Source organism: Acinetobacter sp. TW_SC_4 (assembly GCF_054861205.1).
On record NZ_CM142174.1, the window covers coordinates 2,018,505 to 2,132,786 of the forward strand.

Sequence of the window (114,282 nt, forward strand, 5' to 3'; positions counted from 1 at the left end):
CCACCTGATCACTAGATTGATGGGCAATTTCTAAGGCTTTCATCAAGCCTGCTCTAAATATCTCTTCCTCAGTATGATGGACACTATCTTTAAGTTTTACATCATCGTCAAAATACTGCGCATAAGAACCCGCCAGAATAATCATTGGATAATGGGTTTCTTTAAGATGCGCAGTAATAGCATCATTACGTTTTTGGAATTTGGTCAATTCTTTCCATTGATTCAACTTTAATTCAAATCGCTGTACATCTGGCAGATAAAAGGTTGAGCTTTGCGTAACGTCATAACCGCGTAAATCAGCATCCTTTGCCCATTCATCCAGCATTGCTGTGTAGGCATTGGCATGCGAATCGCCAATCAACAGGAAATCAATATCTTCTTTAGATTGTCCTAAGACACAATCCTGAGCATTGGGTAAAACATATTGGATCCGCAGTATCCATGCAGTTACTACGAATCACATGTGCATACGTGTGTAATGCTTCCTGTTTGTCATGCACCGATTTTGGAAAACGCTCCGGGAAACCTTCATGTGTTTTGATGGTTTGGGCGATCGCAATAAAACTGACTGCAGGTAACATAAATCCAAGAATAATCACTTTATAATTTGCAGCCATCACAAAGCGTTTCAGTGGTGTTTCAGTCAGTTTATAAGTCAGAAATGCACATATAAGTGATAGAAAAACAATAATAATCTGATTTTCCAGATTCAAGGGCAGCATATAAATGCCAAAGAACACGATGATTGGCCAGTGCCATAGATACAGAGGATATGAAATCTTGCCAATCCAGGTACTAAGACGATTACTCAGTAATAAATTACTTGAAGATATAGATTGTCCCAGATAAATAATGAGTGCCGTTGCAAGACACGGGATCAATGCCATCAGTCCTGGGAATGGGGTTTGCTGATCAAAATAAATTGCAGTTGCAAATAGAACACTTACTCCAGCCCAGACCAATCCCTGTAATAGTTTTTTTGGCAGATTCAGTTTTGGCAAGCAGCTAATCAATGCGCCAATCAATAACTCAAACGCTCGTACCGGCATGCTATAGTAAACTTTGGCTGGATTATGAGTCAGTTGCTGCTGGGCGTATATAACTAAAGCGACAATAAATACACTAATAACAAGCCAAAGATATTTACGTGAGGTTCTACTCAAGAATAGCCATAGCAAGAGCGGCCAGAAAATATAAAACTGCTCTTCTACGCCCAATGACCATAAATGCAACAAAGGCACATTTTCTACATTCGGACTGAAATAATCTCCCACCTCATTTCGCATATACAGATTGGCAATGAGCACAGTGGCATACATGACGCTTTTAAAATATTCCGTCAGCTCACCCGGCAACATCACCTGCCAAGCAATCAGGCTGACAATTGCCAGTACAGTAAAATATGCAGGTGCCAGACGGATCACCCGTTTCTTATAAAACCGTGCAATTGAAAATTGCTGCAACTCAATATCGCGCTTCAAAATGGTCGTAATGAGATAACCGGAAATGACAAAGAAAATATCAACACCAATATAGCCGCCAGAAAATAGTGACCAGCCGAGGTGATTGAAAATGACCAATGATACTGCAATCGCTCTCAGGCCATCGATATCTGGTCGATAAGCAAAACTCATAAAAACAGGAAAAACGGGAGATACGCTATTTTATGCTTTTCATTCTTTAGATGGCGATCTTTTACATTTTTTTTACATTCACCTGCGCTTATTCCAATTCTTCTACCTTTAAATAAGGATAAGGATTGGTCGCACCTTCCCCACTGAGATAAATCCCATAATGCAAATGTGGTGGTGTATTTTTCGCATTACCGGTATTGCCGACATAGGCAATGATTTCACCTGCTTCTACCCAGTCTCCTTCCTGAATATGTTCAGCATAATCATCTAGATGAGCATAATAATGTTGGCTTAAATTCGGGCCAGTAATCCAGATAACTTTACCGCCCAAATTATTGGTTCCAATCTTACGGACGATCCCTTGGGTCGCACTGACTACCGGTGTTCCCCGTTTAGCAAAAATATCAGTCCCCTCATGTTTGCGACCTTCACTCCGTGCTCCACCCCAAGTATCCTGAATCTGGCGAGGTTTTACTCCTTGTACAGGAATTTCTACTGGTCTAATCAGCTCAGCTTTTTTTAATTGCCAATAGAGGTAGGGACTTTTCCAGCCCGCTGGTTCACCTGATGGCGGTGGCTGACAGGCAGTAAGTAATATGCTTAAGGAAAATATTAAAAGCAGGATTCTGGGAATTTTCACAATAGCTCGCTTAGCTGTTTAATGAGGAGTTCGTTTTATCTTAAGGAATACACAGAAATTTAAAGTCAAAATCCTGTTATTTTTAGTGATGTTTTTTCCCAATTGTTTTTCGAAAACAGTCTTAAAAATAGCAAAACCCTCAGCTGAGGGTTTTGTTGAATCAGTTTAAATTATTTACGCTTTTTCGCACGGGATGGTTTAGAGGGTTGTTGCTGTTGCTGTTGTTGCTCTTCATTCTGAGCACTGTCCTTTTTATCCTTTTGCTGAACCTGCTTATGTTTTGCTCTTGACTTAGCCATAGCATAAACTCCTTTGGAGAACTGTCTCTATCACTGGAAGTTGCATTAATCACTCTAACCTTTATATAAAATAAGCCAATCGCTGAGCTGTATCTAAATACGTCAATGTAAAAGCATCTTTATTAAGTGATTCAATTCTGACTAGATCTATATTCGAGATATTTACATCGCTTACATAGCGTTGCATGTTGATACCTGTTTTAACCCTGAATATAAATATGGTTTTCTAAATAAAATCTTTTAAAAAATTCACGAAAGATGTGGGTACATTTCATGGCCATGATCCAGATTCAGCATTGATGTATCAACGTTCACAAAGTTTCCAGTTCAGAATCGAACCAACGCAGTAATAGTATATTTAGTATGAGAGGCTATAAAATGTAAGCCACAGTTTTCGCAGTAAAGGAATAACTAGATGATCAGGTAGATTGAATATTAGATCTGTATTCAGAGTCATCTTGCCACAATTTTGAAGTTTAAAAATTTATTAATTTCCGATTGTGCTGCTACTTGCATAGAATCTGCTAACGTTCAAATATTCTTAGCTCTATAATATTTTTTTATTGTTCTTATTTGAACTATTTTTTAATCCACATTATTTTATTCAATAAATGCTTATATTTTCTTTATAGGAATTAAATTTTAAGTTTATTAAATTTATATCTTTCTCGTTATAAATTTAAGAAATTTAATATTTTCAATTTCTAAAACATTTCTTTAATTAAGTCTACAAAATAATTCATAAGATAATTGTTCTTACATAAGGTGAAAGGGTTTTCACGCTAAGCCCGAATATCTTACATAAGCAGACACCGCTCATACATGCCCAGAGAGTTTTATCCCCTACACTGAAATCAAGTTTTAAAAAATTAGAGGATTTCATATGAAACAGTTTTCGAAAATTCTAATACTCATTACGATGGGCTTTTATGGTACTTCTACTATTGCAGCAGATGCTATTCCTTTGGAAGCTAAAGCTGCCGCAGAAGCACAAAAAGCTGCGCTAGAATATTCTGAAAATCAGAAGAGTGATTCAGACTCAGACTGAAAACAAAATAAAGCCCACGAAGGGCTTTATTTACATACGGGAATCATTAGAAAAAAGTTATTTTAATAACTCAATGATTGTCCTACTCCATAAACCATCAAGGTAATAAGGAATACGACCAATGCGGAGACAGCTAATTCTGCTTTAGTCATGTGTTTTACCCTCATGAACAGCTGCATATTATTTATACACTACATAAGCATAAAACCAAATAACAAAATATTACATAATCTTGAATATTTAAACTAAAGTAAAACGCAATATAAGAGAGTAAAACTATAAATTAAACCTTAATTATAAATAAACATATTATTAATTTTCAATTACTTAATTGGTTTTATTTAAAAAATTAATAGATTATTTCTTTGAAATCATAAAATAATCTTTGTTTATAAAAAAAATTTTCTATGTAATATATTGCCATTCCAAAATTTAAGCTTTTGAACTTAATGTCTTTTTAAGTTATTTCATAGGTTCTAATTTTACTATTTCATAATTTATTTTCCATATTTTATATCAAATTAAAACTAAGCAACTGATATGTATTTTTAATTAATCAACAACTGCTATTTTATTTTCAATAAAATTCTCTTTTATCGTAAAGATATTTTTTATTATTTTTTAAAACCTCAATATAAATTTAAAGATCCTAAATAGAAGGATCTTTAAATTTTAAATTACTACATAGATTTGAGTACTTCTAACTCGAAATCAAGCTCCATCATCTTTTCCAGATTTGGTACAATCGCATTCACCCAAGTGCCGCTATTCCAGACTTTCAGAATTCCATTTTCTTCCTTATAGAATGCGCAGTCCTGAGCTGATATATGATGAATAACCTGGGTTCCTTCTGGTATATTTCTCATACAAACCTCCACACATTTGGTTTATTTTTAATTTAGCAGAAGATTTGAATTTTTCGTTTACATTGCTTTATAGAGTTGTATTAATTAACTATTTAATAGATTAATCATGTAACTTTCATTTTGATATAAATTTTCTTATGCACCTTATTTAAAAATATTCAAACGATAAAAAATAAAAAACCCCAACAATATATGTTGAGATTTTCTATTTATAATCAAATTAAACTAGCGGTAAATATAAGTAATGCTCAGGCTATAAAATCTCGTAAAATGTGTTGATTTATCACTTCATCAAAACTTAGATTTGAAAGATTTTGCTTGTTATGTTTGATGGTTTTATAACAATAACTTGCTGCAATACCCATACTAATTAAAGTCAACAATTTCATTGTTCACCTCAAAATTAAAAATATTAGAAACTGTGAAATTAAAATATCAGCTTGCTTTGTAGTGGTCTAAGCCAATTTGGAAAGCTTTTTGTATGGTATGTAAATTCATCAAAGCCATTTCAGGTCTATAAAAATCATTATCAATTTTTTGCTTTGCCTTGAATTGTCTTATTTTCCCTTAACTAAATCGACAAGTGCAGTCGAAAATGTAGATTATCGAGGATTAACATTCTTAAACGGAAGATCATATTTGAATACAAAAAGCACATCATTTTAAAGCGGCATGGTCGCAATCAAACGCAATCAAATTTGATGCAAAACATAAATTCGAGGAAGATAAATCAGAATCTGCTATGATAGCTTCCACTTAGTGGACTCTTTTATGTCTTCCCTTATCTCCTATTTATAAGTAAAGGAGTATTACAATGGGCAACATGACTGCCACATCAGAATTATTTTATATATTTTAGTAGGTTAAAGTGAAAATTGTCATTCTTAACAAGCCTTATGACGTCCTCTCCCAATTTCGTCCAGATGAAAAACATCAGACTATGGCGGATTTTGTAGACGATCCGGATCTGCGTATTGCTGGTCGTCTGGATATGGATTCTGAAGGTTTGATGTTCCTGACCGATCATGGCGGTTTAAACCAATATATTACCAGTCCAGCCAGCAAAAAATTCAAAACTTATCTGGTTCAGGTCGATGGCGATATAACTGAAGAAGCCTTGGAACAGCTTCGTAAGGGCGTTGAACTGAATGACGGTATTACGCTACCAGCCAAAGCAATTAAAGTCACTGAACCGGAATGGTTATGGGAACGTAATCCCCCGGTACGTTTCCGTGCTTCTGTTCCAACTTCATGGGTCGAAATTTCAATCTGTGAAGGTCGCAACCGTCAGGTTCGTCGTATGACTGCAGCAGTCGGCTTTCCTACCTTACGTTTGATTCGCACCAAAATCGGTTCGATTGATCTGGTTCAATTAGGTTTACAGCCAGGTGAAACTAAAGAAATTGAACCCCTACTTTATCCAGACTTTAAAGATGTGCCTGCTCAAGAACCTTACCGCTCGCGCTCTTATGTGAAAAAGCCGGGTGGTACCGGTGGTAAACCGATTAACAAGAAAGTAACGAAAGACGGCACAAAGAAAAAAACCGGTACACCGCGTATCTGGCAAATGGAAGAAGGTGAAAAACCACGTCGCAAGACTAATGGTACTACCCGTCCAAATACTAAGAGTCGTGGCCGTCGTACCCGTTAAGCCACTGCTCAGGTCGGGAAGATCAAACTAAAGACCACACCTTGAGGATGGTTATTCACCTGAACTTCCCCCTGATGCAACTGCATAATCGACTGCACAATCGCCAAGCCCAAACCACCCGTTTGGGCTTTTTGATGCCGGCTGCTATCAATCTGGTAAAAACGTTCAAACAGATGGGCTAAATGCTGCTCGGGGATCTGTACACCTGCTGTCAGCACATCAATCCGACAGCTATTTTCTGTAGTCATCGCCGTGATTCTGATCTCTCCATTTTCCTTTCCATACTGCACTGCGTTGCTGAGTAAATTGGCAAGCGCACGTTGCAGATATTCTGGATGCGCAGCTATATTCAGTTGAGCCGGAATATCCGTATAAATAGATATATTTTTTCTTCTGCCAGAAACTCAGAATATGCCAGCAAATCTTCTATGATCTGGCTCAGTTCTAGTGTCTGTTTTTCTATCTGATAATGACCATGTTCTACCCGGGCGATAAACAGCATGTTTTCAATCATCTGGGGCAGACGTTCATATTCTTCCAGATGAGAATACAGCAGATTTTCTAATTCATCGCGACTACGTGACTTCGACAAGGCAATCTGGGTTTGCCTCATCAAGTTATTCAGGGGCGTTCGTAATTCATGAGAAATATCTTCAGAAAATCGGGCCAGCTGTTCATAGCCTTGCTGTATACGGTCCAGCATGGCATTCATGGCCTCGGTTAATTGCTGCACCTCAATAGTTTGGGATTGCAACTCGATACGCTGATCCAGCTGCTGCACACTGATCTGCTGAGTCGCGTAAATTAACTGACGCATGGATCGCAATAGATAGTGTCCGATTAGCCAGGCTAATAAGGTGGATAAAATAATACCGAGCAGAGTGTAGATCACTAATTTTATCAGGTAATGTTTTAAAAGCTGTTGCCCTGCTACTAGCTGCTTGCCGGCAATCAGTTGATAAGACTGTCCATTAAAGTCCATTTGCTTAAATGCTAAACGGGTCGTGGGTTGTTCAAGCTTATTATTTTGATAATTCAGCCTAGTGTCATAATCCAATAGAGGAATAGTAATATTTAAAGGATTAATATCAATTAATGTATTCTGCGCGTTTTTAAGGATCAGTAAGTTATCTTCCTGTCCAAGCATATTCTCATAAAGCTCTGGATGTTCGATCAGCACCTGAAAGCTTTGCTGATCAGCCAGAAATATTTCAATTCTGGAAATCCGCAAGGCCAAGGCTTCATCCTGCTGTTATTGCACCATCTGCTGCATATTGTGATAGGACAACCCGCCGATGCTTAAAAAAACGATACAGGAAATGAGGCCAAAGGCGATGCCGAGTCGTGTACCCAAATGCATTTTCATGCTTGCGCATCCAGCTTATAGCCCATACCACTTACCGTATGAATAAGTTTTGGACTGAAATGGTTATCAATTTTAGAACGTAATCGGCGTACAGCAACATCAACGACATTGGTATCGGTATTAAAATTAATATTCCAGACCAGTGAAGCAATTTGTGTCCGGGTTAACACTTCGGACTGGTGTTCCATCAGCAACTGCAAAAGTACAAACTCTTTTTGGGTAAGCTCAATTTTTTGCTGGTCTCGAAATACTTCCCGGGTTAAACGATTCAGCTCTAAATTGGCCACTTGATACATTTCATGTTGTGTTTTGGGTACACGGCGCAGCAGACTTTTGATACGGGCCAAGAGTTCGATATAAGAGAAAGGCTTAGTTAAATAGTCATCTGCACCTAGTTCCAATCCTTTAATCCGGTCAAGCACATAATCTTTGGTCGTCAGCATGAGTACGGGAACTTTAGAGAAAGTACGCAAAGTTTTGAGGACTTGCCAGCCGTCCAGGTCGGGAAGCATCACATCCAGCAATACCAGATTAATCTGTTGCTGTTCCAGCACTGATAAGGCATGCAGGCCATTACACGCCTGTGTAGTCTGGTAGCCGGATTCATTTAAGCCTGTGGCCAAGAAGCCGGCAATTTTGGCTTCATCTTCTACAATTAAAATATGCATGGGCTGAGTTTAATCAATTTCATACAGCGCAAAGATTACAAAGTGGTAATCTGATTGTCATCCATGGGCCTCAATTATTTGATTATGATCTTCTCAATTTCTATATGACTGAACATTATCATGAGAAGCAGATTGAATCAGAGAAAAATATTTTTATATCTAGCGAGCTTAGCGATGGTCAGCTTAAGCCATGCTGAATTAAAAACGGCCTATATTATGGACTTGAACACAGCAAACCAACTTGCTGAGAATGTCATGCAAACTTGTCAGAAAGCCAGCAAACCCGCTGCAGTCACGGTACTGGATCAAGGCGGCAATGTTCTGGCCAGTCAACGGCATGAATCTGTCGGAATTCACAATTTAACTGCATCACAGCGTAAAGCCTTTACTGCATACTCGACTAAGACAAGTACATTGGATTTTATGCGTCATGCACAAAAGAACCCGAATGCACAGAATTTAAATACCTTGGATGAATTGTTATTACTGGGCGGCGGGGTACTTGTGGTTTATAAAAACCAGCTCATTGGCGCTGTTGGTGTTGCAGGCTCTGGTGGCTCTGAACAGGATCATCAGTGTGCCGTACAAGGCATTCAACATACTTTAAAACAACTTTAATTTTATCCATCTATTGAATAGGAACAGACCCATGAAAAAAATTATTTTTGGTGCTCTTCTAACGGCGACAGCAAGCTTTTCTTTTGCACAGAATCCTTTAAGTGTGCATGTGCTGAATCAGGAAACTGGTCTGCCTTCCGCCAATGTCGCGGTGATTTTGGAAGCTCAGCAAGGTGACAAGTGGATAAAACTGAATGAGTTAAAAACAGATGCGAATGGCCGTATTAAAGAGCTTTATCCTAAAGATACTGCTTTACAGAAAGGCATCTATAAAGTGACCTTCAAAACCGGTGACTGGTTTAAGACCAATAATCAACGCACCTTCTTCCCTGAAGTGCCTGTGGTATTTACGATTGACGGTACTCTAGAGCACTATCATATTCCCTTATTACTGAGCTCTTATGGTTATTCAACCTATCGTGGCAACTAATCCTTATTATCTATAAGCGTCATTTTCATGGTGCTTTATTTTGATGTGTAAAACAGCTGCATTTTATCATTCATCTGGCTTTCGCTTGTTATTTATCTCCTGAAATGCTATTTATGATTCACATAATTATTATTTTTAAAATAAAGTGTATCTAAAAAGGAGTTTTGCAATGGATCAGCAAGTGAATCAAATGTTTAACCAGGACCGATTAATTCAGTATCTCGGTACACATCTAATTTCCTATAACCACAATCATGCGAAGATTGAACTTAAAGTGACTGAACAACATTTACAGGGACATCAAACCTGTAACGGCGCTGTGATTTTTGCATTAGCTGATGCTGCATTTGCCATTGCCTGCAATACCGGCGAACACCCAGCAGTCGGCCAACATTGCGGGATTCATTATTTAAAACCAGCTTTGTTAGGTGATACCCTTATCGCCATAGCTGAACATAAGGCCAGTAGCGGTCGTAGTGGTATTTACGATATTCAGATCCTGAATCAGAAAGATCAAATCGTGGCTGAATTCCGTGGAACTTCACGACTGATCATTAAATAAATCATCTAAAAAACCCAATAAAAAACCGCTGTCTTAACAGCGGTTTTTTTAATAGCAACATTCTGATTAAGCTTTCAACCATTTCTCGGCTTTAGCTTGATCTTCAACTTTTAACTCAACCTCAGTCAGTTCAGAACCACCATTTTGAACTTCAAAAGTCATCAGCTCATCACGACGGAATGCATGGACAGTATACGTACCTTCCTGTTTCGCATATTTCTCGACAAGTTTCATCGTTGCTTTAAGGCCATCAATCGCTACAATTACATCATTCGCTGAAAGGCCCGCTTTCACCCCTGCTCCATCACGACGTGCAGACTGAACCAGCACACCTTCAGGCTTATCTGCAAGTTTCAGACCGAATGGCAATGACTTATCATTTTTCAGGGTATAGCTCACGCCAAATTCAGGTAGTAGCTGATCCAATGGCAATTCATCAGTAGTATTGATCAGATGATTGATCTGTTCTAACCAGTTATCACCTGTCAATTCCTGACATAACTCAAAGATAGTCCGTTCATTGACCTGAATGCCATTTTGCGTATTTTCATAAAGCTTACGCATCAAAGCGTCCAGACTTGAGCCACGCAGACGGAGACCTAGATCAAGACACAATGCGACTAAACAGCCTTTATTGTAGTAGCTTGTACCGGCATTGTTTGAGTTTTCATCCTGACGATAGAATTTCACCCAGGCATCAAAGCTAGACTCAGATACTGACTGGATAAAACGTCCCGGGTTTTGCAAATAGCGATCAATCTGCGCTTTCAGCAATGCAATATAAGATTCCTGATTGATCACACCACTACGTAGCAGAATCAGGTCGTCATAATAAGACGTAAACCCTTCAAAGATCCAAAGCAAAGAGGTATAGCCTTCTTTGTTCAGGTCATAATTCACGAAGTTTTCTGGACGAATAAATTTAACTAACCATGAATGGAAATACTCATGACTACATAGACCAAGGAAACGCTGATAATCTTTCGATGGCTCTTCAGGCTCATCTGCTTTAGGGAAGTCATCACGCGGTGTAATCAGACTGGTTGAGTTCGGATGCTCCAGACCACCATAGCTGTTACCGGTTGCCATAGTCATAAAGGTATAATCATTGAATGGTGCAGAACCGAACATGGAAATTTCTGTCGCACAGATTTTCTCAATATCCTGCTTCATACGCTGTTCATTCATCGCATGTTTGCCTGACACCACAAACTCATGCGGAATGCCATTGGCTTCAAAACTGAAACGGGTCTGCTCTGCCAGTTCAAACGGTGCATCAATCAGGTCAGCATAGTTTTTTGCTTTTAAGGTATAGCGACCTTTGACCAGACTTTTGGCCTGCATACCCGTCGCAAGCTGGAAATGTTTCAGCTCATCCGGCAGGAATACTTCAACTTCAATTTCTTTATCTTCCTGACCTTCCAACCCCAAACATGCACAAGCCGGGTTCACATAGAGACGGTTTTGATCCACATATGCACCACGAACAGACAGGTCATACGCGTAGACATCGTATTCCACAGTAATCAGTTCATGATCCGTATTGAATAAACGCCATTTATTCTTTTCAAACTTCTGGATTTGTAGCTGGCGTCCATCCTCATCATAAGCCTTGACCGCCTCAATATGCTTTGAGAACTCGCGAATCAAGTAACTGCCCGGAATCCAGGTCGGTAAAGAAAGGACTTGCGTTGGGTCTGCTAAAAAGCGAAGAGTTACGTGAATAAGGTGCTGACGATAATCGTCAAATTCGATTTGATAATGCAACATAATGGGCGATATAAAATACAAATAAATGAGTTATAGCTTAGCTTAGCATTTTTTAGGCCAGTATTGCTTAGCTGTCGCATTTGTCTACATTTCTGACTAGCTATCTTTAAAAAAAAGGCATAGCATGCGTGAAAATTAAATCGTTCATCGACCGGTTGGTTATTAAGGAACATCTTTGAAATACATCATCTCACTGCTTGCAGTTCTCAGCCTGTTTGTGCCTGCAATTTCATATGCTGCCCTTCTGAATATTTTGCCTGAAAGCGTTGAAGCAGAAGCCTGGACCATTCTTGACTCACAATCAGGTCAGGTCATTGCCGAACACAATGCCGATGTTCAACGTGCACCTGCTTCCCTCACCAAAATGATGGTCGCTTATATTGCACTCAAGGAAATCCAGGCTGGTAAATTGGATAAAAGTGAAGTATTAACTGCAACGCCGATTGTGAAAACAGTGATGTGGGATGAGTCACAAATGTACCTGAAAGAAGGTGAGCAGATTTCGATTGATCAGCTTCTAGCGGGCCTGATTATCATGTCGGCGAATGATGCTGCTGTGACATTGGCAGAAAAAATTTCAGGTGATATTCCGAGCTTTGTCGAGCGAATGAATCGGGAAGCAAAAGCTTTGGGCATGGTACATACCCATTTCCAGAATCCGGCCGGCATTACCATGCCTGAGCATTATTCTACTGCAGCCGATTTGGCGCGTTTGTCGGCAGCTGTGGTCAACCAGACTCCGGACTATCTGTATTATTCCAAGCAGCCAAGTTTTAGCTATAACAACCATTTTCACCGTGCCACTAACCGCGTGTTGCAGGTGGACTCAAGTGTCGATGGTTTAAAAACGGGCTTTACTCGCGCAGCCGGCTATAACCTGGCGCTCACTGCCAATCGTCCGACTTATGATATGGAACTGCCCCACCGTCGTTTGATCGTGGTAGTTCTAGGTACCAAAAGTGCTGCCAAACGCGCTGAAGTGTCGCATAAGTTAATGAATCTGGCATATACCTATACCCGCAATGAAGTCGCCATTAAAGACAAACAGCTACTGGCTGAATTACCGGTGATCAAATCGACTTTGAAAATGTTTAAGGTTGAGACTAAACAGCCGCAGATTATTACCACCTCTTTATATGATCAGAATTATACCATTGACCTGAACCAGTTCGATCAAAACCATCAACGAGTGATGTTGAATACAGGTGATGGTGTAATGCAAAGCATTGAACCGCTACATGAAACCCAGACCCATATTAATGTAGAAATGAATGCTTCTGAACTGATTGCACCTATGGCCAAAGTGATGCCATTGGCGACGATTCATGTCTATCAGAATAATCAGCTTATTCGTACCATCCAGATTGAAGATATGGTCGAACTTGAAGAAGCAGGTTTCTTCCAGAAATTCCTGAGCTGGTTATCTAGCTTCTTTGGCATCTTTGCAGAAAGTGCACCAAGTGCCAAACTCTATCCAATCCAGAAATAAGCGCTGAATACAGTTAGAAGGCTTCTCATTTGCCTTCTAACTCTCTCCTTAGAATTTCTTCTTTCTCTCGTCAATTTTACCTCTTCTGACATAATTGCTACGTTTTGTAATTTGTATAACAATTCTAATCAAGACGGCCTGCTGCCCATGCCATAGTATATTTGGTCTAAATTTCTCTTATTTTTATTAGAAAAATAAATAGGTTAATAATATATGACAGCACATCGAATCGTAATTGTAGGTGGTGGCGCAGGTGGATTGGAACTGGCTACTCAATTGGGCGAAACCTTAGGCAAGAGTGGCAAAGCACATATCACCCTAGTAGATCAGAAACTGACGCATATCTGGAAACCCTTATTGCATGAAATTGCTGCAGGTACGCTTAATCCGCATGCAGAAGAAACCAATTATTTTAGTCATGCTGCAGCTCATCATTATCACTTTGTGCTGGGAACATTTATTGATCTGGATCGTGAGGCTAAAGAAATTATTCTGGAAACAGATTATTTTTCTAAAAAAGCTCAGCCTAAACAGAAGAAACACATCAGCTATGACACGCTAGTGTTAGCACTAGGTTCCACTTCCAATGATTTCAATACTGAAGGTGTTGCCCAATACTGTCATTTTCTCGACAGCCGCCAGCAGGCCGATGTCTTCCAGCAGGATCTGCTACATCTTTATCTCAATGCTCAAAATCAAACCTCTTCCCGTGAGCTTAAAATTGCCATCATTGGGGCTGGTGCGACTGGTGTAGAACTGGCTGCCGAGCTGGTGATCGCCAAACAAAACTTTTTTAAATATGGTCTGAACAAAATTGATCCAAATAAAGTCAAAATCACTTTGATTGAAGCCGCTGATCGGATCTTACCTGCACTGTCTGAGAAAATGGCTGAACACACCATGGAGCAACTCGATCGTCTAGGTATTGAGGTATTAACCAGTCACCGGGTCGCTAAGGTCGATGAAGACCAGATTTACTTTGCTGATGGTTCAAGCCTCGAAGCTGAAATTAAGGTTTGGGCTGCTGGAATTAAAGCCCCTGAAGTTCTGGCAAAACTTAAGGGGCTGGAAAAAGACAACATTAATCGTCTAAAAGTTTATGCAACTCTGCAAACTCTGTCAGACCCGGATATTTTCGTTTTTGGTGATTGTGCTCACTGTCAGCCTGAACCAGATCAACCGGTTTTAGGCCCACGTGCGCAGGTCGCTAGCCAGCAGGCCGCTTTTCTGGTCAGAGCCTTAAAAGCACGCATTAATGGCGAAAGCTATTTACCGATGTTCAAGTTTTCTGACAAAGGTTCATTAGTGTCTTTAAGTCAAAACAGCGCTGTCGGTGAATTATTGGGTCAGGTCAATGTTCAAGGCTTTGTCGCGAAATCCATGTATGTATCCCTGTACCGGATTCATCAGGCCACCATTCATGGCTATGCCCATGCTGGCCTGTTAACTGCCAAAGACTTTGTTACACGAAAAATTGCACCCAAGCTGAAATTGCATTGAAATCGTAAATATTGCCCTCATATATGAAAAAATCATCATTAAACATGTCAAATTGCATTTTTTTGCTATTTTTAGTCTACAAAAATACAATTTCACTTTATGATGTACCCTTAAAAAATTGAATGGATCAATTAATATGACTGCTATTGCAAATAACCTCGTGGTTTCTTTCCACTACACATTGACTAACGCAGAGGGTGAAACTCTCGACAAATCTCAAGGTGAACCACTTGCCTATTTGCACGGTGCAGGTAACATCATCCCTGGTTTAGAAAAAGCTTTAGAAGGCAAAACTGTTGGTGAAAAATTCACTGTAAATGTTCCTGCTGCTGAAGGTTATGGCGAATATAACCCAGAGCTAGTGCAAGAAGTGCCTAAACAAATGTTCCAAGGCGTAGACAACATCCAGGCAGGCATGCAGTTCCAAGCACAAACTGATGACGGCGTTCAAATCGTAACTGTTAAAGCAGTTGAAGGTGACAACGTAGTTGTTGATGCTAACTTCCCGCTTGCTGGTCAAGATTTAACCTTCGAAGTTGAAATCGTGTCTATCCGTGAACCTTCTCAAGAAGAACTTGATCACGGTCACGTACACGGTGCAGGTGGTCACCACCACTAAGACTTCCCGGCCTTTAGCACAAAAAGGCAAAGTGAAAACTTTGCCTTTTTTAGTGCCTTAAGATTTTAAATATAAAAAAAGCAGGACTACTGCCCTGCTTTTCATCATTAAAATCACGGATCACTCAAATTACGCAATCATTAACGTTTATTATAGATCTGCATTGCTGCTGGCAGATTTTGACGCATTGCTGCGATACGCTGACTGTTCGATGGATGAGTAGACAGGAAAGTCGCGCCATTGCTACCACCTTCAAGCTTGTTCATTTTTTCCCAAAGAGTAATCGCTGCATTCGGGTTATAGCCAGCACGCGCCATGAGAGTTAAACCGCCCTGATCAGCACGGCTTTCTAGGTTACGTGAGTAAGGTAAGCCGATGCCGATCTGGCTACCCAATTGTGCCACTGCAGCACCACCTTGTCCTACGCCCGCTGCATTTAAACCAATACCCAATGCCAGATCAGTCAGGGCTTGTGCACCAAGTTTCTGTTTCGCATGCTCTTCTAGGGCATGGACCATTTCATGACCCATAATGGCTGCAATCTCAGCATCGGTCAGATTCAGCTTGTTCACGATACCGGTATAGAATACCACTTTACCACCAGGTGCCACAAAAGCGTTGACCTGATCAGATTTCAATACAGCCAACTGCCATTGGAATGCAGTGCCTGTCTGGTTCAGCTGGTTGGCATAAGGTTTTAAACGGTTAAAAACAGCATTAATACGACTATATGTCGCTGAACTGGTATCCAGCTGGCCTTTCGCTTTAGCGTCTGCCACCATGGCATTGTAGCTTTGGCTGGCTGAAGCATTTAAAGTCGCTGTATCTGCGCCCGCAATATCGGCAATAGTTGTACAACCAGACAAAGTAATGGCTGCGGCTGCACCCATACCTAACAAGAATTTATTTTTCATTATAGTGACTCCACCATAAGCAAAAGGTTAATTTACATTGTAAAAAATTATAAGTTAAAGGCCGGAGCAACTAAATGTACAATTACTTCATCTTGTTATATTTTATGTAATTTTAACCCCAATACTGTATCGCAAGCCAATAAATCAGACAGACAATATTTAAACTTAAATATAAATGACACAAAGGTTTAATTTTTTCTTCTAAAATTTCACTTTTACGCTTAAAAAATAGAAAAGCATTTTGCAGCAAGATGACCGGTACCAATACACAGGCAATGATCACGCTCAAGCCAATGAATGCCCCATAAATAATGTCAGGATCCTGAGTTTGGGCACGGATGATCAGCATCGCAATGGTCGGTGCGCCACCCATCGCGAATAACAAGGAATAGAACATCGTTCCCGATATATTTTTATGCATCCTGCATACTCATATTTTATTTTGTTTTATTCTAACAAGCGCCATGCCACTGCACAGCACTTGCCGTTAAGACTTTAGTCCTGAATTTCGAAATTATTTCTTAGTCTTGTATACCGTCATCGCTTCAGGCATCAGCTGTTGTAAGGCTGCAATTCGGTCATCATTCGTTGGATGTGTAGAAGTAAATTTATTCAGGACACTATTACCACGGCTGTCTTGTGCATTCATTTTTTGCCACAAAGTAATCGCTGCATTCGGGTTATAGCCTGCTCGTGCCATTAGCATGAGACCACCTTTATCGGCACGGCTTTCCAGATTACGAGAGAATGGCAAGCCTACACCAAATTGAGCACCCATATCCAGCAGTAGCCCACCATAACCACCAGCGGACTGCCCGACGTACTTGCTACCGATACTTACTGCCAGATCAGTAAGTGCTTGCGCTCCTACCTTATTCTTAGAATGTTCATCAAGCGCATGCACCATTTCATGCCCCATGATGGCAGCAACTTCATCGTCTGTGAGTTTTAGTGTATCAACAATACCCGTATAGAACACCACCTTGCCACCTGGTGCGACATAGGCATTAATTTCGTTGGATTTGATTACCGCCACTTGCCAGTCAAACTTCTGACCAGTCTGATTCACTTGATCTGCATACGGCTTCATTTTCAGAAAAACCCGATTTACTTTTTTATAGGTGGCAGATGTCGTATCCAGAATCTGTTTCTGCTTGGCCTCTGTCAGCATCTGATTATAGCTTTGTGCTGCACTCAGATTTAATGTGGCTGAATCAGCCCCCATCAGATCTGCAACCGTAGTACACCCCGTTAATGTGGTCGCGATGACCATCCCCACCAATAATTTTTTATATTTCATGACCTTCTCAAATATATAAGGTCAAAACATCATAAAGAATCCAAACAGGTTTTCAATCATTCTTATAAGTTCGTTCAAATAAAAAAACCCTGTGAAATCACAGGGTTTTTATCATTTTTAGCTTAAGCGATTAAGCATCAAACGGATGGCGAAGAATAATGGTTTCTTCACGGTCTGGGCCAGTTGAAATGATGTCGATTGGACATTCAATCAATTGTTCAAGACGTTTCACATAGTTAATCGCCGCTTGTGGCAATTGATCTAGTGATTTCGCACCGAAAGTAGATTCTTTCCAGCCTGGCATAGTTTCGTAGATTGGTTTTAAAGTTTCAAATGCAAGCGCATCAGAAGAACCAACACAGCCAGAATCAGCAGCTTCGTAACCTACACAGATTTTCACTTCTTCTAAACCGTCAAGAACGTCAAGTTTAGTCAAGCAAATACCAGACAGTGAGTTCACTTCTACTGAACGACGCAGGATTTCAGCATCGAACCAGCCACAACGACGTTGACGGCCAGTAGACGCACCAAATTCTGAACCTACAGTACCCAGATGTTTACCAATTGCATCACCTGTATCTGTTGCAGCGTCATAAACCAACTCAGTTGGGAATGGACCTGAACCTACACGAGTGGTGTATGCTTTAGTAATACCAAGAACATAGTCAAGGTGTAATGGACCAAGACCTGAACCTGAACTTACGCCACCAGCAGTTGTGTTTGAAGAAGTCACGTACGGGTATGTACCGTGGTCAACGTCAAGCAATGAACCTTGCGCACCTTCGAACATGATTTTCTTGCCAGCTTTACGGTAAGCGTGAAGTTCACCAGTCACGTCCATAACCATAGGCTCGATCACTTTGCGCCATTCGTCGCAAAGCGCAAGTACGTCTTCAACTTTAACTGCTTCAACACCGAAGAATTGAGTCAATTGGAAGTTGTGGTATTCAAGCAATTCTTCAAGCTGAGCTTTCAGATGTTCGCCACCACGTACCAGGTCAGCAACACGGATTGCACGACGTGCCACTTTATCTTCATAAGCAGGCCCGATCCCACGACCAGTTGTACCAATTTTCGCATTACCACGTTTTTTCTCACGAGCTTGGTCAAGTGCGATGTGGTGCGGAAGAATCAATGGACAGTTTGGAGAAATGCGTAGACGTTCACGTACTGGCACGCCTTCTTTTTCAAGAATATCCATCTCTTTGATGAGCGCTTCAGGTGAAAGAACCACACCATTACCAATTAAGCATAATACGTTTTCACGTAAAATACCTGATGGAATGAGGTGTAATACAGTTTTCTTACCACCAACCACGAGAGTATGACCTGCGTTATGTCCGCCTTGATAACGAACTACTGCAGCCGCTTGATCTGTGAGCAGGTCGACGATCTTACCCTTACCTTCGTCGCCCCATTGGGTACCAAGTACCACAACATTCTTGCCCATAATAGCCTCATTACATCATGCTGTTAAAGTTGAAAGTCCCACTCAGCGACATGAACACTGAGTAAAACAATTAAAGCGATTAAATCGTTTTGATAGTCCACTCACCGTCCACATTCACCAGCTGGTGAGTTGCATACGGTACCGAGTTTAAATCATCATTACCTAATAACTGAATTACACTTAAGCCTTGTGCACGGGTTGCCTGAATCGCATTTAACAGCGCAGCATCTATACCCTTAGGTGCTACCACAACTTTAGCTGTAGCAAACTTGCCTGCACTTAAAGCATATAAGTCACAAGAGAAACCGGTTGCCGGACGTGCACGACCAAAATGCTCACCAATACCATCATAACGGCCACCTTGTGCTAATGCAGCAGCACGGTTCGGTGCATAAACGGCATACATCAGGCCAGTGTGATAATGGTATGAACGTAATTCAACGACATCAATCCCAATATGCAGATTCGGCCAGCGTGCCTGAACTTCATTTTTGGTAGTTTGCAGTGCATCAAATGCCTGTTTGAAGGCTGGATTTTCTAATACTTCAGCACTTAAATTCGTTTTTAAGGCATCCAGGTCACTTGCAAAACGGCCAAGCGTATAGAAGTCTGATCCAAACTTAAGATTTTGAGTAAATTCAGCCAGTTCTGGCAATGCTTTACGTTGATAAAGATCAGACAATTGGCGTTCGGTTGCTTTACTTAAACCAGCTTGTGCAATCAGACTACGGAACAGCCCCACATGACCTAAGTCAAGGTGGATACCATCGGCCAAACCTGCTTCCTGAATCAGGCTGATCATCAAGTCAACCATTTCCACGTCAGCATCAATGCTGTCTGAACCAAATAATTCTGCACCCAATTGCAATGGTGCACGTGTGGTATTAAATCCTTGAGGTTTCGTATGTAAAACCGTACCCGCATAACAATAACGAGCCACACCTTCCACTGGATGTACATGCGCATCGATACGAGCCACTTGTGGTGTCATATCGGCACGCACACCAAGCAAACGGCCAGACAGCTGGTCGATCACTTTAAAAGTGGCTAAGTCTAAATCCTGATTCGATTCTGAGAGAGAAGATAGAGATTCAATGTATTCAATAAATGGCGTGTACACCAGCTGATAACCTCGAGATGCGAGGAAATCCAGTGATTGACGGCGCAGGCTTTCGATGACTTGCGCTTGTTCTGGTAATACATCAGCTACACCATCAGGTAATAACCATGTCTCTGAAATGGGCATGTTGTAAACCTAAATTCTTGTCAGCGCGGAATAAACCGCATAAAAAAATCGGGAGCACACCCGATTTCTCCTAGTCTAGCACGATCGTTTAGGCTGTGCATCGCAATTTTGATAATTTTCTCTGACTGAACAAAGGACTTAGATAGATAAACCAAATCATCTCCCTCTTATCAAGAGAAAATAGGCTGAATAAAATTTAATAACCAACATATCAACTTGATTTTCTAATATATTTCTCCAACCAAAACAATGATGAAAAACTTATTCTTGATTCAATCCTCATCTATCCAAGGGTAAAAATTTATAAAATATCAGTACTAGATGCTTAAAAATAATCCTATACAAAAACCCAATGTGGAGACTTAAATGACCAAGAAAACAGCATCATTCTGGTAGAGTTTAAAGGGACTGCAAAGACTCCGGTATTTCTTATAAACTTTCTTTCTCCTTCTAGAATAAAACCCGATCATCTCATGCCTCCCTTTCAGCCACGTATAACGCCTTCTGATGCCACTCCTCTGAGTGAGTTTCAGCGTGGTGTGAAAGACTGCATACCTTTATTATTGGGTGTAATTCCTCTGGCACTGGTCTTGGGTGCAACAGCAGCACAAAAAGATTTTAGCCTGCTTGAGGTTCCCTTGCTGACCGGGCTGAACTTTGCTGGCGGTTCCGAATTTGCAGTTTTAGAAGCCTGGACTGATCCACCTCATCTGCTTACCTTGATCTTTATTACTTTTCTCATTAACAGCCGCTATATTCTGCTCGGTGCCAGTCTGGTGCCTTATTATGCCGGGCTATGTATTGTTCTTTATCTGGCTTGGGTCGGCTTTACCACTTTAGGTGCTTTGGCTGGGCCGGTGTTAGGAGATATTCACTATTTTGGTTTTGATATGGCTTTCCCAGCCATTATGCCGATTTTACTGAAAGGTATGTGGAAAGGCTTTACTGAAGCCAGACCTTGGCTAATCAGTTTAATTTTTGCTGCTCTGACTTATAGCTATCTGCCAGGCAACTGGTATGTGCTGATTGGTGCGCTTGCTGGCATTGCCGCTGCCTTCTGGCTAATTCAGGAGGATGAAGCATGATCCAGATGAGCACTTTTATCGCAATCTTATTAGTTGCGCTAACGACTTACTGCACGCGGATACTTGGCTATGTCCTACTCAAAAATAAAACTTTGAGCAAACGTCAGCGTAAAATTCTGGAAGTGATTCCAGGCTGTGTACTGATTTCGATGATCACCCCATATTTTTTACGAGATGATCCGGCTGATCTGATAGCCATAATGGTGACACTATTCGTTGCATCACGCTTTGGCATGCTGCCGACCATTTTGATTAGCATGGCCTCGGCAGCTATTTTAAGAACCTTACTGGTTTAAATCCTTTATATAAGGCTAAGCCAGTATGAAAAGGTCTTATGACTTTGGTTCTACTACTTTAGCGAGCAGATTTACCAGTTCTGCATTTTGCAGCTCAACTTTTTGCAGTTTAGCCGTAGTCTGATCCAGTACTTCCTGCTGAACATGCATTTTTTTCGCCAGATCCTGCATAATTTCCAAGGTCTTTTTTAAATTTTCTTCCAGATGCGCCACTTTTTCCTCAACTGGCACGCCTTCCACACTTTGTGAACTCTCATTATTATTAAATTGCAGCCAGATCAAAAAAATCACAGCCAAGGTCAGTAATATAATAAATCCCCAGATCAACATCATGTGCTTGCTCTTATTCCATTTAATTATCTTTATCTTAACGAAAAAATATCCAGATCACAGAAATATTCGGCATAAATCCAGAGCTTTTCGATCAATTACGTTCAAGTTTTTATTCATTTTCTTCTAATTTTTTAATCTTGCATAAAAAAGCACCCCATTTGGGATGCTTTCAAAATAGCTTAATCTGTATAAAAGGATTCACAGAGATCCAGCAAACGGTTGGCATAACCCCATTCATTATCATACCAGGCAAATACTTTGGCCTGATGCCCCACTACCAAGGTTTGGGTCAGATCCACAATCAATGAGTAAGGCGAATGATTAAAGTCTGAAGATACTAGAGGCTCATCTGTCACAGACATGATTTCAGCAAAATCCTGACGTGCAGCGTTCATTAATACTTCATTCAACTGATGATCAGTAATGGGTGACTGGGAGATAAAGGTTAAATCAATGGCCGCTACATTAATGGTTGGCACACGAATCGAATAACCATCAATCCGGTTTTCCATCTTCGGCATTACGCGTTTTAAAGCACCCAAAGCCGAAGATGTGGTTGGAATAATATTTTGCCCAGAAGCTCGGGCACGTCTTAAATCACGATGGGCATGATCCAGTACTGACTGATCCGCTGTCACTGCGTGAATTTCAGTCATCAGTGCAGTCTCAATACCAAAGGCATCATCAATGATTTTGACTAGAGGTACCAATGCCTGCGTAGTACAAGAAACACTGGAAATAATCTGGTCACTTTCTTTGACATCACAATGGTTGACGCCATAGACAATTGCGGCATCCACTGTATCAAACGGTGCAGCACCGATAATGGCCCGTTTTGCCCCGGCAGTAATATGCTGAGTCGCAGCCTCACGCGAACGGAACAGGCCGGTACATTCCAATACCACATCAATATTCAGTTCATGCCATGGCATGTCCACCGGATTCGCTTGTCTTAACACCTGAACTTTCTGATAGGCATCGCGATAAGTGACATGCAGGTAGGCATACTCATCTTCATAAGTCAGATCAACCTGCCCCGGGAAACGACCATGAGTAGAATCATATTTAAATAGATGCAATAAGGTTTCAACGTCGGCAACGTCATTAATGGCAACGATGTCAAAATTAAAATCTTTCGGATTTTCAAACCATGCACGCAACACATTGCGTCCGATTCGTCCAAAACCATTAATTGCGATACGTTGCATCGACATTCCCTACTGCGGCATAAAACTTTGTGCGCCTATATTAATGGAATTATCCAGCTGACTGATAACTATTCAGCTAAATCCACTAAAAATTACACAGAATGTCCAATATTTCATCGAAAAATTCATACTTTACTTGAAGCAATCCAGTCTTTCTATCAGCGTGAATTAAGATAAATTGCTGTAATGACAATAGCTTTTGATTTTGCAGGGCATTTTTCTGATTTTTCCAATATTCATTCCTTATAGTTTTATGATCTATAAATATGAAAATCATTGGTTGAACAGGCATTTTCCGTTATAATTTGGCGTTTTTAAATATTTAAGCCCCGCATTGCAGCAGAGAACCAACCTTCTTGTCAGACTGTGATGTTTTTAGCCAAATCGGAAATTATGGAGTGACTTGGTTGTGAGTACTCGTTTTATGACATCAGCTGAAATTCGCGAAGCTTTTTTAAGCTACTTTGAATCGCAAGGGCATACACGTGTCGCGTCGAGTTCTCTGGTTCCTGCCAACGACCCAACATTATTGTTTACCAATGCTGGTATGAACCAGTTTAAAGACTGCTTCCTGGGTCTGGAAAAACGTGACTACGTTCGTGCAACATCTTCACAAAAATGTGTACGTGCAGGTGGTAAACACAACGACTTAGATAACGTTGGCTACACAGCTCGTCACCACACATTCTTTGAAATGCTGGGTAACTTCTCGTTTGGTGATTACTTCAAACGTGATGCAATTAAGTTTGCCTGGGAATTCCTGACCGGCGACAAATGGCTGGCTCTGCCTAAAGACAAATTGTACGTAACTGTGTATCACACTGATGACGAAGCTTTTGACATCTGGAATAAAGAAGTTGGTCTAGATGCCAGCCGCATTATCCGCATTGGTGATAATAAAGGCGAGAAATACGCTTCTGATAACTTCTGGGCAATGGGCGATACCGGTCCTTGTGGTCCATGTTCTGAAATCTTCTATGATCACGGTGAGCACATCTGGGGTGGCTTGCCTGGTACGCCTGAAGAAGATGGCGACCGTTTCATTGAAATCTGGAACAACGTATTCATGCAGTTCAACCGCACTGCGGATGGCGTCCTGCACCCTCTTCCTGCACCTTCTGTTGATACAGGTATGGGCCTTGAGCGTATTTCTGCGGTTCTGCAACACGTCAACTCTAACTATGAAATCGACCTGTTCCAAAACCTGTTAAAAGCTGCTGCTGAAATTATCGGTCTAGATACTTCAGACATTGAAGCGAAAGCACAAGCTGAAAACAAACCGGTTGAATACCCTGCTTCACTTAAAGTGGTTGCTGACCATGCACGTTCATGCTGCTTCCTGATTGCAGATGGCGTGAACCCTTCAAATGAAGGTCGTGGTTATGTACTGCGCCGTATTATCCGTCGTGCAGTTCGTCATGGTAACAAACTGGATGCGACTGGTTCATTCTTCCACAAAATGCTTCAGCCTTTAATTGATGTGATGGGCGCAGCTTATCCTGAACTTGAAGCAAACAAAGCACGTATCGAAGCCGCTTTGCTGAAAGAAGAAGAACAGTTTGCTAAAACACTTGAGCAAGGTCTGAAATTGCTTGAAGGCGAATTGTCAAATCTGAAAGGTTCTGTGATTCCAGGTGAAATCGTATTCAAACTTTATGACACTTATGGCTTCCCAACTGACCTTACAGCAGATATCGCACGTGAACGTGATTTAACCATTGACGAAGCTGGCTTTGAAAAAGAAATGGCGGCTCAACGTCAACGTGCACGTGATGCAGGTAAATTCGCAATCGACTATAACAGCGTTGTTAAAGTTGAAGGCGAAACTCAGTTTGAAGGTTATGACGCAACAGCAGGCGAAGGTCGAATCATCGCGATCTACAAAGATGGCGAACAGGTTGACGAAGTGGTTGAAGGCGACGAAGCACTGATTGTTCTGAACCAAACTCCTTTCTATGCAGAAAGCGGTGGTCAGATCGGTGATACAGGGCTCTTCAAAAACGATACAGGTATCTTTGAAGTTCAAGATACCAAAAAATCTGGTGGTGCATTCGTTCACCAAGGTATCGTGACTATGGGTAACCTTAAAGTTACTCAAAACGTTGAAGCAACGGTTAAAGCCGAGATTCGTGCTGCAACTGCTCGTAACCACTCTGCAACTCACTTGCTCCACGCTGCCCTACGTCAAATCCTGGGTTCACACGTACAACAAAAAGGTTCATTGGTTGCGTCTGACGTTCTGCGTTTCGACTTTGTTAACGATCAGCCTGTAACTTTTGAACAGTTGCAAGAAATTGAACGTCTTGTCAATGCTGAAGTGATTGCCAATACGCCTGTTACGACTGAACTGCTCGACATCGAATCTGCGAAAGCCAAAGGTGCGATGATGCTGTTCGGTGAGAAATACGGTGAAGAAGTTCGCGTATTGTCTATGGGTTCAGTGATTGACGAGAAAAACTTCTCGATCGAGCTGTGTGGCGGTATTCATGTGAAACGTACAGGTGACATTGGTCTGTTCAAAATCACTTCTGAAGGTGGTGTAGCAGCAGGTGTACGTCGTATTGAAGCCGTAACTGGTACTAAAGCGGTTGAAGTCGTACAGAAAGTCGATCGTGATGTTCAATACATCAATGGTTTGTTAAAAGCACAGAACCATCAAACAGTCGAAAAAGTTGAAGCTGTGGTGGACACTGCACATCAATTGCAAAAACAGATCGAACAGCTGAATCAAAAATTGGCAAGCTTACAAGCCGGTGAACTTTTAAGTCAGGTTCAAGAGCTTGCAGGCCGTAAAACATTAATCACTACTGTTCAGAATATGGATGCAAAAGCATTACGTAACCTGCACGACGGTGTGAAATCAAAATTAGAAAATGCAGTCATTGTTCTTGCAGGTGTAGAGGGTGACAAGGTTAGCTTGATTGCATCTGTGGCGAAAGACTTTACTGCTTCTATTAAAGCGGGTGACATCATCAAACACTTGGCAACTGAGCTAGGTGGTAAAGGTGGTGGTAAACCTGACTTGGCACAAGGTGGCGCGCCACTTAACGAGAAGTTTGCTCCAGTGATGGCTGATTTAGCAGCTTGGCTTGAAGCAAAATAAAAACTTCATTTTGTGTAACTGACCCTGATCGGAAAATCAGGGTCATGGTTTATATGGAACAACTATGGCATTAATCGTTCAAAAATATGGCGGTACCTCAATGGGTACTCCCGAGCGCATTCTCAATGTTGCTCGTCGTGTGAAGCGCTGGCATGACCATGGCCACAAGGTGGTTGTAGTCGTATCTGCTATGAGTGGTGAAACCAACCGCTTGCTTGCTCTCGCGAAAGCCATTACCGAAACCCCTGACCCACGTGAACTTGACCAAATGGTTTCTACGGGTGAACAGGTAACGATTTCCATGTTAGCTATGGCGCTGAATTCAATTGGCGTTGAAGCTAAATCTTTAACTGGTCGCCAGGTTGGTATTAAAACTGACAGCGCATTCACCAAAGCACGTATCGAATCTATTGATACTGATGTATTGACTGAAAACCTAGATGCAGGCCGCGTGATTGTGGTTGCTGGTTTCCAGGGCTTTGATGCTGATGGCAATACCACAACTTTAGGTCGTGGTGGTTCTGATACTTCAGGTGTTGCCCTTGCTGCAGCGCTAAAAGCGGATGAATGTCAGATTTACACAGATGTTGATGGCGTATATACGACTGACCCTCGTGTTGCTCCTAAAGCGAAAAAAGTAGACCGTATCTCTTTCGAAGAAATGCTGGAAATGGCATCTTTAGGTTCTAAAGTTCTTCAAATTCGCTCTGTAGAATTTGCAGGCAAGTACCAAGTGCCTTTACGCGTACTCTCAAGCTTCGATAATGACACTGATGGCGCATTTGACGAAGACTTCAAAAACAACGTCGGAACTCTTATTACTACTGAACTGGAAGACAACATGGAACAGCCAATTATCTCTGGTATCGCGTTCAACCGTGACGAAGCTAAACTGACTATTCTGGGTGTTCCAGATGAGCCAGGTATTGCATCTAAAATTCTTAAACCAATTGGTGATGCCAATATCGAAGTAGATATGATTATCCAGAACGTTGAAGAAGATGGTACAACTGATTTCACGTTTACTGTAAACCGCGGTGAACTTGCTAAAGCCAAAAAAATCCTTGAAGAGACAGCTCAAGCGATTGGCGCACGTGAAGTTGCAACTCGTGATGACATCGTAAAAGTATCTATCGTCGGTGTAGGTATGCGCTCTCACGCAGGTGTAGCAAGCAAAATGTTCACTGCTCTTGCTGATGAAGGTATCAACATCCTGATGATCTCTACTTCTGAAATCAAGATTTCTGTGATTATCGAAGAGAATTATCTTGAGCTTGCAGTTCGCTCACTTCACACTGCGTTCGGTTTAGACCGTGAACATGGTGAATCTAGCGCACGCGCTTAAGAGAACTACAAAATACCGTCATTGTCTGACAGTATTTCATTAAATCTCTACAAAAATGCAGGGCCACTATAGTTTTTTTTATAGTGGCTCTGTTATATTAAGCCTAAGGATTTTCAACAGTCTGGATAGTCAACCTCTTCATTTCATGGACAGGACTTTCTATTCAAACTTTAATTATATAATTTTAGGTTGTGTTTTTTTATTACATTCAATAGATTGCAGGTTTTGCATTTTGCAAGGAGAGAAACATGCTGATTTTGACTCGACGCGTCGGGGAAACTTTAATGATCGGAGACCAAGTCAGCGTGACTGTACTTGGCGTAAAAGGCAACCAGGTTCGTATTGGGGTAAATGCTCCGAAAGAAGTCTCTGTACACCGTGAAGAGATTTACCAGCGTATCCAGCATGAACGTGCAATGCATGAACATCTTCAGCATATTGACCAGGATTATCAACCTTCTTCTTATGAAGATGATAACCAGACACAAAATAACTTTAACCGTTAATTTTGTATGAATATAAAAGCGGCTTTTAAGCCGCTTTTAATTTGCCTAATTTTCAACTGCATAGCAAAATAATCAGACTTTAGCCCGCCTGCTGCTAATCAAGCAACGCTGCCAGCACTTTTTTCACCGGTCCAAAACTGCGACGGTGCTCATCAATCACCCCGTGTAAGGCAATCGCTTCAAAATGTGCTTTGGTCGGATAGCCCTTATGCTTGGCAAAGCCAAATTGTGGATACTTTTGATCCATCTCTACCATCTGGCGATCACGGGTCACTTTAGCCAGAATACTGGCTGCTGAAATCTCAGGATGCAAGGCATCCCCACCTACGACCGCATCACAACTCATCGCAAGGCCCTGAGGAATCTTGTTGCCATCGACCAGTACATGTTCCGGCTGAATACTTAATGCTTCCACAGCGCGGCGCATTGCCAGTAAAGAGGCCTGCAAAATATTATGCTCGTCGATTTCTGCTGCAGAAGCTTCAGCAATGGCCCAAGCTAGGGCTTTTTCCTGAATCTCAATAAAAAGTTTTTCGCGCTTCTTCTCGCTTAGCTTCTTGGAATCATTTAAGCCCTCAATCGGGTTATTCGGATCCAATATCACAGCCGCAGCGACCACCGATCCTACTAATGGCCCACGCCCTGCTTCATCTACACCAGCAATATTCATTTTATTTCCCATAAAAAATAGGCTGAACCAGTCAGCCTATTCAAATTTGATTTTGAATTAGTTTACCGCTTCAGCCACGCAAGCGTTAATAGTATTTGCAACAACATTACCTACAATAGTCGCACGTGCTGTCGCATCAATTGCTGCAGTTGCCAAATCCACTGCAGTCACGTTTTGTGGTGCTTTTTCACTCACGCAACCACAGATTTCAGACTGGATATTCTGTTTTTGCGTTTCTGTCATTAAGCGTGTTGCAGTTTGCCAAGCCGGAATATTGTTTAGTTCAGTGACACATTTTGCATTGATGGCAATTTTAATGGCTGCAGAACCGAGTTGCTGACCTGTACTTGCTTGAGTTGTGGTGCTGGCACCTTGTGGTGCTACACATGCAGAAAGAACAAGTGTTAATGGAGCAACAACAGCCAATAATTTTTTCACGGATTTTATCCTTTTTTCAGCTTTTAAAATATGCGCTATTGTGCCGAAGTTTATCGAAATAAGAAATCTAAAAATGAGTCATGATGTCTAATCTGCGCGCAGCCAGACTCATAGCCATCACAGGAAAGAAGACTCACTACTAATCTAAAGGTAAAGTTTGGATAAGCCAGCACCGAAAAATCTTTAATTGATAAACTCGCCCATACAGCCTTTTAAGCTATTGGCAATTGCTTTGCGGGTTAGCTCTTTTTTAGTTTCTTCATCAATGGTTGCTTTTAACAGGGTTTTGGCCGGCACACCTTCCAAAGCATGCTCACCCACACAGCCACACACTTTTTGCTGTAAATGCTGTTTATTGGCTTCAGCCATGAAATAAGTCCCCATTTTCCAGACTTTGGAATCTTTCAGCTCTTGGCCACACTGATATTCAATCACAGGTTTCAGGGCTTTCTGAGTCATTGAGGTATCTGCACAAGCAGGATTGATTAAGCTAACGGCCAGAACAGGCCACAGGAATTTTAATTTCATCTTCGGTTCATATATCAAATTAAATAAAAAGGCAGAGCGAACTCTACCCTCTTTGGGCGCAACGATTGACTAGAATATTGCTTTAAACAAGTGCCTGAATCAGGCTGATCCATTTCTGTTTTTCAGTATCAGAAATAAATGAAGCTTCAAAAGAATTAATTGCGAGCTGTTTGAGTTCTTCGTTGCTTAGATCTAAAGCTTCAGCAATGGCAATGAAATTGTCATTCATATAACCACCAAAATACGAAGGATCATCTGAATTCACTGTCACATGCGCACCCTGCTGCAACAGACGACGGATATTATGTTGCTGCATATCATCCACAACACACAGCTTTAGGTTTGAAAGTGGACATACTGTGAGCGGCATCTTCTCTGCAATCAAACGCTGCATCAATTCTGGATCTTCCTCAGAACGTACGCCATGGTCAATACGGTTAACTTTTAATAAATCCAAAGCTTCCCAGACATATTCTGCCGGACCTTCTTCACCCGCATGTGCGACTACCAGAAAACCGGCTTCACGTGCTTTAGCGAAAACACGTTCAAACTTAGACGGTGGATGGCCGACTTCACTTGAATCCAGCCCCACTCCAATGATCCGATCTTTATAAGGCAGCGCTTGTTCTAATGTTTTAAATGCTACTTCTTCACTAAGATGACGCAGGAAACACATGATCAGATGTGAAGTAATGCCTAATTTAGCTTTCGCATCATCACAGGCTTTCTGCAAGCCATTAATCACAGTTTCAAAGGCAATGCCACGATCGGTATGCGTCTGCGGATCAAAGAACATTTCAGTATGCACGACATTATCATCCGCACATTTTTCAAAATATGCCCAAGCCAGATCATAAAAGTCCTGTTCATGAATCAGAACATTGGCACCCGCGTAGTAGATATCCAAGAAAGATTGCAGATTATGGAAATTATAAGCCCGCTTCACTTCCTCAACCGATTTATAAGGAATGCTAATTTCATTACGCTGTGCAATCGCAAACATTAACTCAGGTTCAAAGGTACCTTCGATATGCACATGCAGCTCAGCCTTTGGCAAGGCCTGAATCAATTCAAGACGGTTCATCACTACTCCTGATTAAACCTGAGAAAAATAAAAAAGGGTGCAAACTGAGTTTACACCCTTTTGATATTCGACAAAAATTAGCCGCCAAACATCCAGAACTTCAATGCCCATAGTACTGCGATGATCCATACCATGTATGGAACAGTATTCGCTTTACCTGTCAGCAGTTTAATCAGCGCATAGCTGATAAAACCCATTGCGATACCGTCTGCAATTGAATACGTAAATGGCATGAATACAATGGTCAGGAACGCCGGAACCGCTTCAGTAATATCATCCCATTCAATATGGACAATACCCTGAATCATCAATACACCGACAAATAGCAATGCTGGTGCAGTTGCAAAGCCTGGTACAGATTGAGCCAATGGAGCCAGGAACAGGCAGGCAATGAACAGCAAGCCCACCACAACTGCAGTCAGACCGGTACGACCACCTGCTGCAACACCCGCTGATGACTCAATATAAGGTGTAGTTGAAGAAGTACCCAAAGCAGCACCTGCAACAATCGCAGAAGAATCGGCAAATAATGCTTTTTTCAGACGCGGCAATTTACCATCTTTTAACAAACCTGCACGATGTGAAACACCTACTAGCGTACCAGTAGAGTCAAACAGATCGACCAAGAAGAATACGAAGATCACACCGATCAAGCTAGCTGTAAACAGACCTTGAAAGTCCATTTGCAAGAAGGTTGGTGCCAGTGAAGGAATTTGACCCACTACACCCTGGAACTGGTTATAACCTAAAGCAGTAGAAATCGCAGTGATTACCAAAATACTGATAATGATCGCACCACGTACTTTGAAGTGATGCATTACCACCACTAACAGGAAGCCAAGTAGCGCAAGCATAACAGTTGGCTGTTTCAAATCACCCAGACCCACCAAAGTCGCTTGATTATCAACAATGATGCCAGCATTTTTCAGTGCTACCAGAGCCAGGAACAGGCCAATACCACCGCCAATCGCCAGTTTGAGAGACATTGGAATGGCATTGACAATCGCCTCACGTATTTTGAACATACTAATGGCAATGAAAACCAAACCTGATACAAATACTGCACCTAATGCAGTTTGCCAAGGCACACCCATTCCCAGACAGACTGAATAGGTAAAGAAGGCATTTAGCCCCATACCCGGCGCAAGTGCAATTGGATAATTGGCAATTAGCCCCATTACCAGACAGCCAATTGCGGCTGCAAGACAGGTGGCTACAAAGACAGCCCCATGATCCATCCCGGTTTCGGATAAAATCATCGGATTAACAATAATGATGTAACACATTGTCAGGAACGTGGTTACACCTGCCAGAACTTCTGTACGGAAACTGGTTTTGTTTTCACTCAGTTTGAACAGACGTTCCAGCATATTTTCTGAAGATGGATTAGGAGTCGTCATGACCTAGCCCCTATTGAGTAAACTTTATGCTTTAAGCATGCCGCCGAATCCAGGAAATTTTATAGAAAACTTCATGAATTTTAAGGATCTGTTAGCAACGAATATGCCAGCTTCGCCATTTAGCGGGTCAAAATGTTTCAATAGCGAACAGTAAGAAAACTGCGCTAGAAAAACTCAAAAAACAATCTAAACAAAAAAGCTGCATAACCCCTATGCAGCTTTTTTCATCATTAGAATCAAATACTTAATTAAAGTAAATTTGATCTAACTTTATCTTTTGCAAATTATAACACATTGATTTCTGATTGCTTCTTAGAATTTATATTTTATTAAAAATTAATATAAGTCAGTTTTATTATTATTAAATTTTCTTTTATTTATTATGATTTTATTTTTATCTTTTTACCTGACCCCCTAATCAAAAAGCTTATGCAAATCTATTAAGGTCGGGGCCGATTTGCATTCAGCAATTTAGTTGAATGTTGTACTTCTTTCAGAATCTGATGAAGCTCTTCATGTTTTCTTGTTTCGGCCTGTTGGTGAACACAATAACCGAGTAAACCCACCATCAGCACAAAAATAGGAATTGTATAAATTTTCATTTTTGTAGTTGAATTATGTAACAGTATTGAAATTATGCTAACAAAATAACAATAAAATTATGACATAGTTTACAAATAATCCGATAAAATGCAGTTTTTTCAATTATTTAGAGTTTTTATATTCTTCATTTTTTTATACTTCTTATTCAATTAATCATAATTTCTTAAGCCATATTTTTTTATTTTTTAGTCATTTTTTTAATATTAAAAGAAATTAATTGATTGATTCTATTTTTTATTTTTTTAGAAATTTATCTTTACTATATAAATTTATCGAGTGAAAAATATCTTTTAAAGTTCACTATAGCTTTCATTATTTTATTTAGCTTTTCTTCTAAAAAATTCATCCATTTCCTGTTAAAAATTCTTCTAAATAAATGATATTTTGAAAGTTCCTTCCCTATTTTTTAATTTTTATTCAACTCAACCTAATATTGTTAAACTTAAATTTACCCAAGACTTTTAAGAAAATTTCTTCATTCAGTCTTGGGTGAATCTTTTACCTTAAGCAGCCAGCTGCTCATCACGTTTAAATACCAACTCACCTTTTAGTGAACTTTCAGCATCAAAATAATACCCATCGGTATTAAAGGCTTTTAAGTCTTCAGTTCGTTTAATCTGGTTTTCAATGATAAAGCGCGCCATTAAACCACGAGCTTTCTTGGCATAGAAGCTGATGACTTTATATTTGCCATTTTTCTGATCTAAAAATACCGGCTTGATGATTTCAGCCTGAATTTTGCTTTCTTTCACTGCTTTGTAATATTCATCGGAGGCAATATTGACCAGAATTTCAGACTCTGCTGCTGCCAGATCATGATTGATCAGGTCAGTGATGGTATGTCCCCAGAACTCGTAGAGATGAGCACCACGTGGGTTAGTCAATTTGGTTCCCATCTCCAAACGGTAAGGCATCATCAGATCCAGCGGACGCAATAAGCCATAGAGGCCGGATAACATACGCAGATGGTTCTGTGCGTAATGAATCTGATCCTGCTTTAATTGGTAAGCATCCAGACCGGTATAAACATCCCCTTTAAAGGCAAAGATTGCCTGACGAGCATTGGAAAAATCAAAATCCGGCTGCCAGTCTCTGAAGCGTTCCGCATTCAAATTGGCAATTTTTTCACTGACGCTCATTAAGCTGGAAATTTCAGTTGCTGATAACTTGCGGGCAACTTCTATCAATTCCTGGGAATGTTCCAGCAATCTTGCCTGAGTAAATTGATCGGTAGGTAAAGGTGTTTCGTAATCTAGAGTCTTGGCTGGAGAAATTAAAGCAAGCATAGCAACCTGGTTAAAAAATGATTAATCAAACTATATCAGTAGACTTATTTTAATTCCAATTCATGTTTTTATTTATCATAATCGTTAAAATAGAAAATTCTCCTGCAATTTATCGGTTTGCTATGTCCGAACCAATCTTCCTCCCAGGCCCTGCTGGCCAACTTGAGGTTTTTGTGGATTATCCTCAGGGTGAAGTGAAAGGATTCGCGATTGTTTGTCATCCCCATCCATTACAAGGTGGCACACCACAACATAAGGTTCCAGTGTTACTAGCACAAATGTTTTTAGAGCGTGGTTGTGTTGTCTATCGTCCAAGTTTCCGTGGTTCTGGTCAAAGTGCCGGTCTACATGATGAAGGCTTTGGCGAAACGGATGATATACTTGAAGTCATTAAATATGCGCGTCGCCAACATATTGGCCTGCCTTTCTTGGCAGGCGGTTTCAGTTTTGGTGCACATGTCATGGTCAAGTGTTACGCCGCCCTGCCAGTTGAACTGCAACCTTCAAAAGTGATTTTGTGTGGTCTACCGACTGCAACCGTAGCTGGCCTACGTCACTATGTTACTCCACAGATCAAAGGTGATATTTTATTTATTCATGGTGAAGCGGATGATGTCACGCTTTTATCCGACATGATTGAATGGGCCAAGCCTCAACGTCATCTGGTCACGATCTTGCCCGGTGCAAACCACTTCTTTACTGGTTATTTAAAACAGCTTCGGATTGCGATGAGCCGTTTCCTCGCATTAAGCTAATCAAAAAAACCTCATCGAATGATGAGGTTTTTTATTCAGAAATAAAATCTTTAACATGAATTTCATAAATTACAGCCCGATATTTAGGTTTATCTAAGTGGCTAGAAATTTTCCCACCCAGACGTTCTGCAATTTTTCGGCTAGCCCAGTTTTCTTCTGCTACCGGATAGCTCAAAACTTTAATCCCTAATGTATTAAAAGCATAGCCCACAATACAACGTACTGCCTCATGTCCATAATGATGACCATGCGCCTTTTCACGAATCCAGATACCCACTTCAGGTATTTCATCATGCAGTCGATGCAAACCGCATAATCCGATAAATTCATGTCTTTCAATATGGCGAATCACAAAGATATATTCTTTATGATTAGCCATATTGTTTAGCCAGTTTTGCCAGACTGTTGCAAATACCTGTTCAGATTCCGGTGCATCCCATGCCATAAAACGGGTCAAACTCGGGGTAATCGAGGCATAGGCTTCCGCAGCATCGGATGACTTAAAATAATCTAAAACAAGACATTTAATTTGCAATATAGGCGAAAGACTTTGCATTTGTTGAACTAGTTCTTCCACTCAAACTCACTAAAACTTTCTTGTTCTTTCAACGATGCTTCAACAGCTTGTGCCAACTGATTTAATAAACTTTGTTCTGTAATCCGGTCCAGCCAGTCCTGTTCTTCATCCGGGTAAGAGGCGATTTCACAAATTAGGTGCCCTTCCTGGTCTCGTGTCTCACAGCTCACTGATAATGGCAACTCGTGTTCATCGACACTTACGGCCACTTGTGCGCCACTTTGCGCCAAGGTTTTAAAGCCATATTTACCGAGCTCTTCCGTCAGCAGATGTGCCACATATTCCTGAGTCTGCTGACTGCCCTGTAATTGTTCCTGGCTTTGAGGGGTGGCCATAAATTTTAATTTTCGCATTGCTACATCCAAATGGCTTTTTTGTTGTATGGTTTTAGCATAAGCCAATATAAACAAAACAGCCAAGCAAAAGCTTGGCTGTTTCATGTAAATTTTATAATTATTCTGTCACTTCAATCGCCAGACCAGCTTGAGAAGTCAGTTCAGTGAAGGTTGGGAAACTGGTTGCGACGGTTTCAGTCCCAACAATCTTGATTTCACCTGAGTTACGCAGACCTGCAATCGAGAAGCTCATGGCAATACGATGATCATGATGCGATTCAATTTTACCGCCAGTAAAGATTGGTGACCAGTCGCCTGTCTTACCTTTACCTTCGATAATGATGCCATCATCAGTTGGCGTACAGTCAATGCCCATGGTTTTCAGACCATCTGCCATCACTTGAATACGATCCGATTCTTTGACACGCAGTTCAGCAGCACCAGTTAGAATCGTTTGGCCTTCTGCACATGCAGCAGCAATGAACAATGCCGGGAATTCATCAATTGCTAGTGGCACTTGGTCTTCCGGCATATGAATGCCTTTTAAGGTACGTGTACCGCGAATACGAATGTCTGCAATCGGTTCACCGCCAGCGATGCGTTCATTTTCAACGCTGATATCGGCTCCCATCTGTTTCAGGATTTCAATCACACCAGTACGGGTCGGGTTAATGCCTACCGCTTCCAAAGTCACGTCTGAATTTTCAGTAATCGCTGCACCGACCATAAAGAAAGCTGCAGATGAAATATCAGAAGGCACCTGAATGTTAGTACCCACCAGCTTGCCGCCACCTTGCAGGGAAATACGGTTGCCTTCAGTTTTTACTTCATAACCAAAAGCACGCAACATACGTTCAGTATGGTCACGGGTTGGTTCAGGTTCAGTCACTGAAGTTTCACCTTCCGCCCAAAGACCCGCCAGCAGAATACCTGATTTCACCTGAGCAGATGCCATTGGCAAGTCGTATTGAATACCTTTCAGGTTTTGATTACCCGTAATCGATACTGGTGGTGTACCACGTTCACCCGTAGTTTGAATCTGCCCGCCCATCAAACGTAATGGCTTGGCAATACGTTCCATCGGACGTTTAGACAGTGAAGCATCACCGGTCATCACCGAATCAAATTTTTGCGCTGACAACATGCCAGACAGCAGACGCATCGAAGTACCCGAGTTGCCCATGTAAAGCGCAGACTTCGGTGCTTTCAGACCTTGCATACCCACACCATGAATGGTCACTTCACCATTTTTCGGGCCTTCGATGCTCACGCCCATGTCACGGAAGGCTTGTAAAGTTGCAAGCGCATCTTCACCTTCAAGAAAACCCGTCACATGCGTTGTGCCTTCAGCGATGGCACCAAACATGATGGAACGGTGTGACACAGATTTGTCACCTGGCACGGTAAATTTACCCTGGAACGTCTTGGCACCTGGTTGAATGGTAAATTGTTGTGTCACTTTATATTTCTCCATGAGAGGTTTCTTGGCGAGCATATGATTGAAGTGCTGACGCGCGGCTTGCGCATGCCCCAACAAGCCCATTAAGGCTTGTGAATCTTCATCTTCAATCAGCTTGCGGATAATCGCGAGTTGAGCTTCAAAGCCGTCCACGGCATTGAGAATCGCCTTTTTATTGGCAAAAAAGATGTCATGCCACATTTGTGGATCACTGGCGGCAATACGCGAGAAGTCACGGAAGCCACCGGCAGCATAACGAAAAATATCCAGATTGTCTTCGCGTTTGGCCAGTTGTTCGACCAGGTTGAAGGCCATCAGATGCGGAAGATGACTGGTATGTGCCAGCACTTCATCGTGCTTTTCCACATCCATACAAATTACTTCCGCTTTTGCCGCCTGCCACAGTTGAATCAGCTTCTCGACCGCCCATTGTCCGCTGCTTGGCAACGGTGTCAAAATCACCTTGTGATTGGCAAATAGATCCACCTTACCCGCATGTACACCAGTATGTTCTGCACCCGCAATTGGATGCCCCGGCACAAAACCGGCTGGCAGATTTTCACCAAACACAGCTTTGGCTGCTTCTACCACATTGCCTTTGGTACTGCCAACATCGGTCAGAATGGCATTTTCCAACAAATAAGGCTTGATCGTTTCTAGCACTTTCTGGGTAGCACGAACAGGTAATGCCAGCACCACCAGATCTGCTCCTTTAACGGCTTCTATAGGATCTGCATAGCCGTGGGAAATCAGACCAAGTGCCTTGGCATCTTCCAAGGTTTTTTGTGAGCGGGTCGATGCCACGATGTCATTGGCTAAATGCTCAGCCTTGATGATACGCGCCAGACTTGAACCAATCAGTCCAAGTCCGATAAAGGCAACTTTTTCAAACAGTGGCTGCAACATAACTTAAGCTTTCGCCTCTAAGCCAAGCACTTTGCCTAATGCAGCAAGGAATTTGGCATTTTCAGCTTCAGTACCAATCGATACGCGCAAGTGGTTTGGAATACCCACTGGACGCACGATCACACCTTCTTTCAACAACTTGTTAAATGTTTCCGCTGGATCAGCCTGTACATCGACCAAGATGAAATTCGCGCGTGAAGGTACATAGTTTAGGCCCAAAGCTTTGAAGCCAGCTTCTAGCTGTGCCATACCTGCTTTATTTACTTCACGAGATTTCTCGATGAATGCTTCGTCTTTCAGTGCAGCAACCGCAGCCACCATCGCTAAATGGTTGACGTTAAATGGCTGACGGATACGGTTCAAGTAATCAGTTACTTCAACAGATGCCAAAGCAAAACCAACACGCAGTGCAGCCAGACCATAGCACTTAGACAGCGTACGACTCACGATCAGATTTGGATACTGTTTCAGGAATTTCAGGCTGTTGAAGTTTTCCGGGAAATATTCAACATAAGCTTCGTCCAGTACCACGATGACATTCGCTGGCACTTTCTGCATGAAGGCTTCAAATTCAGCTTCTTCGAACCAGGTGCCTGTCGGGTTGTTCGGGTTCGCAATAAAGATCAGCTTAGTGTTGTCTTTCACCGCAGCCGCCATCGCTTCAAGGTCATGTGAGAAACCTTTTGCTGGGACTTCAATTGCTTCTGCATTAATCGCTTGAGTGACCAATGCATATACCGCAAATGCGTGCTGGCTATAAATCACAGAATCGCTTGAAGAAACAAATGCACGGGCAAATATTTCAAGTAAGTCGTTTGAACCATTACCCAAAGTAATCTGATCATGATCAAAACCGAATTGTGTCTTGATCTGATCTTTCAGGATAAAGCCACCGCCATCAGGATAACGGCCAATTTCCGCCAGTTCCGCAGCCACTGCTTCTTTGACTTTATCTGAACAGCCCAGCGGGTTTTCATTTGAAGCCAGTTTCACGATATCAGTGATGCCCAACTCACGCTCAAGTTCACTGATCGGTTTACCTGGTTGATATGGCTTTAATTTAAAGATGCCTTCATTGGCTGGGACAAACGACATTTTATACTTCCGATTTACAGATGAAACAGTGGTTAGCACCCTCGCACTAACCACGAAAGGCTGCTTTTATAAAACAGCTGCAGGATATGAACCAAGCACGCGGACTTCTTTCACAAGCGGACGAATTTCTTCGATCGCAGCTTTAACATTTTCCTGCTCAATATGACCTTCAAGATCGATAAAGAATACATAAGCCCATTTTTCAGGAAGTGCAGGTCGAGTTTCAATACTGGTTAGACTAATGTTGTGTTTGGCAAATGGAGCCAGAATCTCTAGCAATGCACCGGCACGGTCATGTGCAGAAACCAGTAATGAAGTTTTATCATTACCACTTTGTGGCACTTTTTCACGGCCAATTACCAGGAAGCGTGTAGTGTTTTCTGGATTGTCCTCAATATTGCTGTGCATAATCTCAAGATTATAAATATTCGCAGCAATTTCAGAAGCAATCGCAGCAGAATGCCATTCATTCTGAATACGGCGCGCAGCTTCAGCATTTGAACTGAGTGCCACACGTTCTACACCTGGATAATGAGCATCCAGCCATTTACGGCACTGAGCCAGAGTTTGCTGATGTGCATAGATCTGCTTAATACTGTCTTTACGGGTATTTTCAGAGATCAGGAACTGGTGATGAATGGGTAATTCTACTTCGCCAATCACATTCAGATGCGAAGTCTTGAAACAGTCTAAAGTGTGGTTCACTACCCCTTCAGAGGAGTTTTCAACCGGTACCAGACCATAATGTGCACTGCCCGCTTCTACTTCACGGAACACTTCATCAATGGTGGGTAATGGACGAACCACAGCATCATGACCAAAATGTTTCAATACTGCTGAATGTGTGTAGGTACCAACAGGTCCCAAGAATGCAATACTTTGCGGTGCTTCAAGCGCCAAACAAGCCGACATGATCTCGCGGAACAGACGTGCCATCGTCGTATCTGACAATGGTCCTTCATTGCGCTCCATAACATTGCGCAAAACCTGTGCTTCACGTTCCGGACGGTAAAACAGCGGATTTTCTTCAGATGCGAATTTTGCTTTTGCTACAGCCTCAGCCAAACGTGCACGACGGTTAATCAATTGCTGGATTTGTTGATCAACTGAATCGATATCTTCACGAATTTTAGCCAAGTCTAAAGAAGCCGTTGTGTTTTGATCGTCGTTGATCATCGTGATGTCGCCCTTCATAAACCTTATCTGTGCAGTATAACAATTAGTGCGCTGCAAATGTTACACAATATAAATTTAGTAGATTAATTCTTAAAAACAGGGAGTTGATTTTAACCGTTCATCGCTTTAGTCATATCTGGTAACATTTCTTTCAGCATTTTCGCATGTTTTACATTATCAAATTGTAAACTTTGCCTGCTCATCTTAACTGATTTCTATCAAGATGAAATATCACTATTTCTTAATCTACATAACGATTTTAAGCATAAGAAAATAAAAATAAAGCTATCTCGATACCTCTAGTTTGACTACTTAAAATCTGAGTGACAGTTCACAATAAAATGCACATAGAAAACTGTTTTTTCGATCATTTTCCTTTGATTTTATTGGATTTTTTACACTAAATCACTATTTAGTTACAAAGCAGAGACGTTTTTTAAACCTTAAATCGCTAGTCTAATTTAAAACTATATTGGAGGTGCCTATAATGCCAAAAAGAATAGCGGTACTTGTAACGAATAATTTTGAAGATCTTGAATATACTGAGCCTGTTGCGTCCTTACTCGCTGCAGAGCACAGTGTCTGTAATATTGAACTACATGCCGGAAAAGTCGTACATGGACTCCATGGCCAGTCGAGTGTAACCATTGATCGGGGAATTGATCATATCAGTATTGATGATTTTGATGGCCTACTTATTCCGGGCGGTGAATCGCCTGTATCCCTCGCCAACGATACGCGAGTCTTACATTTCATTCAGGCTTTTAATGAGGCCAAAAAGACCATCTTCAGTCTTTGTGACGCATCTTTATTACTCAGTGAAGCTGATGTTTTAAAGAACCGGATCATTACCAGTATCCGTGCGCATGCACCTCGGGTACAACATGCGGGTGCGACTTATTATGATGTCGAACTAGTCAATGACAATAATCAGCTGATTTCATCTCGAGTACCAAATGATTTGCCAATTTTTATTCATGAATGTCTGGATGTATTAAAATCTTAAAATAATAAAATATCTAGATTTCAAGAATATTCTTTCCATAAAAAAAGAGTCCATTTCGGACTCTTTTTTTTATCTGTTAAGTTTTAACGTCCAAGCAGACCGCGAGCGACAATTTCTTTCATGATTTCATTGGTACCGCCATAGATCCTTTGAATGCGGGCATCAACAAAGAAACGCGAAATCGGATATTCAGTCATATAGCCATAACCACCAAAGAGCTGAAGCAGATTGTCAGCAACTTTCATCTGCATATCTGTTGAGAAGCTCTTTAGCGCTGCTGCAGTTTCAACATCTAGCTTGCCTTGCATATACAACTCAACATTCTGGTTATAGAAAGCTGCTGTTGCCAGCTCGTCAATCTTGGCCTGTGCCAGTACAAAACGGGTATTCTGGAACTGACCAATCGCCTGACCAAAGGCCTGACGCTCTTTGACATATTGAGTCGTTACATCAATCGAGCCACGAATGGCGCCCAGTGCAGTAGCAGCAATAGCGGTACGTTCACGTGGGAGTTCCTGCATTAGGTATACAAAGCCCTGACCTGGCTGACCCAGCAACTGATCTTTCGGTACTTTGACATTATCGAAGAACAGCTCTGAAGTATCCTGTGAATGCAGACCAATCTTGTCCAGATTCTTACCTTTTTTAAAGCCTTCCAGATGCGTATCCACCAGCATCAAAGACACACCTTTGGCGCGTGCTTGCGGATCGGTTTTCACGGCTAATACGACTAAGTCAGCATGCTGACCATTAGAGATAAAAGTTTTAGAACCATTCAATAAATAATGGTCATCCTGCAAGATGGCATTGGTTCGCATGGCTTGCAGATCAGAACCAGCACCCGGCTCAGTCATGCCAATCGCACCGACCACTTCACCAGACACCATTTTCGGTAACCAGTATTTTTTCTGTTCTTCAGTACCAATATGCAGGATATACGGCGCTGCGATATCCGAATGGCAAGACAGACCAGTTGAAATTGCGCTATAGCCTGCTCTTGCCGACTCTTCGATTAACATCAGGGAATAGTGGGTCGGAACACCGTAGCCACCATATTCTTCCGGAACATCGACACATAAGAAGCCATTTTCACCCATCGCATTCCAGACCGAACGCGGCATCATGCCTTCACGCTCCCACTCTTCATAGTAAGGCGCTACATGTTCATTCATAAAGCGTTTGAAATTGTCGCGGAAAAGTTCCAGGTCAGCATCGTAAGCCAGCATTCTTTTATCCTTATCGTGTTTATCGTTTTATTTCCTGTGCACAGGCTAACTATTTTTAGAAAGGCTGTCATGTGCCTGACTTATTTTTTCGCTAACTTCACAGTCAGATAAAAATAAAAAAGGAAGCCGAAGCTTCCTTTTTATGAACTACAAGACGAACTCGAATTTAATGAGCGTTGTTGCCTTCCTGCGCCATTTTTTCATCAATTTCAGCCGGATTTGCTAATGCATAGTTCAGCTTGTCCATGTCTAACTGACCGACCCATTTTGCTACAACCAGAGTTGCCAAAGAGTTACCGACCAGATTGGTCAAGGCACGAGCTTCAGACATGAAGCGGTCAATACCGAGAATCAAGGCCAGACCTGCAACCGGAATATTACCTACAGCCGCTAAGGTTGCTGCCATCACGATAAAGCCTGAACCTGTTACACCCGCTGCACCTTTAGAAGAAATGAGCAATACGAGAAGCAAGGTAATCTGGTGAGACAAATCAAGTTGCGTATTGGTCGCCTGTGCAATGAAGATTGCCGCCATTGTCAGGTAAATCGAAGTACCATCCAAGTTGAATGAATAACCTGTTGGAATGACCAGACCTACCACTGACTTTTCAGCACCTGCAAGCTCAAGTTTTTTCAGCATACGTGGCAATACAGATTCAGACGATGAAGTACCCAGTACAATCAACAGCTCTTCACGAATCAGGCGAATCATCTTGACAATGCTAAAGCCGGTAAAACGAGCAATTGAACCCAGCACAATAAAGATGAACAGCAAACAGGTGATATAGAAGCAGATGATCAACTGGGCCAATTGCGCCAGAGAACCGATCCCATATTTACCGATCGTGAAAGCCATCGCACCAAATGCACCAATAGGCGCAAGTTTCATGATCATGTTCACGATGTTAAAGAACACATGTGAAATCTGATCTACCAGTTTGAGGACTGGCTTACCTTGTGCACCCAGTTTGTGTAATGCAAAACCGAACAGGATCGCAAATAAAAGGACTTGCAGGATTTCGCCTTCAGCAAATGCTCCAACCACCGTATTTGGAATGATATTCATAAAGAAATCAATGGTAGACTGAGAAGCACCCGACTCTACATATTTAGAAATCCCGGCCGTGTCCAGCGATGCCGGATCAACATTCATCCCAACGCCTGGCTTAGCAATATTAATTACTAGAAGACCAATGATCAGCGCTATCGTTGACACGATTTCGAAGTAAAGTAGAGCGACACCACCAGTTTTACCAACTGATTTCATACTCTCCATGCCTGCGATCCCACTAACCACGGTACAGAAAATCACAGGTGCGATGATCATTTTAATTAAACGGATAAATGCATCACCCAGCGGCTTCAGTTGTTCGCCCAAACCTGGAACATATTGTTCTGCACCATTAATGATTTGTGTACCACTTGGCGAGAAATGTCCGACGAGGATACCCGCAATAATGGCTACAATCACTTGAAAATAAAGCGACTTATAAATTGGTTTTTTAGCCATAACCTTACTTCACGATATACTTCTAACCAGAAGCAATATTCAGTTTTCACTTATTTTTAAAAAACAAGCGTCCAATACTTCATTGTCTGAAACAAAAAAGTGCCTATGTATCAAAAAATTAATCTGATACTGAAATTAGAATGTGTATGTACATTTAACAATCACAGGAACACTGATCTTTAAGAAAAGTCAGTGCATTGATCAGAAGATAAAGCAAACACAAGAATTGCGTGAAATTTTAACCGCTTTTTAGACTTTTGTTTAACCCGAAATGTTAAATTTGCCTAAATACTAAACAATACCTCTTAGACTATAGTCTTATAAAACTATAATAATTCTGCAAAATAAGAAGGTGAAATACCAATATCAGCGTAAAATATGCCAATACTTGATGAACATGATTGATCTATGCCCATGACCACAAAGCGAAATATTTATAAAGATGCCGAACATCCTTTTGCCCAGTTTATTCGTATTATTGGCAAGGGAAAAAATGGTGCACGTTCTTTAAGCTATGAAGAAGCCTATCAGGCTTTTAGCATGATCCTGAAAAATGAGGTGCTGGACGTACAACTGGGGGCTTTTCTGATGCTATTACGTGTCAAGGAAGAATCTGTTGATGAACTCGCAGGCTTTGTGCAGGCGACCCGGGACCAGCTGAATTTTAAGGCACTGGATGTTGATCTGGACTGGTCCTCTTATGCAGGCAAACGCAAACATTATCCTTGGTTCATTCTGGCTGCGCTTACCCTTGCCAAGCATGGCTATAATATCGTGATGCATGGTGCTTCGGGCCATACCTTAAATCGGGTGTATACTGAACAGGTACTTAACTACTTAGGCTATCCAATCTGCCAGAATGATGCTGACGTGGAACAGCAGCTTAAAGACAAACATTTTGCTTACCTGCCTTTGGAGGTGATTTCCCCAATTCTGGCTGAGCTGATCGGGCTACGTAATGTCATGGGCTTACGCTCCCCAATTCATACGCTGGCACGTCTGATTAATCCATTTAATGCCAAAGCGACTTTACAGGCTATTTTCCACCCTGCTTATCGTAGTTCACATCAGCAGTCTGCTTATAAGTTAGGTTATCAAAATAGTGCAGTCATTAAAGGTGAAGGTGGCGAATTTGAACGTAACCCGGATGCCAAAACTTTAATCTGCGGGATTAAGAATGGCGAACTTTATGAGCACGAATTACCAAAACTGACTGACAACCGTAGTCCGATTGAAGAAGAGCTGGATATGGCTGTGTTTAAGCAAGTATGGGAAGGTCAACGCTTACATGAATATGGTGAGATCGCTGTTGTTGAAACTATGGGCATTGCACTGTATACCATGGGTGAATGTGGCAGCTATGAAGCGGCGATGCAAAGAGCCAGAGAGCTTTGGGATACCCGTCTTTCGGTTTGATCAGACCTGAAAACAAACATTAAAAAAGACCACATCTGTGGTCTTTTTTGGTTCCGATTAAACGAAACGGATTGGCTTGAATTCCGGCTCATTTTTGTGATGATCATCATCACATTGTTCGCCTTCTTCTTTAGTGCCACGATCGATATAACCGCTACGTTCGGTTTCTGGCAGGTTTTTCATTTCCCAGGCATAGACAGCCTGCATACAGGTCTGACGCTGCTCCTGAGTCAGTGCCACACCATTCGGCCACTTGCCAATTTCAATGGCTGTTCTTAAGCGTTCTACAATCTCAGGATTGAGTACGGCAAGCATTTGTTCAATATTCATATTTAATCCTGCTTAAGATAGTCGAAGTCCTGATTCCAGCCCAGTTTGGTTCGACATGCATTATAGAAGTCATAACCTGGCGGATGCAGAAGATTCAGTTTAAAGGGATGCTTACGAATATGGACGCTATCGCCAACATTCAAAGACACACTGTGTTGTCCATCCGCACTCACCATCGGCAGTACGCGATTTTCACGAATCATTAGTTTAATTTCACTATGCCCACCGACCACAATCGGACGTGAAGACAAGGTATGCGGATGCATCGGCACCAGCACAATTGCATCCATACTTGGATGCACAATCGGTCCACCACCGGACAGTGCATAGGCTGTTGAACCGGTCGGTGTAGATACAATCAGGCCATCACTATGCTGGCGATAGACATATTGTCCATCAATATTCAGTTCGAAATCAATCATGTGTACCGATTTGCCCGAGTGTAAGACCACATCATTTAGGGCAATCGCGTCATAAATGATTTCACCTTTAGAGCGAACTTCCATTTCCAATAAGAAACGGCGTTCTACCTGAAAATCACCTTTTAATACCTGATCCAGTTTGAAGATGACTTCAGTTGGCTTGATATCAGTCAGGAAGCCCAAACGACCACGGTTCACCCCGATCACTGGCGTATTGTATTTTACCAATGCCCGCGCTGCATGTAACAGTGAACCATCCCCACCTACCACAATGACCAGATCAACCACTTCGCCCAATAAGGCACGGCTAACTGTTTGGGTATTCTGATAAGGAACCAGTTCAGCTGTATCTGCATCAAAAACAGGATGTAGACCTAAATTGAGCAGATGATCGTGGATCAGGCATAAGGTTTCAACCACTGAAGATTTATCCGGGCGTCCAATCAACCCGATATTTCGAAATGTCTTGTGGGAAATTTGCACCAGTGTCGTCGCTCCGCTTCGAATCCTGCTTATCATAACATTAAGCTTGAATAGGATGACAATTTATAACATGACAAAGCTATGCAGGATTGAATTGAAATAGATTGAAATTAAGGAGAAAATGTGAAGTTTAATTTTAATTTTAATCTCAATAATTGATTAAATATTGCAAAATAATGAAAAGCTTCGCATGATTAGCACAATTTCACAGGGTCTTATCGTCATTTATGAAATCTGAACGAGGTATGGGGTTCATTGCCTTAATCTTCTCCATTCTAGTCATTTCTGCATTTGTAGCATTTAGTATCTATTTGATTAAATTAGATAATATTGTGCGTGAAAAATTTGAAGGCCAACGCTGGGATATTCCGGCCAAGGTTTTCGCACGCCCGATGGAAGTGTATGTAAATGCCCCGGTCAGCCAGCAGGATTTCCAACAAGAATTAAAATTACTGGGTTATAAAGGTTCAGACAGCTATACCAAATCGGGCAGCTTTGTCAGCACTGGCAATACCATGTATGTACATACCCGTGGCTTTGACTTTGGCGATCGCGTTGAACCTGAACAAGTATTGAAAGTCAGCTTTAATGACGATCAGATTACTGAAGTAAGTGCGACCAAGCCCTCTTCTAGCGGGATTGCCCGTCTGGAACCTTTATTGATTGGCGGTATTTATCCACAGCATAATGAAGACCGTGTGCTAATTAAGCTCAATAAAGTGCCTAAACCGTTAATTGATGCTTTAATTGCTACTGAAGACCGCAATTTCTACAATCACCATGGTGTATCTCCACGCGGGATTGCACGTGCAGTGGTGAGCAATATTACTGGTGGTAAGCGTCAAGGTGGTTCAACCCTCACCCAGCAGCTGGTCAAGAATTTCTACTTAACACCAGAACGCACCTTAAAACGTAAGGTGAATGAAGCCTTTATGGCGATGCTGATTGAATTACATTATGGCAAAGATGAGATTCTGGAAGCTTATTTAAATGAAGTGAATTTGGGCCAAAATGGCAACTATTCTGTAAATGGTTATGGTCTTGCTTCACAATTTTATTTTGGCCTCCCGTTACGTGAACTGAATATTTCTCAACAGGCCTTTTTAGTCGGTCTGGTACAAGGTCCAAGTCTGTACAACCCATGGCGTAATCCTGAACTTGCGAAAAAACGTCGTGATGTGGTTCTGAATAATATGCTGGTAATGGGTAATCTGACCCAAGATCAGTATGAAACAGAAACTGCCCGTCCGCTGAACGTCATTTCCAAGCCAACTTTGGGCCCTGCCCGCTTCCCGGATTTTCTGGACATTGTTCGCCGTCAATTGCGTACCGAATATCAGGAAACTGATTTAACCAACCAGGGTCTGCGTATTTTCACCACCTTAGATCCATTGGCACAAACCCGAATTCAAGACAGCTTTAAGGAAAGTGTAGCCCGTTTAAGCAAAGCCAATCCAGGCCGTCTAAAAGATTTGCAAGGCGCTGTTCTGGTCGCACACCCTGAGAATGGTGAACTGGTTGCAGCAGTAGGCTCTACTCAGGACTTTACCGGTTTTAACCGTGCTTTAGATGCCAAACGTCAGGTTGGATCTTTACTCAAACCGGTGATTTATCTGACAGCGCTAGAATCAAATCGTTACCACTGGGCCAGTCCAATTGAAGACAGTCAGATCACCATTCAAAGTGATGGCAAACCATGGACTCCGAAAAACTATAGCGGTAGTGTACATGGTGTAGTACCGATGTCTCTTGCCCTATCACAATCCTATAACCTGTCTGCGGTGCGTTTGGCACAGGAATTTGGCCTGTCAACCTTTATTAACCATTTGCAAAAATTTGGTGTGACTTCTGACATACCAAATTATCCATCTATTTATTTAGGTGCGGTAGATATGTCACCGATGGAAGTGATGAATATTTACGGCAACTTCGCAACAGGTGGCTTTAAATATCCGGTGAAATCGATTCGTTCTGTAGTCGATGCGAATGGCCACTCGCTTGAACGTTACAGCTTAAGTGTTCAGCCGACGATTGATCCAGCATCAGCCTATGCTCTGAATTATGGTTTACAACAGGTCATGTCGAGTGGTACTGGTCGTTCTGCTTATAACAGTTTGCCACGTAACCTGAATCTGGCGGGTAAATCGGGTACGACAAACGATACCCGTGATTCATGGTTTGCAGGTTATTCTGGCAATTATATCACAGTGGTCTGGTTAGGTCTGGATGACAACAAAGTCACTGGATTAACCGGTTCTTCAGGTGCCCTTCCGGTCTGGACCAATGTCATGAAACAGCTACGTCAGAAGCCGGTGAATCTGGCTCAGCCTAATGAAATTGAATGGCACTGGCTGGACCGTTATACAGGTAAACTGACTGCCCAAGGCTGTGATGGTGCCATGTATATTCCGATTTCACGCCATGCTCTACCAAATCAGGCGACTGCTTGTGGCATCTCACATTACGCCACCGAGCCTTATACGATTGATTCAGAACCTTCACTAGAAGATGAGGAAGAAGATGATCTCAGTCGTTATATACAAGAAAGTGAAACAGAAATAGAACGCGAAGTTGCTAAACAAACCCGTATTATCGCGAGTGGAAGTTATAGCCAATAATTGAGCCTATGTTTATGTTAAGAAAATTGATTCCTGGTCTGCTCATCCTCGGTCTGGTGGGCTGCCAAAGCATGTCGGAACCAGAACAGCCTGCGGCTCCGTCCAAACCTCCGGTTCAGCAAAAACCGAAGTCCTCTACACCTGATGGTGTAGTGATTACGCCCTATGATCGACCAGAGATTAAACGTCAAAAAATTGTGATCCCTGAGCAAAAGCCCCAGTCACAAAAATTTGATGACGGACGTAACTTACCTGCATTTAAAAAATTGATGAAGCAAACTCAGCAGGCTTATAGCAAGCAGCAATATAATCAAGCTGAAACTTCTGCAGTCCAGGCCCAGCGTTTGGCACCTCAAGCCTCAGAAACTTATCTGTATCTTGGTCTGATCGCAAACCGTAAAAACCAGCCGGCCCGTGCAGATGCTTTTGCCCTACGTGGTTTGAGTTATGCGCAAACCAATGCAATGAAAAAGCAGCTCTGGCAGGTACGCCTGAAAGCAGCTCAACTGCAAAAAAACACCAAAGCCATTCAGCAAGCTCAGCAGGCCTTAAAGAAATTTTAAGGCCCTGACGTGAGCCTAGTTATTTATAATAAGTTTTTGACTTAAACATAACGGATCCCTGCAATCCCATAAGCATGCTGGTTTTGAGCATAGTCTAGATCTTCAGCCTTCATACCACCTAAGGCAAATACAGGAATCTGTACCTGTTTAGCCATCTGTTTAAATTTTTCCCAGCCCAAAGCTGCGGTATCAGGATGTGTTTCTGTTGCCAGTACCGGGCTGAGTAAAGCTGCTTCACAGCCTATGTTTTCTGTATGTTTTAATGCTTCCAGATCGTGACAGGCTGCAAGATAACGATAACCACCAGCCAGCTCCCCTTTTTGTAGTTGCATCAATTGAGACTGTTTCAGGTGAATGGTACGAATGGTTTGCTGCTGCAATTCATTCAGTTGTGACCAAAGTCCCTGATTGATGATCAATCTGGATAACTGATCGACTGGAATCTGTTGTAACTGGCTGATGTATTCAGGGCTGGCCATTACTCGCCAATATAGCATCTGGTCTTTTTCCAGATTATTCAGGTGACTTAAGTCGTCAGAAATTTTGATCTTCCGCGGCCATTGTAGCTTTTGAATCATGGCCTGATTCGCTTTAGGAAAGTTCAGCTCACTGAGTTCATCCCGGCTATACCAGCGCCAAGGCTGCTTGATCTCAGCTAATTGTTCTGGCTGAACCGAAGCATGGAAAATATGCAGATTGACGATGACATCTTCATATTCATGCGAAATAAAATCAAAGGTATGCCATTGCTCAATATCAATTCTGACTTCTTCAATCACTTCACGTCGACATGCCTCTACAGGCAATTCGCCCTGTTCTAGTTTTCCGCCTGGAAACTCATATTTATTGCCCTGATGCTGTTTGGCTTCACGCCAACCGACCAGAACCTGATTTTGATGAAATAAAATAGCGATTGCGACATGAATTGTGGCTTTGGACATAATGTTCTGAACCATTGAAGTTTTACAGATTGTAAGCAAATTAGAGTTTTTTATAAATGAAGCAATTATTCGTTGACAGATCTATTCGATAATGATTATCATTTAAATCAATCCAAAACACACCACGGAGTCGACGGAATGAACGCACCATTTAGCCTATTTACCCGTAATAATGATACTCAGCATGCGCTACCGATGTTGCATTCGAACAATTTATTTGCGCTAGGACGAGAAATCCGGATCATGCATGCGGGTGAAGAATACCGTCTACGTTTGACTCGTAACAATCGTCTCATCCTGACTAAGTAATTTAAATACTCCAAAAATAATAAACGTGGGAACAGGCAGTATGAATCAGCGCATACTGCTTTTTTAATTGCTAGATCCAATGACTATATTAGGGTGTGTTGACACTTTTAGCTTAAAAAATAGCGAAGTAGTAAAATCAAATCGCCAAACCCAATTTTACTATTCGCTATGCCTCGTACCATGCTGACAGATCAACACTGGCAAAAGTTGAAAACTATTTTGCGTAATTTATCTATTCATCACAACTCAAACTTACGTAATTTTATTGAAGCTATTCTCTATAGAATTAGAACAGGCTGTCCGTGGCGAGATATTCCTTCCTATTTCGGTCAATCAAACTCTATTTTCAAACGTTTTAATCGTTGGTCAAGCAGTGGTAAGTTGCTTAGATTATTCAAATTATTAGCATCATGCCCCGATATGGAGTGGATTTTTATTGATGGCTCTCACGTACGTGCTCATCAACATTCTGCCGGTATAGCGAATCAATCCATTTCTAAAAGTGTAGGAGGAAACTCCTCAAAAATACATTTGATTGTTGATGCAAATGGCAATCCTGTTGATTTCATGATTACCGATGGAACCACACATGACGTCAAAGTTGCACCTGATTTAATATCAACATTAGACTTAAAAGAGACAAAAGTGGTCTGCGCAGATAAAGGCTATGATTCAGAACCACTGCGTGAACAGATCAGAAAAACAGGGACAAAAGCGAATATACCAAAGAAAATAAATAGCCAATCGAACAATGATCATATGGACTGGTATTTATATAAAATCAGGCATTTAGTTGAAAATATGTTTTGTAGATTAAAGCAATTTAGAGGAATAGCTACTCGATATGACAAGCTCAAAAGAAATTATCAAAGTTCTGTTGCCTTAGCCTGTATATTTTTATGGCTACCTTTATAGGTTTAATTATGAACAGTAAATGTCAACAGACCCTATTTAGATTGAAAAATTAATGAAACTTTAAGTCCACCCAAAACTGACGGCGCATAATCAATCTTGGCCGTATGTAACTGCATAATCTTTTGACAAATCGACAGTCCCAAACCTGAACCTTGTGTTCGCGTGCCCAAGGCGCGGTAAAAACGCTCACCTAAACGTTGAACAACTTCTTCCTGAATTCCCTCTCCCGAATTTTCAATCACGAGTTGTAGATTCTGGCTTTCAACTATCGTCTTGATTTCGACCTGTCCCTGCACAGGCGTATAACGAATGGCATTATCAACCAGATTGCGGATACAGCTAAAAATCAGCTCTGCATTTGCTTCAATCACTGCATCTTCGAGTTTTAAGTTCCAGTGAATCTCTTTTTCCTGAGCAAGAGGTTTTAAAGCTTGTAAGACCTCCTGAACCAATACTTTAAGATTCACCTGCTGTTTGGGCAGCTGCTCTGCATGTTCTGGATCAAGCCGAGCCAATAGCAATAAGTTTTCCAGAATCTGCGTTCCGCGGTTGACGTCATTCTGAATCATCTGTAACGCTTGCCTAAGTTGGGCATCTTCCTGATATTTACGTTTCAGCACCTGTAAACGCATTTGAATGGCAGACAATGGGGAACGCAACTCATGTGAAGCGTCGGCAGTGAAACGTTGCTCGGCAGCCAATGATTTTTCCAGCCTGCTCAACATGGCATTCAGCTGACGGACAATCGGTTGCAGTTCAGTAATCTCAGGATCAGGACTTTGAACCGGACTGAGATCTTGAGCAGATTTGGAACCAATTTCTCGGGAAATTTTATTTAAAGGTCTTAATTGCCGCTTAATGGCAAAACGTAAAATCAGCCACTGTAATATCCATAGGATAAATAAAATCCCGGCGAAACCTAAAGTCGTTTGCCAAAGCTCATCAAAGCGTACTGAAAGCGGTTGTACCACTTTCACTTTCAAGTCTTGATCTTCAGCAATCAGGATGCGAATAAAATGGCCATTTTCATAATCAAAGTGAAATCCGTTTTTCTGTGCAACTGGTATCTCATTAATCAGTTCATCATCAATTGAAGTGGTCAGTACCTGCTGATTCAGTAGTAAGGCATATTGAATATCAAACTGCTCACTGATTTCATCGACCTGCGTATTTTTGGCTTGGTTCACATCTCCTAGAAGTAACTCTGAAATTTCTTCCATCAGGTCATCATGCAGATCAATCGCCTGATAGCTGGAAATTCCCAATAACAGCAGCCACGCCAGAAATCCTGCCAGTATGGAACTGAACATGGCATGTTGAATCAGCCGACTTTGCAGGGAAATAGGTGCCTTCATATGGAGGCCTCGGGTTTATGCATCCGGTAGCCCAAGCCACGAATGGTTTTAATCATCTGGCTACCAATTTTTTTACGTAGCTGATAAATAAAGACTTCAATCGCATTGCTTTCGATTTCATCTCCCCAGGCATAGAGTGATTCTTCCAGCTGTTCTCGGGTAATGATATGTTCTGGTTTTTGCATCAGCTTATATAAAATCTGGAATTCTTTTGCAGTCAGATTAATGCTCTGCCCCGCCTTCATTACAGTCTTGGCCTGATTGTCCAGACTAAGATCCTGCCATTGCAGGATATGATTTGGCATTTGCTGTTTTTGTCTGAGCTGGGCACGAACGCGAGCGGAAAGTTCTTCCAGACTGAAAGGTTTTACCAGATAATCATTGGCCCCTAGATCGAGTCCTGCGACCCGATCATGAATACTGTCCTTGGCGGTAATAAATATAACGGGCGTATCTTTCTGTTTATTGCGCAAGCTTTTAAGAATGTCGTCTCCGGTTGCATTCGGCAGGCCACGGTCCAGCAAAATACAGTCATACTGATGCTGTTCAATCGCCAGAATGGCATGATCCCCACGATCAACCCGATCAATCACATAACCGTCCATTTCCAGCCAGGTTTGAATACTTTCCGCCTGAGATTCATCATCCTCTGCCAAAAGAATACGCATGTTATGCTCCGCTTGTTTTACCTTTCTATCTTGCCTTGAAAAAGTTTCAGACTCAAAAAAACCACATGCTTTTTGGTAACTTGCATGTGGTTTTTTGTTGCTATCTTCAGATTCAGTTCAGGAAATCATGCTGAAATTAAAACTGAACTTGGTCGACATCAATTTCAACACGTTTCGCAGGTTTATAGTCAATGTCCACTTCACCAATGATTACCACAGGTGTTTTAGCTGATACTGGTTTACCCTGCCAAAGTTCATCATCAATTTCGACAGTAATGGTGCCGGTATTGTCACGGAACTGGTATTTTTCATCACCGACAGCTTTTACCACATAACCTTTTAGCTGTACCTTGCTGTCATCTTTCATGGTCAACGCTTGCTTAACTGTAGTCGTTTTAGCAAATGCAGCCTGATTCACCGCAGTTTCACTACTCGCAACTGCGGCAGTCCCAATTGAACCCATTAATGCAGCTGCTAAAACAGTATTCATCATCATTTTCATTGCAGTTACCTCTTTTTAAAGTCTTGCCCTGTTTCGATAATGCTATTAAAACAGCCGAAGATGAATTGAATCTTAAGATCGCTTCATCTTCAGAATTAATTTAATGGCACAACTCTCAAAACTTCTTCAAGCGTGGTGACCCCTTCCAGAATCTTGCGAGCACCGGCAATCCGTAAAGGTTCTACCCCTTCTTTTTTTGCCTGCTGACGTAACTGATTCAGATTAGCATCCGCTCCGATCAACTGCTTGGTAGTCAGGCTAAGCGGCATAAACTCATAAATCCCGATTCGGCCTTTATAACCGGTATGGCGACACTCTTCACAACCGACTGCTTTAAAAACAAATTCCGGACGTGGTAAAGGATAGTCCACCGCCAGATGCTGCCATTCCTGCTCATCCAGGAAACTCTCCTGCTTGCAGTGCGGACATAGCTTACGTACCAGACGTTGGGCCAAAACGCCCAAGATAGTCGCTGCTGTTAAAAATGGTTGTACGCCCAGATCATGCAGACGAGTCAGACTCGACGGCGCATCATTGGTATGCAAGGTAGAAAGTACTAAGTGACCAGTTAAGGCTGCCTGAATCGCCATATTGGCCGTATCTTGGTCACGAATCTCGCCGACCATAATAATGTCCGGATCCTGACGCATCAGTGCACGCACACCATCGGCAAAGCCCAGTTCAATCCCGGTATTGACCTGCATCTGGTTAAAGCTCGGCTCGAGCATTTCAATCGGGTCTTCAATGGTACAGACATTGACTTCTTCGGTCGCCAGCTGTTTCAGTGTCGAATACAAGGTCGTAGTTTTACCTGAACCGGTCGGGCCTGTGACCAGAATAATACCGTGACTGTGACTGGTCAGATTATTCCAGTCATTGAGTAAATGTCCTTCGAAACCGAGCTGCTGAAAACTTCTGACTAGAACTTCTGGGTCAAAAATACGCATTACCAGCTTTTCACCAAATGCGGTAGGTAAGGTCGATAAACGCAGTTCAGTTTCCTGCCCTTTCGGAGTCCGGGTTTTTAAACGGCCATCCTGTGGTTTACGTTTTTCTGCCACATTCATCCGGCCCAAGATTTTGATTCGGGAAATGACCGCAGTCAAGGTATTGGCTGGCATGTTATAGATGGTATGCAATACCCCATCAATCCGGAAACGGATTTTGCCGGTGTCTTTGCGCGGTTCCATATGGATATCACTGGCACCCTGCTCAAAGGCAAACTGCAACACCCAGTCTACCAGTTTCACGATATGCTGGTCATTGGCATCCGGATTCTGGGAATCACCCAGTTGCAGCAAGGCTTCTACACCTTTATTTTCCCGCTCATAAGCAGATGATTTTTGCGAGCCACTGACTGCACGACTGACCTGATAATACTCAACAATATAACGCTGGAGCTGTTCCGGATTGAGCAATACCCGTTCAATTTTTTTCGGTGCAATATTCTGTTCGAGATTAGATACCCATTCAGTTTTATAAGGCTGATCTGTGGCGATCAGAACTTTATCTGGTTGAATTTCTACTGCCAGAATACGGTTACGCAATGCATATTCCTGTGACATGACATTGGTCAAGGCCTGCACATCAGCTTTGAGTGGGTCAATGATATAGAACATTAAACCGGTTTTTTCTGCCAGCCACTGGCATAAGCGGTTGAGTGTCAAAGTACTTTGAGGATGGGACTGATCAACCAGACTAAAGTTCGCGATCCATTGTAAAGGATGCCATTTTATTTGTTCACGTTGCCGATGTGTGGTCTGAACTCGTATCCGGTCACGTTCAGTTATTTTTCCGTCTTTTAAAAGCTGATCCAAACACCAGCCTGTATCAATTTCAAAATCAAATTTCATGATTGATGGTCCCCAAAACTGTCTCCACTATAACAAGTTTTTCCTGTTTTTCGCATTCCATTGCGACTTCAAAACTAGAAAGCGGATTTATCTTTCATGAATATTAAGCACATCATATGGGTTTTAGTTCATAACCTTTTTCTGCTTGTCGATGTGTCAATTTTTCGCCTATATTTCAATCAGGATATCTTATTTAATCGCTGAGGCCAGGTATGGATTTAAGCGTGGTTCCCTTAAGTGAAAGTAGCTCCTTTCATGAGTTGCTTACCATCCTGACTGCTGCCTTAGGATGTGGTTTACTAATCGGGCTGGAACGTGAACGGCACAAACAGCGTGAGGAACAGGCCAGTTTTGCCGGGCTACGCTCTTTTGCCATCTGTGCTTTATTAGGCGCATTGTGCTTTCTATTTGGAATGGCAATGGGTCTGGCCGGTGCACTCATTATTGGCGGCATTGTCATTTTTTCTATTAGAAACCAGATAGAAGATCCGGGAATTACAACTGAATTGGCCTTTATCATGACCTATTTTATTGGGGCGATTTGTCTGTGGAATATTCCTCTGGCTGCAGGACTAGCAGTTCTGATCACGATAATTTTAATGGCCAAACACTCTATGCATAATATTGCCGGACAGTGGATTACTGAGGCTGAATTTAGGGATGGATTACTATTATTAGCCTTAATTCTGATTGGTTTACCACTAACCCCTGACCGACCTTTATGGGGTGAAGTGCTGAACCCTTATCTGATTTTAAAATTAGTAATTCTCATACTGGTAGTTCAAGCTTTGGCACATATCGCTAAACGTTTCTTCTCGACTAAAAATGCCCTGATGCTGTCCTCCATTGCTTCCGGTTTTGTTTCCAGTACCGCCACTATTGCTCAATTAGGTATACAGGTCCGTAAAGGTGAAATGGATGCAAAATCCAATGCCGGTGCCGCGCTGATGTCATGTATCTCGACTATTGTGTTGCTATTGATTGTGGTCGGGGGCGTATCCTGGAGCTGGCTTAAAATCCTGCTCTTGCCCTCTTTAGTTGCCGTAATCCTTCTGGCAGCTTGTGCATTTTTATTATTGCGCAAGGCAAAACCTGCGCCGAGCATGGAATCATCAGACAGCCAGATGTTTAGCTTAAAAGAAGCGGTGATTATTGCAGTGACATTAACATTGATTCAGGCTGGAGTTTACGGACTGGAGGTCTGGCTCGGGGATGCCGGCTTACTGGCCGGGACCTTACTTGCCTCTTTGTTCGAGATTCATGCCGCGATGGCCAGTGTTGTCGTTCAAGGCGATCCCTCCAATCTACGTTTGATTTATGCCTTGCTTTTAGGTCTGGGTGCTCATGCCTTGGCCAAGTCAGCCAATGCCGCTTTGACCGGAGGCTTGAAGTTTGTCCTTTATTTCGCGCCTGTGCAGATTTTGCATATGGTAGTTTTGATTGGCTTGTTGTGGTGGATAGTTTTTGATTATTAAGTATATATAAATATTTAATTTTTATTTATTTTTCAATTTTAATTTTAATATTTTCTCGCTATAATTGATTTGCTTTACGTTTACACAACAATTGAATTAATATAATTTTTATAAGGTATTTATGAAATTTAAGGCTTTATCATTCGCAATTTTTAGTGCCTTCATGTTAACTGCATGTGGTGGGGGTTCATCTTCTGATTCAAATGGCGGTAATACTGGAACTGGAACTGGAACTGGAACTGGAACTGGAACTGGAACTGGAACTGGAACTGGAACTGGAAATACTACCCTTACAAAACCTGCCTTCCAACAATGGTCATCATTCTATATTGATGAATATTCCGATTCAGACATAAATTATGAAATTGAACAGCTAACCTTTGATCAAGGAAATGTCTATATTAAAGTTGATGAGACAACAGGCTGGGATGAAAGTGAAACTTTCTATCTAACTGAAAATGGATTATATGATCACGGTTCTACACATGCGACCTATGGCAAATTGCAAGGGACTATTACGGCTAATGCAACCACTTGGAAGCAAGTTCCATATTCTCCAATTAATTCCACAGGATTAAGCAGTACACTTACATTCAAGGTCTTTGATATTAGTGGTAAAAATATTGCTCAAGTCCTCAGTCCAGACCATTATGTCAATTTAAAATATAATTTACTCGATACCTACCCTATGGGAGAAAAAGGGGAAGATTTTTATCGAGTACTTTCTAATTCAACCTTCCCTTCCGGATCTACTTGTATTCAACTCCAAACTATTAATAACTCACAAAAATATATTGAGTTATATAAATATTCACTTGAAGATTATGTACAAGATTATTTAAAACTTGAATGGGCTGATATTTCAAAAGATAGTAAATATGCCAAACATACTTTTAAGGATGCTATAGCATATCTAGATCTTAGAGAAGATCAGCAATGGGGACTAGCTGAATATAAGAACAAATATTATGAAGTTGATTATCATCCAGCTGGAGAGGAATACAATATCAAAAATATTTTAACCGCATCTAAAGCACTGGTTAATTCAGCATCTGCTCAGGACAAACCAGCTCTACAGGAATATGCAACTTTACAAGAAAATGCATGCACTTTATTTAATAATACTGCATCTGAAGAATTAAGAAAGCAAATTAAAAAATACTCGTAACAACTTGATATAAAGTACTTCGAGTGCTGTAGATTAATATTAAATAGGAACTCCAATTTAGTTGAGGTTCCTATTTTTAAATCAGTATTTCATTTTAAAAATTCAAAAAATTAACTGATCGACTACAATATCAGCTAAAGTAACTTTAAATTTCACATCCAAGTCCGCAAACTTCATTCCATAAACCCGGTTCTCATCATCCTGATATGCCGGCCTAGGATCGAGAGATAAAACGGCTTCAAGTTCTTCTAGCAATTGAGCAGATATTTTTCCTTTTTCTAATAATAATTTTTTTTGCTGTTCAGCGTCCTCACTCCAAATCACGGGCTTACGTGATGGTTCGTCCTGAGCATAACCGCTTTGCGCATCAATCACTGAATCCGAATATTGAATATAAGGTTTAATGTCTATAATCGGCGTTCCATCTAGCAGGTCGCTTCCTGCGACATAAACCCGGACATTTTTACCGACTTTTTCGACACGATTTAATTTCACGACTGATAAACCAATGGGTGCAGGACGGTACATACTACGCGTAGCAAATACACCTATTTTCTTGTTACCGCCTAAACGTGGTGGTCGAACCTGCGGACGAAACTGCTGGCTCTGCTGATTTTTATTGTCATGAAACTGCCAGACTAACCAGAGATGACTAAATTCTTCGATGCCTTCAAATGCGAGTAAATCATTATATGGACCGGTCATTTCAATATAGCTTTCAACCTGTACCAAATTAGGCTGACGCGGGATGCCAAACTTTTCTTTATAGGGAGAATGCATATAGCCAATAATCGGCAGAGTGAGTTCGGTCATAATCACTTTTTTTGATAAGCTCAATTAAATATATTCAGTTTATAGAGAATGAATTTAGATTAGAATAGCAAACTGTTCTAATTTGATAACTTATTGAGACCTTTAATGGCTGCTTTTAACGTCGAAAAGATTACTCACGTCCACCATTGGAATGACACTTTATTCTCTTTTAAAACGACTCGTGACACTGCATTACGTTTTAAAAACGGTCAGTTTGTGATGATCGGTCTTGAAGTCAATGGCAAGCCTTTAATGCGTGCATATTCAATTGCAAGTGCAAACTATGAAGAAGAGCTGGAATTCTTCTCAATCAAAGTTCCAGATGGTCCTCTTACCTCTATTCTACAAAAAGTTAAAGTTGGCGACGAAATCCTGGTTTCTAAAAAACCTACAGGTACGCTGGTTCTTGATGACCTGAATCCAGGTAAGAACTTGTATCTTCTTTCTTCAGGTACTGGTCTTGCACCTTTCCTTTCTGTAATCCGTGATCCAGAAACTTATGAACGTTTTGAAAAAATCATCGTCGTTCACGGTACACGTTTCATCTCAGAACTGGCTTATCAAGATTTGATTTTGAATGAAATTCCAAACCATGAATTCTTCGGTGAATTGGGTGCTAAAGAAAAATTAGTGTATTACCCAACTGTTACTCGTGAAGAGTTCCATACCCAAGGTCGTGTAACCACTGCGATTGAATCTGGTCAATTATTCGAGAAAATCGGACTACCACGTTTCAACCCTGAAACTGACCGTGCAATGCTCTGTGGTTCTCCTGCATTCCTGGACGATGTTGCTGCACTGCTAGATCAACACGGTCTGAAAGAATCTCCACGTATGGGTGTTTTGGGTGACTACGTAATTGAACGTGCATTCGTAGAAAAATAATCTGCAAAAAAACCTTTTGCAACCTAAAACGCATGCTTTAAGCATGCGTTTTTTATATCCAGTAAGTCTTAATCTGAAAGAATTAACTCAACCTACTCTCTACTTAAAATTTCTTATAATTAGCGTATTTATAAAAATGTAATTACTTAAAAAAGTAGAATAAATGATAAATATCAATACTTACATTATATTTTTTAGTCAAAAATTCATTCTTAAATGTTAGAATATGTAACTGTAATTGATTTCTCATGAGGATTTATCCTCGCTAAAGACTTAGTTACATAAACTCTGTAAACTTTTAATTCGATCTATTTAGATCCCATTCTCCTGTTTCACCGTTTATGCAACCAAGCCGTTTTCTATAGGCAAGGTATGAGCACTGAACAACCCTCCTCTATCGAGCGTACAGGGTCTAAAGTCTATCGCTATTTTGTAGTGGTATTAACTTTACTCGTTGCGCTGTACTTGATCATTCAAGGCGCTAAATTACTTAGCCTCGGTGGTACAAGTTATTATCTCATCGCAGGGATTGCCTATGTTGCAATCGCCATTTGCTATGCGATGAAAAAAGCCCTTGGTTTCTGGCTTTCTATTGTTACTTTTATTGCAACCATCATCTGGGCGATTGCTGAAGTTCAAGGTTTGAGCTTCTGGCAATATATTCCACGTTTGGTGGTTCCAACTATTCTGTTTGTCCTCAGCATGTGGGCAAGCAAAAACCTGCCAGCACTCGATGCTGCAAAAATCAAAGCTGCCAATCTTGTTGGCTTTGTCGGTTTCTTTGCCTGTGTAGCAGCCATGATTGCTGCATTCTTCCCACACGGCAAAATCCTCAATCCAGTGGACATCGTACAAGAACCTGCGCTGGCTAAACCAAATGCAGAAAACCCGGACAACTGGGAATATTTCGGTCGTAATGGTAATGGTACCCGTTTTGCACCGTACACTGACATTACCCCTGAAAATGTTAAAGATCTGAAAGTCGCTTGGACTTATCACACTGGTCGTGATACCTCTGCCGGTGTCGATGAAAATACACCGATCCAAATTGGCAGCACATTGTACTCATGTACACCAACTAATATCATTTCAGCGATTGATGGTGACAGTGGTAAAGCACTTTGGAAATATGATCCACATGCAAAAACTGCAGAGCATATTACCTGCCGTGGTGTCGGTTACTATGATGCAACTAAAGACAAATCTTTAACTGTGGCAGACCTACAAGCACCTGGTATTAAAGCTTGTCCACAACGTATTCTAACTTCTACTGTTGATGGCCGTTTAATTGCCTTAAATGCTAAAACTGGTGCTTTATGTCCAGAATTTGGTACTAACGGTCAGGTCGATGTTCTGCATGACATGGGTCCTACCGAACAAAGTAAACGTTACCATCCAACGTCTACTCCACTCATTGCGGGTCATGTTGCCGTATTAGGTGGCTGGGTACGTGATATTGTGCATGGCGAACCGTCTGGTGTCGTACGTGCCTATGACGTTCGTACTGGTAAATTGGCCTGGGCTTGGGATGTCGGTAATCCTGAACTGGTTGGTGAACCTAAAGATGGCAAAGGCTTTACTTTAGAAACACCAAACATGTGGACCATCCCGACTTATGACAAAGACCTGAATCTGGTTTACTTACCTACAGGTAATGGTCCTCCTGACTACTGGGGTGGTGACCGTAACGGAGCCAAAGAAAAATTTGGTTCTGCCATTGTTGCCGTAAATGCTTTGACTGGTAAAACTGTTTGGTCTTATCAAACTGTTCACCATGATGTCTGGGATTATGACTTGCCGTCACAACCTGTACTTTATGACATGACTGATGATCATGGCAAAAAAGTTCCAGCGTTGATTCAAACTACCCAAATGGGTCAAATCTTCGTTCTTGACCGCCGTACTGGTAAACCAGTCACTAAAGTTGAAGAACGTCCAGTCGACACCAATGGTGCTGAAGGTGAAAAACTTTCTCCTACCCAACCATTCTCTGTTGGCATGCCACAAATTGGTAATGCGACATTGACTGAACAGGATATGTGGGGTATCTCAACCTTTGACCAATTGGCTTGTCGTATCGACTTTAAAGACTCTGTCTATAACGGTCTATACACTGCACCTGGTGAAAAACCATATATCGAATGGCCTAGCTTGCTTGGTGGCTTCAACTGGGGCGGTATTTCCATTGATGAATCTACTGGCATGATGTACGTTAACGATATGCGTATGCCACTTCGTATGTCATTGGTTCGTAAAGAAGATATGGGTAAATATCATATCTCAACTGACGAAGTACCAGAATTCATGGGTACCGTACGTCCGCAATTGGCTGGTCCTTATGCGGGTGTGAAAATTGACATCATGCAATCTAAACTGGGTGTTCCTTGTAACAAACCTCCATTTGGTACCATGACTGCCATCGACTTGAAATCTAAAAAAGTTGTTTGGGAAGTGCCAATGGGGACAGCAAAAGAATTGGGGCCGTTAGGTGTTAAAACCCATATGCCAATTCCTTTAGGTATGCCAACACTCGGTGGTCCTACTTCAACAGCGTCTGGTCTGGTGTTCTTCGCAGGTACTCAGGATTATTACCTACGTGCGCTTGATTCAAAAACTGGTAAAGAAGTGTGGAAAGCAGAGCTTCCTGTTGCTGCTGTTGCTGCACCGCTAATTTATAAATCTCCAAAAACTGGCAAACAATATGTTGTGATTTCTGCAGGTGGTGCAAGCCACTCTAAAGATGTCGGCGACTATATCATTGCCTTTGCTTTACCTGATCAAAAATAATTTTTTGATAGATAAAGAAAAAACCGAAGCTTAGGCTTCGGTTTTTTTATTGCAATCATCATTAAAAATTAACGATCGCGACCTTCTTGGTTTGCAGAACCTGAACAGCCTGCACCACCACCGATAATAAAACCGCTTTCTGCTTTACATGAACCAATCATACGGCCATGTGAGTCAAATGTAGTCACTGTTGATGCACAACCAGTTAGTACGATAGTCGTTGCAAATACAATAAGTACTGATAATTTCATGATATTCCCCTCTATGATTTATGGTGCTAAATGAATCTGATTTTGAATTGGTGGTACTGGCAATAAACCTGTTTTAACATCCACCGTATTGTAGTTCACGCCAATTGCATTGCCTGATCCATTACAATGAGCACTAGCAATTGAAAGCAGACCACGTGTAGCTTTACATGATCCAATCACCTGACCCGATGCGTCATAAGTGACGACCATAGAACTACAGCCAGTCATCAGTACAAAAGTTGAAAGTGAAAATAGTTTTATGAAGCTCATTACTCCCCCTAAAAAACACTAAAAAATTTAAATTGTTTAGTTATATAAATCTTTTCTAAATTTCGCGCATGATTCTTCCTAAATTTATCGTATTTGTAAAGCTTTATTTTTCATCTATTTTTTAGGCTTATGGCTAATAAAAAAGCTGCCTGATCAGCAGCTTTTTCATAATTAAATTTAATATTAAGGATCAGGCTGACTCATGCTTCAATACTCGTTCAGCTAGAGCCTGTTTCACTACATGATATCCAGCACTTAAGCCAAGACTCGCCATAATGATTGCAACAATAATATCTGGCCATAGACTGCCAGTGCCAAAGACTCCCACTGCTGCAAAAATGACGGCCACATTGCCGATTGCATCATTACGGCTGCACAACCAGACTGATTTCATATTGGCATCCCCATCCCGGAAAGCATATAAAATTATGGCTGTGACCACGTTTGCGATTAAGGCCAATATCCCGATGATCCCCATTGTAATAGCTTCAGGTGGAATACCTTGTATAAAAGCATAAATCACTTTGCCAATGACGACCAGACCAAATACTGCCATAGTCAATCCTTTAATCAGAGCAACTGTTGCACGCCAATACAGACTTGCACCAATCACCGCCAGAGAAATACCATAATTCATAGCATCTCCAAAGAAATCTAGCGCATCTGCCCATAAGGCCGATGAATGTGCATAGGCACCGCCGATCAGCTCTACACCAAATAAGGCCAGGTTAATCAATAATGCAATCCATAAAGCTGTTCTAAATTTGCTATTAGATTTGGGCGGCGCGGGTTCATGAATACAACTACAGGCCATATTATTCTCCGATGATTTTTTATCCTGAATGCGATAAAGTCATTAGAAACTATGGAGTCACTCCAAGGTCAAGACTGAGGTATTTATGTCACATTATTTGATTTCTGATATAGCCAAGAAAACCGATTTAAGTACTGATACCATTCGATTTTATGAGAAAAGAGGTTTGATTCAGCCGAATTTTCGAGCAAGTAACCAGTATCGTTATTATGGCGAAGAAGCCTTAAAACGCTTGATTTTTATCAAGCGCTGTCGTGCTTTAGGCATGTCTATAAAAGAAATTGAATACCTGATTCAGCTGGAACAGCATCCAGAACAGGATTGCTGTGAAGTTAACCAGATGATTGATCAGCACCTTATAGACATTTCAAATAAAATTAAAGAATTACAGTTATTTAAAAAGCAGTTAATGGCGCTTCGCGAAAGCTGTAATACCCCAACTACGATTGATCATTGCCAGATTTTGAAAGCGCTGGAATCTATTGAAAATAGCTGAAATATTTATGGATATTTTAAATCGTTCACTGTTTATCTTTTAACTTGAAATTGAGTTGAATTATGCCAATTCCGAGTTATTTACTAGGTTGAATCCTGATTTTAGATGACTAGAATAAAGACGTACTTTTTATATGTCTTTCTATTTCATCATGAGCATTTCTCACGTTACGGAACTTCTCTCACCTGCTGGCTCACTGAAAAATATGCGCTATGCCTTTGCTTATGGTGCAGATGCAGTCTATGCCGGCCAGCCGCGTTATAGCTTACGTGTTCGTAATAATGAATTTGACCATGACAATCTGGCTATTGGCATCAAAGAAGCTCACGCGCTTGGAAAAAAATTCTATGTGGTTGTGAATATTCAGCCGCATAACTCCAAGCTGAAAAATTTTATCCGTGACCTTAAACCTGTAGTCGCCATGCAGCCTGATGCGCTGATCATGTCTGATCCTGGCCTAATCATGATGGTGCGTGAGCACTTCCCGGATATGGATATTCATCTTTCAGTTCAAGCCAATGCAGTGAACTGGGCAACAGTAAAATTCTGGAAGAATATGGGACTTACTCGCGTGATTTTGTCACGTGAACTGTCCATTGAAGAAATTGAAGAAATCAAACAGCAAGTTCCAGATATGGAAATTGAAGTCTTTATTCATGGCGCACTGTGCATGGCCTATTCTGGCCGTTGCATGCTGTCTGGTTATATGAATAAGCGCGATGCCAATCAGGGTGCCTGTACCAATGCCTGTCGCTGGGAATACAAGGTATTGGACGCTAAAGAAGATGAAACGGGCGATGTGATCCCGGTGAAAAATATTGATTCTGGCTGTTGTTCAAAAGATGCTGATGAGTCACATATGCAAGTACAACATCAGTTTGATGAACCTGTGTTATTGCAACGTAATGACGAGGATATATTTGCTGCCGAAGAAGATGAGCACGGCACTTATTTTATGAATTCCAAAGACCTGCGTGCAGTGCAGCATGTGGAACGATTGACCAAGATTGGCGTGCACTCCCTGAAAATTGAAGGTCGGACCAAATCTTATTTCTACTGTGCGCGTACTGCGCAGATTTACCGTAAAGCCATTGATGATGCACTTGCTGGTAAGCCATTCGATTCTTCACTAATGACTCAACTCGAAGGTTTGGCCAACCGTGGTTATACCGAAGGTTTTCTACGCCGTCATGTACATAGTGAATATCAAAACTATGAAAATGGTTCATCGAGTTTCGATCATCAGCAGTTCTGTGGGGAAGTGTTAGAGCGTAATAGTGACTATATCAAGATTGATGTAAAAAACCGTTTTGTCGTTGGTGACTCACTAGAGTTGATGACCACTAAAGGCAACATCACCTTTACCTTGACAGAGATTAAAGACCGTAAAGGCAATCTGATTGAAGATGCTAAAGGTTCAGGGCATATCGTTGAAATTCCAATACCAGCAGATGTCGATATGCAGTATGCCCTGCTGATCCGTAATCTGCCATCATCATCTGTAGACATTTCAGCCTCTTCATTGGCTTATCAGGCGAGTTAAAAAATGGCGCTCTTGATTACCGATAAATGTATCAACTGTGATATGTGCTTACCGGAATGCCCAAATGAAGCAATTTATGAAGGTGTCAACGGCATTCTAAAATTGACCCCTTTTACCTTACAAATGGCAAAGTAAAATTGACCCCTTTGATCTCGTATTAAGTTTCAACCTGGGGCTGAATCCCAATTCTTTTTTTACCCTTCAAACGATAACTCTCACCCGATATTTGTACCACATGACAGTGATGTAATAGCCGATCTAACATCGCAGCGGTCAACGTGACATCATCCGCAAATGACTTAGACCATTGGCTAAAGGGTAAGTTACTCGTCAATATCGTACTGCCTTTTTCATAACGCTTGGCAATCACGTTAAAGAACAGATTCGCTTCTTCACGTCCAAATGGTAAATAACCAATTTCATCGATAATCAGTAACTTTGGTCCCAGTACCGCACGCTGCATATAGGTTTTCAATTTACCTTGCTGATAGGCTGTACTCAGTTGCAGCATTAAATCCGCTGCGGTAATGAACTTGATCTTAATGTTGTTCATGATGGCCTTATAGCCTAATGCCATAGATAAGTGCGTTTTTCCTACTCCGCTAGCCCCCAGAAACACCACATTTTCTGCTCTAGCAATAAAGCTCAGATTGAACAGTTCAATCACCTGTGATTTAGGGGCCCCTAGGGCATAATTAAAATCATAGTCTTCCAGGGTTTTGACTTGAGGCAGGCCTGAGAGTTTCATCAGTACCTGCTGACTGCGCTGTTGCCTGGCAGCATATTCATGCGTCAAGATTGCTTCAACAAAGTCGGCATAACTTCCATCCTGACCTAATGTTTGTTGTGCATGATGTGACCATTGTGATGCGATGGCAGGCAGATTGAGCTTTTGGCAAAGCTGCTCTATACGGTCGTATTGCAGATTCATCAGGAAACTCCTAGCAACTGATCATATACCGATAAGGGATGCTGCAAACTCTCGTAGGGCATGATATGCTGTGCTGCTGCAACAGGTACAGTGCCAGAACCTGTATCTGATTGCGGTAATGGCGTAAATTTTTGCTGCTCCTGTTGCAGTCGAACAGCCGGTTTTTCTTGCGTGGTGGCATGAATCCGCTGATTGGCGGTTTCATGCAGCCACCGGCCAATGTGGGCATTGGCGACATCAACATTTAACAGTAAACCCGAAGTCTTCAGGCTTGCTTTCAATGGCACAATAAAGCTTGATTTGAGGTATCCATTAAAGCGTTCAACTTTGCCTTTGGTCTGTGCACGGTAGGGCTTACATACGCGAGGACGAAAGCTGTATTTCTTGGCGCAGTCGAGCAGTTTGGGGTTCCATTTATGCTGCCCCTCCTGATAGGCATCCCGTTCAATCATGATCGTTTTAGCGTTATCAAACAGGATTTCTTGAGGTACTCCTGCAAAGAACTGAAATGCATTTTCTAGACCATCGATCCATGCATCGGTACGTTCATGATCATAAAATTTCACGAAAGTCGCTCTGGAATACCCTAATGTTGCGACAAAGGCTTTCAAAGTCGTGTTGTTGCGTCGAATCGTGGTGAAATCCACCTGCATTTGTTGGCCAGGTTGGGTTTCAAAACGAATGATCGGTTCCGGTTTAGCAACTGGTTTTAATGTTGCGAGATATTCCCTCAAGATCCTGATCTTTCCTGGATATCCCAACCTTAAAATTTCCTGGTAGAGCACAACAGCAGGAATCCATTCAGGATGAGCTGCGTTTACACGTTTGAGTAAATAGGGTTTATATGGATCAAGAATACTTGTTCTAGGTTGTGTACGCCGATACTGAGGTGTTTCCTTCTGCCGTAAATATTTACGTACGGTATTTCGGGACACCCCCAGTTCACGACTAATGGCTTTAATGGATTTACCTTGCTGATGAAGTATTTGGATTGTCACTGCTTGCTCCAAAGTTAACATGTTGAGCAGTCCAAAATGACCGCTATATTAACCAAGGGGGTCAGTTTTTAAATGCCGTTAGGGGGTCATTTTTACACTGCCGCTAACAAAGGCGATAAGATCTATGAAATCGACGTGAATCGTTGTACGGAATGCGTCGGTTTCTATGATCATCAAACCTGTATTGCCGTCTGTCCTATTGAGTGCATTATGCCGCATCCAGAGCATCGGGAAACGCAAGAGCAGTTAATGGAGAAATTTAAAGGTTTGAATCTGTTTAAAGCTTGAAGGATGCATGAAGTCTTATGACTTCATCTAAGAACAACCTTAGGGAAAGATAAAAATAAGGGTTGAAAACAAAAACTGTCCAGAGGAAAGGAACAGCTAAAAGCGATTGGGGACGCTTTTGGCTGATCTAACAATAACTAAAAAAAAGGAACCCGGGTGTTAGCGTCCTGAGTTCCTATAAAGCGAAAATAATAATAGGAGTTTGAGATTGCACTTGGGATGTGGGGATTCCAGGTGCTCTTTTTTTACTGACCAGAACGGATGATGTAGTCGAAGGCAGATAATGATGCTTTGGCACCTTCACCAGTGGCGATGATGATCTGTTTGTAAGGAACAGTGGTACAGTCACCTGCAGCAAACACACCTTTGACATTGGTTTCATTGCGCTCGTTAATCACGATCTCGCCACGGTTAGTTAGCTCAACATCGGTTCCTTTCAGGAAGTCGGTGTTTGGCAACAAACCGATCTGAACGAAGATCCCTGCCAGTTCAACTATATGCTCTTCATCAGTTGCACGGTCTTTGTATTTCAACGCTGTGACTTGTGAACCATCACCGATGACTTCGGTAGAAAGCGCATTTTTGATTACAGTGGTATTTGGCAAGCTGTTCAATTTATCTTGAAGTACCTGATCCGCACGAAGTTTGGTATCAAACTCAACCAGCGTTACATGCTCAACAATACCCGCAAGGTCGATCGCAGCTTCTACACCCGAGTTACCACCACCAATCACCGCTACACGTTTACCTTTGAACAATGGACCATCACAGTGTGGGCAGTACGCTACACCACGAGTTTTGTATTCCTGTTCACCTGGAACATTCATTTCTCTCCAGCGTGCACCAGTAGACAGAATCACGGTTTTAGATTCAAGTTTCGCACCATTTTCTAAAGTTACTTCTACCAGACCATTCGCTGTACTATCTGCACCTTTGATGTCAGATACACGTTGCAGGTTCATGATGTCGACACCGTATTCACGAACATGGGCTTCCATTTCAGCGGCAAATTTCGGACCTTGGGTTTTTTGCACTGATGTGTAGTTTTCGATGTCCATGGTATCCATCACCTGACCGCCCATACGTTCAGCCACGATCCCAGTTTTGATGCCTTTACGTGCTGCATAGATCGCTGCAGTATTCCCTGCAGGTCCACCACCAATCACCAACACATCAAATGCATCTTTGGCATTCAGTTTTTCCGCGTCTTTGGCTGCGGCATTGGTATCCAGTTTGGCAATGATTTCTTCCAGTGTCATACGGCCCTGACCAATATGTTCATTGTCCTGGAACACCATCGGTACGGCCATGATTTTGCGTTCTTCCACTTCGTCCTGGAAGAAGGCACCATCGATCATGGTTGCAGTTGTACCTGGGTTATAGATGGCAATCAGGTTTAACGCTTGGACGACATCAGGGCAGTTATGACAGCTGAGTGATACGAATACGTCAAAGTCAGATTTGATGCTTAAGCCTTTAATCGATTCCAGAACTTCGGCAGAGACTTTTGGTGCATAACCTGAAGTTTGCAACAATGCCAGAATCAGCGACGTAAACTCATGGCCCATCGGCAAGCCTGCGAAGAACACACGAGGCTGTTCACCGGCTTTTGCCACACCAAAGCTTGGTGCACGTTTGTTGGTACCGTCAAAACGAGCAGTGACTAGATCAGAAAGCTGAGCGATTTCCTCAACCAGTTCTTTGATTTTGGCTGACTTGTCAGAGCCATCCAGAGTTGCCACTAATTCAATCGGGCCTTCCAAACGTTCAAGTAGTGTTTTTAATTGAGCTGAAGTATTTTGATCTAACATTGCTAACGTCTCCAAGGGAGTAAATATTTATTCGATGCAGCTATATTAAGTGAGTAATAAAAATAGGTAAAACAGTTTGTTTTTATATTAATGATCGTTTTTACAGATCATAATTTCTAACCTAATTTTATTTTTTATTATCCTTAAGCTTCTTACTCTGGCTCAAAGAAATCGAATATTGATTGGAAAATAAAAATGCTCCTTTTATAGGAGCATTTTTAAGTTTAGAAGATTCGCTGTTCAATACGTAGCGAACGCCCCTTAATTGAATTGGCTAATACAAATATGATTAAGCTAAGCAAGGCAAATAAGATGACAATGCCAATAATGATGACATTGGTAATCTTGCTGACTTGTTCGGCTTGCTGGGCTTGACGATCTACACTTTGTGCCACAGGCGTCAGGCTTTTACCATAGACCTGTTGCTGCATGGTCCAGATCTGTTCCGGTTTAAATCCGTATTGTTCAAACTTGTTATCCTGCCGCTCTGCCTCGATCACTTGTGCGACATAAGGTCGGGCTGCAGACAAATCAACAGGCTTATGCAAGAGTGCGGTTTGGGCAAGTAAATAAGATTTCACCGGTGAAGCAATATCGGAATCAACCAGATAACGTGCCACTTCGCTATCATTGATATTACTATCGTAATAGACCACCTGCTGATAAGCATCTTCACGGTCATTTCTCAGGTCATATTGCCAATAAGTCAGTCCTGACCAGATCACAATAAAGGAAATCAGCCAGCCTACAAACTTCAATATGAAAGACTGAAAGCGCACATAAAAGAAACGAAACTTCTTCAGCAATCCAACCAGAAAAAATGCACCAATAAAAGAAGCAAAGATTTTCAGAATCAGCCAGCCAAACCAGCTTAATAGAGCAAAGAAATAATCCGGACTATCCCCAATACTGGCCAGATTAGCATCGACGCTAACTGGTAAATGCAGCTGTTGAAGCTGAGTACTCAGGCCAAAAAAGCCATAAACCAGTTCCTGCTGAAAGAATAGGCCTATCACGGATGCGATACAGACCGTAGAGGTAGTCAGTCCCAAAAGCATCAAATTACGTTGACGCTTTTTGAGTGCGACGACCCCTTGCTTGATTTCCTGAGGATTTACAGCATATTCATGTAAGGGCGGCAATCTCTACTCCTTTTTTTAGATCTTGGCCCTACTGGATTTAGTTGGGTTTAGATCCACTGGTACTTGATTCAATCACCAAATGATTCAGATTATCTTGCAAGGCTCTTAAACGTACCGTCGCTTCAGTGCGTTTCTGTACACCTTCTTTCTGGATCTGAATCACATCATTAACAGTTTTAATGAGGGTATTTTGCACATGTTCAAGCGTTTCAATATCAATAACAGAACGCTGGTTGGCTTTTGCCGTATCGACCGAGTTCTGATGCAATAAATCTGCATTACGGCGTAAAAGCTCATTGGTTGCATCATCAATGGTATTGGCCAGCTGTACACTGTTCTTCTGTTCATTCAGGGAAATGGCCAGACTGATCTGGTTTTTCCATGCTGGCAATGTGATATTTTTAATGGCATAGAATTTATCCACCAGCATCAGGTTATTGGACTGGATAATCCGGATCATTGGCAAAGTCTGCATCGCAGATTGCTGCAATACTTGCAAATCACTGATGCGTTTTTCCAGATTATTGGCCAGATGATTTAGGTCATAGATTTTTTGCGTGGTGCTCTGATCTTGTGGCAAGGCTGTGAGCGCAGCAATTTCCTGCTGCAATTCCTGTTCACGTAAACGTCCAGCTGCAATATGAATACCCAGCTGCTTATATTCTTCCTGCACCCCATCGAACATTTTATCTAACGTATCAACGCGTGCTTTTAATCCGGATTGTGAAGTTTCAATTTCCTTGACCAGCACATCAATCTGTTCTTTGGTGGTATTGAAATGGGAGTCAAAATTATCTTTCACACCCTTAAATTTGCTGATGATATTGCCCAGAAATCCCGAACTTTTTTTCTTGTTCAAGATACTGCTGGTATTCAGTTGCTGTGCCACCTGCACTACCTGATTCAGCTTTTGACCGGTTGCATCCAGATCTTTGTTCTGTACCAGATTCAGCAATTCATCGGTATAGCTTGAAGTTTTAGTGGCTATATTTTTGCCATATTCGGCCACACTATTATGACTCATATTCTGCAGTTCTTTACGTGCTGCCAAAACCTCCTGAAAATCGGCAGGCTGCAAGCCCAGCTCTTTCAGATCCATTTGCTGGAACTTCTGTTCAGTTAGTTCAGTTGAGCTTTCGACAGGTAAATTTACTACATCAGATTTGGTCATGTTTCACCTTATATTGTTATGTATTCGAGGGTTTCTCGAGTGACTTTTTTAACGTTTTAATCAGATTGTCCCGGCTATTATCGAGTTTTTCCAGATCACTTGTCGAGTGTTTCGTCTGGCTTTGTTTGACATGATATTGCCAGGCCGGGATCAGCACCTGTTGTGCTTCTTTAAATCGATCCAGCAGGCTATAAGACAGTTGCTGGGACAATTGCATCTGGGTAATGGCGATGTCATTACTGCTTTGCAAGGTTCTTAAGGTATGCACCTTTTTCGAAAGCCGCTCAGAAAAATTATCCAGTGGATGCTGATTCCTGACAAACTGCGGATATTCAGATAAAAATTCTTCTGCTGCCACAATATGCTTGGCCATTTGCTCACGTAAACCGATCAGTTGCTGAAATCGTGATTGGGATTTCTGGATTTCAATTTGCAACTTACGGCTAAGGTGATCTGCCTGATCCAATAAATAGTCCAGTTTTTTATAGTATTCAACCTGACTTGAGCCATAGTCCAGATCAATACCCAGCCATTTCTGTAAGGCATTAAATTTACGCTTCTTGAGATATTTTTTTGATTGAGCCAACATGTGAATCAGCTGTTCAATAGTATGGCTCAGTTGTTGGGTCAGATGCGGATCTACCCCATTTAATAGTACGGACTGTGCCTGAATAAGTGGTTCAGCATAATGATTCAGCTTGTATTGATCGTTGAGTAAAGGCACAAGTTCATTGCGCTTGATACTTAGAATCTCGCTCTGCTCTACTGCAATGTCTTGGATTGGAATCAAAACATCTATCTGTGACATGGCCCTTTAAACTCAGTGAATTCGATTTTTATAGTACGTCTTTTCATTCAACATAACATGTAGCATTTTGCAAAGGAATGCTTCAGGCCATAGAATTTTCTTTATATAAGTTGAAGATATTGTTGGAATTAAGTTTGGCATACAGCCATTTTTTGTACAAATTATTTTGACTATAACCTGCTGTTTCTCTCTAGAACCTTTTTCATCGGCCTCAAATAGGCTAATAACCAACTAAATAAGGATAAGCACAATAAATGCCAAGTTAATTTATGGTCTTAATTAAGCTTTTTTAAACTTAAGAATACTTATAAGGCATTATAAAACATAAATAATTCTCGAATTTTAAGCATGAATTATTTATGATCAAGATCAACAATAAAGTAGGTAACCTGAGAATAAAATGGAACGTTTTTTTCATAATACGATGTATGCCGCACGCTGGATCTTAGCTCCTGTCTATTTTGGTTTATCATTCGCTTTATTATTACTGGCCTTAAAATTCTTTTAGGAAGTGATTCATGTTCTGCCGCATATCTTTGAATATACTGAAGCTGACCTGATCCTGGTGATTCTATCCCTGGTTGATATGACCATGGTTGGTGGACTTATTGTGATGGTGATGTTTTCAGGTTATGAAAATTTCGTTTCACAACTCAAAATCGATGAAAATAAAACCCGCCTGAACTGGCTCGGCACTATGGATGCCAATTCTCTTAAACTTAAAGTTGCGGCTTCCATCGTAGCTATTTCTTCGATTCACTTACTGCGTATTTTTATGGATGCCCGCAACGTCGAGAATGACAAAATCATGTGGTACATCATCATGCATCTGACTTTTGTGATTTCTGCATTTATTATGGGTTATCTGGATAAACTCACCAAGCATTAAAACATAGACATTAAAAAGCCCCGATTATAGGGGCTTTTTATATCGGCGAATTAACTAAAAAATTATAGATAGTCACCTTCTCGTTCCGGCTGATACAGCACTTTTTCAATCGTGACTTTCATCAATTGACCATCAGGTTGCGGCCATTCAATGGTCTGTCCTTCTGCCAAGCCCAAGATTGCAGTTCCAATCGGTGCTACGACATTCACCTGCCCCTTTTCACCTTTAAACTCATGCGGGTAGACCAAGGTGATTTCTACAGGCTCCGTTGATGGTGCAATCGTCAGTAATGCACGTGCATGCATAGTCACCACATTGCTTGGCATGTCCTCTGGTTTGACCACTTCAGCACGAGCCAGTTCATCTTCCAGTTGAAGCATGGTCTCACTGAGCTTGTCCTGATTTTCAAGCATGGTTTCGAGACGTTCCACATCCTGTTCAGATAAAATAATTTTTGGTTTAGCCATTCTTACTACCTTGTTTAATGAATGATTGAATAATCTTTAAAAAGCGAATGAATCTAGGTTCTAAGTAGTTAATCAGATTAAATTAAGTTCAAATATAAAAAATCTTTTTTAGCTGCTAAAAAAATTGTGTCTTAACTCAACTTATAAAGCTGTTTTTCAAAGAATGTAACCAGTTTTAGAAAAACTCAATACTCTTTTCGAAATCAGATTTATAGGATCTGTATTTCTCAACTTTGTTTTATAAAAGGATGAATATTTTATATATAGGATTGATTAAGCTTTGATCTTATCGTCTCTTTTAACTGATCATAAAAGTGAGCAGCAGAAGATGAGTCAGAAAAAATATCACCCAATAAAAAAGCCCCCTTGAGGGGGCTTTTCTCAAGTTAGGCTTATTTTGCGTAAACAGGGAATTTAGCGCAAACAGCAGCAACTTTTTCTTTAACCGCAGCGATTACGGCTTCATCGCCTTTAGCATCAAGGATGTCAGCGATCCAACCAGCAAGTTCACGAACTTCTGATTCACCGAAACCACGAGTCGTTACAGCAGGTGTACCGATACGGATACCTGAAGTCACGAATGGAGAACGTGGATCATTTGGTACAGAGTTTTTGTTCACAGTGATGTGAGCAGCACCTAACCAAGCGTCAGCATCTTTACCAGTGATATCTTGTTTGATCAGAGACAACAAGAACAGGTGGTTTTTAGTGCCGCCAGATACAACGTCGTAACCGCGTTCGATTAGAACTTCAGCCATAGCTTGAGCATTCTTAACCACTTGTTGTTGGTATGCTTTGTATTCAGGTGCCATTGCTTCTTTAAAGCAGATTGCTTTAGCGGCAACCGCGTGAACCAGAGGACCACCTTGGTTACCCGGGAATACAGCTGATTGAAGTTTTTTCTCGATTTCTTCGTTTGCTTTCGCCAGGATCAGACCTGAACGAGGGCCACGAAGAGTTTTGTGAGTAGTCGTTGTTGTTACGTCAGCAATTTGAACTGGACTTGGGTAAACACCAGCAGCAACCAGACCAGCGACGTGAGCCATATCTACAAACAGGTAAGCGCCAACTTTGTCCGCGATGTCACGGAAACGTTGCCAATCTACGATTTGGCTGTATGCAGAGAAACCAGCTACGATCATACGTGGTTTGTGTTCTACAGCTAAACGTTCAACTTCTTCATAATCGATCTCACCAGTTTCTGGATTCAGACCGTATTGAATTGCATTATAAGTTTTACCTGAGAAGCTTACTTTCGCACCGTGAGTCAAGTGACCACCGTGAGCCAGACTCATACCCAATACTGTGTCGCCTGGGTTAAGCAGCGCTAGGTAAACTGCAGAGTTTGCTTGAGAACCAGCATGTGGCTGAACGTTAGCATAATCAGCACCAAATAATTCTTTAGCACGGTCAATTGCCAATTGTTCAATGACATCTACATATTCACAACCGCCATAGTAGCGTTTGCCTGGGTAGCCTTCTGCATATTTGTTAGTGAGTTTTGATCCTTGAGCTTCCATTACTGCTGGTGAGCAATAGTTTTCAGAAGCGATCAACTCGATGTGCGCTTCTTGGCGAGCATCTTCGTTAGAGATTGCTTGAGCGATTTCTGGATCAAATTCAGCAATAGAGATATTGGCAAACATTAGCGAGGTCCTATTAAATTAGGGCTTTTAAGCCGTGCTAAGATTGGCGCGTATTGTAACATGAACTTTGCCAATTTCGACCATGAACTTTATTCAGTTTGCAATAAAAATAGCTCATGCTTAAAAAACATGAGCTATAGAGATAAAAATAAGTTATTGAATTGGCATTAGAGATTTTACATCTGAAATAATATTAGCAATATTCAGTGCATAGACGCTGCCATGGTCCCATGAACCGTCCGTAATATATTGTACCGAGGTTTGTTTCTGATTCGCCAAGCTAACCAAAACATCAGTTGCAGCCTTTGGAACAGTACTATCCGCATCTCCCTGATAAATAATCACAGGTGTAGACACTTTAACCTGTAAAGGCTGAGAGTCTTTATCCAGGAAATTCTTCACTACTGGAATACTCATAAAATTAGCTTGAGTACGCGGATATCCTTCTAGATTTCCATTGGTTTGAGCATAAGCTCCCATTGCCGTACCGAATTTTTTGCCCAATACATCATAACAGTCTGTTTCAGCATTCTTGGCAATCTCATCTGTTGGTGTTTTAAAGACCTGACTATATTGCAGATTTGGATTCGGATTACGCAATCCCGCGGCGATCAGCGCGGTAAAAGTATCTAAAGATGCTAGAGTTTGAATCTTTTTATTCAGATCTGGTTCTTGTCCAGCTTGAGCCTCTCCACCTGCCAGAATTAGACTGAAATTAGAAGCAGGAGCTAAAGCTACCGTACCTTTATAAGTCATTTGAGAAGCACGTGCTGCATATTGAGCAGCACCTAAAGCCGCTTGACCACCTTGAGAATGTCCCACAGCCATCCATTGATTCGAGGCATCCGAACCTAAATAGTCTTTTGCTGCGACTACAGCATCGGTAATTGAATAAGCTTCACTCTTAAGATTAAGGAAAGGATGAAGTTCTGTGCCACTCGGCTCTCCTAAGCCTTCATAATCAGGTGCAACGACCACATATCCCGCTTGAAGGAATCCGGCAATCATATTTTTGATATAAGGATTTATTTCATTGCGACTTGGTGCACACTGATCGGCCACACCCGTCGTACCATGTGCCCAGGCCACTATCGGCCAACCTTTCGCAGGAGGTGTTCCTTTTGGAGTGAAAACCAGTGCAGTTGCCTGGGTTTCGTTATTATTGATACCTAACATCTTATAAGTCATAATCACGCTTTCATCGGCAACAGCTGTCAGGTCCGTTTCGGTATAAGCCACAGGCGTTGCTACAACCGGATTGTCGATATTATTCACGGGAATAGCGGGTTTGGATTCATAATAACGATTATCATCGCTATCATTACATGCAGTTAAAGCTATGCTTAGTGCGAGTAGAGAACCACTCAATACATGACGTTTCATCGATCTTATCCTTGTCTTAATTATTATCTCTCATGATTTTAAAGTTTTATCTTTATCCGTTGATAAAACTAGAGAATAATTTCCCAAGTTATTTCATTAATTACAAGAGATTATTTTGTTATTTTTCTAATAAATAGCAATTTAATTTATGACCATTCCGACATGATAAATTTAAGTTATGGAAATATTTACAGAAACTTTGAAAACTTTTATTTATAAGTGTAGATTACAAATGTTCTATATCAGTCAAAAAGTCTGCAATTAAAGTTAAAATCCGGCATTTCAACTGTCAGGATTGAAATAATAATGTTAGATTTTGATATCCACTTTTTTCAGGCATATTTCTGTCATGCAGGCTATCATTCTCGACACTGAAACCCATACACTAAACGGTCAGCCGATTGAAATTGCGTATGCGCCTGTGGACATTCTGGACCATAAAATCAGCCTGGATAAAAGCCGACTGTTTGATCAGCTCTATAGCTGTGATGAACCGATTTCTTTTGCAGCCATGGCCGTGCATCATATTCTGGAATCAGATCTGGAAGGACAACCACATTACAGCAGCTTTAAACTTCCACAGGAAACCACTTATATCATTGGTCACAATATTGATTATGATATTCGTGCCTTAGAAAAATGCGGTGTAAATTCATCTAATATTAAAGCGATTTGTACGCTCGCTTTGGCTCGTCGCGTATGGCCAGATGCTGAGGCCCACAATATCTCTGCCCTGATTTATATGATCACTCGTGGCAGCGACCGTGCCCGTGAAATGATCCGTAAAGCGCATCGTGCTGATATGGATATTATTCTGACTGCGAATATCCTGATGCATATTGTGCATTACCTGAAAATCAGCAGTATTGAAGAACTATATGAAGCTTCTGAAGATGCGCGTATTCCACGTACCATCAATTTTGGTAAGCATCGTGGCACTGCGATTGCTGAACTGCCTGCTGACTATGTGCAATGGCTGCTTCGTCAGGAGGATCTCGATCCTTATTTGCGTAAGGCTTTAGAAAATACTGCAATTACAACTCTTTAATTTTAAGTAAATTTAACAGCATCTTCATATTAGTGTAATTTTCTAATATTAGCATCTACCTGAATTCTGTATATTAAGGCATTCAGGTATGATGCGCTATTCAAAAACTGCAAAGGGTCTACATGTTCTTCAACATCGTAATGTCGAGCTTAATGCACGTCAAAGACGTCTTTTGGTTTTAATTGGCACTGAAGATTTTGATTTACTCACACCTCAGTTTAAAGCGCGTATTGCACCACATGATTTGCTGCAACAATTGTGTGATATAGGACTGATTGAAGTACAAGAGTTAGAGACTTCAAATGCAGCAGTCGGTACAGAGTCAGCACAAACTTCAGCGCCTGCTAATAACTCAGTAAAAGCCTCATTTCCACACTTTCCTAAATCAAATATTCAGACTTCAATCACCAGTCCTGCCCCATCTGCCAATCTTGAAGCGCTGATTACCACGACATTAGTTGCCACGACCCACGTGCCTGACGTACCTGCTGACATTACCTATATAGCACTCAACCAAGAACAGGTACGCAGCTTGATGCTAGACAGTTTAAAAAAATACTGTGGCTTATTGGCCAATCAACACATTCAAAATATTGCTCAGGCACCAGATATCAATGCCTTAAAAGTCTGTCAGGTGCAATGGTTGACACTTCTCCAGGAAAGCCGCATGCCTTCACAAGAGTTAAACCAACTGTTCAAGCAAATTAGCCATGCTTTATCCATGTTGCGTGCTCAGGCTTAAAACTCTTCATAGATTCAGCCTTTTTAAGTCTATCTTAAGTTTAAAGATGAATAAATCCGGCGAAAAAATTTTTCTATTTAATTGAAAAATATAATTTTAATTCATACAAAAGTAGTTTTATTCATTTACTTTCGACTATAGATGCATAGCTATATTAAGGATTTAAAGCCATATAGAATGTATTACTTTTTATTCTTCCCACGTTTATGCAACACTATCTTGAATTCGATGCCTTTGATAATCCCATGCAACTGAGCAAGGTGGGAAACTGGGTCATTACTTTTGTCAGTGCTGCCGATGAACTAGAACATATTCAGTTGGCGATCACGTATGTCTTGCCTCGCCAGATCAGTGATGCGCTGCAACCACGTCGCATACTGATTGAGAAAACTGCCTATGAACATCAATGGCTGATTCAGACGATTGAATGCTTTGACAGCAAGACCAATCAGGAAGTACAAATTGCAGCTGCAGATGCATTGGGACAACAGACGCTTCAGCAGATTCTGGAAGAATTTGGTCGTTATGATGTAAATGTCACATTAAAAGTTTTCTGAAATAATGCTTTTCTTAGAGCGTATTTTCGAAGAAATTAATTTAGATCATCTATATAGATAGTTTGATATTATTTAATATAAAAAAATGATAAAACTGAGCAATGATAGGAATTTATCCAATCTCTTTGAATTAAATTTATCAGTTTGTATTCTGCATCAAACAATTTGATAAAGAAGTGAACTAAGATATCAAAATCAAGCTCATCATTGGATGAGCTATATCTTTCTTTAAACGTCATAAAGCAGCTTAATGAATCCCGGATCCTTATTTAGCATCCAAAACACGATAGATGCAGTCGGTCTGCTCACTGGCAAATAACAGTTCAATTGTTGGTCTGATAATTTCATCATCCACCACAATATATTCGACTTGCTGTTCCAAACGCTGGGACGGATCACTATGCTGAGCACCGGCACGTAGTAATGCTTTTACATTCAGGGTTTTGCCATACTGGTTTTTGACTTGCACTTCAATTAAACCTTCTGTCATCGTCATACCTCCCTTTATTGGCATTATTAAATTTGCTTGTCTGAATTCTTATAACATAGTTATTTGAAAGGCTTTCAAACGAATATGTAAGATTTTTTAGCGAGCACCTTTTATCGACTATATATAGTCGCTAATGAAGAATGTGCTATACAAATAAAAGAATCGAAATTATTAATAACTCTCGCTTAAAATTTTGCATTAAAAAGCCCGCATCGCTGCGGGCTCTGTGTTGGATGGCTAGTGCTAGATTTATTGCCTGAACCTAAGTTCGAGCTCAACTAACTGTCATTGATCCGTCCAACTTATTGGTAGCGTCGTTTCGTTTTATGACCTACCATGAGTTCAATATAGCAGGATTTTTTTTACCTACAATACACTTTTACACTTCTAAAAGAAGACTTATACAATATTTAAATTGTGCTTTTTCAAAAGCAGATTAGAATATTTTGGCTGGATCAATAGAGCACTACAAACAACTCTATTCTTTTCAATCTCTATATCCTACCTATTTAAATTTTAATAAAAATATTCTTTATTTATGTGAAAAATGAATAATTTTAGCTAGATACAATTTTAAATCTTAAGTAAAAGAGTTCGCTATTAAGGCCATTGATTAGCCACTAAAAGTAATAGCGAAAACCAAATTGATAAGTAACCCCATTCAAGTCCAGATCATCACTCTTGCCAGAGACACATGCGCCATTCATACAAATCTTGGCATCACGGTTAAACATCCATTGATAACCAAAAGATCCAAATAAATCTGCTTCAGGAGCAATTTTATAACCGACTTCCAAGGCAACAGGAATTGTAAAATAATCCAATTCCAGATCGACTCGACCAAGATCTGCATCCGTTTCACTTTCATCTACCCAGCTCATTCCCAGACCTATAGAAATTGCTGAATAAAACTGATCATTTTCCAGAAATTTATTTTTTACCCCAATTGTAACTTGATTGTAATCAATATCTGAGCTTTGAAATTTGTATTCGGCCCATAAGCTGGTCGTCGGATGGGATTGATATTCACCATTAATAAACAGCCCATCGAATGATTCAGTACCCAAAAAGCTGTCTGACCCTATTTTTGAACCGGCGTAACCAAAAGCTAAAGAGTACTGACTTATTAGGTTTTCTTGAGCATAATAAGGTGTAGTCGTAATAACGGCTTTATCTTTTGGAGCAGGATTACCATATTGAATAGCTAAAGGTGTATTCGCTTCAGCAACTGAAGAAGCCCCAATCATTAACCCAATGAATAATAATTTTTTCATATCTATATCTCATTTTTATTGTGAGCATAAGATACTAATTTTTTTTGATAAAAAAACTACTCAGCACATCTATTTATAGAAACAACAATTTATGAGATTAAACAAACTATAAATACAACAATGTAATTCACCCATTTTTATAGAATAAGAGGTCTAAGAGCATCTTCTACAGACATTACTACTTATATTCCCAAGAGGTAATTCCCGATGGCTAAACCAGATGAAGAACTGAATGAAGAGTTTCCAGAAGAAGAGTTAGACCCACAAGAGAAACAAGATCGAGAGATTCAACGCGGTCAGTTAGGCGTAGATCAAGACCCTCAGGTGAAAAGAGATCAAATACGTCAAAAACATCAGGATGAAGAGGAAGAGAATCCATAATTTATTTTATAAATCTGGAATTGTTTTTTTAGTCTAATGAGGTAAGTGAACTAATAAAATGATGGTGCGCTCAGCGGGCACTTTCATTAATTTTGTGTTTTCTCGTCTTTTCTAATTTTATCTAATTTTTTCTTTATTATTATTAGTTTAACGGGTCATTTTGAGGTGGCTAGTTTCATGTTACCTCATTATTCCTTATTATTCATTCTAAATTGATTACGCCAAAATTACGCCACAACATTTTAGAGAGAAAAATATGGCCACCTTTAGACAAAGGGGTGATGCTTGGCGAGTTGAGATTAGTGTGAATGGTACTCGGGAAAGTGCGACATTCGATACTAAGACTCAGGCTCGCGCATGGGCATCAAAACGTGAAACTGAATTAAGAGAGTTATCACGCGGAAAGCTTCCTGATTATACATTAAATTGTGCAATTGATAGATACATTGCGGAAGTGTGCCCAAAGCACAAAGGCTGTGATTCTGAAATTAAGCGATTCAAGGCATTTCAAAAAAACTTTCCTAAACTATGCAAAAAACACATTGCCAAAATTACCACTGATGATTTTGTGGTGTGGCGTGATACCAGGTTAAAAACAGTCAAGCCGGCCTCGGTACGACGTGAGGGCAACATACTGTCAGCTTTGTTTACAGTAGCGCGCACGGAATGGAAGTGGGTCTATGATTCTCCAATGAGTGACCTGAAGATGCCACCACCGCCAGCACATCGGGATAGACGCATATCAGAGGATGAGATTTATAGGCTTTGTCTGGCTGCTGAGTTTGATGATCAGGCACCTGAGAATTTTACACAGCAAATTATGATTGCTTTTTTATTGGCGATTGAAACCGCGATGCGTGCTGGAGAGATTCGCGGCCTGACTTGGGATCGGGTTTATTTAAAGAATAGATATGTGACTTTGAATGAAACCAAGAATGGCACCAAACGGCATGTACCTTTATCAAAGCGTGCAGTTAAATTACTTGAGCTAATGAAAGGCATTGGTAGTCATCAGGTTTTTACGGTGAAAGATTCGAGCTTTGATACACTTTGGAGGAAGTTGCGAGATAAGTGTGAAATTGAGGATTTACATTTTCACGACTCAAGACATGAGGCATGCACAAGGCTTGCTCAGAAATTGGAAGTATTGGATTTGGCGCGGATGATCGGGCATAAGGATTTAAGAAGCCTGATGATTTATTACAATGCAACCGCATCAGAGATTGCAAATAGGTTGGATTAAGGCCCTTTAAAGAGCCTTCACACATATCCCAACATTCACATTCGTCGTGATTGAATGAGCTGTGCAGCCTGATAAGAGGAGGCACAGCATTAAACTAATTGTCTTGAGCTGCATATTTAAGGTTATCCGCAACACGATTGACCCATCCTTTGCCCCATGTCGGCCATGTGCTTAAAGATGTATAAAACCTTAGTCGCTCAGCAGTCAAAGTTAGAATCACATCGTTTAGGTCTTGAGCGTTCACAGCTTCCATGGTTTTAGGTCCGATGATGCCATCTGCAGTTACGCCAACTGCTTGCTGTAATTCTTGAATTGCTCGTTTCTTACCGGCATTAATTGCAAAATCCCAAAGTTGGAATGTGATAGCAGAATGTAAGCCATTTCCACCCAACTTATCCCACCAATCCTTTTTATAAATTTCTTTGGCTTGAGCAAGAGATAAATTTTTAATATCTAAATTTGGATAGGTGTTTGCAGCAATGCCGTATTTTGTACCTTTTAACTCACCCACCCCCACCTTTCCACCAGTCCAATTGCCTGGGTCGCGTTTATCATTGGTATATCCGCCTTCATGACCGATCAACCTTTGAAACGCTTTCTCAAAAGTAATTGAATCAATCGGTAGGTTTGCGAAACCTAAAATAGTTGGATCTGGGTGAAGCTCTGGCTGAGCCTTCTTGCGTCCTACATATGTCGCTAAAAATACCAAAACGATAGATGCGATACTTTGATACGGTTCAGGCAATACATTGGCGTTATATACTTCCTGTAAAACCAAATGTACACAGGATAAAAAAAGCGCCATATAGGCGCCATATTTTACTGAGTCAAACTTCCATACACTTTCATTAATTAATTTCATTTTTCCTCTCTCATATTTCGTTCGTAAAGTTTGTTGCGGATTTCTTCCAAAGTACGAAGGGTCTGATCAGATTGTTTTTCAAGGACCTGGATCTTCTGGCTATTGGCCATAGCTAATGTATTCACCGTATCCGTTTTAGCAGTCTGATTATTCCAGGCGGCAGCAAAGACACCTATGATTGCAATCCCACCCCAGCGGACCAGATTGGTCACACTATCTATTTTGGTTTTACTTTCATTCAATACCCGGATCTGCATATCGACTTCTTTGTGCCTTACCTCAGCATCCATTCGCAGCTGCTTTATATCAGCTCGAATACTTGATTTTGTTCGGTCTAGATCTGCCTCGAAATCCCCTTTTGCCTGTTGCAGGTTGTTATCCAGGTGTTTTTGCTTTTCCTGAAGCTGATCAAACTGCATGCTCATTCGGTCGATCTTTTGAGGCACATCAGCCAATTTTTCCATACTTTGCCGCAACTGATTGATGTTGTCTGAAATTGCGTAAAGTTGACTTGGTGTTATTGGTGGTGGATCAGATGAGTAGTCATTTGACATTGCGCCCCCCCTAAATTTTGGTAATAAAAAAGCACCCGAAGGTGCTATAACTGGACTGCTTCAACTTGTTCTTTTGTTTCAGCATCAAAGATGAGTTGTCTTGCAATACGCCCTCTTTCGTGAACGCTTGCGATATGGGCTTGTAATGCTGCATAGAGTTGCTGCAACTGTGATGCACTTAACTCAGCCGTTGTATTGTCAGCTAAAGTCCAGACTTGATCTACACCAGCAACCGCTGCGCCCATAATTCGACCTTGTGAAGATTGATCTGAGTCGTAAATACCGCCTTCAAACTCAAAGCCACCAAATTCCAATTGATCGCGCCCAGATTTAATCTCAACCCATTTCTGGGCTTTGATTTCATCAAGGGTACGAGGATCAACCCAATCCTTTAGATCATAATTAAATATGTGGTGTTGTGTTGGTTGAGCAGGCATTGCCACCCAGCCATCCTGATAGTACATATTTGGGGCGGGCGGATCTTCCACAACTACACATCCACGCGGGGTATTTAGTTTTATTGAATCCAGGCTTCCGTTGATTATTTTTAATAACTCTCCCTTTGTTGAGACAATAGCTGTCATTTTTTTAACTCCAGTACGGACATAGATCTACTAATGATCTTAAAGTTTGAATTACAAGCAATGTTAAGTGGCTGAGATGCACCCACTTGGCGCGCAAAACCAGCTCTAAGGGTATAGGTGGAAACTCCGGTAGTCGTACTATCATCAATAGCCGCAACAATTGAGACGTTGCCATTAAAGCTTACATTGATATTTCCGCTTTCAAGACGGCAAGGAATGGATGATCTACCAATAAGTGAGCCATTTTTATATATTGATATAAAAAATGTCGCCAAACCTCGATCATTGTTCGAAACAGCCTGCCCTCTGCCATCACCAACACTAAAAGATGCATAATCGCTTGTAGATATGGTTACAGATGCATCAACACGTACTTTTCCTCCCTTTCTATCTATATTTATAGACAGTAAATCGCCGATATGATTTTCCCATGCTGTTAAGTGATTTGTGAAGTCATTATTTGGCTGACCTCCTGTGGCCCCCCCACTAAAGCCAGCACCAGTTACAATGGGTGCATCATTTTTAATACCTATCGGCACGGTTACAGCTTCATCTTGAATTTTTAAAGTATTAACTGCCAAATCTGCAATCTTGCCTCGCGTCACCGCCAAATCATCGATTTTCGCTGTCTTAACCGCCAAATCATCAATATGAGAAGTTTTGACAGACTGATAGTCCATGAATGCAGACTTTATATAAGCACCTACAGGAAACACTGTACCCGTCACCGGATCAGTGAATGGCGTATTGCGGAAAATGAATGGGTAATAACCTGTGCTATTACCAGAACCAATCGCGAATGAATCAAAGTTCAAAATGAAATTAGATTCTTTTCCATCATTGGCACCGCCCCAGCCTGCGACTTTACCATTTACATCAAGCTTGATGTACTTCTGCGCATGCAAGCCATTTACAGATTGACTGACCTCCTGAATTGATGCGGTGTTTTGACCTACAGTGGTTTGAATGGTGCCAACTTGTGTTGCTGTAGCCCCCTGCTGTGTAGTCAAAGTATTGACTTGGTTTTGCACTGTCGCGATGTTTTGCGTCGCAGTGTTGGCTTTGCCAAGTGCATTATCTGCTGTTGATTGAGCTGTAGCGGTGGCTGATTGAACTGTGTCAATTCTCTGCCCTAATGCTGAATTAGCATCAGCACGGGCAATCACTTCAGCCTGAATGAGCGCTGTGTTATCTCCAATCTGAGCAACTGTAGTGTCAATACGCTGACTCAAAGCCATGTCATTTTCAATCATTGCTGATTGCAAAGTCCATGTGCCTGCAAAGCCTTCAGTTGATCCAATCAGGTCTTCAGTTGAGCCAATTAACTTCGGATTAACCTGTGCATATACACCATCAATCTTGGTGGTATTGGCACTGATTTTCCCCTCATGTTCAGCCACTTTTGCATTAGTTTGAGACAATGCGCCAGTACTGGCCTTATCACCTAACTCTAATGTAATAGCATCAAGTCGTGTTGCATTGGCACCTGATTGAGTTGCAGCAACATTCGCAGTAGATAAAGCAGTTGCAGCAGTTTGATTTGCTGTATCGGCTGTATTGGCTGCCTGATTGGCAATAGCACTTGCTTGGGTTGCAAGACTTGCTGCTGATCCAGCCTGAGTTGTTGCAGTTTCAGCCTTGGTTAGTGCGGTTGCTGCATTGGTTTTTGCAGTATTTGCATTGCCTTCTGCTGTAGTTACGCGACTATCCAGCGCTTGTACTGCTTGCGTATTTGCAGATGTCGCGGTTACTGCTGTATTCACCTGCTGCTGAACATTGGCAAGTGCCTGATCATTGCTACTCTTGTAGTTGTTCAAGGCATTTAAATTGGCAGTGTCACCACTTTGACGATCTTCAATCTCCTGAGTTAGACCATCATTCAAGTCTTGTACTGCTGAAATCCGTTGCTGGGTCTCCTGATTTAAGGCTGTATTCAGCTGGTCTGCCTGAGTCTGCACTGCTGTGATATTGTCAATCAAATTACCAATATCACCATCAAGACCTGCAATCGTATCAATCTTGTCAATCTTGGTTTGCAGATCCTGGTGCAGCTGCGTCTCTGTAATTTTGCCAGACAAAATATCTAGCACTGCTGAAGCATCAGCAGACGTAGTCGCACTTACACGCTCAGACCATGGACCAATATTACCAATTCGGTCAATCAGGCGACCACGGAACCAACGTGTTAAATTTGGCTGCATTCCCTGAATTTCATGCGTATCTGTTGGATAAGCAAATAAACCAAGCTGTGCAGCATTAGCACCGTTTGACGTGCTTGAGATTTCAATTTCCGTATAAGCGGTATCAAGTGCGCCAACCGCAGGAAAATTCCAGTTCAGGCGATACCCAAATAGAATTCCTGTTGCGGATATATTTGCTAAAGCTGGCGGTAAGCCTTGTTTTCCGGTCAGTGCAGTCAGAATTGAATATGTTGGCAGGGATGCAATATCAAATGCAGAAATCGCAGTTACACGCGCTTCATAATTACCCGCATAAATGCCTAACACTTCAGCTGAGTTATTTCCGGTAATCGGCAACTTAATCCATGTGCCATCATCTTTGCGCCATTCCACCTGGTACTTGGTTGCACCTTGTGCCTGTGGCCATGAGATAACCATGGTTTCCACTGCAAGACCTTGTTGCACCATAGTTTCAGAAGTGATTGATACAGACTCGACTGGTGCCTGAATAGTTGGATTGATGATGGAAATCGGACGCTCATCGATAAATGCACCAAAATCAATCGCATCATATTTTGCTGATTCATACTGTAGTGCAGTGATTGAAAACTGATGTTTCTCATCTTGAGTAATACTCATGACTCGAAACTTCATGGTTTTTAAATCTTGCGCATCAACGGCCCAGATATTTTCTGGTGCAACCGCATCAAAAGCCGTGGTTACAGTGATATTGCGACCATTTATAGATGATACAATTCGACCTTGAGCCTTACCATCCTCACCATTTACAACCAGTCGATCACCTGCGCGGCACACCACATCATCGCGATCAATCGTAATGGTTTTGCGATCAGCCGAGACTTTAGAAATACGCCCGCCATTGGCACGACCTGCAAACAGTTCATCCGCAATCTCAATCACACGGCCCGGCTGTGGGATATAACCATCCAAACCAACTTTAAAAGATACAGTGCGAGTTTCCAGCTGCTCAGACTTTAACGCCCAAAGACCTGCACGCTGTGCCTGCCCTTCAGAAGTACAGCCCCATGCATCAATTTCAACGATACGCACGCCAAGCGGACTGGCGATTGCTTTCTCATCACGCACATAGACATATTCAGTTTTGTAGTGATTTGCTGGGTTATCCCAAGCCACTTTTGCTACGGTATGTCGATCACGTGCACGTGTGCCTGAATACTCAAATAAACCATCAATAACGTTAGCACGGGTGTAAGTAAAATAAGTATCCTGTGGGATATCCGCATCACACACGATGGAATTGCCATCCCAATAACTGATTGCACGGAATACACCTGCCAGCTTGCTTAAGATCGTATAAGCATCTTCTGTGGATTGCAGATACACGTTACAGGTAAAACGCGGTTCCTGACCGCCTTTGCCATCACTTACCATCTGGTCGCAGTATTGGGCAAGGCGATACAAAGACCACTTGTCCAACATTGCAGACGTTAAGCGATCTCCTAAAGCATAGCGTTTTGATGTGCAAATATCGTAATAGATCCAGGCTGGATTATTGGTATAGGCGCGCTTAAAAGTGCCGTCCCACATCCCGGCATAAGTGCGTGCAACCGGATCATAATTTGACGGAACCTGAAGCTTGATACCTTTTAAATCAACCGCGACTTTTGCCACATTAGAAAAGGTTTCGGCATCATATTGAAGGCCAAGCAAAGCAGTATTTGGATAGCTCAATTTGAGATCGATTACCTCAGTCAATGCATCCACATACATCTTGTCACTGATGTATTCGGATGTTGAATTGGGTGTTAATCGACGGACGCGAATCGTCCAGCCAGTATCTGCTTTAGGCAAATCAATACGATGTGGGCGCTCATAGTTTGCAGAGGTTTTATCGGCAATTTGAGTATTTAAAACCTCGGTCCATGTGCCGCCATCAGTTTGTAGATCAATCGCATACTGAATGACGATGCCTTTTACATCTCCATTTTCAGCATTCTGCTCACGTAGCGGCCCCCACTTAAAGCGTAAACGGATTGCATCCAGATCTGTATTAGTGAGTGATCGAACCCAAGGCGATTCAGACTTCAGCTCGACATTGATTGCAGTTTCAGAGGAGATGTCTGGAAAGCCTTCGATATAAGTCTGGTCATTAGTACCATGACGAAAATCAGCCTGTACACCCTCAAAATTCCAGCCACCAGCCGGATTTTGTAGTGGGGTTTCTTCCAGGTAAACTGATTGCAGACCATTGGCTAGACCCTCGACTTCACCTTCAGATAGGCCATATAAAATTTTAATATAGGTCTTGGATTGGGCTGAATCTGGTGCAATCACCGCTTTTCTTGCTTTGCCTTGTCCCGCTTTTGCGCCTTTAATTACTGCGTTCATACTTTTCCTTAGACAATAAAAAAGGCGCTATATGCGCCTGTATATTCTGGTTATTTACATTAAATCTTCTGGATATTGTCCAGCACTTGCGATGAATCCACCCACTTCGCGCTGGCCGTAAAGCACCGGCACTGGATTGCCTTGTGCAACCGTAGTGACTGCACCGCCAAAACCCTTGTTTGCCTTGTTGCCGTCTTGGTTCTGGTCTTGGTTTTCAATCTTTGGCATCAACATCATTGCAATACCACCGACCATCATACCGACACCCGCACCAATTAATGCAGCACCCGCCGCTCCACCAACACCGGTCCAGCCCGTTGTGACCCCAACAACAATACCAACCACCACCAGAACTGCACCAAAAATTGTTTGAAAGGCACCACCAGCGCCCATCACGCGAGGCACAACCTTGATGACTTTTGCACTGGTGCTCATGTCAAGTTCAGTTTCAGAGATATTTTGCTTATCCTGAAAAACTGCAAACTCTAAACCCTGTTCATGCGCATGCAGCATGAAGTGTTCAAAGCCCGGCACCTGCACGCATAAAGCACGCATGGCTTCACGGGTATTATCAACAGCTAGATGAAATTCTTTACCAAACTTCTTAGCCAAAATGCCGTACAGCCTAATTGTTTTGAGCATATCGAACCACCTTAACGACTCGTTCTTGCCACTGTGGGCCAAAGATTTCACGAATTGATTTTGCGTCATACATATGGTGCAGAATCAATGTTGAGCCAATGCAAGGGTCTGTCTTTTCGGACTTCAGCATGCCGTTATCACCCAACCAGATCAAAGCATGATTCACATGTTCGGTGCGCCCCATTCGGCACAACATAACGTCACCGTACTGCGGTTCACTAACTTCTATAAAGCCGGCTTTTCCAAAATTATCCAAGTATAGTGCAGGGTGTTTTTTATCTAGCCACCACTTGTCGTGACGCTCAAAATCAATCAGCTTGATACCAAGTTCACGCTCATAAAAATCACGGACGAGCGAATAACAATCTTGCCAACCATGGTGGAAGTTTCGCCCAACCAAAGGCGCTTTATATCCGCATGGTTCATACACTTGAAATTCAATATCAGGATAAGCACAAATCACCCACGGCTTTTCATGCAATTCAATTTGAATTAAATCAATCTCAGATGCACGTGCTGATGCGTTTGGGTGTGAATGCACATAGGCTTGGATTTCGCCTAAATCCTCAGCCTTAGCTAAGTCTTTATGATGAATTTCAAACTGATCTTTACTATCTGAAATATTGCGGCATGGAATATATGTCTTATTCACAATGACACCACAGCATTCATTTGGATAAACTTCAGCAGCATGTGCTTGGATTGCTTTTTTAAGTTTTGCGGTTAGTTTCATACACCACCTAAAATAATGAGCTGGCAGGGAAAGCACCAATACGCAGGACGCTACCCTTACCAAATCGACACTCACAACCGTTCGTTCTTTTTGAGCACTTATCAAGCGCAGGATTGTCAGTAGGTTCATCCCTATCCGTGAACATGGCTGCGCCTGTATAGCCACATTGTTCGCTGCGATATTCCCATGCGCAATAACTGGAAATCTGTCGAACCGGTATTTTTAAGCCTTCAAAATCAATCGGATTTGATAGCTCGAATGTCACTGCCTGCGCATTTTCAGAAGTCTTTTGCTCGATGTACCAGAGTTGCTCCTTGGCTTCATTGGATGCCGAGAGGTTACCACTACTAAAGTTTTCAGCATCCAGATATTTCGCCAGAGTCGTAACGACTTTAAGCTTTGCACCCGCGAAGTCACCAAACTGTAAGCAGTAAGCCGATACAGCACCTTGAATGCCGCCAATATTATTTGCCATGCTGAATGTCGGAGCTGAAGCTTTACCATCCGAACGCATTTCAAGCCCTGACACTTCAAGCGCCATAGGCTCAAATGTTTGACCCTGCCAGATGATATTTCGCATCCAGACTTTGTTTTCGCCCTGCTTGTAGACTTCACCAATTAATTGAGCCTCGTCACCAAGCAAGCCACCTGATCCAATTGAACTGTAAATACGCTCCCAGTCTTCATAAGATATATGGCCATGAAAGCGCAGAATACCCGCGCCTAAAGCGCGAGCATCTAGTTCAAATAGGGTGATCAAGCCGTCAACATACAGTTTTTGAAAGTCACTGTTCAGAGTCATGATAGGACTCCATCACGGTAGCAACCGCTTGAGCTAAACCTGTAGGTTGAAAGTCAGGCGGTGCAATTGATTCCGGCATTTCAATTTCAGGTTGAGGAAGCTCTTGCAAACGTAGGTCAATCCAACGGTTTTCAGTGATATCGACTGGGTTATCAAGGTCAGCAACTATAGAGGCTGTTTCAAGATCAAACTTTTTCTTATAGGTTTTTACTGAAATATCACCATTTTCTAGTGTTGTGTAGATCACTGAAAACAAGACATTGCCATTAGCATCTTTAGGTGTTTCGACATACCAGCCTTCTTGCGCGAAACCAGATGAGCCTTTGATTAAGTAATCCCCAACCGCTAGTTTCTCAAATGTAATCCCTTGCAGCTGTGCTTCATCATTTAGCTCAATCCGATCTGCATAGAGTTCAATAATAGGTGAAGCAGATTTAATAAAACCGTTACTATCAACGGTTGTATTTCTTGTAGAGTATTGCTTGGCCCAGGGTAGGAATGATCCGGATGTTGAAGATGATGAGTTTCTAAAATGGATAATACCATTTCGACCCAGGTACAGCTGACTTACACCATAAGTCGATCCAGCAACAAGTAGCGATCCACCAATGCCTGCTTCTGGGAAGTTTTTATCTAGCGTTGGTGTGGCAGATGAAGTACATGTCCAAACACCCACGACTGCAAGACTATCGCGATCGTCAAGATCATTAAGATTGCCGACACCGCTCAAGTCCCCTTGATATAAGAACGTATCCCTTACTGTCGGAACCATATCTTTGTCTGACTTCCCTGCGTTTAGTGTCGCTGCCGAACCCAACCCTAAATTTGTACGTGCTGCTGTTGCTGTGGTTGCACCTGTACCTCCTTTACTTATTGGAAGTGCAGCAGGCAATACACCTTGAGCTGTTGCACCCAATTGGCTGTAAAGCTCATCATCATTCGCCTGTAGTTTTGCTGAACCTGATCGAAATGTATCTCCACCTGCGCCTGTTGGTGCAGTACCTGGATTAATTGTTTGCTTAGCCATAATTTACGCCCACAAAAAAGCCCTCGATTGAGGGCATAAAATTGATTGAAGTTAAGGTTTAAAGTCTTGAGTGAAAGTGGTGGAGATGGACCAGACTAATCCACCAACCTGTCGTGGTTGATATGAAGTTCCAGTCTTAACTCTCACCTCGCCATCCAGTGGAGAATCCCATAAAAATGAGTCAGCACCTTTGTGACGATCAAAGAAGGCTTTAATTGCAAGAATCTCATCCTTATAGCCAGTTCTTTGATAGGCCCATACGCCTTTTCGGTTGTTGATGCCAACCGAGATGCTTTGTTCATACCCATCACCGAATCTGCTGGATAACACATTGAAGTTTTGAGTATCCGAGCTGCCTTCTAGATCGCACGGGAAAGTAAATTTTTCGTTGCTCATAAATTACGTCCAATAAAAAACCTCCCGAAGGAGGTTTTGTTTAATCTATTTTTTAATTTAAATCAGGTGCAATGAAATACTGACCGGAAATCGGGTCTGTGAAACCATCATTCATATCCAGCCCTACTGTTTGATTATTAATCTCCACACTTTTTACCGCGTAAAGATATTGACTTGTTGTGGCGCCCACCGGAGTTGCATCAATCTCAGTAATGTTTGCAATAAACTCTTTAGCCACCCCATCTTTGCTTTTAAATGTCACTTTCTTTTGCATGCTTTTTACTTCCTGCTTATTTAATCCCATAAAGCTCCCCACCTTGTCGTCTAGCTTTCAAAAATCTTTGGTCGACCTTCTGATCAACCATAGAATTGACCATCTTACCAATAGTGACCATTAATTCACCATCCTGATTTGTCGAAGTTTCAACTTTTTCAGAAGAGTAATTATTAATAACCACTTTAGGTTGAACAACAGTTGCCCCACCCGAATTAATCGCACTCACAGCACCCATACCAACACGGTGAGTATCTGCAACCAGTCCACCCGTCGCATAACCTCGACGAATAGACTTTCGCAAATCCTCGAAGCCTTGAGGGCCGCCTAGAGCCTTAACTTCCTCTTGGGTTAAAACACCTTCGCCCTTATGTACGACACCTGCTGGTTCATACTTGCCACCGTGACCTGTGTAGCCACCGTTGGCGAAGCCTGCAATGGTTTGGGCTGCAATCATGCCCACGGAAGCATAACCAGTAGCACGAATCATCCCTGCATACATAAGCTTTTGAGCCATTGTTAGGGCTGATGGGTCATTCATCACACCAGTAGCGGCTAACTCTGTATTAACAACGCCTTGAGCAATTGCAATCGCCTGCTGTGCTAAAAACATAACTTTGTAAGCAGCACTTGATTCGCCAGCGCTATCTTTAACCATCTGGGTCATCTCACCCCAAACCGCACCAGACTGAGATAATAATGAGCTGTACATGCTCAAGGTTGCAGAGTGCTGATCCTCAATCAATCTTTTTGCATTATCGCTATATTCAACATCCAACGCCTTCATATTGGCTATATGAGTGGCTTTTGCTTGCTCTAACAATACATATCTCTGTTGAGCTTGCTCTGGTGTGTTGTAATCCTGATTAATGCGGTTCACATTGTTTGTATATGAATCAAATTCACTGCTTTTGCTGCGAGCGAAAGCGATATTTAAACTAGCTGTTTTATACTCAAGACCCTCTCCACTAAACTTGTTGGCTATGCCAGATAATAAAATCGCATTTTCAGCACTTGCCATCTGGTCGAGCAGGTCGTTTTTATAGGAATCCAATTTCTCCTTTTGAGCAGCTCGGTATGACTCAACATCCCGATCATATGCCTCTTTAGCTTTCCTGAGATAGAGTTCACGATTTGCAGGGTCATTAACAAACCCCTTCTCGATCTCTTCTTTTGATTTGTTATAATCAATAAGAAGTCTTTCCTCTCGGGTCGCATACTCTCGTATTACACTCTCTTTGGCCCTTTCAATTTCAGCTTGTAATCGCTCAGCTTCACGTTTTTTCTGTTCAGCTAACCGCTTAGCTTCATTTAGCGCTTTGTTGGTTTCAGCTTTGCTCGACTTTGGTGCTTTAGCGGTTGGGAAGAGATTTTTGTTTTGCTCTGCACCACCTCCACGCCCTGCCTTTTGAGTCTTATTCCATTCCAATTGAGCTTTTCGATTGTTAATAATGGATTGTGTGAGGGCATCATATTTTCCACTTGTTCCGGTAATAATATTACCCATGGATTTAAAGCCATTGACACTGTTTTCAATAACTTTGCTTGTTGTGCCTACAGCATTTTGATATGAGCCACTTACCCCACCCCACAACGCCTTACCTTTTGCCATAATCCCATCGGCAGTGGCAAAGTTAACCGCAGTCTGCCCAATAATTTTTAACTGATTTAAGGCACCACTAATAATGGCGACAAGGTTTTGCAATCCTGTTGCCAGTCCAATGATAATGACACCTACACCTTTTGCTGCAACACCAACAGCATCCAAAACCCCGGCAAATTGCCCACCTTTACCAGCACCCTCAAGAAAGTACCCAATTACCTGACTTAAAACAGGCATCACTGCTGAAGCAAGCTCACTCTTAAGTGCTGTAAAGCGCATTTGTACAGATTCAGTTTGGGCAGCCAATTCAATAGACTGCTCAACAGCTTTCTGACCAGTAAGAATTCCAGCCTCTTCCATTGCAGCTTGGTAGTCTTTCCATAACTTCCCACCATCCACAAGCAATGGAGCCAAGGCTGTGAGATCCGAACCCATTGATTCTAGATAGAATGACATTTCCTTTTGGTTAACACCTGCTTCCTCAAGCTTATCTACATAAGTTTGAAGTGCATCAATGCCATCCATCTTTGACATTTCTTCAGCAAGTTTCTTAGCGCCTTCAGCACCATCTTCAGTCTTGACAGCAATTTGCTCAAAGAAGTCAACCGCACCACCTGCGCCAATGGCATTAAACTCGCCGATTTTTTCATTGAAATCTTTCAGCATATCGGAGGTTTTTTCTTGAGAGACTCCGAAGGTTTGAGCGGCACCTGATAGGCCTTGAAAGTTCTGAATTGTGGTATTGGCAATCGCAGCAAATCTAGATAGCTCAACATTGTTTTTCGCTACCTCAATCGCAAGTCCTGCCAAGTAACCAGTGGCGGCAACTACTCCGCCAACCAGTGCGCCTGTTACGGCAGCTCCCACAAGAAGCGCACCTCCGCGAAATTCAGATAACTTGCCGGTGGCACTTTGGATTTGTGAACCAAATTTTCCATCATTAGCTGCTTGAGCAAGTGTATTTCTCAATTCACTCATTTTGCCTGACGTTGTTTTGGCTTGTGTTCCGGCGCCACCTAAACTTTTAGATAAATCATCAACTTTTTTTGCTGATGTTGTTGATGTGCTTCCTGCATCAGAGATAACTTTGGCAGTGTCTTTAACTGATTTTTCTGTTTTATCGCCTTGATTTTCCACATCCTTTAAAGACTTGGTAACATCATCAGCGCCCTTTTTGGCTTTCGCTGTGTCGATGACAATCTCTAGGCGACTTTGTTGTGCGGTCATGGAAACTCCTAAATTTTGGCAATAAAAAACCCCGCTTTCGCGAGGCTTCTTGGGATCTATTTAAATTTTAATTAATTTCTTTAGCGCATCTTGGTGTTGCTAACTTTAGCTCGTTATCAGCTCTATATTTCATATCAGCATTAAAAGCTGAGAAAGTTGTTTTGACATTTAAAAGCTGATTAGTAATAGTGATTTTTTTTAATGCCATTCCATTTTGAGCATAAATCAAACTACCGGAATTGCGAAGTTGGTAGACATTAACGCTATTGCCATTATCTTCACACATTACCCCAGTGCCATCTTGGTTAAGTTTAATGGTTGATAACCCACCCGCAGCAGCAGTTGTCCAAATTCCTGTAACTTCAGGTTGTGTTACCTGTGCGTCCAGAAATTTATTATCAATCATCTGGGTTGCTGGGCTAACACAACCTCCTATCAACAACCCCGCAATACCTATCAGTAGAATTTTCTTCATAAGCTTACTCATTTCAATAGCAAAATAAAAAAGATCATCCATCCAAAACTAACAAATCTTGCAAGTGTTGAATATCCTTGTCTTAGAGTAAACCATGAAAATATGTAAGGCATGAAAAATATTCCCAGTCCAAGAAGAATCGAAACACTTCTTTCCGCCTTGTAATTTAAGGGAGGTGGCGTATCACTGAATAGTGAATTGGGCTCGCCTCGAACAGGTTTATTTTGAGTATTTTGCTTAAATGGCTGATGTGAACTATATGAAAGACCTGTGCCGGGTGCACTTACTGTGGATCTTACACCTTTCTTCCCTACACTCACCCGCGCACCTTTACCACCTACAGAAAGACTGCTGATGCCTTTTTTACCTACATTAAGGCGAACACCCGGTGCAATCTTAAAGCTTTTCCTGAAATTAAAGCCCATATTTTTTCCTTAGTGGCAGTGTCTTGTTCCTGTTTTCTTTTCATTATGGCAACCGTTCTTATCAGTGCGCCCACCATGAGAATAAGCTGTTGTTGCAAAACAGATCGTCAAGATAATTAATATAACTTTTTTCATGATTATTCCTATTTTTATAATAAGAATAATAGTTATAGCTGACTTCGAATATTTTTCAAGCATCAAAAAAGCACCCTAAGGTGCTTTTTTCTATAAACCACTTATATCTCTACTTTCTTTTTCTGCAAGGCATGCCTCATTGTTAGACAACTCATAAGAAAGAGTTATCACTCCTGTGCTTCTTCCAGTGGCACGGGCTTTCAGCATAATATTTTCAACCCCATTATCTTCCTTTGGCTCCCATGCGGCGGTTAATATACGCTCTTCCCTATAAAGGCTCATCATCCACTCATTAGGATTTTTCCAAATACTGCCCGCCCTTAGAAAATCATAATCCCCAACAGGCTCACCATACTTTTTAATTAAGGACTCCTTGAGTGTGGAGAACTCCGCCTTAACTCCGTCACCATACACACTTGTTGTTATGGGATTCCCAAACCCCAAGACCTTACACAGTCCGCTTTTTGGTGTAATAACCATTAAGTAATCTTTAAAACCCTTATAAGGTATAGGTACATTTTTGAATGAATAATAGTTTTTCTCCAGCACCTCTGCTGGCCCACTAACCTTTTTAACTTCAGCCAATGACATTCCAACCTTTAATCCAAAAGGTGCCTCAGCAAATGAACTAACAGAAGCCCCTACTAAAAAGATTGATAACAATATATTCTTCATAACCCATTCTTCTTGCATTCTAAAAATGCTTTTGTTGAAAATTCTTTTGTAATGAAATACTGATCCCGTTTACTCTCAAATCTTGGTAGTTTATGTGCCTCAACAATCAGTTTTCTTTCTTTTTCAATAAGATCGGCAGGTAATGTTGTATATGACAATAATTGCTGTAATTGGTCATCAATAGAAATTCCACCCTGGCGACCTTTCATGACCAATTCTGCAATATCAGGAACTGTTTTACATTTTAAGTCCTGCATTTCGATTAAGCTTTTTTGAGTCACTAACCCTTTAAGCTCTTCTTCGGTGGGTAATTCATACCCAAGAGCCCAGCAAGATAGGCTGCCAACCACCCCAGCAAGTATTATCTTTTTCATCCCACATCCCTCCTTAATTGCTCATAAAATAACAAATAAATAGAACTGATGTAAGAATAATCTAAACTCAAACAATCCCCTTAGCTTTCTCAACAATCCAACTAGCCAGATTCATATCAGGATCACTATGCATTAATAGTTGATAGGCATTCTCAAGCGAATAAGGTGTTTCTCCTTCCACTTCGCCAGCAGATGTTATGAATGCAAGATTCTCCCAATCCTGAATCACATGCTTTGCAATAACCTTCATATATTCCTGAGCAATCTTAAGCTCACTCATTTTGAAGATGGTTTTCTTTACAACCAAGTCTCTTAATGCAGCAGCACATGCAGGACTGTTATACGGCTTAATTCTGAAACAGCCAAATTCCTGCCCATTTTCCAGTTTATATACAAACCATTTCGATTTATCAGTCATGATTGGTTCCTGTAGATATGAAAAAAACCGACCTGTTTAGGGTCGGTTTTAGAATTGATATGATTACCTTAAGGGTAGTACGTGAAGTAAAGATTTTTGATGTAAGTCTTCCATATCTTCACCCCAAAGGCTGCTATCAATTAATTTTTGTCTAAGAGTTTTGTACTCACTACTAATATGCATAAGTGTTGCAACGGTCGCAGAGTATGGTCTATTACTTTGTGCTGCAAGTAGAATAGATCTCACCATGTTTCTATCTTCAAGTGTTAATTTTTTAATCAATGAGCATTGATGACTTAGCTTAATTAATTCTTTGCGAAAAACAGTGCCAACAAATGATCTTTTACCTAGTAAATCTTCGCCATTTAAATCTAGAAGGTTGACTGTGGTATTACCCAGCTCAGTTGATCCAAAAATGCAAAAAGTATCAAAAGTTAACTCTTTTGTTGGATCCTTATCATATGGATTAATAATTGGGTTTAGAGAAACATCATAATCACTCTTTAGACCATTACACCTCTTGCATGATGGTAATAAGTTCTCCCATTTTACAACTAGACTTGGATGCTTAGACTTGGGCAAAAAATGTTCTACCTCCATATAGGCACCAGGCTTACTTAGGTCTGACTCACAATAAGCACATTTATTGCTTGAGCTTTCCATTAGAGGCTGTTTAATTTGCTTGTTATTCCAAACAGATTTTCCTGAATCAATATAACGTTGAGTTAAATTATCAACTTTATCATCAGCAAGATATTTTGGTCGTTCACCTCGTCGCAACTTAATCACGGATTATTCTCCAAGACTATCAAGCTGCATTTGATAAATTACTTTAAGCTCATTAGATGGGTGAAGCATTTCCTGAAGTTTATCAAATACCTCTTGTGCCTTTAATTTATCCTTCCGCTTAAAGGCTTCCATGAATTCATTGCGGATAGCTTCATATTCATTTGTGCGAAGATCTGGCATCCCCATCACGTCTTTTAAAACCTCTTCAATAGTCCAACCTTGGTAGCCATATTCAGAAGTAGGCAAATCACGACGAATAACTTCGCCATCTTTTCGCTCCAGCGCGATTACTTCGCCTTGACGAGCTGTTTGCACCACATGGGGGCTATGAGTTGTAATAAAGAATTGAGCTTTAGGAAATACCTCTTTCAATCTAGTGCAAATTTGACTTTGCCATTCAGGGTGAAGGTGCAGTTCTACTTCATCAATAAGTATTAATCCATCATAATCTCCAGCAGCCACATGCTTCTCCTGAAAACGATATTCTAGCTCCTTAATAATTCCCAACAGAATATAAAGTGTTGATTTAAATCCAGAAGATAAATACTCAAAATAGATTTCACCTGTAGGAGTCTTTGCAATAATCTCATTTTGTGGGGTGGTATTTTTGAAAGAATATTGGCCATTCATTAAGGCAAAGCATTTTATTGCTAAGCGAATATTTTTTTGTTGTACTTCGCTCAAATTTCCTTCATGTGCACTATGAAGATATCTAGATATAAACCATTGCTTGATATCTTCATTATCTATACCTGCACTATTAAAACGCGCCCTGTAAGTAGCATCCGGATCTGCATTAATACTGGACTCTTTTTTATATTTAAAAACTCGATTAACTTTTAGATAAAGCAGGGAGTTTTTTATACTTTCGTATTTAATGTTGTTCAAATACTTATTATCATGACTCCCTGTGGGGAATGAATGATTTATCTGAATTTTTGTTTCATCACTAATACCTTTATTATCAAAATTTAAGTATATATTTCCTTGATTTGTGCCTGATCTTTTAGCTAGAACATCAAGATCTAATTCAGAAAAACAATAAGCAATTGAATCTAGAATATTAGTCTTCCCCACCCCATTTTCACCACAAATTATATTCATCTTTGGGTCAATATTTTCTAATTTTAGATAAGGAATTCCACCCACATCTTTTAATTCCAATGATGTAACTTTCATTGTTTCCAAGCCATTGTTGTTAGATGGATTCATCATACATTCAATAGAAATTTTTCCAAGATTACTTTTTTGAGGCTTCATGAATTTTTTCCAATAAAAAACCCACTCAAATGAGTGGGTCTATAGGGGTTTTTAATTTACTTAATCATTAAGACTATCGCCACAATGACCAAGATAGCTGTTAGCAGATAGCAATTGGTTCGCCACATTAGAATGGTTTTAGTACCTCGCTTTATTAAAGCATCGTACTCCCGCATTTTATCCATTGCGCGAGCCATCGCTGCATCACCTCTTTGCAGGAGAGTGATCATTTCCAGTTTCTCCTGCTCCAAGATTCGTCTTTCCTTGGCATGCAGGAGAATCATTTCATGATCTGCCAGAATTCGATATTTAATATCCTCCAGCAACTCATCACGGCTCATGCTTAGAATATCTTCGCTTAACTCAAAATCTAGATCATTCATACTGTGCTGCCTTGATCTTTAGCCAACTTTGCTAAACCTTTAGGTGTAATGCGAACTTGTTCTGTAATTTTGGTTGTACCATCACCTCGCGTCACCTCAGTTATCTTGTGTTCCAGATAGCCAGCTTGCACTTTGTCTTGATAGCCTAGCCAGTGAGAGTTACCTGCTCGCTTGTAAATCCATTTACCAGATGAAAGCTTGGCAATTAAATCTTTCGGGCGCATTTGCAGAGTTTTAGCCGCATCAGTTAGGCATAGACTTCCATCAGCTTTAGCAATTCGATCATATGCCTCTACTGAAGGCTTCATTTCCTGAACTTCTTCCTCTAAACCGACAATCCTTTCAGAGTAACCTAGAAGTAAATCTCTCAAAACGCGCGGATCAGCTAAAGACTTCATCGGGTCAAAGTTTTGGATAAGCTCCTTGGCTTTAAAGTAAGAATCTTCCAGCTGTTCAAATACATTCCAGGCTTGATCTGTATCTAGGATCTTGGCATGACGTGCAGCGCCTTTTTCAGTCCAGAGTATCAGGCGAGCAGCTTGTTTTGGGACATACCCGATATTATCGGTGATGTTCTTAAAAGCCCTCAATTCATCACCTTCCAACTTAAAAAAGTGTTTACCCTCTTCGAAGCGATCAATGTTGTTTGAAAAGTTATCATTAATGTTTTTAGGCTGTGCACCATAGAACTCAGCAAGCTGTGCTGTTGTCATCACTGGAATTGAGTTGAATTCGGCAACAATTGTTTGAATACCAGCAACAGTCACACTGTTATTTAATTTTGCATTCATGCTACTGACTCCTGTGCTAATAACTTTGCCGCCTTTGGTGAATGTTGCTCAAAGTAAGCAACCTCTTCACAACACTCATCGACCCATTTATTTAAATGATCCCAAGTGATTGAAGCCAAGGTGTAAGCAGTGGTGTGCTTTTCAGACTTCTCCATGATTAGTGTGACAAGCGTTTGTAGGTCACTAAAGCCATTTTCAGCATTGTTAATAAAATCAACAAAGCGCTCTAGTTGGTGCTGACTGATCTGAACTTGATTCGCTTCAGTGATATGAGTTATATTCGACATAGTTAATATTCCTTTGTTGACAGCAATCAAGCTCCGCATCCGCCAAGATTCAGGGGCTTTTTTGTTGTCTATTGATTTCATGCTTTAGCACTCTTGCGTTTTTCTACTAGCAACTTAGCTGCCTCATTCATCAGATAAACCATTGATCTTTTATCTTCTTTTGCAATTGCTTTGAGTTCCTTATGTAAATCGCTATCAAGACGACCTTTAAAGTAAACAAACTCTTCTTTCATTACTTCCTCCTTAGTCCCCAATCTGGGGTGTTAAATCATAGTACCCATTATGGGGCTATTGGTCAAGCCCCAAAATGGGGTTATTATTGATTTTATTTTGGCGAATATTTTATGAGTGAAGAAAGCAATATCGTTACCCTTAAAGTTCGTGTAACCCCTGAATTTCGTGAAAGAATTGTTGAAACGGCTAAAACAAATAATCGTTCCATGAATCAAGAAATCGTGGCTCGATTAGAGGAATCTTTTGACAACAAGGATATAGGGCAGGAATTTTTTCAGAAAAATCTACATTTATTCCTTTCTGCTTACTGTGCTGGTCTTGAAAGTAATTACGATGAAGCAATATCTCAAATCGAAGAATCGCTTTCACAAACAAAAAACCCTGAGATGATTCAATTCCTTGAGCATCGTCTTCAAATAAATAAAATATTAAAAAAAGAAATGAACCGACTAATGAAAAATAATTCGGAAAAATTCAAGGCTGAATTATCTAAAGAAGTTTCTCAGGAACAGCTTGCCCATACACATCTAGCTAAAGACAAACCACTCACTCCAACCCAAGATGAAGATCTCTGGTAATGCCTGAAGATGTTTTTCGAAACCTTCAAGTCGAGTGCCTCGAAAGCTGCACCGATATGATCGATGGTGTTCCAAATTTATTCACTGAGTGACTCTCAGTCACTCAGCCCCATATTCCGCCCTATATAAAACAAGGATGTTTTAATGATTTTGGATAGAAAACTACAACTAGAACTCTTAGAAAAAATGAGCTCAACTTACCCAGAATTTTACGATTTTAGTAAGGAATATAGACATGGTACGGATGAATACTATCAAGTGGTTTCTAATCTGTATTACCTTCAGCAACACAACCTAATAGAACAGCGAAGTCTCTTGCAGTCAGCATCTATGGGAGGTTATAAGAACCTTCAAATTAACTTACCAACTATTAATCACAATGGAATGGATTTCTTAGCCAATGATGGTGGATTATCTGCAATCCTGTCTACGGTCACGATTAAAATTGATACTGAACAATTTAGACAAATTTTACTAATGAAGGTTAATGAGTCAGATCTACCATCCGATCAAAAGAGTCAAATAACTTCTGTGCTTCGAGAGCTGCCTGCCGAGAGTATAAAACACCTGTCAACGAAACTTGTGGATTTGGGTTGGGATAATCTAGGCTCACTAATGCAGTTAATTCAAAACATCCCGACTTAACTTCTTTGGCCATTCGTTTGAATTTTAAATACCCGATTGGCTGTGTGTAGTTACCTACAGGTACAAAAAATTCATCCACATCAACCATAAAATTTTCGAAATACAACTGGGTTGAATTTTCGTGCAGTCGATTTTCTACTAATACGAGACACTCAAGTTTCATAATAATGACCTTTAGGAGTAATCATGGGGAAAAATATATTAATCATTGTCGGATTACTGTTGCTTATCTGGCTTGTTCAGACAGATCGGATGCCTTCTCTTGTTGAAATCGGTCATGAGATAGCTAAATACATCCTTCCTCCAGCTAAATAGCGGGTTCCACGGAATGTCTCCCTGTGCCCTTATATATGGTGCTTAATCCAATAACCCACCCTTCATCCGAAGGGTTTTTATTACTTAAAAACAAATATGAAACTAAACCTTAGTGCTGACCTAGCGGTTGTCATATCTCTTATAACGGTCTTTCTATTTGCCAATGGTAATGCCTATCTTGATGGCTACCTCAGTGCTTTTAGTATTGACCTCATAGCCCTTAATTATTCAGTCCAAGATAAAATTTATATTGGCTATTTAAGAGGCTTCAATTATTTAATATATGGCATTCTTATCCTTTTTATCTATATGGCTGCTTGGCACATATGGATTTCCTTTGATACTTCTAGAAGACTTAATAATTATTTAGATAAGAAACTAAATACTACCCCAAAGAAACATGCGCCGAATCTTCACAATTCTACGTTTCATGAAGAGTTGGAAAAATCTTATTCACGTAATTCAACTTTAGGCGTCTCAGTAATCGTTACTCTTGTTTCAACATTGTTTCTGCTTGCTAACACTGAAAAGACAGCCAAAGCAGAAGCCTTTGAAGACATGAGGAAAGAATCTTTTGATAAGGTTTCTATAAAATCAGCTAAGGAAAAGGATACTCATTTTGCAGTGCTTTGCGGATCCACCTTGTGTGCGATTATGGACAAGAATAAGAAGGTGACTTTGGAAGAAACAAAGAATATCGAGTTCACTCCCAAGAATCCACCTGAAAAGTAGAATTAGAAAAAGCACCCTAAGGTGCTTTTCTTTTGACATTAACCCCCGAAGGAGGTTTGGTTTTATCTAGCTTCAAGCTCTTTGTGCTTCCAAGATCGATTGCGATCGTAAGAAAAGCTCATGTTGTCAGATTCATAAGTTCTTTCTTGGTGATTGAGCTTTTCAATCATTTCCATTAAGGCACCACCACCGTGTGCCTGCTCTTTGTAAAGTGCTCTTAAAACCAATTCCGCAGGTTTTCCGATTGTTACTCGATCTGCTTCCCAGTTGCGAACTGTAGATTCATTAACGCTCAATATGCCTGCTAGATTTTTTTGTGAAAGATTCAGCTCTTTACGCAAAAAACGGATTTCTTCACCATTAAGTTCTGGCTTTTCATTAATCAAGTATAGGCCAATGGTTTTGTGAAGTTCGTGAACTGATGAAATCGAGACCAACTCACCATACTCATCATCAACTTCAATTTCGAAACCATCAACAAGCCAAACATTGCTTAAACCACACTCTTCATAGTGATACATAACTGTGCCTATTCTTTAAATGTAGTAACAACGATTGAGAAATCCCCATCTTCACGACATTTAATTACAACAGTTGTTGTAATATTTTCCCCGGCGGTTCGAACTGTAACATTCAATTTACTATCGCCACGGGTATCTGGATAAGGTCCCTCAGTGATATCTCCATGTTCAAAGCAACAAATGATTTGCTTCAAGGAGATATGGCGCTCTTTCATTCGTTGCCTAACATGTGTTGAAAGCTTAATTTTGCTGGTATCTTTAGCCAGCTCTCTCAGCTTTCGCCTAGCCTGGATTTCAGTTAAACACATAAACGATACTTGCAATTAGGATGAATGATTAAGGCCATAACCGTTAATAATTAGCGGTTGAGTTCACTATAATGTACCGAGAGCATCGTCGTCAACAAAATGTTTACGTCATCTTGTCAAGATTCGTTAATCCTTAAGGTGTCGTTTTGTGGATGATAGTGTCGTCAAACACACTCATAGCATTGCATTCAGCAAGAAACCAACTCACGCTGATTTCTTACTCATCTTCTTATAAGCCTCATCAATAAACCGGTTATCCAGATCAAAGATGACTGCATTAAAAATATAACGCTCCACCGGCAACTCATACTGCTCACAATAAGCGTTAAGATCAGCAATACCCAATGCTAACGGTGTGCCTTGCTCATATCTGCGTGAACGTGAAATGACGTTATAGGCTTCGATTAAAGCATTGGCTGTGTAGCTATATTCGGGCCTTTTAACTTCTTCTGGTGGCTTTCTGCCTGTCGCTTCGGCTATTGCTCGTTGCTTTTGGTTGTACTCACCCGCTTCTTCTTCGCTGGCGAACTGGAGGTATTTGTAGAGTTCTCGGACTTTCCCAGAGCTTCACGCTTTTTTTTATCAGCTTCAATTTGGATTCGCTGAGATTGAGTAATCACCCATATGCCTAATTTCATCCCATACTCGTCATCATCAGCCGTTTTTCCATAAGCGAGTAAATCGTGAGCTAGTTGTGCTGAATATTCAATCTGCGCAGGAATATCACGCCAATCTAAAACCAAATACTTGCCAACAATGCCACTAAATACGCGATTGGATTGCTCTACAAACTCATCAGTAATTAAGGTGCCACTTTCTCGCACCATGCGCTCTTTTTGTTGATGGCTGTCTTGCATGTACTGGAATGAAGGACGATTAATTCCCGCTATAAGATACTCGCCACCATCTGGATGAGGAATCCACTCCGATGGATGTTTTTCAGTGCTTAATGAATCTTTTGAGATGGTAATTTGCATTTTCTTTCCCGCTAAGTGATTTTTTACTTATTACCACCCGAAGGCGGCTGTTGATTAAGCTTTAGGTGTGCGCGTAAGTGTTGGCGCCTGATCTACAACTGTGTACTCAAATGTTGTATTCAAGATGTCGTCTTTACCACCAGTTGCAAGAGGCGCTGTAAGCTCAACTTTAGGGATATTTAAAACGTATTTATTCCCTGATGTATCCGTAATTGGAATTGATAGAGAGATTGTTGCGTTTGTGAACTGCTTCTCATAAAACTCAGCCGCTTTCGCTGACCAAGCCATTGTAAAGCTACCTGTACCTTTGGCTGACATTTCAAGAATCGCACCAACCTCAAGACCAGCACCCAGGCATTTTTGCACCTGCATTGAGTTGTCCCAATTAAATGAGAATGCAGCAATGCAGGCTGTGCCTTTAACGGATGTCCCATCGACAAGCAAATCACCGACAGAGATATTCGACATACGCGGATTTGATGATGCCGGCGTAATCGTTCCAGCGGGTGCTACTGCTGCTGGGGTTCGCTTAGTACCCATGAAGCCGAAAGTTAGACCGATCAGCCCCGATTCAGGAATATCAATGCCGAATGTATTTACATGCAAGCCTGAAAAGGTGTGATAGTTGGCAATGTCGGTATAGCCAAGCAATATGCTGAATGTTTGGCGAGTTGTGCCACCAAAGGTTAGAACATTGGCTGTCCAAGCATTAAAAGCTGCTGCCGCAATCAGATCATCATAAGCACCATACTGAGCTTCTGCGCTCAATTCGCCTGAATACTCAGCCGAAGTAACCATAGATGATTGTTGCAATCGACTATCCGTAATTGAAGCTGACTCTGTTTTTTCGACACTTTGGTTTAATGAAATATCAGTAAATGCCAAGGTTTGACGTGCAAATGGCGAAGGCACTGTTCCAATAACAGTTTCTTTTGCAATCTGCACTAATTGTTTTGCGCCCGAACTCATGGTTTTCTCCTATTCAAGGCATAAAAAAACCACCTTTCGGTGGCATTGGTTTGGAAATAATTAACCCCGCACTTGGCGGGGTTTAATGTTTGTTGGAATCTATGGTTTCACCTTGCATGCCTCTGCATAATTTCGAGACGCTTTCGGCATGCAACGTGATGTGTCTATGGTTTGGCTTGGTTCGCTCAATATCAATAGCTATCAGCATTGCTGCGCGCAGGCTTTCTGCCGGCTCTACACTTTCAAAAATGTAGGTGTCGTTATGAATAACAATATCGGCATAACCATCTTCTTCTGTGCTTGGTCTGCACTCCACCACAATGTAAGCAGGAACATTATTTGTCATTATCTTCATCCTGATCAAAATCTAAGGATGGTTGCGCTTCCTTAATCAGTTCATCCAATTCTTTTAGTAGTGCTGGCTTGGTTTGCTTACCCTCTACAGACAAAAACCGCCCTGCCTCAGACAAGCACTGTGTAATTAGTTCAACTTGTGCTGAAAGTTTACCAATGCGCACCTGTAGCCCATCTTTAAGCTGACGAGCTAATTCTTCTTGTTCGATATAGTATTTTCGAATCTCATGGCCTTTTTCATTGCGCTCCATCATTCCAAGATGCTTGGTCATATCTACCGAGATGATGTATTCAATTGAAGTTTGCCCGGTCTTTGAAAGCTCCACTTTTTGGTGGAGCTTAATGTAGTCGAAGTTTTCTTCGAACTTACACTGAGTAATTCTGCGCTTAATCCATGTTGAAAAGTCCTGCTTGCTCTCTAGCATTTTGTGCAGGTCACGCGCATTCACACCGAGCTGAACTTTTCCATTTAATTCGACTTCGATAAATGGAGTTTGATTTTCAATTTTCACAATTGCATTCATATCGTTTACCTCGTTACCAAATAAAAAAGCCACACAGACATGCGGTAACGAGACACATCTGTATGGCAAAACGGTCAATCCAAGTTTGGATTTATCTTTAAAATTAAATATTTGAAAAAAGAAACTGGCAGGCACGTTGAACATGGAAACGTGCTTTTCGAACCGTCGTTCTAGCCAGTGGTTTGCCTGAAATCAGGCATAAAAAAAGCCCTGCATCGCTGCAAGGCTTATTTTCTCAGTTAAAAAATTGGCTAATTGTCCAATTTTCCTGTTTTGAATTTGGTGAATTTTGGTCAATAAAAAACCCCGCTTATTGCGAGGTTTATGTTTTGGGTTGAGTGATTCCCAATTTAGACAAAATAATATATAAACGGCATTTAGGTCAATTGATACTGCACAATTTTTCTAGTTCACTCGGAACTCAGCTCTAATTATTTTTGCGTAGAAGTTTTTTTCGTCCATGCTTTGTGGTGCATGAACTTTGTATATTTCGAGATGAGATACACTAAAGGATTGCAGATGCTTTCGCCATATGTCACACAGCTCAGAAAGCACCATAAGACCACTACCCAGTGGCGCAAAGCATTGAATTGAAATAATGCCCTGATCCCGAATGCACGGCTTATCACCAATACCTACAATCTGGCTATCAGCGTACTGGATAAACACCTTACTCCAAGCCTTATTTTTTGGTGGCTCAAAGGGCTTGCCATGACTTTGTGGCTTATTTACCATTTCAACGATTAGATTTTCGAGTTTGGCAATTCTCACCAATTCTTGATGAATGGCTGTTTCAGCTTGGGTAAGTGTCATCATTTGTATTTACTCGATACAGACTGGAATGCAAGCGCATACACACCATGAGGGGTTTGGTCTGAGTGCCCGTTTTCAATCCTGAGCGCATAAGGCAAAGCATTAGTCAAATACACGCAGTTGCCTAGTTTTGCTTTAAGGATGTTCTGAGCGCCTCGATCAAAAGCTTTCTGATCTAAAGTGCCTTTAGGTGCCGTATTGCCCTCACCCTCAATATATTGATAGGTTGGATGGTCGATTGTGATTAGGTTTGAATTACGAAATGAACCATCCATTACCGGACTACCCATAATTACGGCTCGCAACATCTCAGCGCTTACTTTTCGCAAATGCTCATCGCCAACCTTCTGTATCTCAAGCGCGAAATTAGTTGGTTTGTTTTTCCAGGCCATAAATTTCACCCATTAAAAAACCCACCGAAGTGGGTTAAGTTTGGCGAGGATCGAACTCGCTTTTTCAGGCGGATAGGATTTACACGTATTTCAGCAACACTATCCAGAACCTGACGTTTTTCCAAACCAGGGCTCTTGCCCCTTAAACTACAAACTCATCATGAGTATAGGTTATTTTTAAACCTTCCTCAATTGAATCGTATAGGTCGCTGCTACTGGATCAGCCCCAATATTCACCACTTTAAAATCACCTTTACCGGTCATCCAAACATCACCGATCTGTGGAATGCCTGTGACCTCATTCTGCAGCACAATAGCTTTAGAGTCTGTCACCTGGTAATCAATTGGCTTGACCATATCTTTTAAATATGAGCCAAACAATACGCCACGCCCTGAGTATGATTCATTCCCTATAACTGGATAAGTCTGCGTTTCAAAATCAAACTCACCTGAGTAAATCAGTTTTTCACAGGTGAAGGTATCGACTGAATCGGCTAGATCTTCATTGAATGCAGCTGCAAACTCTTCTTGTAGTTCGTCTCTCATGCCCATAGCTAAATCCTTTTCAAAAACTGCACTGAAGATCGCTTGGTATAAGGCTTGATCAAATCAAGAATGTATTGCTCATAGGTGTTTAAGTCTTCCGAACCTGCTGCAAAGGTTTTGGAAACACTGGTTCCAGGTTGAGCTGATACTGTCTTACTCACCACAGTGGCAGCCTTACCTTGGTAAAGCTTACCTGCCAAAATCCCCCTAATAATCTCGTAGGAGGCTAATTTAAGTGGCTCTGGCACCTGACTAGATTCAAGATATCCTTTCACATTACGTGAGCGTAAATACGCATCCACCTGGGAGAGTAAGCGAGCCTTGTCACTAGCGCTTTGACCAGCAAATTCAGGCACGTTTTCTAGCACTTCTGTTTCAGTGACAAAGCTCATTTATTTATTCCTTTGGTTGATCCGCTTCTTTCGCTTCTTCTGCTGCTTTTGCAGCTTTAGCTTCTGCAGCAGTAGGTTTTTTGGCCTTAGCTTCCAGTTCTTTGACTTTGGCCTTTAATTCATCATTTTCAGATGTTAATTTTTTAACTGCTTCCCGCTCTTTATCAAGTTGCTCAGTGAGATCAGTATTTTCAGCTACCACCTTTTCACATTCCGCTTTCGCTTCATCAAGGCTGGCCTGAAGCTCAGGAGTGATGCCTACATTCAATGAAACTGACTGGCTTTTAGGCTGATTATCGAGAAATGCATAGGCCTGGTCGACCAGATCAGCATCTGGAAAGTCTTCATCTACTTCAACCGAAGTGGCACCACCAATTACACCTAAGAATGAGCTTCGATAACAAACATTAGGATCGGGATGTTTGGGAATGTTTTCTGTATAAACTACTTTCATCTTTATGCTCCAAAACAAAGGCGACCGAAGCCGCCATGTTTATTAAGGTGTGGCTGTACCAGAGATAACCGCAGCGAATGGAACCTGCTTACGATCAAATACACGCTCCCAGTTTGCAGCATTGGCATACTGAGCAATGGTCGGAGAGGTATTTGGATTGGTATTACCCTTCCAAGAGAAACCTGCAGGTTGCAGCAGATAGGTCTTACGTTCCCACAGGATTTCAACACCACCACCATTACCACCAGATGGCTTACGCTCAAGCTCAACAGGAACTTTAGGTGTACCTTCACCGTAACCGAATGCACCGGCACCAAAGATCAGAGATAAATACTGGCTATTGCCGTAAGTCAAACCATCATCCATAAAGATCGGCTTGCCTAGGTAGGTGGCCAAGATAATACGACCTTCTGAATCTCGCAGGTATTCAATAAGATCTTGTTTCACCATCTGGTTCATCACGACTGAGTGAACACCCATCGCTGAGAACTGATCGGCCGTATCACCTGCAGTAAATGCCGCATCCTGGAATGCACCAGCTGAGATGGTGGCACCCGCATCAATGACCATATCACCACCGTCATTTGCGATATTGGAAGCAATCACACCTCGGGCAGAGCCAAGTAAGTAACGCTGCCATTGGCGCTCCCAGTATTTACCGAAGCGGTTGCGAATGTGCTGCATTGGCTCTGAATTGGCTAGTTCAGCTGTTAAATCCGCTACGCCATATCCTTTGTTTAGATACAGTGTACGAGCTTGCATTGAGCCTTGAGCTGCTTTACCAACTTCACCCAGATCGTCTGGATCATCATTGGACAGGTTAGGCGCTTCATCTGCATCTAGATCTTGCCAGTATGCAATCGTAGAAGAGCCTTGGCCGTTATTGGCAATCGCATCTAATGCTTCGTTTTTAACAACGATGCCAGATTGATAGACTGCTGTTTTTTCAGGGGAATTAACTGGATCGAGTGTCTGGTAATAATCCCCAACAAAGATATCCGTTAATTGTGTAGTGGTACTTGGCATTTATTATGCCTCCTTAGTTTTGACTAATTGCTGAAATGCATTTGGATTTTCACGAGCTAAAGTGGCTCGCTCTGCTTCTGTATAGTCAGACCATTTTTTGTTTGGAGTACCCGAACCAGGTGCACCAGAACCATTCGCTTTAGGCCAGAAATAAGCTTTCTTCTCACGTAAGCCTTCAACCCACTCTTTTGGAGATAATGGATTGGTGCCGTCTTTCCCAATAATCACTTCCCCATTTTCATCGATGGCCACAGCCTTGCCGTTTTCATCTAGAGAGAATTGGGATTGAGCCAAGAAGGCAATATCTGCTGTAGCCTCACTTAAGGCCCCTAGCTCCACTGCTGCTTGTACAATTTGACCCTGGACCACGGACTGCTTGAACTTATTTGCATAAGCTTCGGCTTTGTCTGCACGCTGCTTTTCAGTTGAAATTAAGCGTTCATGTTCCTGCCGCATCTTTTCGGTACGTTTCTGGATGACTTCATCAATCTTGCCCTCGGCAATAAGCTTTGACTCTTCATCCTGACCGACTTTATTCAACAGCTCCTTAACCGCAGTAAGATCTACACCTTCTAGCTGAGACTTAATCCCACCTAGTTCGGTTTTAAGATCTTTATTGGCTTGAATCAGCTCGGTGTTTTTGGTTTTCAAACCCTGCACCTGCTCATCGACAGCTTTTTGAATGGCTGCTTTAACTTCTGGGTTTTCTAAATCAATTTGGTCTGACATTGTTTTATTCCTTGAATAACCGCCTAGCGGATTTGAGATACCTGAGCTTTGCGCAGGCATAAAAAAAGACCCGTTTGGGTCTAGGTTTGAGTTTGGTTTATTTAATTACTTCTACGGTGGCACCACTTTGATTCATGATGTACATCTGATCGCCCTTATAAATAAAGACATCGACATAACCAAACCCACCGATATTATCCTTAGGTATCTCTGGTGAAAGGTGGGTGTGTTCTGAGATTCTGAGAATCGCCAAGCAGGGCTTCTTGTACTCACTTTTGGTGGCGCTATCACGACTGATCACATTAATATCTTCAACCACCTCACCTTCATCATCTAGATAAATGCTCGAGATTAGGTGTGG

Annotated in this window: 124 protein-coding genes and 2 pseudogenes (2 of these 126 running past the window's edge); 37 read left to right on the forward strand and 89 right to left on the reverse strand. The window is 41.4% G+C overall.

Annotation, left to right across the window (positions count from 1 at the left end):
* The 4 genes from ACWM1W_RS09610 to ACWM1W_RS09625 form a co-directional block, all read right to left on the reverse strand.
* Positions 1-361 carry the 5' portion of an SGNH hydrolase domain-containing protein gene (locus tag ACWM1W_RS09610; protein ID WP_375725527.1) on the reverse strand. The gene continues 356 nt to the left of window position 1, outside the view, so 361 of the gene's 717 nt are visible here — the first part of the coding sequence; it begins with the start codon at positions 359-361; its stop codon lies off the left edge, out of view.
* A gap of 19 nt (positions 362-380) precedes the next feature.
* Positions 381-1,634 carry an acyltransferase family protein gene (locus tag ACWM1W_RS09615; protein ID WP_004784135.1) on the reverse strand — a complete coding sequence of 418 codons (1,254 nt, stop codon included), beginning with the start codon at positions 1,632-1,634 and terminating at the stop codon, positions 381-383.
* 88 nt (positions 1,635-1,722) lie between these two features.
* The gene (locus tag ACWM1W_RS09620; protein ID WP_034170701.1) at positions 1,723-2,274 is read right to left on the reverse strand and encodes a M23 family metallopeptidase; all 552 of its coding nucleotides are present in this window, start codon (positions 2,272-2,274) and stop codon (positions 1,723-1,725) included.
* A gap of 170 nt (positions 2,275-2,444) precedes the next feature.
* A complete protein-coding gene (locus tag ACWM1W_RS09625; RefSeq protein ID WP_004784138.1) occupies positions 2,445-2,573 on the reverse strand; it encodes a hypothetical protein in 129 nt (42 codons plus the stop codon).
* An 883-nt stretch (positions 2,574-3,456) separates the two neighbouring features.
* On the opposite strand from ACWM1W_RS09625, the gene ACWM1W_RS09630 reads away from it, so the two are divergent.
* Positions 3,457-3,621, forward strand: coding sequence for a hypothetical protein (locus ACWM1W_RS09630; RefSeq protein WP_162835333.1), 165 nt, complete (start codon positions 3,457-3,459; stop codon positions 3,619-3,621).
* Positions 3,622-4,301: 680 nt separating this feature from the next.
* Here the strand turns inward: ACWM1W_RS09630 and ACWM1W_RS09635 are convergent.
* On the reverse strand, positions 4,302-4,487 hold the full coding sequence (locus tag ACWM1W_RS09635) for a hypothetical protein (RefSeq protein WP_004784145.1): 186 nt from the start codon (positions 4,485-4,487) through the stop codon (positions 4,302-4,304).
* 248 nt (positions 4,488-4,735) lie between these two features.
* Complete coding sequence (locus ACWM1W_RS09640) at positions 4,736-4,876, reverse strand: hypothetical protein (RefSeq protein WP_005236401.1); 141 nt, start codon at positions 4,874-4,876, stop codon at positions 4,736-4,738.
* A gap of 479 nt (positions 4,877-5,355) precedes the next feature.
* On the opposite strand from ACWM1W_RS09640, the gene ACWM1W_RS09645 reads away from it, so the two are divergent.
* On the forward strand, positions 5,356-6,138 hold the full coding sequence (locus ACWM1W_RS09645; protein WP_375725526.1) for an rRNA large subunit pseudouridine synthase E: 783 nt from the start codon (positions 5,356-5,358) through the stop codon (positions 6,136-6,138).
* 8 nt (positions 6,139-6,146) lie between these two features.
* Here ACWM1W_RS09645 and ACWM1W_RS09650 read toward each other — a convergent pair.
* Both ACWM1W_RS09650 and ACWM1W_RS09655 read right to left on the reverse strand, forming a co-directional pair.
* Positions 6,147-7,504, reverse strand: a pseudogene (locus ACWM1W_RS09650) (heavy metal sensor histidine kinase).
* Positions 7,501-8,172: a heavy metal response regulator transcription factor gene (locus tag ACWM1W_RS09655; protein ID WP_214002075.1), complete on the reverse strand. Its 672-nt coding sequence runs from the start codon at positions 8,170-8,172 to the stop codon at positions 7,501-7,503. The pseudogene ACWM1W_RS09650 and the gene ACWM1W_RS09655 overlap by 4 nt, the downstream one beginning before the upstream one ends.
* Positions 8,173-8,346: 174 nt before the next feature.
* Here ACWM1W_RS09655 and ACWM1W_RS09660 point away from each other — a divergent pair, with 174 nt between their 5' ends.
* From ACWM1W_RS09660 to paaI, 3 genes are all read left to right on the forward strand, one after another.
* On the forward strand, positions 8,347-8,790 hold the full coding sequence (locus ACWM1W_RS09660; protein ID WP_375725525.1) for a GlcG/HbpS family heme-binding protein: 444 nt from the start codon (positions 8,347-8,349) through the stop codon (positions 8,788-8,790).
* 31 nt (positions 8,791-8,821) lie between these two features.
* Positions 8,822-9,220: a hydroxyisourate hydrolase gene (gene uraH, locus ACWM1W_RS09665; RefSeq protein WP_034170705.1), complete on the forward strand. Its 399-nt coding sequence runs from the start codon at positions 8,822-8,824 to the stop codon at positions 9,218-9,220.
* Between the two features lie 169 nt (positions 9,221-9,389).
* A complete protein-coding gene (gene paaI, locus ACWM1W_RS09670) occupies positions 9,390-9,782 on the forward strand; it encodes a hydroxyphenylacetyl-CoA thioesterase PaaI (RefSeq protein WP_375725524.1) in 393 nt (130 codons plus the stop codon).
* A 66-nt stretch (positions 9,783-9,848) separates the two neighbouring features.
* Here the strand turns inward: paaI and ACWM1W_RS09675 are convergent, their stop codons facing one another.
* Entirely contained in the window at positions 9,849-11,552 is a 1,704-nt protein-coding gene (locus ACWM1W_RS09675; RefSeq protein ID WP_448765116.1) for a M61 family metallopeptidase, read from the reverse strand.
* A gap of 175 nt (positions 11,553-11,727) precedes the next feature.
* On the opposite strand from ACWM1W_RS09675, the gene ACWM1W_RS09680 reads away from it, so the two are divergent.
* The 3 genes from ACWM1W_RS09680 (at position 11,728) to slyD (ending at position 15,160) form a co-directional block, all read left to right on the forward strand.
* A complete protein-coding gene (locus ACWM1W_RS09680) occupies positions 11,728-13,041 on the forward strand; it encodes a D-alanyl-D-alanine carboxypeptidase PBP6B (RefSeq protein ID WP_005236419.1) in 1,314 nt (437 codons plus the stop codon).
* 213 nt (positions 13,042-13,254) lie between these two features.
* Positions 13,255-14,541, forward strand: coding sequence for an NAD(P)/FAD-dependent oxidoreductase (locus ACWM1W_RS09685; protein WP_375725522.1), 1,287 nt, complete (start codon positions 13,255-13,257; stop codon positions 14,539-14,541).
* 136 nt (positions 14,542-14,677) lie between these two features.
* Positions 14,678-15,160, forward strand: coding sequence for a peptidylprolyl isomerase (gene slyD / locus ACWM1W_RS09690; protein ID WP_004784172.1), 483 nt, complete (start codon positions 14,678-14,680; stop codon positions 15,158-15,160).
* A 140-nt stretch (positions 15,161-15,300) separates the two neighbouring features.
* Here the strand turns inward: slyD and ACWM1W_RS09695 are convergent, their stop codons facing one another.
* The 5 genes from ACWM1W_RS09695 to ACWM1W_RS09715 all read right to left on the reverse strand — a co-directional run bounded on the left by ACWM1W_RS09695 (position 15,301) and on the right by ACWM1W_RS09715 (position 20,070).
* Positions 15,301-16,074, reverse strand: coding sequence for a M48 family metallopeptidase (locus ACWM1W_RS09695; RefSeq protein WP_005236423.1), 774 nt, complete (start codon positions 16,072-16,074; stop codon positions 15,301-15,303).
* Positions 16,075-16,186: 112 nt separating this feature from the next.
* Positions 16,187-16,495 carry a hypothetical protein gene (locus ACWM1W_RS09700; protein WP_341119949.1) on the reverse strand — a complete coding sequence of 103 codons (309 nt, stop codon included), beginning with the start codon at positions 16,493-16,495 and terminating at the stop codon, positions 16,187-16,189.
* Between the two features lie 93 nt (positions 16,496-16,588).
* The gene (locus ACWM1W_RS09705; RefSeq protein WP_375725521.1) at positions 16,589-17,374 is read right to left on the reverse strand and encodes a M48 family metallopeptidase; all 786 of its coding nucleotides are present in this window, start codon (positions 17,372-17,374) and stop codon (positions 16,589-16,591) included.
* Positions 17,375-17,504: 130 nt separating this feature from the next.
* The gene (locus tag ACWM1W_RS09710; RefSeq protein ID WP_004784184.1) at positions 17,505-18,824 is read right to left on the reverse strand and encodes an adenylosuccinate synthase; all 1,320 of its coding nucleotides are present in this window, start codon (positions 18,822-18,824) and stop codon (positions 17,505-17,507) included.
* A gap of 79 nt (positions 18,825-18,903) precedes the next feature.
* The gene (locus ACWM1W_RS09715) at positions 18,904-20,070 is read right to left on the reverse strand and encodes an ATP phosphoribosyltransferase regulatory subunit (protein WP_214002070.1); all 1,167 of its coding nucleotides are present in this window, start codon (positions 20,068-20,070) and stop codon (positions 18,904-18,906) included.
* Between the two features lie 473 nt (positions 20,071-20,543).
* Between ACWM1W_RS09715 and ACWM1W_RS09720 the strand changes: the two genes are divergently transcribed.
* Both ACWM1W_RS09720 and ACWM1W_RS09725 read left to right on the forward strand, forming a co-directional pair.
* On the forward strand, positions 20,544-21,155 hold the full coding sequence (locus ACWM1W_RS09720; protein WP_375725520.1) for an AzlC family ABC transporter permease: 612 nt from the start codon (positions 20,544-20,546) through the stop codon (positions 21,153-21,155).
* Positions 21,152-21,451, forward strand: coding sequence for an AzlD family protein (locus tag ACWM1W_RS09725; RefSeq protein WP_034170712.1), 300 nt, complete (start codon positions 21,152-21,154; stop codon positions 21,449-21,451). The genes ACWM1W_RS09720 and ACWM1W_RS09725 overlap by 4 nt, the downstream gene beginning before the upstream one ends.
* A gap of 36 nt (positions 21,452-21,487) precedes the next feature.
* On the opposite strand, the gene ACWM1W_RS09730 is transcribed toward ACWM1W_RS09725, so the two are convergent.
* Positions 21,488-21,784: a hypothetical protein gene (locus ACWM1W_RS09730; RefSeq protein WP_005236433.1), complete on the reverse strand. Its 297-nt coding sequence runs from the start codon at positions 21,782-21,784 to the stop codon at positions 21,488-21,490.
* A 179-nt stretch (positions 21,785-21,963) separates the two neighbouring features.
* Positions 21,964-22,992, reverse strand: coding sequence for a type I glyceraldehyde-3-phosphate dehydrogenase (locus ACWM1W_RS09735; protein WP_214002069.1), 1,029 nt, complete (start codon positions 22,990-22,992; stop codon positions 21,964-21,966).
* Between the two features lie 409 nt (positions 22,993-23,401).
* On the opposite strand from ACWM1W_RS09735, the gene alaS reads away from it, so the two are divergent.
* The 3 genes from alaS (at position 23,402) to csrA (ending at position 27,946) form a co-directional block, all read left to right on the forward strand.
* A complete protein-coding gene (alaS, locus tag ACWM1W_RS09740) occupies positions 23,402-26,095 on the forward strand; it encodes an alanine--tRNA ligase (RefSeq protein WP_375725519.1) in 2,694 nt (897 codons plus the stop codon).
* 64 nt (positions 26,096-26,159) lie between these two features.
* A complete protein-coding gene (locus ACWM1W_RS09745; protein WP_004784201.1) occupies positions 26,160-27,440 on the forward strand; it encodes an aspartate kinase in 1,281 nt (426 codons plus the stop codon).
* A gap of 248 nt (positions 27,441-27,688) precedes the next feature.
* Entirely contained in the window at positions 27,689-27,946 is a 258-nt protein-coding gene (gene csrA / locus ACWM1W_RS09750) for a carbon storage regulator CsrA (RefSeq protein WP_004784202.1), read from the forward strand.
* 94 nt (positions 27,947-28,040) lie between these two features.
* Here csrA and rnhB read toward each other — a convergent pair whose 3' ends face one another.
* The 7 genes from rnhB to yaaA form a co-directional block, all read right to left on the reverse strand.
* The gene (gene rnhB / locus ACWM1W_RS09755) at positions 28,041-28,616 is read right to left on the reverse strand and encodes a ribonuclease HII (protein WP_005236446.1); all 576 of its coding nucleotides are present in this window, start codon (positions 28,614-28,616) and stop codon (positions 28,041-28,043) included.
* Positions 28,617-28,673: 57 nt separating this feature from the next.
* Positions 28,674-29,054, reverse strand: coding sequence for a hypothetical protein (locus ACWM1W_RS09760; RefSeq protein WP_034170716.1), 381 nt, complete (start codon positions 29,052-29,054; stop codon positions 28,674-28,676).
* A gap of 183 nt (positions 29,055-29,237) precedes the next feature.
* Positions 29,238-29,582: a hypothetical protein gene (locus tag ACWM1W_RS09765; protein WP_004784208.1), complete on the reverse strand. Its 345-nt coding sequence runs from the start codon at positions 29,580-29,582 to the stop codon at positions 29,238-29,240.
* 82 nt (positions 29,583-29,664) lie between these two features.
* Complete coding sequence (locus ACWM1W_RS09770) at positions 29,665-30,666, reverse strand: adenosine deaminase (RefSeq protein WP_034170717.1); 1,002 nt, start codon at positions 30,664-30,666, stop codon at positions 29,665-29,667.
* A 77-nt stretch (positions 30,667-30,743) separates the two neighbouring features.
* Complete coding sequence (locus tag ACWM1W_RS09775) at positions 30,744-32,066, reverse strand: NCS2 family permease (protein WP_034170718.1); 1,323 nt, start codon at positions 32,064-32,066, stop codon at positions 30,744-30,746.
* Between the two features lie 440 nt (positions 32,067-32,506).
* Positions 32,507-32,668, reverse strand: coding sequence for a hypothetical protein (locus ACWM1W_RS09780; protein ID WP_227504412.1), 162 nt, complete (start codon positions 32,666-32,668; stop codon positions 32,507-32,509).
* Positions 32,669-33,172: 504 nt separating this feature from the next.
* Complete coding sequence (gene yaaA, locus ACWM1W_RS09785) at positions 33,173-33,955, reverse strand: peroxide stress protein YaaA (RefSeq protein ID WP_214002065.1); 783 nt, start codon at positions 33,953-33,955, stop codon at positions 33,173-33,175.
* 122 nt (positions 33,956-34,077) lie between these two features.
* Between yaaA and ACWM1W_RS09790 the strand changes: the two genes are divergently transcribed.
* The gene (locus ACWM1W_RS09790; RefSeq protein ID WP_034170720.1) at positions 34,078-34,710 is read left to right on the forward strand and encodes an alpha/beta hydrolase; all 633 of its coding nucleotides are present in this window, start codon (positions 34,078-34,080) and stop codon (positions 34,708-34,710) included.
* A 31-nt stretch (positions 34,711-34,741) separates the two neighbouring features.
* Here ACWM1W_RS09790 and ACWM1W_RS09795 read toward each other — a convergent pair whose 3' ends face one another.
* The 5 genes from ACWM1W_RS09795 to pheA all read right to left on the reverse strand — a co-directional run bounded on the left by ACWM1W_RS09795 (position 34,742) and on the right by pheA (position 40,258).
* A complete protein-coding gene (locus ACWM1W_RS09795; RefSeq protein WP_034170721.1) occupies positions 34,742-35,287 on the reverse strand; it encodes a GNAT family N-acetyltransferase in 546 nt (181 codons plus the stop codon).
* On the reverse strand, positions 35,275-35,640 hold the full coding sequence (locus ACWM1W_RS09800) for a hypothetical protein (protein ID WP_034170744.1): 366 nt from the start codon (positions 35,638-35,640) through the stop codon (positions 35,275-35,277). The genes ACWM1W_RS09795 and ACWM1W_RS09800 overlap by 13 nt, the downstream gene beginning before the upstream one ends.
* Before the next feature lie 100 nt (positions 35,641-35,740).
* Complete coding sequence (locus ACWM1W_RS09805; RefSeq protein ID WP_375725518.1) at positions 35,741-37,987, reverse strand: bifunctional prephenate dehydrogenase/3-phosphoshikimate 1-carboxyvinyltransferase; 2,247 nt, start codon at positions 37,985-37,987, stop codon at positions 35,741-35,743.
* Positions 37,988-37,990: 3 nt separating this feature from the next.
* Positions 37,991-39,082: a histidinol-phosphate transaminase gene (gene hisC, locus ACWM1W_RS09810; protein ID WP_034703728.1), complete on the reverse strand. Its 1,092-nt coding sequence runs from the start codon at positions 39,080-39,082 to the stop codon at positions 37,991-37,993.
* Between the two features lie 66 nt (positions 39,083-39,148).
* Positions 39,149-40,258 carry a prephenate dehydratase gene (pheA, locus tag ACWM1W_RS09815; protein ID WP_034170724.1) on the reverse strand — a complete coding sequence of 370 codons (1,110 nt, stop codon included), beginning with the start codon at positions 40,256-40,258 and terminating at the stop codon, positions 39,149-39,151.
* 487 nt (positions 40,259-40,745) lie between these two features.
* On the opposite strand from pheA, the gene ACWM1W_RS09820 reads away from it, so the two are divergent.
* On the forward strand, positions 40,746-41,264 hold the full coding sequence (locus ACWM1W_RS09820) for a DJ-1/PfpI family protein (protein WP_375725517.1): 519 nt from the start codon (positions 40,746-40,748) through the stop codon (positions 41,262-41,264).
* Between the two features lie 83 nt (positions 41,265-41,347).
* Here the strand turns inward: ACWM1W_RS09820 and ACWM1W_RS09825 are convergent, their stop codons facing one another.
* Entirely contained in the window at positions 41,348-42,490 is a 1,143-nt protein-coding gene (locus ACWM1W_RS09825) for an acyl-CoA dehydrogenase family protein (RefSeq protein ID WP_005236468.1), read from the reverse strand.
* Between the two features lie 166 nt (positions 42,491-42,656).
* Positions 42,657-44,000 carry a dicarboxylate/amino acid:cation symporter gene (locus ACWM1W_RS09830; protein WP_375725516.1) on the reverse strand — a complete coding sequence of 448 codons (1,344 nt, stop codon included), beginning with the start codon at positions 43,998-44,000 and terminating at the stop codon, positions 42,657-42,659.
* Between the two features lie 414 nt (positions 44,001-44,414).
* Between ACWM1W_RS09830 and ACWM1W_RS09835 the strand changes: the two genes are divergently transcribed.
* Positions 44,415-45,416 carry a glycosyl transferase family protein gene (locus ACWM1W_RS09835; RefSeq protein ID WP_375725515.1) on the forward strand — a complete coding sequence of 334 codons (1,002 nt, stop codon included), beginning with the start codon at positions 44,415-44,417 and terminating at the stop codon, positions 45,414-45,416.
* A 57-nt stretch (positions 45,417-45,473) separates the two neighbouring features.
* Here ACWM1W_RS09835 and ACWM1W_RS09840 read toward each other — a convergent pair whose 3' ends face one another.
* Positions 45,474-45,746, reverse strand: coding sequence for a YeaC family protein (locus ACWM1W_RS09840; protein ID WP_004784238.1), 273 nt, complete (start codon positions 45,744-45,746; stop codon positions 45,474-45,476).
* 2 nt (positions 45,747-45,748) lie between these two features.
* Positions 45,749-46,687 (reverse strand): NAD(+) kinase, encoded by a 939-nt coding sequence (locus ACWM1W_RS09845; protein WP_375725514.1) that lies wholly within the window; start codon positions 46,685-46,687, stop codon positions 45,749-45,751.
* Between the two features lie 191 nt (positions 46,688-46,878).
* On the opposite strand from ACWM1W_RS09845, the gene mrcB reads away from it, so the two are divergent.
* Both mrcB and ACWM1W_RS09855 read left to right on the forward strand, forming a co-directional pair.
* Positions 46,879-49,269 carry a penicillin-binding protein 1B gene (gene mrcB, locus ACWM1W_RS09850; RefSeq protein ID WP_375725513.1) on the forward strand — a complete coding sequence of 797 codons (2,391 nt, stop codon included), beginning with the start codon at positions 46,879-46,881 and terminating at the stop codon, positions 49,267-49,269.
* A gap of 14 nt (positions 49,270-49,283) precedes the next feature.
* Complete coding sequence (locus ACWM1W_RS09855) at positions 49,284-49,832, forward strand: tetratricopeptide repeat protein (protein ID WP_034703724.1); 549 nt, start codon at positions 49,284-49,286, stop codon at positions 49,830-49,832.
* A 41-nt stretch (positions 49,833-49,873) separates the two neighbouring features.
* On the opposite strand, the gene ACWM1W_RS09860 is transcribed toward ACWM1W_RS09855, so the two are convergent.
* Entirely contained in the window at positions 49,874-50,773 is a 900-nt protein-coding gene (locus ACWM1W_RS09860; RefSeq protein ID WP_375725512.1) for an NUDIX domain-containing protein, read from the reverse strand.
* 138 nt (positions 50,774-50,911) lie between these two features.
* On the opposite strand from ACWM1W_RS09860, the gene hemP reads away from it, so the two are divergent.
* Positions 50,912-51,082, forward strand: a complete 171-nt coding sequence (hemP, locus tag ACWM1W_RS09865; protein ID WP_004784247.1) for a hemin uptake protein HemP — start codon at positions 50,912-50,914, stop codon at positions 51,080-51,082.
* Between the two features lie 168 nt (positions 51,083-51,250).
* Positions 51,251-51,997, forward strand: coding sequence for an IS5 family transposase (locus ACWM1W_RS09870; RefSeq protein ID WP_261634917.1), 747 nt, complete (start codon positions 51,251-51,253; stop codon positions 51,995-51,997).
* Positions 51,998-52,029: 32 nt separating this feature from the next.
* Here the strand turns inward: ACWM1W_RS09870 and ACWM1W_RS09875 are convergent, their stop codons facing one another.
* The 4 genes from ACWM1W_RS09875 to ACWM1W_RS09890 all read right to left on the reverse strand — a co-directional run bounded on the left by ACWM1W_RS09875 (position 52,030) and on the right by ACWM1W_RS09890 (position 56,375).
* Complete coding sequence (locus ACWM1W_RS09875) at positions 52,030-53,352, reverse strand: sensor histidine kinase (protein WP_034170731.1); 1,323 nt, start codon at positions 53,350-53,352, stop codon at positions 52,030-52,032.
* A complete protein-coding gene (locus ACWM1W_RS09880) occupies positions 53,349-54,020 on the reverse strand; it encodes a response regulator transcription factor (protein WP_005236483.1) in 672 nt (223 codons plus the stop codon). Before ACWM1W_RS09880 ends, ACWM1W_RS09875 begins: the two co-directional genes overlap by 4 nt.
* A gap of 136 nt (positions 54,021-54,156) precedes the next feature.
* Positions 54,157-54,522, reverse strand: a complete 366-nt coding sequence (locus ACWM1W_RS09885) for a NirD/YgiW/YdeI family stress tolerance protein (RefSeq protein ID WP_005236486.1) — start codon at positions 54,520-54,522, stop codon at positions 54,157-54,159.
* A gap of 95 nt (positions 54,523-54,617) precedes the next feature.
* Positions 54,618-56,375 carry a GspE/PulE family protein gene (locus ACWM1W_RS09890; protein ID WP_375726251.1) on the reverse strand — a complete coding sequence of 586 codons (1,758 nt, stop codon included), beginning with the start codon at positions 56,373-56,375 and terminating at the stop codon, positions 54,618-54,620.
* A 212-nt stretch (positions 56,376-56,587) separates the two neighbouring features.
* Between ACWM1W_RS09890 and ACWM1W_RS09895 the strand changes: the two genes are divergently transcribed.
* Positions 56,588-57,850 (forward strand): MgtC/SapB family protein, encoded by a 1,263-nt coding sequence (locus tag ACWM1W_RS09895; protein ID WP_005236489.1) that lies wholly within the window; start codon positions 56,588-56,590, stop codon positions 57,848-57,850.
* 121 nt (positions 57,851-57,971) lie between these two features.
* On the forward strand, positions 57,972-59,018 hold the full coding sequence (locus ACWM1W_RS09900) for a hypothetical protein (protein ID WP_395522161.1): 1,047 nt from the start codon (positions 57,972-57,974) through the stop codon (positions 59,016-59,018).
* Positions 59,019-59,120: 102 nt separating this feature from the next.
* Here ACWM1W_RS09900 and tsaA read toward each other — a convergent pair whose 3' ends face one another.
* Entirely contained in the window at positions 59,121-59,831 is a 711-nt protein-coding gene (gene tsaA, locus ACWM1W_RS09905) for a tRNA (N6-threonylcarbamoyladenosine(37)-N6)-methyltransferase TrmO (RefSeq protein WP_005236494.1), read from the reverse strand.
* A gap of 105 nt (positions 59,832-59,936) precedes the next feature.
* Between tsaA and ACWM1W_RS09910 the strand changes: the two genes are divergently transcribed.
* Positions 59,937-60,716, forward strand: a complete 780-nt coding sequence (locus tag ACWM1W_RS09910; protein ID WP_005236496.1) for a ferredoxin--NADP reductase — start codon at positions 59,937-59,939, stop codon at positions 60,714-60,716.
* Positions 60,717-61,088: 372 nt separating this feature from the next.
* Positions 61,089-63,503, forward strand: a complete 2,415-nt coding sequence (locus ACWM1W_RS09915; RefSeq protein WP_448765333.1) for a membrane-bound PQQ-dependent dehydrogenase, glucose/quinate/shikimate family — start codon at positions 61,089-61,091, stop codon at positions 63,501-63,503.
* Positions 63,504-63,571: 68 nt separating this feature from the next.
* Here ACWM1W_RS09915 and ACWM1W_RS09920 read toward each other — a convergent pair whose 3' ends face one another.
* The 3 genes from ACWM1W_RS09920 to ACWM1W_RS09930 all read right to left on the reverse strand — a co-directional run bounded on the left by ACWM1W_RS09920 (position 63,572) and on the right by ACWM1W_RS09930 (position 64,838).
* Entirely contained in the window at positions 63,572-63,754 is a 183-nt protein-coding gene (locus tag ACWM1W_RS09920; RefSeq protein ID WP_034170739.1) for a hypothetical protein, read from the reverse strand.
* Between the two features lie 18 nt (positions 63,755-63,772).
* Positions 63,773-64,024: a hypothetical protein gene (locus ACWM1W_RS09925; RefSeq protein ID WP_448765334.1), complete on the reverse strand. Its 252-nt coding sequence runs from the start codon at positions 64,022-64,024 to the stop codon at positions 63,773-63,775.
* 190 nt (positions 64,025-64,214) lie between these two features.
* Positions 64,215-64,838 carry a cation transporter gene (locus ACWM1W_RS09930; protein WP_034170741.1) on the reverse strand — a complete coding sequence of 208 codons (624 nt, stop codon included), beginning with the start codon at positions 64,836-64,838 and terminating at the stop codon, positions 64,215-64,217.
* A gap of 85 nt (positions 64,839-64,923) precedes the next feature.
* On the opposite strand from ACWM1W_RS09930, the gene ACWM1W_RS09935 reads away from it, so the two are divergent.
* From ACWM1W_RS09935 to ACWM1W_RS09945, 3 genes and pseudogenes are all read left to right on the forward strand, one after another.
* Positions 64,924-65,334 carry a Cd(II)/Pb(II)-responsive transcriptional regulator gene (locus ACWM1W_RS09935; protein ID WP_034170742.1) on the forward strand — a complete coding sequence of 137 codons (411 nt, stop codon included), beginning with the start codon at positions 64,924-64,926 and terminating at the stop codon, positions 65,332-65,334.
* 133 nt (positions 65,335-65,467) lie between these two features.
* A complete protein-coding gene (gene trhP, locus ACWM1W_RS09940) occupies positions 65,468-66,877 on the forward strand; it encodes a prephenate-dependent tRNA uridine(34) hydroxylase TrhP (protein WP_375726276.1) in 1,410 nt (469 codons plus the stop codon).
* A gap of 3 nt (positions 66,878-66,880) precedes the next feature.
* Positions 66,881-66,961: pseudogene (locus ACWM1W_RS09945) on the forward strand (4Fe-4S binding protein); the annotation flags it as partial.
* Between the two features lie 73 nt (positions 66,962-67,034).
* Here the strand turns inward: ACWM1W_RS09945 and istB are convergent.
* Positions 67,035-67,808 (reverse strand): IS21-like element ISAba8 family helper ATPase IstB, encoded by a 774-nt coding sequence (gene istB / locus ACWM1W_RS09950; protein ID WP_075167882.1) that lies wholly within the window; start codon positions 67,806-67,808, stop codon positions 67,035-67,037.
* A complete protein-coding gene (gene istA, locus ACWM1W_RS09955) occupies positions 67,808-68,827 on the reverse strand; it encodes an IS21 family transposase (RefSeq protein WP_286716026.1) in 1,020 nt (339 codons plus the stop codon). Before istA ends, istB begins: the two co-directional genes overlap by 1 nt.
* Positions 68,828-68,878: 51 nt before the next feature.
* Between istA and ACWM1W_RS09960 the strand changes: the two genes are divergently transcribed.
* A complete protein-coding gene (locus ACWM1W_RS09960; protein ID WP_461603202.1) occupies positions 68,879-69,094 on the forward strand; it encodes a 4Fe-4S dicluster domain-containing protein in 216 nt (71 codons plus the stop codon).
* A 245-nt stretch (positions 69,095-69,339) separates the two neighbouring features.
* Here ACWM1W_RS09960 and ahpF read toward each other — a convergent pair whose 3' ends face one another.
* From ahpF to ACWM1W_RS09980, 4 genes are all read right to left on the reverse strand, one after another.
* The gene (gene ahpF, locus ACWM1W_RS09965; RefSeq protein ID WP_461603203.1) at positions 69,340-70,905 is read right to left on the reverse strand and encodes an alkyl hydroperoxide reductase subunit F; all 1,566 of its coding nucleotides are present in this window, start codon (positions 70,903-70,905) and stop codon (positions 69,340-69,342) included.
* A 224-nt stretch (positions 70,906-71,129) separates the two neighbouring features.
* Positions 71,130-72,047: a hypothetical protein gene (locus tag ACWM1W_RS09970; RefSeq protein ID WP_375726247.1), complete on the reverse strand. Its 918-nt coding sequence runs from the start codon at positions 72,045-72,047 to the stop codon at positions 71,130-71,132.
* Positions 72,048-72,084: 37 nt separating this feature from the next.
* The gene (locus ACWM1W_RS09975) at positions 72,085-73,218 is read right to left on the reverse strand and encodes a toxic anion resistance protein (protein WP_005236518.1); all 1,134 of its coding nucleotides are present in this window, start codon (positions 73,216-73,218) and stop codon (positions 72,085-72,087) included.
* A gap of 16 nt (positions 73,219-73,234) precedes the next feature.
* Positions 73,235-74,026, reverse strand: coding sequence for a tellurium resistance protein (locus ACWM1W_RS09980; RefSeq protein WP_375726248.1), 792 nt, complete (start codon positions 74,024-74,026; stop codon positions 73,235-73,237).
* Between the two features lie 511 nt (positions 74,027-74,537).
* On the opposite strand from ACWM1W_RS09980, the gene ACWM1W_RS09985 reads away from it, so the two are divergent.
* Positions 74,538-74,915, forward strand: a complete 378-nt coding sequence (locus ACWM1W_RS09985; protein WP_228301755.1) for a TIGR00645 family protein — start codon at positions 74,538-74,540, stop codon at positions 74,913-74,915.
* A 62-nt stretch (positions 74,916-74,977) separates the two neighbouring features.
* Here ACWM1W_RS09985 and rnk read toward each other — a convergent pair whose 3' ends face one another.
* The 3 genes from rnk to ACWM1W_RS10000 all read right to left on the reverse strand — a co-directional run bounded on the left by rnk (position 74,978) and on the right by ACWM1W_RS10000 (position 78,411).
* Positions 74,978-75,382, reverse strand: a complete 405-nt coding sequence (rnk, locus tag ACWM1W_RS09990; RefSeq protein WP_034171243.1) for a nucleoside diphosphate kinase regulator — start codon at positions 75,380-75,382, stop codon at positions 74,978-74,980.
* 392 nt (positions 75,383-75,774) lie between these two features.
* Positions 75,775-77,028, reverse strand: a complete 1,254-nt coding sequence (gene glyA / locus ACWM1W_RS09995; RefSeq protein ID WP_004784306.1) for a serine hydroxymethyltransferase — start codon at positions 77,026-77,028, stop codon at positions 75,775-75,777.
* Positions 77,029-77,181: 153 nt separating this feature from the next.
* Positions 77,182-78,411 (reverse strand): alpha/beta hydrolase, encoded by a 1,230-nt coding sequence (locus ACWM1W_RS10000; RefSeq protein WP_375726249.1) that lies wholly within the window; start codon positions 78,409-78,411, stop codon positions 77,182-77,184.
* Between the two features lie 349 nt (positions 78,412-78,760).
* Between ACWM1W_RS10000 and ACWM1W_RS10005 the strand changes: the two genes are divergently transcribed.
* The 3 genes from ACWM1W_RS10005 to ACWM1W_RS10015 all read left to right on the forward strand — a co-directional run bounded on the left by ACWM1W_RS10005 (position 78,761) and on the right by ACWM1W_RS10015 (position 80,758).
* On the forward strand, positions 78,761-79,459 hold the full coding sequence (locus tag ACWM1W_RS10005) for a DUF3820 family protein (protein WP_005236528.1): 699 nt from the start codon (positions 78,761-78,763) through the stop codon (positions 79,457-79,459).
* 91 nt (positions 79,460-79,550) lie between these two features.
* Positions 79,551-80,201, forward strand: a complete 651-nt coding sequence (locus ACWM1W_RS10010; RefSeq protein WP_228128849.1) for a hypothetical protein — start codon at positions 79,551-79,553, stop codon at positions 80,199-80,201.
* 206 nt (positions 80,202-80,407) lie between these two features.
* The gene (locus ACWM1W_RS10015) at positions 80,408-80,758 is read left to right on the forward strand and encodes a hypothetical protein (protein WP_175967799.1); all 351 of its coding nucleotides are present in this window, start codon (positions 80,408-80,410) and stop codon (positions 80,756-80,758) included.
* 265 nt (positions 80,759-81,023) lie between these two features.
* Here the strand turns inward: ACWM1W_RS10015 and ACWM1W_RS10020 are convergent, their stop codons facing one another.
* Positions 81,024-81,248: a hypothetical protein gene (locus ACWM1W_RS10020; protein WP_034171238.1), complete on the reverse strand. Its 225-nt coding sequence runs from the start codon at positions 81,246-81,248 to the stop codon at positions 81,024-81,026.
* Between the two features lie 620 nt (positions 81,249-81,868).
* Complete coding sequence (locus ACWM1W_RS10025) at positions 81,869-82,522, reverse strand: hypothetical protein (RefSeq protein WP_005236538.1); 654 nt, start codon at positions 82,520-82,522, stop codon at positions 81,869-81,871.
* 207 nt (positions 82,523-82,729) lie between these two features.
* On the opposite strand from ACWM1W_RS10025, the gene ACWM1W_RS10030 reads away from it, so the two are divergent.
* Positions 82,730-82,903 carry a hypothetical protein gene (locus tag ACWM1W_RS10030; protein ID WP_004784318.1) on the forward strand — a complete coding sequence of 58 codons (174 nt, stop codon included), beginning with the start codon at positions 82,730-82,732 and terminating at the stop codon, positions 82,901-82,903.
* Positions 82,904-83,159: 256 nt separating this feature from the next.
* On the forward strand, positions 83,160-84,146 hold the full coding sequence (locus ACWM1W_RS10035) for a site-specific integrase (RefSeq protein ID WP_461603204.1): 987 nt from the start codon (positions 83,160-83,162) through the stop codon (positions 84,144-84,146).
* A 94-nt stretch (positions 84,147-84,240) separates the two neighbouring features.
* On the opposite strand, the gene ACWM1W_RS10040 is transcribed toward ACWM1W_RS10035, so the two are convergent.
* The 23 genes from ACWM1W_RS10040 to ACWM1W_RS10150 form a co-directional block, all read right to left on the reverse strand.
* Positions 84,241-84,756: a glycoside hydrolase family 108 protein gene (locus tag ACWM1W_RS10040; protein ID WP_461603315.1), complete on the reverse strand. Its 516-nt coding sequence runs from the start codon at positions 84,754-84,756 to the stop codon at positions 84,241-84,243.
* Between the two features lie 248 nt (positions 84,757-85,004).
* The gene (locus ACWM1W_RS10045; RefSeq protein ID WP_461603205.1) at positions 85,005-85,562 is read right to left on the reverse strand and encodes a hypothetical protein; all 558 of its coding nucleotides are present in this window, start codon (positions 85,560-85,562) and stop codon (positions 85,005-85,007) included.
* A 44-nt stretch (positions 85,563-85,606) separates the two neighbouring features.
* Entirely contained in the window at positions 85,607-86,146 is a 540-nt protein-coding gene (locus ACWM1W_RS10050) for a DUF4376 domain-containing protein (RefSeq protein WP_461603206.1), read from the reverse strand.
* A complete protein-coding gene (gpJ, locus tag ACWM1W_RS10055; RefSeq protein WP_461603207.1) occupies positions 86,143-90,696 on the reverse strand; it encodes a TipJ family phage tail tip protein in 4,554 nt (1,517 codons plus the stop codon). Before gpJ ends, ACWM1W_RS10050 begins: the two co-directional genes overlap by 4 nt.
* A gap of 54 nt (positions 90,697-90,750) precedes the next feature.
* Positions 90,751-91,338, reverse strand: a complete 588-nt coding sequence (locus tag ACWM1W_RS10060; RefSeq protein WP_461603208.1) for a tail assembly protein — start codon at positions 91,336-91,338, stop codon at positions 90,751-90,753.
* Positions 91,322-92,071, reverse strand: a complete 750-nt coding sequence (locus ACWM1W_RS10065) for a C40 family peptidase (protein WP_461603209.1) — start codon at positions 92,069-92,071, stop codon at positions 91,322-91,324. The genes ACWM1W_RS10060 and ACWM1W_RS10065 overlap by 17 nt, the downstream gene beginning before the upstream one ends.
* A gap of 7 nt (positions 92,072-92,078) precedes the next feature.
* Positions 92,079-92,873, reverse strand: a complete 795-nt coding sequence (locus ACWM1W_RS10070; protein ID WP_461603210.1) for a phage minor tail protein L — start codon at positions 92,871-92,873, stop codon at positions 92,079-92,081.
* A complete protein-coding gene (locus tag ACWM1W_RS10075) occupies positions 92,857-93,900 on the reverse strand; it encodes a pyocin knob domain-containing protein (protein ID WP_461603211.1) in 1,044 nt (347 codons plus the stop codon). Before ACWM1W_RS10075 ends, ACWM1W_RS10070 begins: the two co-directional genes overlap by 17 nt.
* Before the next feature lie 51 nt (positions 93,901-93,951).
* Positions 93,952-94,296: a phage tail protein gene (locus ACWM1W_RS10080; RefSeq protein WP_461603212.1), complete on the reverse strand. Its 345-nt coding sequence runs from the start codon at positions 94,294-94,296 to the stop codon at positions 93,952-93,954.
* 52 nt (positions 94,297-94,348) lie between these two features.
* A complete protein-coding gene (locus tag ACWM1W_RS10085; RefSeq protein ID WP_375725846.1) occupies positions 94,349-94,600 on the reverse strand; it encodes a hypothetical protein in 252 nt (83 codons plus the stop codon).
* The gene (locus ACWM1W_RS10090; protein WP_375725845.1) at positions 94,587-97,400 is read right to left on the reverse strand and encodes a phage tail tape measure protein; all 2,814 of its coding nucleotides are present in this window, start codon (positions 97,398-97,400) and stop codon (positions 94,587-94,589) included. The genes ACWM1W_RS10085 and ACWM1W_RS10090 overlap by 14 nt, the downstream gene beginning before the upstream one ends.
* 67 nt (positions 97,401-97,467) lie before the next feature.
* Positions 97,468-97,875 (reverse strand): J517_1871 family lipoprotein, encoded by a 408-nt coding sequence (locus ACWM1W_RS10095; protein WP_375725844.1) that lies wholly within the window; start codon positions 97,873-97,875, stop codon positions 97,468-97,470.
* Between the two features lie 8 nt (positions 97,876-97,883).
* Positions 97,884-98,300, reverse strand: a complete 417-nt coding sequence (locus ACWM1W_RS10100; RefSeq protein WP_461603213.1) for a DUF4236 domain-containing protein — start codon at positions 98,298-98,300, stop codon at positions 97,884-97,886.
* Positions 98,301-98,309: 9 nt separating this feature from the next.
* Positions 98,310-98,498 carry a YHYH domain-containing protein gene (locus tag ACWM1W_RS10105; RefSeq protein ID WP_461603214.1) on the reverse strand — a complete coding sequence of 63 codons (189 nt, stop codon included), beginning with the start codon at positions 98,496-98,498 and terminating at the stop codon, positions 98,310-98,312.
* A 27-nt stretch (positions 98,499-98,525) separates the two neighbouring features.
* The gene (locus ACWM1W_RS10110; protein ID WP_375725841.1) at positions 98,526-99,128 is read right to left on the reverse strand and encodes a hypothetical protein; all 603 of its coding nucleotides are present in this window, start codon (positions 99,126-99,128) and stop codon (positions 98,526-98,528) included.
* A complete protein-coding gene (locus ACWM1W_RS10115; protein ID WP_325755501.1) occupies positions 99,107-99,484 on the reverse strand; it encodes a hypothetical protein in 378 nt (125 codons plus the stop codon). Before ACWM1W_RS10115 ends, ACWM1W_RS10110 begins: the two co-directional genes overlap by 22 nt.
* Before the next feature lie 67 nt (positions 99,485-99,551).
* A complete protein-coding gene (locus ACWM1W_RS10120; protein WP_375725840.1) occupies positions 99,552-99,902 on the reverse strand; it encodes a hypothetical protein in 351 nt (116 codons plus the stop codon).
* Between the two features lie 63 nt (positions 99,903-99,965).
* Complete coding sequence (locus ACWM1W_RS10125; RefSeq protein WP_375725839.1) at positions 99,966-100,691, reverse strand: HNH endonuclease; 726 nt, start codon at positions 100,689-100,691, stop codon at positions 99,966-99,968.
* A gap of 3 nt (positions 100,692-100,694) precedes the next feature.
* The gene (locus ACWM1W_RS10130; protein WP_375725838.1) at positions 100,695-101,951 is read right to left on the reverse strand and encodes an AAA family ATPase; all 1,257 of its coding nucleotides are present in this window, start codon (positions 101,949-101,951) and stop codon (positions 100,695-100,697) included.
* 56 nt (positions 101,952-102,007) lie between these two features.
* On the reverse strand, positions 102,008-102,334 hold the full coding sequence (locus ACWM1W_RS10135; RefSeq protein ID WP_004645305.1) for a hypothetical protein: 327 nt from the start codon (positions 102,332-102,334) through the stop codon (positions 102,008-102,010).
* Positions 102,331-103,125: a phage antirepressor KilAC domain-containing protein gene (locus ACWM1W_RS10140; RefSeq protein ID WP_375725837.1), complete on the reverse strand. Its 795-nt coding sequence runs from the start codon at positions 103,123-103,125 to the stop codon at positions 102,331-102,333. The genes ACWM1W_RS10135 and ACWM1W_RS10140 overlap by 4 nt, the downstream gene beginning before the upstream one ends.
* Positions 103,122-103,493: a hypothetical protein gene (locus ACWM1W_RS10145; protein ID WP_461603215.1), complete on the reverse strand. Its 372-nt coding sequence runs from the start codon at positions 103,491-103,493 to the stop codon at positions 103,122-103,124. Before ACWM1W_RS10145 ends, ACWM1W_RS10140 begins: the two co-directional genes overlap by 4 nt.
* On the reverse strand, positions 103,490-103,645 hold the full coding sequence (locus ACWM1W_RS10150; protein WP_310076747.1) for a hypothetical protein: 156 nt from the start codon (positions 103,643-103,645) through the stop codon (positions 103,490-103,492). Before ACWM1W_RS10150 ends, ACWM1W_RS10145 begins: the two co-directional genes overlap by 4 nt.
* A 111-nt stretch (positions 103,646-103,756) precedes the next feature.
* On the opposite strand from ACWM1W_RS10150, the gene ACWM1W_RS10155 reads away from it, so the two are divergent.
* The 3 genes from ACWM1W_RS10155 to ACWM1W_RS10165 all read left to right on the forward strand — a co-directional run bounded on the left by ACWM1W_RS10155 (position 103,757) and on the right by ACWM1W_RS10165 (position 105,916).
* A complete protein-coding gene (locus ACWM1W_RS10155; RefSeq protein WP_375725836.1) occupies positions 103,757-104,224 on the forward strand; it encodes an Arc family DNA-binding protein in 468 nt (155 codons plus the stop codon).
* Positions 104,225-104,368: 144 nt separating this feature from the next.
* Positions 104,369-104,869: a hypothetical protein gene (locus ACWM1W_RS10160; RefSeq protein WP_075175433.1), complete on the forward strand. Its 501-nt coding sequence runs from the start codon at positions 104,369-104,371 to the stop codon at positions 104,867-104,869.
* Between the two features lie 411 nt (positions 104,870-105,280).
* Positions 105,281-105,916 carry a hypothetical protein gene (locus ACWM1W_RS10165; protein WP_375725835.1) on the forward strand — a complete coding sequence of 212 codons (636 nt, stop codon included), beginning with the start codon at positions 105,281-105,283 and terminating at the stop codon, positions 105,914-105,916.
* A gap of 62 nt (positions 105,917-105,978) precedes the next feature.
* Here the strand turns inward: ACWM1W_RS10165 and ACWM1W_RS10170 are convergent, their stop codons facing one another.
* The 14 genes from ACWM1W_RS10170 to ACWM1W_RS10235 all read right to left on the reverse strand — a co-directional run.
* Positions 105,979-106,437: a helix-turn-helix domain-containing protein gene (locus ACWM1W_RS10170; RefSeq protein ID WP_375725834.1), complete on the reverse strand. Its 459-nt coding sequence runs from the start codon at positions 106,435-106,437 to the stop codon at positions 105,979-105,981.
* An 8-nt stretch (positions 106,438-106,445) separates the two neighbouring features.
* Entirely contained in the window at positions 106,446-106,745 is a 300-nt protein-coding gene (locus ACWM1W_RS10175; RefSeq protein ID WP_375725833.1) for a DUF4258 domain-containing protein, read from the reverse strand.
* Positions 106,746-107,221: 476 nt separating this feature from the next.
* Complete coding sequence (locus tag ACWM1W_RS10180) at positions 107,222-107,722, reverse strand: hypothetical protein (protein WP_375725832.1); 501 nt, start codon at positions 107,720-107,722, stop codon at positions 107,222-107,224.
* Between the two features lie 54 nt (positions 107,723-107,776).
* Positions 107,777-108,691 carry a phage tail tube protein gene (locus ACWM1W_RS10185; protein ID WP_461603216.1) on the reverse strand — a complete coding sequence of 305 codons (915 nt, stop codon included), beginning with the start codon at positions 108,689-108,691 and terminating at the stop codon, positions 107,777-107,779.
* Between the two features lie 82 nt (positions 108,692-108,773).
* Entirely contained in the window at positions 108,774-109,037 is a 264-nt protein-coding gene (locus tag ACWM1W_RS10190; protein ID WP_461603217.1) for a hypothetical protein, read from the reverse strand.
* Complete coding sequence (locus tag ACWM1W_RS10195; RefSeq protein WP_461603218.1) at positions 109,027-109,569, reverse strand: antA/AntB antirepressor family protein; 543 nt, start codon at positions 109,567-109,569, stop codon at positions 109,027-109,029. Before ACWM1W_RS10195 ends, ACWM1W_RS10190 begins: the two co-directional genes overlap by 11 nt.
* Before the next feature lie 405 nt (positions 109,570-109,974).
* The gene (locus ACWM1W_RS10200) at positions 109,975-110,385 is read right to left on the reverse strand and encodes a hypothetical protein (protein ID WP_461603219.1); all 411 of its coding nucleotides are present in this window, start codon (positions 110,383-110,385) and stop codon (positions 109,975-109,977) included.
* Positions 110,382-110,774, reverse strand: coding sequence for a hypothetical protein (locus tag ACWM1W_RS10205; RefSeq protein WP_461603220.1), 393 nt, complete (start codon positions 110,772-110,774; stop codon positions 110,382-110,384). The genes ACWM1W_RS10200 and ACWM1W_RS10205 overlap by 4 nt, the downstream gene beginning before the upstream one ends.
* A 177-nt stretch (positions 110,775-110,951) precedes the next feature.
* Positions 110,952-111,320, reverse strand: a complete 369-nt coding sequence (locus ACWM1W_RS10210) for a glutamate 5-kinase (protein ID WP_461603316.1) — start codon at positions 111,318-111,320, stop codon at positions 110,952-110,954.
* Positions 111,321-111,328: 8 nt separating this feature from the next.
* A complete protein-coding gene (locus ACWM1W_RS10215) occupies positions 111,329-111,712 on the reverse strand; it encodes a hypothetical protein (protein ID WP_461603221.1) in 384 nt (127 codons plus the stop codon).
* 4 nt (positions 111,713-111,716) lie between these two features.
* A complete protein-coding gene (locus tag ACWM1W_RS10220) occupies positions 111,717-112,166 on the reverse strand; it encodes a hypothetical protein (protein WP_461603222.1) in 450 nt (149 codons plus the stop codon).
* A 42-nt stretch (positions 112,167-112,208) separates the two neighbouring features.
* Positions 112,209-113,192: a major capsid protein gene (locus tag ACWM1W_RS10225; protein ID WP_461603223.1), complete on the reverse strand. Its 984-nt coding sequence runs from the start codon at positions 113,190-113,192 to the stop codon at positions 112,209-112,211.
* Between the two features lie 3 nt (positions 113,193-113,195).
* Positions 113,196-113,921, reverse strand: coding sequence for a hypothetical protein (locus ACWM1W_RS10230; RefSeq protein ID WP_461603224.1), 726 nt, complete (start codon positions 113,919-113,921; stop codon positions 113,196-113,198).
* 97 nt (positions 113,922-114,018) lie between these two features.
* Positions 114,019-114,282 carry the 3' portion of a hypothetical protein gene (locus ACWM1W_RS10235; protein ID WP_004784406.1) on the reverse strand. 132 nt of this gene lie beyond the right edge of the window, so only the last 264 of its 396 coding nucleotides appear in the window; its start codon lies beyond the right edge, outside the window — the gene reads right to left on this strand; the stop codon is at positions 114,019-114,021.

Bases quoted from the DNA above. Each gene is read 5' to 3' on its own strand.
- ACWM1W_RS09615 (WP_004784135.1), bottom strand. From the start codon at position 1,634: ATGAGTTTTGCTTATCGACCAGATATCGATGGCCTGAGAGCGATTGCA.
- ACWM1W_RS09625 (WP_004784138.1), bottom strand. From the start codon at position 2,573: ATGGCTAAGTCAAGAGCAAAACATAAGCAGGTTCAGCAAAAGGATAAA.
- ACWM1W_RS09630 (WP_162835333.1), top strand. From the start codon at position 3,457: ATGAAACAGTTTTCGAAAATTCTAATACTCATTACGATGGGCTTTTAT.
- ACWM1W_RS09635 (WP_004784145.1), bottom strand. From the start codon at position 4,487: ATGAGAAATATACCAGAAGGAACCCAGGTTATTCATCATATATCAGCT.
- ACWM1W_RS09640 (WP_005236401.1), bottom strand. From the start codon at position 4,876: ATGAAATTGTTGACTTTAATTAGTATGGGTATTGCAGCAAGTTATTGT.
- ACWM1W_RS09655 (WP_214002075.1), bottom strand. From the start codon at position 8,172: ATGCATATTTTAATTGTAGAAGATGAAGCCAAAATTGCCGGCTTCTTG.
- ACWM1W_RS09660 (WP_375725525.1), top strand. From the start codon at position 8,347: ATGGTCAGCTTAAGCCATGCTGAATTAAAAACGGCCTATATTATGGAC.
- uraH (WP_034170705.1), top strand. From the start codon at position 8,822: ATGAAAAAAATTATTTTTGGTGCTCTTCTAACGGCGACAGCAAGCTTT.
- paaI (WP_375725524.1), top strand. From the start codon at position 9,390: ATGGATCAGCAAGTGAATCAAATGTTTAACCAGGACCGATTAATTCAG.
- ACWM1W_RS09675 (WP_448765116.1), bottom strand. From the start codon at position 11,552: ATGTTGCATTATCAAATCGAATTTGACGATTATCGTCAGCACCTTATT.
- ACWM1W_RS09685 (WP_375725522.1), top strand. From the start codon at position 13,255: ATGACAGCACATCGAATCGTAATTGTAGGTGGTGGCGCAGGTGGATTG.
- slyD (WP_004784172.1), top strand. From the start codon at position 14,678: ATGACTGCTATTGCAAATAACCTCGTGGTTTCTTTCCACTACACATTG.
- ACWM1W_RS09695 (WP_005236423.1), bottom strand. From the start codon at position 16,074: ATGAAAAATAAATTCTTGTTAGGTATGGGTGCAGCCGCAGCCATTACT.
- ACWM1W_RS09700 (WP_341119949.1), bottom strand. From the start codon at position 16,495: ATGCATAAAAATATATCGGGAACGATGTTCTATTCCTTGTTATTCGCG.
- ACWM1W_RS09705 (WP_375725521.1), bottom strand. From the start codon at position 17,374: ATGAAATATAAAAAATTATTGGTGGGGATGGTCATCGCGACCACATTA.
- ACWM1W_RS09710 (WP_004784184.1), bottom strand. From the start codon at position 18,824: ATGGGCAAGAATGTTGTGGTACTTGGTACCCAATGGGGCGACGAAGGT.
- ACWM1W_RS09715 (WP_214002070.1), bottom strand. From the start codon at position 20,070: ATGCCCATTTCAGAGACATGGTTATTACCTGATGGTGTAGCTGATGTA.
- ACWM1W_RS09720 (WP_375725520.1), top strand. From the start codon at position 20,544: ATGCCTCCCTTTCAGCCACGTATAACGCCTTCTGATGCCACTCCTCTG.
- ACWM1W_RS09725 (WP_034170712.1), top strand. From the start codon at position 21,152: ATGATCCAGATGAGCACTTTTATCGCAATCTTATTAGTTGCGCTAACG.
- ACWM1W_RS09730 (WP_005236433.1), bottom strand. From the start codon at position 21,784: ATGATGTTGATCTGGGGATTTATTATATTACTGACCTTGGCTGTGATT.
- ACWM1W_RS09735 (WP_214002069.1), bottom strand. From the start codon at position 22,992: ATGCAACGTATCGCAATTAATGGTTTTGGACGAATCGGACGCAATGTG.
- ACWM1W_RS09745 (WP_004784201.1), top strand. From the start codon at position 26,160: ATGGCATTAATCGTTCAAAAATATGGCGGTACCTCAATGGGTACTCCC.
- csrA (WP_004784202.1), top strand. From the start codon at position 27,689: ATGCTGATTTTGACTCGACGCGTCGGGGAAACTTTAATGATCGGAGAC.
- rnhB (WP_005236446.1), bottom strand. From the start codon at position 28,616: ATGAATATTGCTGGTGTAGATGAAGCAGGGCGTGGGCCATTAGTAGGA.
- ACWM1W_RS09765 (WP_004784208.1), bottom strand. From the start codon at position 29,582: ATGAAATTAAAATTCCTGTGGCCTGTTCTGGCCGTTAGCTTAATCAAT.
- ACWM1W_RS09770 (WP_034170717.1), bottom strand. From the start codon at position 30,666: ATGAACCGTCTTGAATTGATTCAGGCCTTGCCAAAGGCTGAGCTGCAT.
- ACWM1W_RS09775 (WP_034170718.1), bottom strand. From the start codon at position 32,066: ATGACGACTCCTAATCCATCTTCAGAAAATATGCTGGAACGTCTGTTC.
- ACWM1W_RS09780 (WP_227504412.1), bottom strand. From the start codon at position 32,668: ATGAAAATTTATACAATTCCTATTTTTGTGCTGATGGTGGGTTTACTC.
- yaaA (WP_214002065.1), bottom strand. From the start codon at position 33,955: ATGCTTGCTTTAATTTCTCCAGCCAAGACTCTAGATTACGAAACACCT.
- ACWM1W_RS09790 (WP_034170720.1), top strand. From the start codon at position 34,078: ATGTCCGAACCAATCTTCCTCCCAGGCCCTGCTGGCCAACTTGAGGTT.
- ACWM1W_RS09800 (WP_034170744.1), bottom strand. From the start codon at position 35,640: ATGCGAAAATTAAAATTTATGGCCACCCCTCAAAGCCAGGAACAATTA.
- ACWM1W_RS09805 (WP_375725518.1), bottom strand. From the start codon at position 37,987: ATGTTGCAGCCACTGTTTGAAAAAGTTGCCTTTATCGGACTTGGACTG.
- hisC (WP_034703728.1), bottom strand. From the start codon at position 39,082: ATGTCGTTTGTCCCAGCCAATGAAGGCATCTTTAAATTAAAGCCATAT.
- pheA (WP_034170724.1), bottom strand. From the start codon at position 40,258: ATGATCAACGACGATCAAAACACAACGGCTTCTTTAGACTTGGCTAAA.
- ACWM1W_RS09820 (WP_375725517.1), top strand. From the start codon at position 40,746: ATGCCAAAAAGAATAGCGGTACTTGTAACGAATAATTTTGAAGATCTT.
- ACWM1W_RS09825 (WP_005236468.1), bottom strand. From the start codon at position 42,490: ATGCTGGCTTACGATGCTGACCTGGAACTTTTCCGCGACAATTTCAAA.
- ACWM1W_RS09830 (WP_375725516.1), bottom strand. From the start codon at position 44,000: ATGGCTAAAAAACCAATTTATAAGTCGCTTTATTTTCAAGTGATTGTA.
- ACWM1W_RS09835 (WP_375725515.1), top strand. From the start codon at position 44,415: ATGACCACAAAGCGAAATATTTATAAAGATGCCGAACATCCTTTTGCC.
- ACWM1W_RS09840 (WP_004784238.1), bottom strand. From the start codon at position 45,746: ATGAATATTGAACAAATGCTTGCCGTACTCAATCCTGAGATTGTAGAA.
- ACWM1W_RS09845 (WP_375725514.1), bottom strand. From the start codon at position 46,687: ATGATAAGCAGGATTCGAAGCGGAGCGACGACACTGGTGCAAATTTCC.
- mrcB (WP_375725513.1), top strand. From the start codon at position 46,879: ATGAAATCTGAACGAGGTATGGGGTTCATTGCCTTAATCTTCTCCATT.
- ACWM1W_RS09855 (WP_034703724.1), top strand. From the start codon at position 49,284: ATGTTAAGAAAATTGATTCCTGGTCTGCTCATCCTCGGTCTGGTGGGC.
- ACWM1W_RS09860 (WP_375725512.1), bottom strand. From the start codon at position 50,773: ATGTCCAAAGCCACAATTCATGTCGCAATCGCTATTTTATTTCATCAA.
- hemP (WP_004784247.1), top strand. From the start codon at position 50,912: ATGAACGCACCATTTAGCCTATTTACCCGTAATAATGATACTCAGCAT.
- ACWM1W_RS09870 (WP_261634917.1), top strand. From the start codon at position 51,251: ATGCCTCGTACCATGCTGACAGATCAACACTGGCAAAAGTTGAAAACT.
- ACWM1W_RS09875 (WP_034170731.1), bottom strand. From the start codon at position 53,352: ATGAAGGCACCTATTTCCCTGCAAAGTCGGCTGATTCAACATGCCATG.
- ACWM1W_RS09880 (WP_005236483.1), bottom strand. From the start codon at position 54,020: ATGCGTATTCTTTTGGCAGAGGATGATGAATCTCAGGCGGAAAGTATT.
- ACWM1W_RS09885 (WP_005236486.1), bottom strand. From the start codon at position 54,522: ATGAAAATGATGATGAATACTGTTTTAGCAGCTGCATTAATGGGTTCA.
- ACWM1W_RS09890 (WP_375726251.1), bottom strand. From the start codon at position 56,375: ATGAAATTTGATTTTGAAATTGATACAGGCTGGTGTTTGGATCAGCTT.
- ACWM1W_RS09895 (WP_005236489.1), top strand. From the start codon at position 56,588: ATGGATTTAAGCGTGGTTCCCTTAAGTGAAAGTAGCTCCTTTCATGAG.
- ACWM1W_RS09900 (WP_395522161.1), top strand. From the start codon at position 57,972: ATGAAATTTAAGGCTTTATCATTCGCAATTTTTAGTGCCTTCATGTTA.
- tsaA (WP_005236494.1), bottom strand. From the start codon at position 59,831: ATGACCGAACTCACTCTGCCGATTATTGGCTATATGCATTCTCCCTAT.
- ACWM1W_RS09910 (WP_005236496.1), top strand. From the start codon at position 59,937: ATGGCTGCTTTTAACGTCGAAAAGATTACTCACGTCCACCATTGGAAT.
- ACWM1W_RS09915 (WP_448765333.1), top strand. From the start codon at position 61,089: ATGAGCACTGAACAACCCTCCTCTATCGAGCGTACAGGGTCTAAAGTC.
- ACWM1W_RS09920 (WP_034170739.1), bottom strand. From the start codon at position 63,754: ATGAAATTATCAGTACTTATTGTATTTGCAACGACTATCGTACTAACT.
- ACWM1W_RS09925 (WP_448765334.1), bottom strand. From the start codon at position 64,024: ATGAGCTTCATAAAACTATTTTCACTTTCAACTTTTGTACTGATGACT.
- ACWM1W_RS09930 (WP_034170741.1), bottom strand. From the start codon at position 64,838: ATGGCCTGTAGTTGTATTCATGAACCCGCGCCGCCCAAATCTAATAGC.
- ACWM1W_RS09935 (WP_034170742.1), top strand. From the start codon at position 64,924: ATGTCACATTATTTGATTTCTGATATAGCCAAGAAAACCGATTTAAGT.
- trhP (WP_375726276.1), top strand. From the start codon at position 65,468: ATGTCTTTCTATTTCATCATGAGCATTTCTCACGTTACGGAACTTCTC.
- istB (WP_075167882.1), bottom strand. From the start codon at position 67,808: ATGAATCTGCAATACGACCGTATAGAGCAGCTTTGCCAAAAGCTCAAT.
- istA (WP_286716026.1), bottom strand. From the start codon at position 68,827: ATGTTAACTTTGGAGCAAGCAGTGACAATCCAAATACTTCATCAGCAA.
- ACWM1W_RS09960 (WP_461603202.1), top strand. From the start codon at position 68,879: ATGCCGTTAGGGGGTCATTTTTACACTGCCGCTAACAAAGGCGATAAG.
- ahpF (WP_461603203.1), bottom strand. From the start codon at position 70,905: ATGTTAGATCAAAATACTTCAGCTCAATTAAAAACACTACTTGAACGT.
- ACWM1W_RS09975 (WP_005236518.1), bottom strand. From the start codon at position 73,218: ATGACCAAATCTGATGTAGTAAATTTACCTGTCGAAAGCTCAACTGAA.
- ACWM1W_RS09980 (WP_375726248.1), bottom strand. From the start codon at position 74,026: ATGTCACAGATAGATGTTTTGATTCCAATCCAAGACATTGCAGTAGAG.
- rnk (WP_034171243.1), bottom strand. From the start codon at position 75,382: ATGGCTAAACCAAAAATTATTTTATCTGAACAGGATGTGGAACGTCTC.
- glyA (WP_004784306.1), bottom strand. From the start codon at position 77,028: ATGTTTGCCAATATCTCTATTGCTGAATTTGATCCAGAAATCGCTCAA.
- ACWM1W_RS10000 (WP_375726249.1), bottom strand. From the start codon at position 78,411: ATGAAACGTCATGTATTGAGTGGTTCTCTACTCGCACTAAGCATAGCT.
- ACWM1W_RS10005 (WP_005236528.1), top strand. From the start codon at position 78,761: ATGCAGGCTATCATTCTCGACACTGAAACCCATACACTAAACGGTCAG.
- ACWM1W_RS10010 (WP_228128849.1), top strand. From the start codon at position 79,551: ATGCGCTATTCAAAAACTGCAAAGGGTCTACATGTTCTTCAACATCGT.
- ACWM1W_RS10015 (WP_175967799.1), top strand. From the start codon at position 80,408: ATGCAACACTATCTTGAATTCGATGCCTTTGATAATCCCATGCAACTG.
- ACWM1W_RS10020 (WP_034171238.1), bottom strand. From the start codon at position 81,248: ATGACAGAAGGTTTAATTGAAGTGCAAGTCAAAAACCAGTATGGCAAA.
- ACWM1W_RS10025 (WP_005236538.1), bottom strand. From the start codon at position 82,522: ATGAAAAAATTATTATTCATTGGGTTAATGATTGGGGCTTCTTCAGTT.
- ACWM1W_RS10030 (WP_004784318.1), top strand. From the start codon at position 82,730: ATGGCTAAACCAGATGAAGAACTGAATGAAGAGTTTCCAGAAGAAGAG.
- ACWM1W_RS10035 (WP_461603204.1), top strand. From the start codon at position 83,160: ATGGCCACCTTTAGACAAAGGGGTGATGCTTGGCGAGTTGAGATTAGT.
- ACWM1W_RS10045 (WP_461603205.1), bottom strand. From the start codon at position 85,562: ATGTCAAATGACTACTCATCTGATCCACCACCAATAACACCAAGTCAA.
- ACWM1W_RS10050 (WP_461603206.1), bottom strand. From the start codon at position 86,146: ATGACAGCTATTGTCTCAACAAAGGGAGAGTTATTAAAAATAATCAAC.
- gpJ (WP_461603207.1), bottom strand. From the start codon at position 90,696: ATGAACGCAGTAATTAAAGGCGCAAAAGCGGGACAAGGCAAAGCAAGA.
- ACWM1W_RS10060 (WP_461603208.1), bottom strand. From the start codon at position 91,338: ATGCTCAAAACAATTAGGCTGTACGGCATTTTGGCTAAGAAGTTTGGT.
- ACWM1W_RS10065 (WP_461603209.1), bottom strand. From the start codon at position 92,071: ATGAAACTAACCGCAAAACTTAAAAAAGCAATCCAAGCACATGCTGCT.
- ACWM1W_RS10070 (WP_461603210.1), bottom strand. From the start codon at position 92,873: ATGACTCTGAACAGTGACTTTCAAAAACTGTATGTTGACGGCTTGATC.
- ACWM1W_RS10075 (WP_461603211.1), bottom strand. From the start codon at position 93,900: ATGGCTAAGCAAACAATTAATCCAGGTACTGCACCAACAGGCGCAGGT.
- ACWM1W_RS10080 (WP_461603212.1), bottom strand. From the start codon at position 94,296: ATGAGCAACGAAAAATTTACTTTCCCGTGCGATCTAGAAGGCAGCTCG.
- ACWM1W_RS10085 (WP_375725846.1), bottom strand. From the start codon at position 94,600: ATGGGATTAAATAAGCAGGAAGTAAAAAGCATGCAAAAGAAAGTGACA.
- ACWM1W_RS10090 (WP_375725845.1), bottom strand. From the start codon at position 97,400: ATGACCGCACAACAAAGTCGCCTAGAGATTGTCATCGACACAGCGAAA.
- ACWM1W_RS10095 (WP_375725844.1), bottom strand. From the start codon at position 97,875: ATGAAGAAAATTCTACTGATAGGTATTGCGGGGTTGTTGATAGGAGGT.
- ACWM1W_RS10100 (WP_461603213.1), bottom strand. From the start codon at position 98,300: ATGGGCTTTAATTTCAGGAAAAGCTTTAAGATTGCACCGGGTGTTCGC.
- ACWM1W_RS10105 (WP_461603214.1), bottom strand. From the start codon at position 98,498: ATGCTTGAAAAATATTCGAAGTCAGCTATAACTATTATTCTTATTATA.
- ACWM1W_RS10110 (WP_375725841.1), bottom strand. From the start codon at position 99,128: ATGCAAGAAGAATGGGTTATGAAGAATATATTGTTATCAATCTTTTTA.
- ACWM1W_RS10115 (WP_325755501.1), bottom strand. From the start codon at position 99,484: ATGAAAAAGATAATACTTGCTGGGGTGGTTGGCAGCCTATCTTGCTGG.
- ACWM1W_RS10120 (WP_375725840.1), bottom strand. From the start codon at position 99,902: ATGACTGATAAATCGAAATGGTTTGTATATAAACTGGAAAATGGGCAG.
- ACWM1W_RS10130 (WP_375725838.1), bottom strand. From the start codon at position 101,951: ATGAAGCCTCAAAAAAGTAATCTTGGAAAAATTTCTATTGAATGTATG.
- ACWM1W_RS10135 (WP_004645305.1), bottom strand. From the start codon at position 102,334: ATGAATGATCTAGATTTTGAGTTAAGCGAAGATATTCTAAGCATGAGC.
- ACWM1W_RS10140 (WP_375725837.1), bottom strand. From the start codon at position 103,125: ATGAATGCAAAATTAAATAACAGTGTGACTGTTGCTGGTATTCAAACA.
- ACWM1W_RS10145 (WP_461603215.1), bottom strand. From the start codon at position 103,493: ATGAAATCAATAGACAACAAAAAAGCCCCTGAATCTTGGCGGATGCGG.
- ACWM1W_RS10150 (WP_310076747.1), bottom strand. From the start codon at position 103,645: ATGAAAGAAGAGTTTGTTTACTTTAAAGGTCGTCTTGATAGCGATTTA.
- ACWM1W_RS10155 (WP_375725836.1), top strand. From the start codon at position 103,757: ATGAGTGAAGAAAGCAATATCGTTACCCTTAAAGTTCGTGTAACCCCT.
- ACWM1W_RS10160 (WP_075175433.1), top strand. From the start codon at position 104,369: ATGATTTTGGATAGAAAACTACAACTAGAACTCTTAGAAAAAATGAGC.
- ACWM1W_RS10165 (WP_375725835.1), top strand. From the start codon at position 105,281: ATGAAACTAAACCTTAGTGCTGACCTAGCGGTTGTCATATCTCTTATA.
- ACWM1W_RS10170 (WP_375725834.1), bottom strand. From the start codon at position 106,437: ATGTATCACTATGAAGAGTGTGGTTTAAGCAATGTTTGGCTTGTTGAT.
- ACWM1W_RS10175 (WP_375725833.1), bottom strand. From the start codon at position 106,745: ATGTGTTTAACTGAAATCCAGGCTAGGCGAAAGCTGAGAGAGCTGGCT.
- ACWM1W_RS10180 (WP_375725832.1), bottom strand. From the start codon at position 107,722: ATGCAAATTACCATCTCAAAAGATTCATTAAGCACTGAAAAACATCCA.
- ACWM1W_RS10185 (WP_461603216.1), bottom strand. From the start codon at position 108,691: ATGAGTTCGGGCGCAAAACAATTAGTGCAGATTGCAAAAGAAACTGTT.
- ACWM1W_RS10190 (WP_461603217.1), bottom strand. From the start codon at position 109,037: ATGACAAATAATGTTCCTGCTTACATTGTGGTGGAGTGCAGACCAAGC.
- ACWM1W_RS10195 (WP_461603218.1), bottom strand. From the start codon at position 109,569: ATGAATGCAATTGTGAAAATTGAAAATCAAACTCCATTTATCGAAGTC.
- ACWM1W_RS10200 (WP_461603219.1), bottom strand. From the start codon at position 110,385: ATGATGACACTTACCCAAGCTGAAACAGCCATTCATCAAGAATTGGTG.
- ACWM1W_RS10205 (WP_461603220.1), bottom strand. From the start codon at position 110,774: ATGGCCTGGAAAAACAAACCAACTAATTTCGCGCTTGAGATACAGAAG.
- ACWM1W_RS10210 (WP_461603316.1), bottom strand. From the start codon at position 111,320: ATGAGAGACGAACTACAAGAAGAGTTTGCAGCTGCATTCAATGAAGAT.
- ACWM1W_RS10215 (WP_461603221.1), bottom strand. From the start codon at position 111,712: ATGAGCTTTGTCACTGAAACAGAAGTGCTAGAAAACGTGCCTGAATTT.
- ACWM1W_RS10220 (WP_461603222.1), bottom strand. From the start codon at position 112,166: ATGAAAGTAGTTTATACAGAAAACATTCCCAAACATCCCGATCCTAAT.
- ACWM1W_RS10225 (WP_461603223.1), bottom strand. From the start codon at position 113,192: ATGCCAAGTACCACTACACAATTAACGGATATCTTTGTTGGGGATTAT.
- ACWM1W_RS10230 (WP_461603224.1), bottom strand. From the start codon at position 113,921: ATGTCAGACCAAATTGATTTAGAAAACCCAGAAGTTAAAGCAGCCATT.